Annotated in this window: 89 protein-coding genes and 1 tRNA gene (2 of these 90 cut by a window edge); 34 read left to right on the top strand and 56 right to left on the bottom strand. The window is 67.2% G+C overall.

The window, feature by feature from the left end; all coding sequences use genetic code 11:
- On the bottom strand, positions 1-402 hold the 5' end (the start) of the coding sequence (locus ACO073_RS28580; protein WP_422002590.1) for an AMP-binding protein. The gene continues 1242 nt to the left of window position 1, outside the view; only the first 402 of its 1644 coding nucleotides appear in the window; it begins with the start codon at positions 400-402; its stop codon lies off the left edge, out of view.
- A 64-nt stretch (positions 403-466) separates the two neighbouring features.
- Here ACO073_RS28580 and ACO073_RS28575 point away from each other — a divergent pair, with 64 nt between their 5' ends.
- Positions 467-1618, top strand: coding sequence for a cytochrome P450 (locus tag ACO073_RS28575; RefSeq protein ID WP_422002589.1), 1152 nt, complete (start codon positions 467-469; stop codon positions 1616-1618).
- 90 nt (positions 1619-1708) lie between these two features.
- Positions 1709-3064 (top strand): methyltransferase domain-containing protein, encoded by a 1356-nt coding sequence (locus ACO073_RS28570; protein ID WP_422002588.1) that lies wholly within the window; start codon positions 1709-1711, stop codon positions 3062-3064.
- 98 nt (positions 3065-3162) lie between these two features.
- Here ACO073_RS28570 and ACO073_RS28565 read toward each other — a convergent pair whose 3' ends face one another.
- Together ACO073_RS28565 and ACO073_RS28560 are read right to left on the bottom strand one after the other, a co-directional pair.
- Positions 3163-3315: a hypothetical protein gene (locus ACO073_RS28565; RefSeq protein ID WP_422002587.1), complete on the bottom strand. Its 153-nt coding sequence runs from the start codon at positions 3313-3315 to the stop codon at positions 3163-3165.
- 258 nt (positions 3316-3573) lie between these two features.
- The gene (locus ACO073_RS28560) at positions 3574-5358 is read right to left on the bottom strand and encodes an autotransporter outer membrane beta-barrel domain-containing protein (protein ID WP_422002585.1); all 1785 of its coding nucleotides are present in this window, start codon (positions 5356-5358) and stop codon (positions 3574-3576) included.
- A 230-nt stretch (positions 5359-5588) separates the two neighbouring features.
- Between ACO073_RS28560 and cysD the strand changes: the two genes are divergently transcribed.
- The 3 genes from cysD (at position 5589) to ACO073_RS28545 (ending at position 9782) form a co-directional block, all read left to right on the top strand.
- Positions 5589-6500 carry a sulfate adenylyltransferase subunit CysD gene (gene cysD / locus ACO073_RS28555; RefSeq protein WP_422002584.1) on the top strand — a complete coding sequence of 304 codons (912 nt, stop codon included), beginning with the start codon at positions 5589-5591 and terminating at the stop codon, positions 6498-6500.
- Positions 6500-8395 carry a sulfate adenylyltransferase subunit CysN gene (gene cysN, locus ACO073_RS28550; protein WP_422002582.1) on the top strand — a complete coding sequence of 632 codons (1896 nt, stop codon included), beginning with the start codon at positions 6500-6502 and terminating at the stop codon, positions 8393-8395. Before cysD ends, cysN begins: the two co-directional genes overlap by 1 nt.
- A 325-nt stretch (positions 8396-8720) precedes the next feature.
- Positions 8721-9782, top strand: a complete 1062-nt coding sequence (locus tag ACO073_RS28545; protein WP_422002580.1) for a hypothetical protein — start codon at positions 8721-8723, stop codon at positions 9780-9782.
- Between the two features lie 12 nt (positions 9783-9794).
- On the opposite strand, the gene ACO073_RS28540 is transcribed toward ACO073_RS28545, so the two are convergent.
- The 5 genes from ACO073_RS28540 to ACO073_RS28520 all read right to left on the bottom strand — a co-directional run bounded on the left by ACO073_RS28540 (position 9795) and on the right by ACO073_RS28520 (position 16656).
- A complete protein-coding gene (locus ACO073_RS28540) occupies positions 9795-11882 on the bottom strand; it encodes a DUF4407 domain-containing protein (RefSeq protein WP_422002578.1) in 2088 nt (695 codons plus the stop codon).
- Between the two features lie 226 nt (positions 11883-12108).
- Positions 12109-13980, bottom strand: a complete 1872-nt coding sequence (locus ACO073_RS28535) for an SGNH/GDSL hydrolase family protein (protein WP_422002577.1) — start codon at positions 13978-13980, stop codon at positions 12109-12111.
- A gap of 12 nt (positions 13981-13992) precedes the next feature.
- Positions 13993-14184: a hypothetical protein gene (locus ACO073_RS28530; RefSeq protein ID WP_422002575.1), complete on the bottom strand. Its 192-nt coding sequence runs from the start codon at positions 14182-14184 to the stop codon at positions 13993-13995.
- 37 nt (positions 14185-14221) lie between these two features.
- Entirely contained in the window at positions 14222-15913 is a 1692-nt protein-coding gene (locus tag ACO073_RS28525) for a carbamoyltransferase (protein ID WP_422002573.1), read from the bottom strand.
- Positions 15910-16656, bottom strand: a complete 747-nt coding sequence (locus tag ACO073_RS28520; RefSeq protein WP_422002571.1) for a hypothetical protein — start codon at positions 16654-16656, stop codon at positions 15910-15912. Before ACO073_RS28520 ends, ACO073_RS28525 begins: the two co-directional genes overlap by 4 nt.
- 233 nt (positions 16657-16889) lie before the next feature.
- Between ACO073_RS28520 and ACO073_RS28515 the strand changes: the two genes are divergently transcribed.
- Positions 16890-17570, top strand: coding sequence for a hypothetical protein (locus ACO073_RS28515; protein ID WP_422002569.1), 681 nt, complete (start codon positions 16890-16892; stop codon positions 17568-17570).
- Between the two features lie 48 nt (positions 17571-17618).
- Here the strand turns inward: ACO073_RS28515 and ACO073_RS28510 are convergent, their stop codons facing one another.
- The 7 genes from ACO073_RS28510 to gmd all read right to left on the bottom strand — a co-directional run bounded on the left by ACO073_RS28510 (position 17619) and on the right by gmd (position 26171).
- Positions 17619-17870, bottom strand: coding sequence for an acyl carrier protein (locus ACO073_RS28510; protein WP_422002568.1), 252 nt, complete (start codon positions 17868-17870; stop codon positions 17619-17621).
- Positions 17848-19491: an AMP-binding protein gene (locus ACO073_RS28505; protein WP_422002566.1), complete on the bottom strand. Its 1644-nt coding sequence runs from the start codon at positions 19489-19491 to the stop codon at positions 17848-17850. Before ACO073_RS28505 ends, ACO073_RS28510 begins: the two co-directional genes overlap by 23 nt.
- Positions 19488-20399 carry an SGNH/GDSL hydrolase family protein gene (locus ACO073_RS28500; protein WP_422002564.1) on the bottom strand — a complete coding sequence of 304 codons (912 nt, stop codon included), beginning with the start codon at positions 20397-20399 and terminating at the stop codon, positions 19488-19490. Before ACO073_RS28500 ends, ACO073_RS28505 begins: the two co-directional genes overlap by 4 nt.
- Positions 20400-20590: 191 nt before the next feature.
- Complete coding sequence (locus tag ACO073_RS28495; protein ID WP_422002562.1) at positions 20591-23089, bottom strand: phage head spike fiber domain-containing protein; 2499 nt, start codon at positions 23087-23089, stop codon at positions 20591-20593.
- A 146-nt stretch (positions 23090-23235) separates the two neighbouring features.
- On the bottom strand, positions 23236-23985 hold the full coding sequence (locus tag ACO073_RS28490; RefSeq protein ID WP_422002560.1) for an FkbM family methyltransferase: 750 nt from the start codon (positions 23983-23985) through the stop codon (positions 23236-23238).
- A gap of 162 nt (positions 23986-24147) precedes the next feature.
- Positions 24148-25083, bottom strand: a complete 936-nt coding sequence (fcl, locus tag ACO073_RS28485) for a GDP-L-fucose synthase (RefSeq protein WP_422003179.1) — start codon at positions 25081-25083, stop codon at positions 24148-24150.
- A gap of 17 nt (positions 25084-25100) precedes the next feature.
- Positions 25101-26171 (bottom strand): GDP-mannose 4,6-dehydratase, encoded by a 1071-nt coding sequence (gmd, locus tag ACO073_RS28480; protein WP_422002558.1) that lies wholly within the window; start codon positions 26169-26171, stop codon positions 25101-25103.
- Positions 26172-26500: 329 nt separating this feature from the next.
- On the opposite strand from gmd, the gene ACO073_RS28475 reads away from it, so the two are divergent.
- Positions 26501-27151 carry a hypothetical protein gene (locus tag ACO073_RS28475; RefSeq protein WP_422002556.1) on the top strand — a complete coding sequence of 217 codons (651 nt, stop codon included), beginning with the start codon at positions 26501-26503 and terminating at the stop codon, positions 27149-27151.
- A 65-nt stretch (positions 27152-27216) separates the two neighbouring features.
- On the opposite strand, the gene ACO073_RS28470 is transcribed toward ACO073_RS28475, so the two are convergent.
- Entirely contained in the window at positions 27217-27735 is a 519-nt protein-coding gene (locus ACO073_RS28470; protein WP_422002555.1) for a hypothetical protein, read from the bottom strand.
- A gap of 507 nt (positions 27736-28242) precedes the next feature.
- Between ACO073_RS28470 and ACO073_RS28465 the strand changes: the two genes are divergently transcribed.
- The gene (locus tag ACO073_RS28465; RefSeq protein ID WP_422002553.1) at positions 28243-29520 is read left to right on the top strand and encodes a hypothetical protein; all 1278 of its coding nucleotides are present in this window, start codon (positions 28243-28245) and stop codon (positions 29518-29520) included.
- Between the two features lie 48 nt (positions 29521-29568).
- Here the strand turns inward: ACO073_RS28465 and ACO073_RS28460 are convergent, their stop codons facing one another.
- The 4 genes from ACO073_RS28460 to ACO073_RS28445 form a co-directional block, all read right to left on the bottom strand.
- The gene (locus ACO073_RS28460; protein WP_422002551.1) at positions 29569-33345 is read right to left on the bottom strand and encodes a class I SAM-dependent methyltransferase; all 3777 of its coding nucleotides are present in this window, start codon (positions 33343-33345) and stop codon (positions 29569-29571) included.
- 184 nt (positions 33346-33529) lie between these two features.
- Positions 33530-35500 carry an asparagine synthase (glutamine-hydrolyzing) gene (asnB, locus tag ACO073_RS28455; protein WP_422002549.1) on the bottom strand — a complete coding sequence of 657 codons (1971 nt, stop codon included), beginning with the start codon at positions 35498-35500 and terminating at the stop codon, positions 33530-33532.
- A gap of 8 nt (positions 35501-35508) precedes the next feature.
- Positions 35509-39147, bottom strand: a complete 3639-nt coding sequence (locus ACO073_RS28450; RefSeq protein WP_422002547.1) for a methyltransferase domain-containing protein — start codon at positions 39145-39147, stop codon at positions 35509-35511.
- A gap of 28 nt (positions 39148-39175) precedes the next feature.
- Positions 39176-43438 (bottom strand): tetratricopeptide repeat protein, encoded by a 4263-nt coding sequence (locus ACO073_RS28445; RefSeq protein ID WP_422002546.1) that lies wholly within the window; start codon positions 43436-43438, stop codon positions 39176-39178.
- Between the two features lie 174 nt (positions 43439-43612).
- Here ACO073_RS28445 and ACO073_RS28440 point away from each other — a divergent pair, with 174 nt between their 5' ends.
- Entirely contained in the window at positions 43613-45343 is a 1731-nt protein-coding gene (locus ACO073_RS28440) for a hypothetical protein (protein ID WP_422002544.1), read from the top strand.
- 9 nt (positions 45344-45352) lie between these two features.
- On the opposite strand, the gene ACO073_RS28435 is transcribed toward ACO073_RS28440, so the two are convergent.
- Positions 45353-46936: a Gfo/Idh/MocA family protein gene (locus tag ACO073_RS28435; RefSeq protein ID WP_422003177.1), complete on the bottom strand. Its 1584-nt coding sequence runs from the start codon at positions 46934-46936 to the stop codon at positions 45353-45355.
- A gap of 137 nt (positions 46937-47073) precedes the next feature.
- Here ACO073_RS28435 and ACO073_RS28430 point away from each other — a divergent pair, with 137 nt between their 5' ends.
- From ACO073_RS28430 to asnB (ACO073_RS28420), 3 genes are read left to right on the top strand one after another with little or no spacing between them, the layout of a single operon-like run.
- Positions 47074-49788, top strand: a complete 2715-nt coding sequence (locus tag ACO073_RS28430; RefSeq protein ID WP_422002543.1) for a tetratricopeptide repeat protein — start codon at positions 47074-47076, stop codon at positions 49786-49788.
- Entirely contained in the window at positions 49785-52541 is a 2757-nt protein-coding gene (locus ACO073_RS28425; protein ID WP_422002541.1) for a methyltransferase domain-containing protein, read from the top strand. Before ACO073_RS28430 ends, ACO073_RS28425 begins: the two co-directional genes overlap by 4 nt.
- Before the next feature lie 5 nt (positions 52542-52546).
- The gene (gene asnB / locus ACO073_RS28420) at positions 52547-54493 is read left to right on the top strand and encodes an asparagine synthase (glutamine-hydrolyzing) (RefSeq protein WP_422002540.1); all 1947 of its coding nucleotides are present in this window, start codon (positions 52547-52549) and stop codon (positions 54491-54493) included.
- A gap of 23 nt (positions 54494-54516) precedes the next feature.
- Here asnB (ACO073_RS28420) and ACO073_RS28415 read toward each other — a convergent pair whose 3' ends face one another.
- The 11 genes from ACO073_RS28415 to ACO073_RS28365 form a co-directional block, all read right to left on the bottom strand.
- Entirely contained in the window at positions 54517-56532 is a 2016-nt protein-coding gene (locus ACO073_RS28415; protein ID WP_422002538.1) for a hypothetical protein, read from the bottom strand.
- 1 nt (position 56533) lies between these two features.
- Complete coding sequence (locus ACO073_RS28410) at positions 56534-57220, bottom strand: ABC transporter ATP-binding protein (protein WP_422002536.1); 687 nt, start codon at positions 57218-57220, stop codon at positions 56534-56536.
- On the bottom strand, positions 57217-58161 hold the full coding sequence (locus ACO073_RS28405; RefSeq protein ID WP_422002535.1) for an ABC transporter permease: 945 nt from the start codon (positions 58159-58161) through the stop codon (positions 57217-57219). The genes ACO073_RS28410 and ACO073_RS28405 overlap by 4 nt, the downstream gene beginning before the upstream one ends.
- 9 nt (positions 58162-58170) lie before the next feature.
- Entirely contained in the window at positions 58171-60351 is a 2181-nt protein-coding gene (locus tag ACO073_RS28400) for a glycosyltransferase (protein WP_422002533.1), read from the bottom strand.
- A 13-nt stretch (positions 60352-60364) separates the two neighbouring features.
- Positions 60365-61372: an NAD-dependent epimerase/dehydratase family protein gene (locus ACO073_RS28395; protein WP_422002532.1), complete on the bottom strand. Its 1008-nt coding sequence runs from the start codon at positions 61370-61372 to the stop codon at positions 60365-60367.
- A 591-nt stretch (positions 61373-61963) separates the two neighbouring features.
- Entirely contained in the window at positions 61964-63115 is a 1152-nt protein-coding gene (locus ACO073_RS28390; protein ID WP_422002530.1) for a polysaccharide biosynthesis/export family protein, read from the bottom strand.
- A gap of 250 nt (positions 63116-63365) precedes the next feature.
- Positions 63366-63452: transfer RNA gene (locus ACO073_RS28385), tRNA-Leu, on the bottom strand.
- 65 nt (positions 63453-63517) lie between these two features.
- Positions 63518-64858 (bottom strand): HlyD family type I secretion periplasmic adaptor subunit, encoded by a 1341-nt coding sequence (locus tag ACO073_RS28380; RefSeq protein ID WP_422002528.1) that lies wholly within the window; start codon positions 64856-64858, stop codon positions 63518-63520.
- Positions 64859-64905: 47 nt separating this feature from the next.
- Positions 64906-66732 carry a type I secretion system permease/ATPase gene (locus tag ACO073_RS28375; protein WP_422002526.1) on the bottom strand — a complete coding sequence of 609 codons (1827 nt, stop codon included), beginning with the start codon at positions 66730-66732 and terminating at the stop codon, positions 64906-64908.
- Between the two features lie 25 nt (positions 66733-66757).
- Positions 66758-68653 (bottom strand): hypothetical protein, encoded by a 1896-nt coding sequence (locus tag ACO073_RS28370; protein ID WP_422002524.1) that lies wholly within the window; start codon positions 68651-68653, stop codon positions 66758-66760.
- A 102-nt stretch (positions 68654-68755) separates the two neighbouring features.
- Complete coding sequence (locus tag ACO073_RS28365; RefSeq protein ID WP_422002522.1) at positions 68756-69682, bottom strand: hypothetical protein; 927 nt, start codon at positions 69680-69682, stop codon at positions 68756-68758.
- A 690-nt stretch (positions 69683-70372) separates the two neighbouring features.
- On the opposite strand from ACO073_RS28365, the gene ACO073_RS28360 reads away from it, so the two are divergent.
- Positions 70373-70840 (top strand): transposase, encoded by a 468-nt coding sequence (locus ACO073_RS28360; protein ID WP_422002520.1) that lies wholly within the window; start codon positions 70373-70375, stop codon positions 70838-70840.
- 151 nt (positions 70841-70991) lie between these two features.
- Here the strand turns inward: ACO073_RS28360 and ACO073_RS28355 are convergent, their stop codons facing one another.
- Positions 70992-71771 carry a hypothetical protein gene (locus tag ACO073_RS28355; protein WP_422002518.1) on the bottom strand — a complete coding sequence of 260 codons (780 nt, stop codon included), beginning with the start codon at positions 71769-71771 and terminating at the stop codon, positions 70992-70994.
- A gap of 467 nt (positions 71772-72238) precedes the next feature.
- Here ACO073_RS28355 and ACO073_RS28350 point away from each other — a divergent pair, with 467 nt between their 5' ends.
- Together ACO073_RS28350 and ACO073_RS28345 are read left to right on the top strand one after the other, a co-directional pair.
- Complete coding sequence (locus ACO073_RS28350; RefSeq protein WP_422002517.1) at positions 72239-73780, top strand: AMP-binding protein; 1542 nt, start codon at positions 72239-72241, stop codon at positions 73778-73780.
- A gap of 11 nt (positions 73781-73791) precedes the next feature.
- Entirely contained in the window at positions 73792-74766 is a 975-nt protein-coding gene (locus ACO073_RS28345; RefSeq protein ID WP_422002516.1) for a zinc-binding dehydrogenase, read from the top strand.
- Here the strand turns inward: ACO073_RS28345 and ACO073_RS28340 are convergent.
- The gene (locus tag ACO073_RS28340) at positions 74756-74914 is read right to left on the bottom strand and encodes a hypothetical protein (protein ID WP_422002515.1); all 159 of its coding nucleotides are present in this window, start codon (positions 74912-74914) and stop codon (positions 74756-74758) included. The genes ACO073_RS28345 and ACO073_RS28340 overlap by 11 nt on opposite strands.
- Positions 74915-75093: 179 nt before the next feature.
- On the opposite strand from ACO073_RS28340, the gene tldD reads away from it, so the two are divergent.
- Positions 75094-76455: a metalloprotease TldD gene (tldD, locus tag ACO073_RS28335; RefSeq protein ID WP_422003176.1), complete on the top strand. Its 1362-nt coding sequence runs from the start codon at positions 75094-75096 to the stop codon at positions 76453-76455.
- 67 nt (positions 76456-76522) lie between these two features.
- On the opposite strand, the gene ACO073_RS28330 is transcribed toward tldD, so the two are convergent.
- A complete protein-coding gene (locus tag ACO073_RS28330; protein WP_422002514.1) occupies positions 76523-76942 on the bottom strand; it encodes a (R)-mandelonitrile lyase in 420 nt (139 codons plus the stop codon).
- Between the two features lie 46 nt (positions 76943-76988).
- The gene (locus ACO073_RS28325; RefSeq protein WP_422002512.1) at positions 76989-77975 is read right to left on the bottom strand and encodes a ketopantoate reductase family protein; all 987 of its coding nucleotides are present in this window, start codon (positions 77973-77975) and stop codon (positions 76989-76991) included.
- Between the two features lie 53 nt (positions 77976-78028).
- Here ACO073_RS28325 and ACO073_RS28320 point away from each other — a divergent pair, with 53 nt between their 5' ends.
- Both ACO073_RS28320 and trhA read left to right on the top strand, forming a co-directional pair.
- Positions 78029-79090: an amidohydrolase family protein gene (locus ACO073_RS28320; RefSeq protein ID WP_422002510.1), complete on the top strand. Its 1062-nt coding sequence runs from the start codon at positions 78029-78031 to the stop codon at positions 79088-79090.
- A gap of 108 nt (positions 79091-79198) precedes the next feature.
- Positions 79199-79825, top strand: coding sequence for a PAQR family membrane homeostasis protein TrhA (gene trhA, locus ACO073_RS28315; protein ID WP_422002508.1), 627 nt, complete (start codon positions 79199-79201; stop codon positions 79823-79825).
- Between the two features lie 26 nt (positions 79826-79851).
- Here trhA and ACO073_RS28310 read toward each other — a convergent pair whose 3' ends face one another.
- Positions 79852-81498 (bottom strand): GMC family oxidoreductase, encoded by a 1647-nt coding sequence (locus ACO073_RS28310; RefSeq protein ID WP_422002507.1) that lies wholly within the window; start codon positions 81496-81498, stop codon positions 79852-79854.
- Between the two features lie 144 nt (positions 81499-81642).
- On the opposite strand from ACO073_RS28310, the gene ACO073_RS28305 reads away from it, so the two are divergent.
- A complete protein-coding gene (locus tag ACO073_RS28305; protein WP_422002505.1) occupies positions 81643-82551 on the top strand; it encodes a LysR substrate-binding domain-containing protein in 909 nt (302 codons plus the stop codon).
- Between the two features lie 13 nt (positions 82552-82564).
- Here the strand turns inward: ACO073_RS28305 and ACO073_RS28300 are convergent, their stop codons facing one another.
- Positions 82565-83191 carry an FMN-dependent NADH-azoreductase gene (locus ACO073_RS28300; protein ID WP_422002503.1) on the bottom strand — a complete coding sequence of 209 codons (627 nt, stop codon included), beginning with the start codon at positions 83189-83191 and terminating at the stop codon, positions 82565-82567.
- Between the two features lie 162 nt (positions 83192-83353).
- Here ACO073_RS28300 and ACO073_RS28295 point away from each other — a divergent pair, with 162 nt between their 5' ends.
- Positions 83354-84388, top strand: a complete 1035-nt coding sequence (locus tag ACO073_RS28295; RefSeq protein ID WP_422002501.1) for a TIGR03617 family F420-dependent LLM class oxidoreductase — start codon at positions 83354-83356, stop codon at positions 84386-84388.
- 31 nt (positions 84389-84419) lie between these two features.
- Positions 84420-84782, top strand: a complete 363-nt coding sequence (locus ACO073_RS28290; protein WP_422002499.1) for a hypothetical protein — start codon at positions 84420-84422, stop codon at positions 84780-84782.
- 24 nt (positions 84783-84806) lie between these two features.
- Here ACO073_RS28290 and ACO073_RS28285 read toward each other — a convergent pair whose 3' ends face one another.
- The 3 genes from ACO073_RS28285 to ACO073_RS28275 all read right to left on the bottom strand — a co-directional run bounded on the left by ACO073_RS28285 (position 84807) and on the right by ACO073_RS28275 (position 87805).
- A complete protein-coding gene (locus ACO073_RS28285; protein WP_422002497.1) occupies positions 84807-86486 on the bottom strand; it encodes a flavin-containing monooxygenase in 1680 nt (559 codons plus the stop codon).
- Between the two features lie 16 nt (positions 86487-86502).
- Complete coding sequence (locus tag ACO073_RS28280) at positions 86503-86778, bottom strand: hypothetical protein (RefSeq protein WP_422002495.1); 276 nt, start codon at positions 86776-86778, stop codon at positions 86503-86505.
- A gap of 100 nt (positions 86779-86878) precedes the next feature.
- A complete protein-coding gene (locus ACO073_RS28275; RefSeq protein WP_422002493.1) occupies positions 86879-87805 on the bottom strand; it encodes a hydrogen peroxide-inducible genes activator in 927 nt (308 codons plus the stop codon).
- Positions 87806-87916: 111 nt separating this feature from the next.
- On the opposite strand from ACO073_RS28275, the gene ahpC reads away from it, so the two are divergent.
- Complete coding sequence (gene ahpC, locus ACO073_RS28270; RefSeq protein ID WP_422002491.1) at positions 87917-88480, top strand: alkyl hydroperoxide reductase subunit C; 564 nt, start codon at positions 87917-87919, stop codon at positions 88478-88480.
- 68 nt (positions 88481-88548) lie between these two features.
- The gene (gene ahpF, locus ACO073_RS28265) at positions 88549-90129 is read left to right on the top strand and encodes an alkyl hydroperoxide reductase subunit F (protein ID WP_422002489.1); all 1581 of its coding nucleotides are present in this window, start codon (positions 88549-88551) and stop codon (positions 90127-90129) included.
- A gap of 55 nt (positions 90130-90184) precedes the next feature.
- Here the strand turns inward: ahpF and ACO073_RS28260 are convergent, their stop codons facing one another.
- From ACO073_RS28260 to ACO073_RS28245, 4 genes are all read right to left on the bottom strand, one after another.
- Entirely contained in the window at positions 90185-90991 is an 807-nt protein-coding gene (locus ACO073_RS28260) for a helix-turn-helix transcriptional regulator (RefSeq protein ID WP_422002488.1), read from the bottom strand.
- 110 nt (positions 90992-91101) lie between these two features.
- Complete coding sequence (locus ACO073_RS28255; protein WP_422002486.1) at positions 91102-91482, bottom strand: response regulator transcription factor; 381 nt, start codon at positions 91480-91482, stop codon at positions 91102-91104.
- Between the two features lie 68 nt (positions 91483-91550).
- Entirely contained in the window at positions 91551-92207 is a 657-nt protein-coding gene (locus tag ACO073_RS28250; RefSeq protein WP_422002484.1) for a response regulator transcription factor, read from the bottom strand.
- Positions 92194-93630 carry a sensor histidine kinase gene (locus ACO073_RS28245; RefSeq protein ID WP_422002482.1) on the bottom strand — a complete coding sequence of 479 codons (1437 nt, stop codon included), beginning with the start codon at positions 93628-93630 and terminating at the stop codon, positions 92194-92196. The genes ACO073_RS28250 and ACO073_RS28245 overlap by 14 nt, the downstream gene beginning before the upstream one ends.
- A gap of 186 nt (positions 93631-93816) precedes the next feature.
- Here ACO073_RS28245 and ACO073_RS28240 point away from each other — a divergent pair, with 186 nt between their 5' ends.
- From ACO073_RS28240 to ACO073_RS28215, 6 genes are all read left to right on the top strand, one after another.
- Positions 93817-94467 carry a TetR/AcrR family transcriptional regulator gene (locus ACO073_RS28240; RefSeq protein ID WP_422002480.1) on the top strand — a complete coding sequence of 217 codons (651 nt, stop codon included), beginning with the start codon at positions 93817-93819 and terminating at the stop codon, positions 94465-94467.
- A complete protein-coding gene (locus tag ACO073_RS28235) occupies positions 94464-96185 on the top strand; it encodes an acyl-CoA dehydrogenase family protein (RefSeq protein WP_422002478.1) in 1722 nt (573 codons plus the stop codon). The genes ACO073_RS28240 and ACO073_RS28235 overlap by 4 nt, the downstream gene beginning before the upstream one ends.
- Complete coding sequence (locus tag ACO073_RS28230) at positions 96186-96938, top strand: SDR family NAD(P)-dependent oxidoreductase (RefSeq protein WP_422002476.1); 753 nt, start codon at positions 96186-96188, stop codon at positions 96936-96938.
- Positions 96939-96948: 10 nt separating this feature from the next.
- On the top strand, positions 96949-97851 hold the full coding sequence (locus ACO073_RS28225; protein WP_422002474.1) for a hypothetical protein: 903 nt from the start codon (positions 96949-96951) through the stop codon (positions 97849-97851).
- 189 nt (positions 97852-98040) lie between these two features.
- A complete protein-coding gene (locus ACO073_RS28220) occupies positions 98041-99357 on the top strand; it encodes a tetratricopeptide repeat protein (protein WP_422002473.1) in 1317 nt (438 codons plus the stop codon).
- A complete protein-coding gene (locus ACO073_RS28215; RefSeq protein WP_422002471.1) occupies positions 99354-99791 on the top strand; it encodes a response regulator in 438 nt (145 codons plus the stop codon). The genes ACO073_RS28220 and ACO073_RS28215 overlap by 4 nt, the downstream gene beginning before the upstream one ends.
- Positions 99792-99812: 21 nt before the next feature.
- Here ACO073_RS28215 and ACO073_RS28210 read toward each other — a convergent pair whose 3' ends face one another.
- The 4 genes from ACO073_RS28210 to ACO073_RS28195 are packed head-to-tail and all read right to left on the bottom strand — an operon-like array spanning position 99813 to position 103815.
- Positions 99813-100658 (bottom strand): polysaccharide deacetylase family protein, encoded by an 846-nt coding sequence (locus ACO073_RS28210; RefSeq protein ID WP_422002470.1) that lies wholly within the window; start codon positions 100656-100658, stop codon positions 99813-99815.
- A gap of 1 nt (position 100659) precedes the next feature.
- Positions 100660-100995, bottom strand: coding sequence for a hypothetical protein (locus tag ACO073_RS28205; protein ID WP_422002469.1), 336 nt, complete (start codon positions 100993-100995; stop codon positions 100660-100662).
- On the bottom strand, positions 100982-102823 hold the full coding sequence (locus ACO073_RS28200; protein ID WP_422002467.1) for a carbamoyltransferase: 1842 nt from the start codon (positions 102821-102823) through the stop codon (positions 100982-100984). Before ACO073_RS28200 ends, ACO073_RS28205 begins: the two co-directional genes overlap by 14 nt.
- Positions 102820-103815: an SGNH/GDSL hydrolase family protein gene (locus ACO073_RS28195; RefSeq protein ID WP_422002466.1), complete on the bottom strand. Its 996-nt coding sequence runs from the start codon at positions 103813-103815 to the stop codon at positions 102820-102822. The genes ACO073_RS28200 and ACO073_RS28195 overlap by 4 nt, the downstream gene beginning before the upstream one ends.
- A 218-nt stretch (positions 103816-104033) precedes the next feature.
- On the opposite strand from ACO073_RS28195, the gene ACO073_RS28190 reads away from it, so the two are divergent.
- Genes ACO073_RS28190 through ACO073_RS28170 form a run of 5 tightly spaced genes read left to right on the top strand, consistent with a single transcriptional unit; the run spans position 104034 to position 108603 of the window.
- Positions 104034-104276: a phosphopantetheine-binding protein gene (locus ACO073_RS28190; RefSeq protein WP_422002464.1), complete on the top strand. Its 243-nt coding sequence runs from the start codon at positions 104034-104036 to the stop codon at positions 104274-104276.
- Positions 104277-104292: 16 nt separating this feature from the next.
- A complete protein-coding gene (locus tag ACO073_RS28185; RefSeq protein ID WP_422002463.1) occupies positions 104293-105969 on the top strand; it encodes an AMP-binding protein in 1677 nt (558 codons plus the stop codon).
- Positions 105970-107148, top strand: a complete 1179-nt coding sequence (locus ACO073_RS28180) for an MBOAT family O-acyltransferase (RefSeq protein ID WP_422002461.1) — start codon at positions 105970-105972, stop codon at positions 107146-107148. It abuts the gene before it with no gap.
- Positions 107145-107378, top strand: coding sequence for a hypothetical protein (locus tag ACO073_RS28175; RefSeq protein ID WP_422002459.1), 234 nt, complete (start codon positions 107145-107147; stop codon positions 107376-107378). Before ACO073_RS28180 ends, ACO073_RS28175 begins: the two co-directional genes overlap by 4 nt.
- Positions 107365-108603 carry a hypothetical protein gene (locus tag ACO073_RS28170; RefSeq protein WP_422002457.1) on the top strand — a complete coding sequence of 413 codons (1239 nt, stop codon included), beginning with the start codon at positions 107365-107367 and terminating at the stop codon, positions 108601-108603. The genes ACO073_RS28175 and ACO073_RS28170 overlap by 14 nt, the downstream gene beginning before the upstream one ends.
- An 8-nt stretch (positions 108604-108611) precedes the next feature.
- Here the strand turns inward: ACO073_RS28170 and ACO073_RS28165 are convergent, their stop codons facing one another.
- The 7 genes from ACO073_RS28165 to ACO073_RS28135 all read right to left on the bottom strand — a co-directional run.
- Entirely contained in the window at positions 108612-110057 is a 1446-nt protein-coding gene (locus ACO073_RS28165; RefSeq protein ID WP_422002455.1) for a mechanosensitive ion channel domain-containing protein, read from the bottom strand.
- Positions 110058-110620: 563 nt separating this feature from the next.
- Complete coding sequence (locus tag ACO073_RS28160; RefSeq protein WP_422002453.1) at positions 110621-110899, bottom strand: hypothetical protein; 279 nt, start codon at positions 110897-110899, stop codon at positions 110621-110623.
- Between the two features lie 159 nt (positions 110900-111058).
- Complete coding sequence (locus ACO073_RS28155; protein ID WP_422002452.1) at positions 111059-111763, bottom strand: hypothetical protein; 705 nt, start codon at positions 111761-111763, stop codon at positions 111059-111061.
- A gap of 630 nt (positions 111764-112393) precedes the next feature.
- Entirely contained in the window at positions 112394-112771 is a 378-nt protein-coding gene (locus tag ACO073_RS28150; protein ID WP_422002450.1) for an allophanate hydrolase-related protein, read from the bottom strand.
- Positions 112772-112869: 98 nt separating this feature from the next.
- Positions 112870-113544: a cysteine hydrolase family protein gene (locus ACO073_RS28145; protein WP_422002448.1), complete on the bottom strand. Its 675-nt coding sequence runs from the start codon at positions 113542-113544 to the stop codon at positions 112870-112872.
- Positions 113545-113672: 128 nt separating this feature from the next.
- Entirely contained in the window at positions 113673-114647 is a 975-nt protein-coding gene (locus tag ACO073_RS28140; RefSeq protein ID WP_422002447.1) for an urea transporter, read from the bottom strand.
- 81 nt (positions 114648-114728) lie between these two features.
- A protein-coding gene (locus ACO073_RS28135; RefSeq protein WP_422002445.1) for a cysteine hydrolase family protein crosses the window boundary here: on the bottom strand, positions 114729-115343 show its 3' portion. It continues 69 nt past the right edge of the window; only the last 615 of its 684 coding nucleotides appear in the window; the start codon falls outside the window, past its right edge; the stop codon is at positions 114729-114731.

The raw sequence follows: 115343 nt of genomic DNA, 5'->3' as shown, positions 1-115343 counted from the left end.
CTCCTTCATCGTCATGCCGGGAAGGCCGATCGCGCATCTCGCCAGCCCCGCCTCGTCGCTGACGATGGCGGCCGGCCGCGCATCGGCGGCGATCGCCCGGATCCTGTCGACGTGGCGGAACGTGTCGGGATAGGGCGCCGGGATGGCGACCGTCCCGGCCCTCAGGCAGGCCAGGAACAGCACGGCGAAATCCGCGCCCGGCGGCAGGGCGACGAGCACCGACCGGCCGCTCAGCGCCGCGCCGCAAAGCCCGGCCGCAACGGCCTCGACCCGCGAGTCGAGCTCGGCATGGCTCAACCGGTCGGTCTCATCGACGCCGGTCGCCAGGAAAACCAGCGCCGGATGGGAGCCGCGGGTCCGGGCGTGATCGGCCAGGATCTGGCTGAGGAAACAGGAATGCATCAGACGAGGAATGGCCCGGAGTGTCGCCTCGCATAGTAGCGTCGCGGGCGCGAAGCAGGCTAGCTTGGAAGGGCAAGCCCCGGAAACAGAGTTCGCCTCCGTGCCGCCCCACCCATCCGACTCGGCCTGCCGCGGCGACGAGGTCGTGCAGTGGTCTGCCACCGACCAGGCCTTCGTCGTGGCCGGCCATGCCGTTGCGCGCGAGCTGCTGAAGGATCGCCGACTGATTCTGGGCGAGGTGGCGGCAACCGTCGCGCGCCTGTCGAGCCGGATGGTCGACGGCCCACTCTCCAACCTCAGCCTGCTCGTGGGCACCAGCCATCCCTTCCAGAACGACCCGGCCCACGCGCCGTCGCGGGCGTGGTTCAGGGAGATGCTCTCGAGCCTCTCCAGCCAATGGACGGAGGAGCGCGTCGCGCAGTGGATAGACGATCGCCTGGCCGCCCTCGGAGAGGACGCGAGAGCCGACGCGGTCCAGCTCGTGGCGGAGGCCCTGCCTGAGAGCGTCGTCGCAGATGCGATGGGTCTTGCGCCGGCCGAGGTCCACCGGATCGGCATTCTTTCACGACGCATGTCGGAACTCTGGGCGGCCCGCGTCCATGCGGTGCGCGAACTGAGACTCATGGAGGCCGCAGCTGCGGAACTCGTCGAGATGATGGGCGAGAAGGCCGGGCCGGCGGTGCGCCGCGAGGATTATGCACGGCTCGTGTTCCTCGTATCCGCGGGCGTGGAGACGACCGCGGGTGCGTTGGCCAGCGGCCTCGACACGCTCGCCCGCAACCCGTCGCTGCAGGCGGACCTGCGGCGGCAGCCTGATCTCGTGACCGGCTTCGCGGAAGAGATCCTGCGCCTGCATCCGCCCCTGCGCCGCAACGTCGCCCGGGTGGCGACCGAGGACATCGTCGTCGGCGGGACGACGATTCCCGCTGGCGCGCGCATCATCATCGACATCGAGAAGGCCAATCGCGATGCGACGGCCTTTGCACAGCCGGACGCTCTCGATCCCGCGCGCGCCGGTCCTCCCCATCTCGCATTCGGCGGCGGCGTGCATGCCTGCGTCGGCGCGGCGCTTGCGAGGGTCGAGCTGCGCGCCGCGTTCGCCCGCATCGTCGCCACCTTCGAGATCAATCCGGCCGGAGGACCGCGTCTGCGCGAAAGCAGGACCTTCCGACAGTACGACACCTTGCCCTTGCGCTTCATGCGCGTGTCGCGCTAGCGCGACGCGCGGCGAAAGGATTCGCCATGCCGGACTCACCCTGTAGATTGGCCGGACGACCCTGAAGCGGCTTCCGCAGGTAACGACGGCATGAAACTTCCGATCAGGTCCAGCCAGGCTCAGCAGCCCCCCGCCGAACGGTGGGCCGACGCCAAGAAGACGTTCGGCCACGCCAATCCCAACCGGGCGCGCGATGTCGCCGACAAGATCATCGGCTTCGGCATTGCGAGCGTCCTCGACCTCGGTTGCGGCAACATGAAGCTGGGCGAGTTCATCCGGCCGGCCGGCGTCGGCTACGTGCCCGCCGACGTCGTCGCCCGCAGTCCCGATTGCCTGGTCGTGGACCTGAACGCGCAGGAAGTGCCGCGGGTCGAGGCCGAGTGCGCCGTCATGATCGGCATCCTGGAGTTCCTCGACGATCCGATGAAGGTCCTGCGGGACATCTCGACCAAGTACCGCAGGGTGATGCTGACCCTGTCCCCGCTGCAGACGGTCTATGACCAGGTCTGGCCGGGCAAGCCGCACTCGATCCTGTGCACGCACATCACCGCCTTCGGGCTGAACGAGTTCAAGAAACTCTTCCTCGAGCACTTCGTCCTCGAGGACATCGACGTCATCTCCACCGGTCAGTACCTGCTCCTCGGGCAATCACGGCGGCTGTCACAGCCGACGGCCAATGGCGCACAGCGGGAACAGGACCGGCTGGAGCACCAGCAGATCGGCATCGGCGACAACAACATCGACTTCGATTTCCTCGCCGGGACCTTCGAGAGCCACATCTTCAAGTCGGTGCCGTTCCACAGCATGTTCCTGCGGACCACGGCGCTGCTGGCCGCGGCCGTGGCGCGGCCCGGGACCACCTGCGTCGACATCGGCTGCTCGACGGGCCGGTTGGCCCGTCTCATCCGGCGGCGCCTCAAGGAGACCGTCCCGGTCGAGATCGTGGCGGTCGACAATGCGCGCGAGATGATCGCCGCCGCCCGGCGCAAGGATTCCCATCCGCTGACGAAATACGTCCTCGACGACATCGAGTCCTTCGAGCTGCCGTCGTCCGTCGTGTTCGTGTCCTGCCTGTTCACGCTCCAGTTCCTGGAGTTCGACGTCCGCAAGCGCGTGCTGGAGAAGATCCAGCGATCGCTGGACTGGCGCGGCTGTGCCGTGGTCGCGGAAAAGGTCGTCGACCAGGACGGCAAGCAGCAGATGACCCACCACTACCTGCTGAACGCCTACAAGCACGCCATGGGCTTCTCCGACGAGGAGGTCCTGTCGAAGGAACGGGCCGTCCGCTCGGCGCTGCGGCCGCTGTCGCGCGAGCAGAACCTCGAGATGTTCCGCGAGGCCGGCTTCGAGCATGCCCAGGTCGTGGCCTCGATCTTCGGCTGGGAGCTCTATCTGCTCGAGCGCGGCCCCGCCCGCTCGGCCGCCTCCCGCTCGCTCCCGGCCTGAGGGCAAGCGGGCCGCCGGAAGCGGCGGCATGGGGCGCATGATGGCGAAGCGGGCGTCGGGAAAACGTTAGATACCGGCAAGGCGGCCCCTAACGTTTCTCAAGGCCGCTCGCCAAGCGCCTGAAATGACGAGAGAAAAACAGTAGCGTCGGGCACCCAGCGTTTTGTCCCGCCGCACGGCGTCCGGCCGGCGGCGACGGCGTCGATGGTCACTGCCGGATGCGTCCGTCGTTGGCATTCGTTCGTCGTCATGAGCTCTCTCCCGGATGGAAGATGGGTGACATGTACAGGGCGAACCGGTGGCCAACGGTCGACTTGCGGGACGGCTTGTCGATCCCCCATGCGGCTCCGGTTGTCGACCCGCGCCGGAGAAGACGCTGGCAGGTCCGGACGCGATGAGGGTTCGGTGTCGTCTCGCAGGCACTCCCGTCGGAACACCGGTCACGACCGGGATGGGCCACAATCTCCGGTGGGGAAGTCAAGCGGCAGCGAGGCTTTCCCGCCTCCGGACTAGAAGCGGGCCGTCAGTCCCACGGTCGCGCCGTGGCCGCTTTGCGCCTGGCTGAACTCGCCCGAGTATCTCAGGAATAGCCGGGCGGCGCCTTCGGTCGACAGTTCGAAGCCGACGAGAGCGGCGTTCCATGACGGTTCGGCGCCCGTCACCTGGAAGCTCGCGCCGGGGAGCTGCTGGAACGATGCCATGATCGACCGGTCGACGCCGGCGAGCTCGTGCGCCCAGCCCAGCCTGAGGCGGGCCTGCAGGCCGAGCGAGTCCCCGAGAGCGAAGTTCCGCGCGACCTCCGCGCCCAGCACGCTGCGCAGCGACGTCATGCTCCGGGCCGCGACATCGAGGTTCAGCGCGCCGGCTCCGTACTCCGAGAAGGCGTTCTGCCACAGGCTCACCGACTGGAGCCCGGCGAAGGGCGTGACGGTGGTCGCGTCGAACGGACGGGTCCGGTAGCCGACCTCGACCGCGGACAGGAAGGCGTTGCTGTTCGTCTGCGCCGTCGTGATGCCGAACTGTCCCGGGAAGGCGATCTGCCGCGAGACCGAGAAGCTGGTCGTTCCGAAGCTCGCGACGGCATCGACGTACAGCGGCCCCGCGCCGTAGCTGCCGTAAAGGCCGGCATAGTAGCCATAGGCGCTGCCGCTGCCGGCGAGGCCGCTGGTCGAGAAGGCGGAGGGCGTGAAACCCAAGACGATGCCCAGCGTCGACCGGGGCGCGATCCGGTAGTCGAAGCCCGCCGCGATCACGGCCGAGTTGAAGTTGAAGGCGTGGCTGTTGCCGTCGCCGTCGATCGAGCCGGCGCCGGCCGCGGCATTGAACCAGACCTGCCCGCGCCCGTCCGGGGTGACCGATGCAGACGTGGTCAACGGTGAGGTGGCCGACGAAACGCTCTGCAGCCTCTGCCCGACCACGTCGAGGAAGTTCCGGCCGGCCTCGACGCTCACCGACGCGAGGTCGGCGTTGATCTCGCCGCCGAGCTGGCTCAGCGCCCAGCGAAGCTGCGCCGGATTCGTGAAGTTGAGCAGGTCGAGGCTGTTGTAGACGCTGTCCATGGCCGTGAAGGGCGCCGGGAACACGGCATGATCGAGCGCGTTCGCCACCGAGCCGGTGTTGCCCCCGCCGGCGTTGGGCGCATAGGCCAGCGCGTAGGTGCCCATGTTCAGCATCACCGTCGCCGTCAGGACCACCGTGCTCTGGGGCGCGGCGCATCCCGACCCGCTGTCCTGGCCGACGATGTAGTATTGCGGCGCACCGGCCGCCCCCCACGGACCGGGAGTCGGGACGGCCGGCGGGTTGGCGGGGAAATTGCCCAGCGCCGGATTGCCCTGGCCACCCAGGATGCAGGTGCCAGCGGGCAGATTGATGATCGCCACGGAGGTGGGAAGGTCGGGAAGCGCCAGGATGTTCTTGACCTGCGCTGCCGTCAGGCCCCGGACGCTGTTCGACGTCGCGATCCACGGTCCGACCGCCGGTCCCAGCGTATTCGGATCGTTGTTGTTGAAGAAGCGCACGAACTGGGTGGGCACCGAGGTCTTGACGACCGCCGCGGGCGCGCCAGGAATAAAGCCGCCCTCCACCGACCCGGTATAGAAGTTGGCGGCCGCGCCGGTCGTGAGCGAGGGCACGCTCGGCCCGTCGAGATTGCCGATCGGGCCGGTGACCACCTGCCCGGGCGGGAGCGGCACCAGCTGGGCAAGGGCGGAATGACTGACGCCTGCCATCACGACGCCGAGGGCCGGCGCAAGGACGCGTCGCAGGCGGCATACGCGGGCAAAGATGGTCGGCATGCCTGTCTCTCTTCGGCCGGGACGCTATCATCGCGCCGGAGACCGGCGATAGCCGCAGAGCGCAGACTTTCAGGGGCCGGGCGTCGGAAGTCGCGATATCCGGGTCTTGACCTTCTCCTCCGACAAATTGTAAGGCCTCGAAAGCCCAGCATGCGAAATATCCAGCGCGCACCAACCGTTCCCTGGCGCCCCACGGCCAGAACGGCCGATTCCCGCTAGAATCCGCAGCAATGAGCGGTCGCCGGCTCCCCTACCATCTCCGCCAACTTCAGGATGAATCGATCTTCATCCTTCGTGAAGTGGTGTCGGAGTTCGCCAACCCGGTCATGCTCTATTCGATCGGCAAGGATTCCAGCGTGATGCTGCACCTCGCGCTGAAGGCGTTCTTCCCGGCCAAGCCGCCCTTTCCGCTCCTCCACGTCGACACGACCTGGAAGTTCCGCGACATGATCGCCTTTCGGGACGACACGGTCCGGCGGCTCGGCCTCGACTTGCGCGTCTACATCAACCAGGAAGGCGTCGCGCAGGGCGTCTCCCCTGTCGCCTCGGGCGCATCGGTCCACACGCGCGTGATGAAGACCGAGGCGCTTCGCCATGCGCTCGACGAGGGAAGGTTCGACGCCGCGTTCGGCGGCGCCCGCCGCGACGAGGAAAAGAGCCGGGCCAAGGAGCGCATCTTCTCGCATCGCACCAGCGCCCATGCCTGGGATCCGCGCAACCAGCGTCCGGAGCTTTGGCGCATCTTCAACACGCGCGTCGCCCCCGGTGAATCGGTGCGCGTCTTTCCCCTGTCCAACTGGACCGAGCTCGACGTGTGGGAGTACATCGCCGCGGAGAGCATCCCCGTCGTGCCGCTCTATTTCGCCGGGGAGCGCTCCGTCGTGCGCCGCGACGGGACGTTCATCATGGTCGACGACGACCGGCTCCCGTTGGCCGCCGACGAACGGATCGAGCGGCGGCGCGTGCGGTTCCGGACCCTGGGCTGCTACCCGCTGACCGGCGCCATCGAATCCGACGCCGACACGCTCGACAAGATCATCCGCGAGATGCGCGCGTCCACCCAGTCGGAGCGTCAGGGCCGGCTCATCGATTTCGACGAATCCGGCTCGATGGAGAGGAAGAAGCGCGAGGGGTACTTCTGATGGACGATCCCCTCGCCGCCGCGATGCCGGGAATCGCCGATACGATCGGCGCCGTCGCTCGCCCGGCCTTGCGCTTCCTGACCTGCGGTTCGGTCGACGACGGCAAGTCGACCCTGATCGGCCGGCTGCTCTACGAGCGCGACCTCATCCACGAGGATCTTCTCGCCGCTCTCGAGCGGGATTCGCGCAAGCATGGGACGACGGACGGCGGCATCGACTTCGCGCTGCTCGTCGACGGGCTCGAAGCGGAGCGCGAGCAGGGCATCACGATCGACGTCGCCTACCGCTACTTCGCGACGGCCAGACGCTCGTTCATCGTCGCCGACTGTCCCGGGCACGAGCAGTACACACGCAACATGGCGACCGGTGCCTCCAACGCCGATCTCGCCATCCTGCTGGTCGACGCCCGCAAGGGCCTGCTCACGCAGACGTGCCGGCATGCCACGATCGTGTCGCTGCTCGGTGTCCGCCACGTCGTGCTGGCCGTCAACAAGATGGATCTCGTCGGATACGACAGGGCCGTCTTCGAGCGCATCGTCGGCGAATTCGACACGGTCGCAGCCTCGCTCGGCTTCCACACCATCGAGGCGATACCGATCTCCGCCCGCTTCGGCGACAATGTCTGCGACCCCTCCCCGAACATGGCATGGCGGCAAGGTCCGAGCCTGCTCGCCTACCTCGAGACGATCGATGTCCCGACCGGACTCGACGACCGTCCCCTGCGTTTTCCGGTGCAGTGGGTCAATCGTCCGCACCAGGACTTTCGCGGCCTGGCCGGAACGGTCGCCTCCGGTCGGATCGCCGTCGGCGACGAGGTCGTCGTCGCGGGCTCCGGTCGCGCCACGCGCGTCTCGCGGATCGTGACCATGGATGGCGACCTGCCAAGCGCGAAGGCCTCGGAGTCGGTCACGCTCGTCCTGGCGGACGACGTCGACGCCTCGCGGGGCGACGTCCTCTGCCCGCCGCAGGAACGACCCGACCTCGTCGATCAGTTCGCGGCGCACATCATCTGGATGGCCGAGGAGAATCTGCTGGCCGGCCGTGCCTACCTGCTGAAGATCGGCGGCCGCACGATCCCGGCGTCCGTGACCGAGATCAAGCATCGGCTGGACGTGAACAGCCAGGCGAAGCTGGCCGCCAAGATGCTGGCGCTGAACGAGATCGGCTTCTGCAACATCGCGACCAGCTCGCCGATCGCGATCGACCCCTACGAGCAGAACCGTGTCACCGGCGCGTTCATCCTGATCGACCGATCGAGCAACGCGACGATCGCCGCCGGCATGATCGCCTTCCCGCTGCGGCGGGCCACCAACATCCACGTCCAGCGGCTTGCCGTCGGCAAGGCTCAACGGGCGCTCATCAAGCACCAGAAGCCGGTGATCCTGTGGTTCACCGGCCTGTCCGGGGCCGGAAAGTCGACAGTCGCCAATCTCGTCGAGGCCCGGCTGATCGCCCGCCAGGCCCACACGATCCTGCTCGACGGCGACAATGTCCGGCACGGCCTCAACCGCGATCTTGGGTTCACCGACGCCGACCGCGTCGAGAACATCCGCCGCATGGGCGAGGTCGCCAAGCTCATGGTCGAGGCCGGGCTGATCGTGATCTGCTCGTTCATCTCGCCCTTCGCGGCAGAACGGCGGCTCGTGCGCGAGCTCGTGGCCCCGGGCGAGTTCATCGAGATATTCCTCGATACGCCCCTCGACGTGTGCATCGCCCGGGACCCGAAGGGCCTCTACAAGCGCGCCCTCGCCGGAGAGATCAAGAACTTCACCGGCATCGACCAGGCCTACGAGCGTCCCGCCACGCCCGAACTGACGTTCCGCACGGCCGAACAGTCAGCCGAGGAGATCGCCGACCGGATCGTCGGCCATCTCGCGTCGGCGGGGATCTTCTAGTCCAGGACCTCGAGGTCCAAGCCCCGTCATCCCGACCGAAGCCGAGCGTAGCGCCTGCCCTGAGCGCAGCCGAAGGGAGGCGGAGCGGAGGGACCTGTTTTTGCGGAAGCAGCCCGAAAAAAGGTCCCTCGACATCGCCGCCCTTCAGGCGGCTCCGCTCGGGATGACGGAGATATTGATCAAATGCGATAGCCTCGCCCTGGCGGGGGAGAGGAACCCGATGGTCTGCGGGCCTGTCTCTCCTTCGCCGGGAGGCTATCATCGCGCCGACGACCGGCGACAGCCGCAGGGCGCAGACATCTCGAAGCCGCTACAGGAGACCGCCATGCGAATCCGATCGGGGACGGCCGCCAAGAGGCTCATCTGGGGCGCCCTCGCCGCGCTCGGCCTCGCGCTCCCGGTCGCCGCGCAGCCGGCGCCGCCGCCGTTCGGCATGAGCTATTCCTACCTCAACGTCGATCCGAAGAAGGTCGCGGAGTGCAGGACGCGCTCGCGGGGCGCGACGATGAAGGCCGGCGCCTTCCTGCCGCGCTACGACCAGCCCGGCGTGCGGGAGCGCGTCCGGAAAGACCTCGCGGACATGAGGCGCTCGGGCTTCCAGGAGATCCGGACCCTCGTCTGGTTCGGCCGCATCCGGGAAGGCGACGGCGACTGGTTCGACGTCGCCGATCCGGGGCGCGCCGCGCGCCTGATCCGCCAATATCAGAACGACGTCGCGGCGGCCGGCTTCACCGGCTCTCTCCTCGGCTTCTCGCCGCAGGGCACCTCGAGCCCGATCTGCCGGCGCGGCGAATGGGGCGAATGCTTCGACCCTCTCTCGATCACGGCGTCGGGCGACTTCGTCCTCGCGGTGCGCGATGCGCTGGGCGCGACGCCGCCGGTACCGCTCCGCCTCGATCTCGGGCCGGAATACTGCCCGCCCGACAAGCCGCTGCTCGTGCACAAGACCCTGCAGACCTACGTCGCGGCGATCGTCGGACGCTACACCAGGGCCTACCCGAACGACCGGACCTCGATCTCCTGCAGCATTCGCCGCTTCGTCGTCACCGGCGCGCAGGCGGAGACCGACCGGCTCTATGCCGGCAAGGGGCCGTCCTTCTACCTGATCCACGCCTATGCGCGGACCGACTTCGACACGCCGAAGGAAATCCGCCGCGTGCTCGCCGAGCGGCCGAACAAGGACATCCCGTTCGTCATCGGCGAGAACAGCTACGACAATCGTGAGCACCTGCAGCAGCTGCTGCAGGCCTTCAGCGACGCGCAGGTGCCGCTGCAGGCCGTGTTCTTCTGGCCGCTGCACGACGCGATGACGACCTGCCACATGGATACCGCGCCGCCCTATACCCTGCGCGACGCGAGCGGCGGGCTGTTCGGGGCGGCCCCCTGAGAGTGCGTGCTCTCAGTGATCGTGCGCGCGGACCCTCCGGGCGAAGTGCCGAACGTCGGTATCACCCGCTTCGTAGACCCGCGCCGTCTCGCTGAAGCCGATCTCCTGGAGCCTGTCGACCAAGGCGCGCTGCGATGAGGCGTCCCGGACCTCGCCGAAACGCGCCAGATCGATGATCAGGTGGTCGAAGAGACGCAGCGACCAGATGACCTTGTCGATCGCCGCCATCATCAGGCTGCTGGTGACGTTGGTGGACACGAGGACCGATTCTCCCGCCAGCCCGCCGCCGTCGAGCCGCAGGACATCCGGAAACAGGCCATACACCAGGGACAGTTCCCCCGTGTCGTACCCTTCCCCGGCCACCGCGGCGGCCAGGGCGCAGGCCGCCTCGTGGCGGCCGGCATCGGATTCGAACCCGACCGTGCGAAAGCCGCTCAAGGCGAGGCACAGGCTGAGCTCGCCGAAGCCGAAGCCGAGCTCGAAGAAGCGCGTGTCCCGGGGAAAGTGCTCGCGACTGTAGTCGACGACGGCCATGTCGGAGTCGATGAACAAGCGGCCCTCGGCCAGCCTGGCGGCGTAGTATTCCCCGGCCGCGCGCCGGTGGTCCGGCTCCGCGCCGATCCACTCGGCCAGTCGCGACACGGCCAGCTGCTCGACGGCGCCGAACCCGGACCGCGGCAGCGGCTCCGCCGCGGCCCCGCCGCGGGGTATCGCGATCATCGACGGTTGCGCGTCGGCGAGCGCCGGGGCGCGCCGGCCGTGGTCATTGGCGAGCAGGGCCACGTTGGCCGGCTCGTTGACGCCGTAGACGTCGATGACCCCGAACGGCAGGGCCCCAACCGGGTCCCTGGCCTCCCGCAGGGCGCGGCTCTGGCCCTGGACGATCGCCGCCCTGATCCGGGCGGAGTACACGGTCGGCGGGGCGAAGAAGATCTTGGCAAGCACCGGCGCCAGCTCGAGGAAGGCGATGAATGCCCGGATCAGGTAGGACATCTCCGTGAAGGCCTGGCCCCTCACGGGATCGCGCCGGAGCTCATTCAGGATGCCGAGGCGAATGATCGGATCGTCCCGCAAGGGCCGGTACGTCCCGTCCTGCCGAAGCTGAGCCTGGTACCCTGCGACGAGGTCGGGCCGCCGCGCTTCGGCGGCGCTCGCCTCCTCCCGGAGCGTCTCGAGGTCCCGGCGCATGGACGCGACGAGCTCGCTGTCGGCGGCACTGCGCCGCCGCGCGAGGTCGCTGGCCCTGGCGTCGAATTCCGCGGCCTCGGCGCGCAGGGAGTCGATCTCCTTCAGCAGCTTCTCGTTGGTCTCGCGCATCTCCTTCACGGTGAGCACGAGGCTGTAGCAGACGCTGTTGGGCTCGCAGCCCGGCCTGCCGGTGCGATGCGGCTTGTCCTTGAGGCCGTAGCGCTCGGCATAGATGTCCTGGTTCAGCTCGCCGATCCGCTTCTCGTTGTCGGCCACGGTCCTTTCGGTCGCGGCGACGCGGGTGCGCGCGTCGACCGCGCTGCGGCGGAGCGCGTCGTACTCGTCCTGCGCGGTGTGCGACACGAAGCCCCGCTGCAACGACACGATCTCGCCCTCGACCCGGCCGATCGCCGCCCGCCGCTGGGCCGCCTGCTCGTCCAGCCCCTTCTCGAACGCTGCCACCTTCTGTCGATAGGGTTCGTTGTCGGCATAGTTCGCGATGGCCATCCTCTCGCGGATGGCTTCGTCGAACGCGGCGAGCTCGACGAAGACCGACAGCGTGTAGGCGATGGCCAGGGAAATCGCGAGCCGCAGCGAGAGCCGCAGCATGGGGCGCCCGAACGCGGCGACGCGCTGCAGGAACGTCCCGGAACGGCTCTCCCCCTCCCGCGCTTCCTGGAGCAGGGCGACGGTGAACCAGTCGAACTGGAACAGGGCGCGATCGAAGCTCGTCAGCACGGCCGCGACCAGCAGGGCCACGAAGATGCGAACGTAGAGCTCGCCCAAGAAGTAGCCGACCGCATAGTAGGTCAGGCCGAACACCACGACGAAGTTCAGGACCAGGGAGAACCCGACCTGGGCCGCCCAAATGCGGTCGGTGCCCGGGCAATCCTCCAGCGCCACCGGATCCACACCCGCGATTCTGCTGAAGAATCTCCGCAAATTCCCGCTCCTACGCGTCCCAGTGGCGCCGTGACCGCTCTCCGTATCCTGTCGGAGCCGATCAAGACGCCATCACGCAGAGACCGATCCCAAGCCGACCCGATTCCCCGTCGCGCAGCTTACCGTCGGCCGACGACGAATTGAAGATAAAGCCCTTTGCATCGAGGCTGCCGGATGCGCAGGGCCGCCCTCGGGATCATGGCGACCACAAGGTGCGGATCTTCCCGAAGAGGCCGCCCTGGGCCTCGATGGGCGACGAAGTCCCCTGCCGCTCCGCCCGCGGTATCTCGGCGAAGAGCGCCAGCCGGTCGAGCTTCAGCCAGTGCAGTGGCGGCGCCGCCTCCGGCGGCTGCCAGAGGAAGGACCGTCGGGTCCACGTCGCATCAGCCCGAAAATTGCCGATCTCCACGCGGGCGAGCCGCAGGTCCCCTTCGAGAAAGGCCTTGTGCCGGTCGTCCCAGGCGGGGACGCCGATGCCGACGTCCCCGAGCAGGAGGAGCGGCACCTCGAAGCGGTAGGCATAGGTGTCCTCGTCCATGCTCGCCCAGAGCTTGTCGCTCCGGCGCGCGCGCAGCGGTTCGATGTAGTCGATCTCGACCGTGAGGTTGCAGAGGCCGCCGCGCCGGGGACGCGCCGTGTTGCGCTCGACGCGCACGTCCACCGTCGTGAAGAGCACCGGCTTCGGCGGCAGCGCCGCCGCCGTGCCACTCGTCGCCCGGGCGAACTCCTCGAGGGACGTCCAGGTCGAGGTGACGAGGTTGTGCGCCACCTGCCAGAGTCGCAGGGCGTTGGCGTCGAAGGCGGCGATCCGCCGCTCCCGCGACAGCAGTGCCGCCAGTGCGCGCAGGTTGCGCTCGAAGTCGCGCCGGACCGCGTGAAACGCCCGTCCGAACGAGGCCTGCTCGCTCGCCGCGAGCGTGGCCGAGGCGTCGGCGACGGCGAGCAGATGCGCCGCCAGGTCGGCCGGCAACGGCGACAGTCGCCCCGGCGCAGTGTAGTAGCCCGCCCGCGCGAGCAGGTCCCAGAGCTCCGCGACGACCGGCCCCTCGTGGAAGCGCTCCAGCACGAACGCGATCTCGCCGAGATTGCGGACCGACGTGTAGGCCCTGTCGAGGGTCGTCCACAGCTCGTCCCGCCGGCCGCGATCGAGAGCCGCCTGCGCCGCCGCGGCGTGCCGCGCGTACCAGCCGCGATACCTGTCTTCGATGGCGGCGCGGGCGCCGGCGAGATCCCCCAGCACAAGGTCGGGATGCCTGCCGCGGTTTCGCCGCGACACGATCTCCTTGGCATCGAGCACCAGCAAGGCCCAGTGGAGGATGTCGTCGGCCGCCCAGCCGGCGCGCATCGCTTCATCGCAGGCCGCCAGCAGTCGTTCGGCGACGGGGGTCGGATCGGCGGGCGGCTGCCAGTGCCGGCGCAGTTCCTCGACGAGCCGGCGCGCCGCCGCGTGGTGCCCGCTGTCGGACGGATGCCCGTCGAAGGGGGATGCCACGAACTCCGCGGCCGACAGGCCGCTCTCCTCCCTGAGGAACTGCAGGAGGTCGACGAAGGGCAGGCCGACCGCGTCGCATTCGCGGGAAACGGCTTCGATCAGCGGGGCATCGCTGTCCCATAGCGTGTAGAAATCGAGCAGGAGACACAATCCGTGCCGGGCCGCCGTCTGCGCGAGGTCGGCAACGGTTCGCTGCAGCAGCGGCGCCAGGGCCCCGTCCTCGACCCACTTCCGGCCATCGGCCTCGCCATACCGGACGGAATTGGATTCGAAGATCTGCGCGTCGTTCTGGCAGATGCTGAGGATCGCCGCATCGTAGCGTACGTCGTCGAGAAGACGCGCGAACGGCGCCCAAGCATGCCAGATGTTGCCGGAACTCTCCCCACGATTGTCCACCCACACGATCTGATCGGGATAGGCGATGTTCGCGAACCGGGCCACATGCATCGCGAGCGTCTGCCGGGGGGCCACGCCCTGGCCGTAGGTGATCGAATCGCCGAGGCAGCAGATCCGCCGCACGGAAGCCGGAAGTGCCAGCGTCGAGCCGACGTCGCGCGTTTCAGCCAGGGCAGCCATCGGCCGGCGACATCAATGCGGGTAGATGTAGGTCGGAATCGTCTCGGACCGTTCGGCCGGAGCGGGCACCGCGGCCGCCTCCTGCGCCAGCAGCGCGATCGCCTCGATCGTCCAGGGCGCCGCCCCCGCGGCCCGGGCATCCTCCAGGTGTCGCTGGAGCTCGCGCCGAATGACAGTGACCGGGTAGTCGCGTTCCTCGCTCATGGATCGCTCGCTCTTCTCGTTGCCGAATATCCCCGCATCAGAATGGCTTCTCAACCAGGAAGTTGCCGATGGCGAGATAGTCGATATCGGTCCGCAGGAAGCAGTTCACGGCATCCTCGGGCGTGCAGACGATGGGCTCGCCCCGGATGTTGAAGGATGTGTTGATCATGACCGGCACGCCGCTCAGCGCCTCGAACTCGGTCAGCAGCCGATGGAACAGCGGCTCCCGATCGCGCGATACGCTCTGGACGCGCGCCGTGCCGTCGACATGCGTGCCGGCCGGCACGAGCTTCTCCATCCCCTGCTTCACGCGGGGGGCATAGAGCATGTAGGGGCTCGGCGTCGGCTGGTCGAAGTAGCGCTGCAGCGACTCCTCGGTGACGATCGGCGCGAAGGGCCGGAACTCCTCGCGCAGCTTCACCCGCAGATTGAGCGTATCCTTGGTTTCGGGGTTGCAGGCATTGCCGAGGATGCTGCGATGGCCGAGCGCGCGCGGCCCGAACTCCATGCGCCCCTGGAACCAGCCGACGACCAAGTCGTCGTGGACCAGCTTCGCGACCTCGCGGCAAAGCTCTGCCGGCTCCAGTCGCTGGAAGACGAGGCGCCTCGCCTGCAGCACCTTGGCGATCCCGTCATCCTCGAAGGACGGGCCGAGGCACGTGTCGTAGTGGGGCTGCGGGACGCGAGGCGCCTCGACGGCCCGCCAATAGCCTTCCAGCGCCGCGCCGGCCGCCGCGCCGTTGTCGCCCGAGGCCGGCTGGATGAAGATCCCGTCGAACAGGCCGCTGCGCTGGATCGCGGAATTGGCGACGACGTTGTGGGCGACGCCGCCGGCCATGCAGAGATTTCGCGATCCGCCGACGTCGTGCGCCGACCGGACGAGGCCGATCAGCGCCTCCTCGATGCGCTGCTGCACCGAGGCGGCGATGTCCATGTGCCTCTGCTCCACCGGCTCGGTGGGCAGCCGCGGCGGCCCCAGCAGATCGACAAGCTTCGGCGAGAACATCCGCTCGAGCGAATGGACGAAGTCGAAGTAGCTCAGGTCGATGGCGAAGCTGCCATCGGCGTTCAGCGCGACCAGCTCCTCGATCTGCGCGGCGCAGGTCGGCCGCCCGTACGACGCCAGGCCCATGACCTTGTACTCGCCCTCGTTGACCTCGAAGCCGAGATAGGCCGTCATCGCGGCATAGAACATGCCGAGCGATTGCGGGTAGCGGATCTCCCGCACCGCTTCGATGCGGTTGCCGCTGCCGACGAACTGGCCGGTCGTCGCCCATTCCCCGACGCCATCGACCGTCAGGATGGCCGCCTCCTCGAAGGGCGATGCGTAGAAGCAGGACGCGGCATGGGAAAGATGATGCTCGCAATACTGCAGTTCGCCGCGATAGCCGATCGTGTCCGCCAGGAGCTGCGGCAGGATCGCGGTTCGATGCACGTAGTGCTGGACGAGGCGCCTCGCCGTCTCGGCGGCCCGGCCGTCCCCTGCGGCGGCGACCTGCAGTCCGCGCTGCAGCTTGCGCAAGGGCTTCTCGTAGAAGACGACGAGATCGAGGTCGCTCCCCGCCAGGCCCGCGAAGTCGAGGCAGAAGCGGGCCGACCGCGCCGGGAACGAGCGGTCGTGCTTGCGTCGGGTGAACCGTTCCTCCTCGGCAGCGGCGACGACGACCCCGTCGCGAACGAGGGCGGCCGCCGCATCGTGGTAGTAGCAGGAGATTCCCAGGACGTTCATTCGTCGTCGCCGAGGGCGGAGCGAAGATCGAACTTGCTGACGCGTCGCTCGATCCAGGTCGTGCCGGGGGTCGGGGCCGGCACGGGAGGAGCGAGCGCCACGAGGCGCGCCGCCAGCCTGTCGAAGTCCGAGGCACCGCCGGCGCCTCCAGGCGACGCCTGGCCTTCAGGCGCCGGGCCTTCGGGCGCCGGATGCCCGGCGCCGGAGGACCGCGCGAAGTAGATCATCTGCTCCCTTGGAAATCTCGCGACCTCGGAGAAGCCGAGCGACCGGAGATAGGTGGCAACTTCGTCCTGTTCCTGCGGCGTCTCCCGAAGGCGAACGAACAGGCGGGGATTGATCAGGAGGCCGTCGAACAGCTGCAGCTTTCGGCAGAACGCCTGGTCCTGTTCAAGCGGCAGCTCGAAAACGAAGTCAGTGGCCACCCCCAGGAACGGGCGCGCATTGACTCGGTCGGGGACAAAATCCGGCACGATCGCGAAGCGGTCGTTAGTCACCAGGTTGCCGGCAAGAAGATGGGCCAGCCCCGCCCCGAGGGCATTCAGGCGTCCGGCGTTCGGCTCGCAAGCCGCAACATCCAGGCCCGCGCCATTGAGCAGAAAGGCCAGCTCGCCCAACCCGGCCCGAAGCACGGCGTAGGCGCCATAGGCGGGCAATGCCTCGCAGACCAACCGGAATGCCTGATCTTCGTCCCAGCGAACTATGGAGCCCTGGTGCACGAGGCCCGCATAGTGGTTGAACAAGCCGCTCCCGTCGACGCCGAGCTCCGAAAGGCGCCTGGAGTGAAGCTCAACCAATGCAGAGTCGATCTTGCGAACGAGCTGGGCTGCGTGTAATGGCCCTAGCCTCGGAGGTGCCGTCGCGCTCTTCTCACCCACTTGGGATGGTTCCCCTTCGATCCGCCCGACCCTGCTGGAGCTACTCACAGCCCTGGGCCTTGGTATCAAACGACCTGGTCGAGCCCTGCGTTACCACAATGAAGGCCAATCTAGCACCATCCGTCAGCCTTGATTTCCTGGACGGTTACCTGTTCCGGCTTTTGCAGGAGATCCTCGCAGACCGTGGCGCCGAAGAGTCCGGGTTCTTCGACTACTACTCGTCCCGCATAAAGGAGAGAATCGGCGGGCTGATGGAGTACGAGGAACGCTTGGCCCGATATCTCCTCGCCCACTTCCGCGACCGCCATGTCGTTCATGCCGGAACAGGCATCGGAACGTTGCCCTGCGCGCTGGCGTGCAGTGGAATGACGGTCACAGCCATCGAGAACTATCGACTCCGCGTCGCCTCGGCGCGTCGCATCCGCGCAGCCGTCGTCGACACTTGGCCCGACGTTGGCCCCCGGTACGATATCATAGAAGGGCTCTATCCCGGGGCCTGGAGACGCGAAGGGCACGAGCCGAATTCGATTCTCGTGTTCACCAATGTCGCGTCAAACTGGAACCCTGCGCAGCAAGCGGCCATACTTCAGTCGATGCCGGCATTTGGCGTGGTCATCCTCGACCTTCGACTGTTCGGTCGGGTCCGGGACGACGATACCGAGCGGACAGGTCTGTTCGACAGCATTGCCGCGACCGCCCAATCGGCCGAACGCCTGCCGGACATCGCCGGCCATCTGGATGCCCATTTCGCTCGTTTCGTGTTTTCAGACAAGGTTTAGTCGCCCCGGCCGAATGGTCATCCCACAATTTCTCGTACGCCAGGATCGTCACTTTCCCCGGGCGGCTCGATCAGCGACATAGTCAAAGAGGGCGCCAAAGTTCGCGAACTCGTAGGTTGTGCTTATGTCCATCGATATCCCGAAGGCCTCTTCGATGCCCAGCATGATTCGGACGTGTGCCATCGAATCCCACCGGCCAATGTCGGCAGCCGTTCCGCCGTCGTCCATACGGACTTCTGCCGCGCCGATCTCGCTGGCTACAACGTCCTCGATTCTCTTAACCAATTCCTGACGAGTCATGGCCTACCTCGCTCAGATAGCGCAACCTGTTCTCCTTGCGGCTTGTCTTCCCACTGGTGGTCTTAACTAGCCAGCCGGACGGCACGATCCGGATATCCCATGGCGTGACCCCAATTTGGGAAAACACAGCCTCCGAGATCTTCGCCCGATTGGCGTCCGCACCATCCTCCAACTGTTCAGCAATGACGACAAGTACATCGCTGCCCGCAGTGGCGTTGAAGATGGAAATTGCCGCGACACGGCCGGGCTTCACTCCGCAGACTGTTGCATTGACGATGGCCTCGACTTCATGGGCGTAGATGTTCTTTCCGTTGATGATCAAGAGATCGTCGATCCGTGCAACTATGAAAAGCTCACCGCCACGGCGGAAGCCGAGATCGCCGGTACGATAGACACCGCCCGCGCTTCTGGAGGCCGAGAGAGCCGGGTCCTTGTAGTATCCGGAGAACAGAAACTTTCCCCTCAGCCCAATCTCACCAACCCTTCCTTCCGGAAGAACACCGCCGTCTCGATCAAGCACCAAGGCTTCGATGCCATCGATTTCCCGCCCGGCCGAGACTAGCTCCGTGCCGCCGTCCGTCGTCGCTGTGACCCAGCCTGCCTGCAAGGCCTCGGTATCGGCCATAAAGCGCTTAGCCGGATGCGTAAGCTCGGTCTGCGTAACGGCGAAGACGGCTTCTGCCATCGCATAGCACACTTGAAGCTTCGTTTCGTCGATTCCAAGCGGACGGAACTTCGCGAGAAATCGGTCGAATGTTGGCGCCCTGCAAGGCTCGGAGCAGTTGATGAGAGCGCGCACACTGCCAAGATCGATGCTTTTCCCTGGCCGGACAGTCCGCTCGATATGCTCAAAGGCAAAGTTCGGCAGCCAGCACAGCGTGCCCTTATGGGTCGTGATGTACTCCAGGAGGATCCCCGGCCGCGTCAGCCAGTGGAAGGTGTCGATGTGCACTAGAGGTATCCCGACGTACGTCGGCAACAATAGGCACGCGACGAGCCCCATGTCGTGATAGACTGGAAGCCAAGAGACAATGACGTCCGATCTATCAATTGCCAGGGCCGCAGAATAGCTGTCTAGCTGGCAAACAATCGCGGCGAAACTAAGAGCAACACCCTTCTTCAGTCCGGTCGTACCAGAACTGTGCTGCAAGAGGGCGATGGTGGTGGCGTCGCCAATCTCCGACAGATCGCCCGATCCCGGCCCGACCGTGGCGACATCGACACAGCAGTACGGCGCGAGATCAAGGCCATTGGCCTGCATTTCACTGAATGTCTCTGCATCGGAAACGATCGCTACGGGCTTTATGTGCCGAAGCAACGTGACGTGCGAGCCCCAGTAGATTGCCGGGTCCTGCTTTAGGGACAGGCACGGCATGAAGGACGGTACGAGTCCGGCAAACATCGCACCAAAGAAGGCCCAGTATAGATGCGGGGTATGCTTCAGAAAGATAAGCACGACTCCCGGTTCGACCGAGCCGAATCGGCGAGTGTATCCTGATACGTTGATGCCGAAATCGCGCCACGTAAGAGAGATGGTGTCAGTTGATGTCACAAACTGGCAGAAGGTTCTCTCGGGCTCCCTATCCACATGGCGCCTAATCGCGGACAGGAAGGCGTTCATATCCAGTCTCTTAGCAGTGAGGCGAGATAGCGGGCCGGCACGGTTTGCATTCTGTCTTGGAGATGAACGTAGTCAGTGAAGCATTCCTCTGGCCGCTCCCTGAAGAGAGCGCTCGCGTTACCGAAGCGAACGCGATCACGGTCAGGAAACTGATCCTCCAGCCCTAGACGCCGGGTAGCGGCCGCGTCAAAGAGTTCTGCATACCTCGCTGCGACTGGCTTGAAGCCAACTTCGACGCCAACGAGGCGATCCTTGTGACCCAGCACAGCTTGAAAGACGTGGAGGAACCGGATTCCGAAACCTTGACAAACAAAACAGTAGCGTCGGATCGCCCCAATATAGGCGTCGATGATCGCTTCAGTCCAAGACGCACTGTCGTACTGAACCTCACGGCGCAAATCCGTACGTCGTGACAGCTCAGCGCGCATAAGATCGAACTCAGCAAGTTTCCCTGTCCCAACGGCCTCGTGAATGAGCTCCAGCATATAGTGATTGTAGGTATAGCCAGGTCGTGGGTCGTAACTGAGAGGGACAATGAGATCTGTCACACCGTCATAGACAACAACGATATCGGGCTCCAGATCAGCGAGCGTCTTCACCAGAAGCATGAGGCCTTGCCACGTGTTGGCGCTCTCGATGCCAAAATTGTAGACCCTCGCCGGTGATCCAAGGAAGCCTTCGAGCTGGGTCGCGATCGAAAACTCACTTGCCGGCCCCCGAACGGCTGAGTTGCCGATAACAAAGATGCGGACCTCCCCTTCGGGCTTCGGGTCACCTACTCTGAGTTGGTTGGGAAATCCCAGCGGACCAATAAGGGACCCCGGCATTCTCGACGGCTTGTCGTGGAACATGCTGTAGGGCGCAGGGTAGCGCCAATCGGCAAACAATTTGCTGAACGGATCAGACATCGGATCACCTTCCGAGAGTCCTGCGACACGCCATACCTTCAACCTGGGTGGGAAGCGCGCGACGCCTGTCCAATCGCGCTAGCATCCGCTCTTCAGATGAAGCGACCGGGGTAGCGGCGACTAACTTAAAAATCAGAGCCCGCGACTATGCATTCGTCGCTTCTGACGCTCAAAGTATTCGCCGCTTTGGATCACGCTGATAGCATCTCTGGAGGCGATTCATAATCGAACACATCGTAGAGATCCTTTAGCCCGTCGGGCGCGAGCTTCCAGTCGCCTGCGACAACAACGATCCAACCGACACGCGGCGCGTGCAGTGACGTATGGGTCTCGTACTTCGGGTACACGATCTTGTACTTGCGCCCCGCCTTCAGGTAAGGCTGGATCAAATCCCAGTTGAGTTGAAGCGGTGGATAGCTATCGAACTGGAAATAGGGGCGGCCCGGCACCTGGAAATCATCGATAGCCACGCAGAATTCCGTACCGGACGCCGTGATCTTCTCGACCTCCTGAGGAAGCGGGAGTGCGCCGCGAGCGTGCGCATCCAGCCAGAACACGACGCGCCGCGTCTTGAGTTCCGGCTGCCTGTCGTACAGGGAATACAGAAAATCCGGCGAGGGTTCATTGGACGCCGTCACATTGGCGTACTGCTCCGTGCGCCTTCGAGTGATCGAGAAATTGCGTTCATCGAGCTCGCAGGTATGGCAATCCACATCGGGAAAGTTTCGGGCGACCGTCCCGACCGTGTCGCCGGAGAGCGAACCCGTTTCCACGAACGTATCCGCCTGCTCCAGCAGATTGAACATATAGCGCATGAGAAAATAGTCGCCATGGAACCCAGCGATCTCCCGCGATCTCGTCGTGCTGAAATAGCGATCGTAGTATTCCCCCATCTCGACCGAAACCTTCACTGCATCCTTCGTCGCCCCCGTGTCCTTGCCCGAGACCGGAACAGGGTTGCTTGCAGTTGGCAGCACGAACGTCGGCACTCGTCCCTTTTCCAGCCGAAGATTCCCAAACCACATGCCGGAAGAACCGTCGCCACCGAAGCCTATGTTGCCATCGGGCGCTTCCAGCGCGACCAGAGTAGCGAGATGGCTGGTGTCATCCGTGCGGACCGCGGTCCAGCACCACCACCACCCGTCGTCCAGGCAAGACATGCCGGCGCCGAGGTTTGCCCAACCTTTCCCTTGAGTTCGCGCATTCAGGGTTCTCCCTCGCAATAGATCGAAGGAGATTTGCGCACGCTCGGCCTGCGTCGACGAGCCGAGCCAAACCTGAACCAGAGACCGTTCCTTCGGCTTCGCCATGAAGCTCAGGACATAGTCTTCCTGGACGCTTTCCTTCGGCAGGATTCGCCGGAAGTCATGCGTGCTGGCGGAGGTATCCTCAACCAGTCTCCGGCCTACGACTCCCCCCGGTCCACCGATCGGCGCAGGATCAAGTTGGCTCCTGACAATCGCCCAGGCTCCGCTTCCCAGGTCGGCCGTGGCGCCGAAGAGGTTCTCGCCGCGCAGTGGTGTTGCGCCGGCATCGTCGTTGGACATGGCGTTGTGCCCTGTGTTGGAGAAATACTCGCGTGCCACCGAAGGCTGCCCAGCCCCCTTCAAGTTGTCGGGAACGGCCTCCCGATAGGACGCCGGCTCGATAGGAGCGAAGCGGCGCACACTTGCAGATGGAGCTTCGTTCAGAACGTCACAGATCATGTGATAAAAATCGCTCGCCAGCCGATCGGCATTTGTCGATTCCATCAAAGCCGATCGAGCGATCTGGGCGCGCTCGAAGTACCGGGGGTAGTCCTCGAGCACCATGGCCATCTTCTGCTCCAGATCGGAGAAGTCCGGCGCACATGGCACATACCACTCGTTGTCCTTGAACACGTCGGGAAGGTAGTTCTGCTGCAAGCTTGCATCCGGCCTTATCAGGACACACCCCGCATAGAGCGCTTCCCAATCCTTGTAGCTGCTCATCGAGTGCCCGAACTGAGAGACCACTATCTTGGAGCGGAACAGTATGTCGTGGACCTCGGAATCTCCCAGTCCTCGGCCGACCCCGAGCAGGACATTATAGTGGGGATTGCTTGCAGCCACGTTCGCCAAGGCGCGGCAGCCTGAAGCGCGGTGTTCCTGGTAGAGTGGATGCGCCGACTTGACCGTCCCCCACATGAAGGCATCCACGTTACGCAGCCTTGCCTCGACGCTCGGGCGTGCGCGTAACCTCGCAAACCTCGAATATGAGGCGACCGAGAACGGCAGCCGGATTTTTGCAATATCGCTGGCATCCACTTTCACGTCCGGCACTTGTTCCGGATACTTCGACGGATCGTGAGCAATGACGTTGTAATGGTAGTAGCCGCCGACATGCGGTGCGTTATGAAGGCTGGGATCGCGGATCGTGCATTCCTTGAGCCAAGCCAGCGTGTTCGGCTCTTTGAGCAAGCCGCGATTCGGGAACGCAATGGTTTCCTGGTCGGCACGTTCGTTGACGATCATCGGCCGCAGGACCCGAGTATCCTTCTTGCCGCGCAGTTCTCCCACGAGATGGCTTTGAACGATGGCGACGTCAGAGGAAGCGCCGGGCGCGTTGTCCAGCAGCCTGACGGAGAGATCCGCCAATTGATCCTTGATGCGGAAGAATGGCTCGAAGCGATCCGCGTATCGGGGATCGTAGACGAAGTCTATCGTAATCACTGCACTCACCCTCAAGGGAATGTAACGGGGATCAACGCACGCCACTCGGACGTGTCAAGACCCTTCCATTTTCCGGTCGGTCTCTGCCTCCTCATCCCCGGCGTCACCCTCTCAACCGGTAGGCCGCCACGCCCCTGGCTCGTCGCTCATCCCCAACGGCGCATCGCCCGCGGCAAGACCTGCAACTCGTCGCACTGAAACGGGATCTGCTTCCATTGAACTGTCAGATTACCAGCCGTGTAGAATGTTCCATCGTAGCCCTGGAACAAGCGCGTTTCCCTGTGGTGCGCCGTGAACATCGCGTCGATGCTGTTGTCCGCAATTCCAAACTTCGGAAACAGTTCCTTGGGGACGAAGATTCCATCCCAAGAGGGGGTCGCGACCAGCTCATACCCCTTGGCCTTGCCCAGCTCGATCAATGCCAGCAGGGAACACCCTTGGTTGACCTTCGGATCGGCATCTTGAACGAAGAAGACATCGTTGGAGATGGTCGGGTTGAATTCAATGCAAACGATTCGCGGGCGATAGTCCTTGAGGGATTCCCACACGTGCCAATCGTTGCCATCGATGTCGATCGACAACAGGTCGAAGTCAGCGGGCGCTTTGGTACGCTTCAGGATCTCGTCGAGCCGACTCTCGCCCGAATAGCCCACGAACTCGTTGAAGGCATCGACGTTGTGGGCCGCATGATTCGCCTGAAGCTCCCGAAACTTCGCTTCGTTGCCTTCCATCAAGACGCCCGACCACTTGTGGTTGGCGATGAGATTCCAGGTATTGCTGAGATACTTCCCGTCCCAAGCACCGAACTCGACACACCACTTGTTCTCGGCACCAATGATCTCGAGCATCTTCTCGAAGATGCCGTCCTGGCCGATCTGTGACGTGACGTTGCGCACATGCTGATGGAGATAGACGCTTTCAGGGCGCACGCGCGACTTGGGTCGAAACTCAATTCTTGGCAAAGGATCCCCCTATCACGTTAGTCACACCCATTGGCCCAACCCACAGCTCAACGTGATCCAGAGCCAGACAACTCAGACCGGCTGATCCGGCCGCCGTTAGCCCTTGCCATGCTCCGCGTACCAGCGGTAGGCGCTTTCGAGACCATCTCGCAGTGAAATCGATGAACGCCAGCCAAGGTGGTTGAGACGCGAGACGTCCAACAGCTTGCGAGGCATGCCGTCGGGCTTGTCGGTCACATGGTGGAAGTGACCCCGGAAGCCGACAACGTCCCGCACGAGGTTCGCAAGCTCGCCGATCGACACTTCTTCGCCCGTGCCGACGTTGACATGCCCTTCGGCGGAATAGCGCTGCAGCAGGAAGATTAGGGCATCAGCCAGGTCGTCCACGTGCATGAATTCACGTTTCGGCTTCCCGGTTCCCCACAACTCGACGCTGGGCGCGCCGGTCGACTTGGCGTGATGAACCTTGGCGATGAGCGCCGGGATCACATGGCTGCTCAGGAGATCGAAGTTGTCGCCCGGCCCATAAAGATTGGTAGGCTGGGCCGATATGAAGTCGCAGCCGTATTGTCGGCGGTAAGCGGCGCAGAGCTTGATGCCCGCGATCTTGGCGACTGCATACCACTCGTTGGTTGGTTCGAGCGGGCCAGTCAGCAACGCCTCTTCCGGCATCGGCTGGCTTGCCAGACGGGGGTAGATGCAGGAAGACCCAAGGAACAGCAGCTTCTCTACGCCCACGTCGCGCGACGCCTCGATGATGTTCGCCTCGATCATCAGATTGTCATACAGAAACTCGGCGGGCCGGGTGTCGTTCGCAAAGATTCCGCCGACCCTTGCGGCTGCAACGACCACGGCATCGGGTCGTGACATGCGCATCCAACGCTGCACCTGCTCCTGGTTGCGCAGGTCGACCTCTCGCCGGTCCGCCGTGAGGACTTCGCAGTCCTCACCCTGCAGCCGGCGCACCACGGCGCTGCCAACCATTCCGAGATGGCCCGCGACATAGATCCTCTTGCCCGCCAGGGGATAGATGATCGGCTCGGCCACGTCTAAACCTGCCTCACGGTCGCCCTGCCGCGCTCAGGCGCGTTGTGGCCGGCGTTGATGAGCGTTCTCTCCTGTCGAGCCAACTCGAGGTCGCTCTCCACCATCATTCGTACCAGTTCGTTGAAACCGACCGTTGGCTCCCACCGCAGGATCGAACGTGCCTTGCTCGCATCGCCCTCCAAGAAGTCCACTTCGGCTGGACGCAGGTACCTGGGATCGAACTCGACATACTTGGACCAATCGAGACCGACCTGGTCGAAGGTCAATTCGACGAACTCCCTAACAGTGTGGGAGGTGCCGGTGGCAATGACGAAGTCATCGGGAACTTCGTGCTGAAGCATCAGCCACATAGCGGCGACATAGTCGCCCGCGAAGCCCCAATCACGCCTGGCGTCCAGATTGCCGAGATAGAGCTTGTCCTGCAATCCGAGCTTGATGCGCGTGGCCGCGCGCGTCACCTTCCGGGTGACGAACGTCTCGCCCCTGCGCGGGCTTTCGTGATTGAACAGGATGCCGTTACAGATGAAGAGGCCGTAAGCTTCCCGGTAGTTGATCGAATACCAATGAGCGGCCGCCTTGCTCACCCCGTAGGGGCTGCGGGGATGAAAGGGAGTGTTCTCCGACTGTGGCGGCGCGGCCGCGCCGAACATCTCAGACGACCCCGCCTGATAGTATCGCACATGTCGTCCGCTTCGCTCGGCATGCTCGCGAAGCGCCTCAAGCATCCTGAGCGTGCCGAGGCCAGCTACATCAGCGGTGTACTCGGGAATCTGAAAAGAAACCCGGACATGGCTTTGTGCCCCCAGGTTGTAGATCTCGTCAGGTTGAACGGTCTCCAGCACATGGCGCAAGCTGGCACCGTCGGCCAAGTCTCCATAGTGGAGCAACACCGAAGGCCTCACCTGGTGCGGGTCGTGGTAGAGGTGGTCAATCCGATCCGTGTTGAAAAGACTGGCACGGCGCAACACACCGTGCACCTCGTACCCTTTGGAGACGAGGAGCTCGGTCAGATAGGACCCGTCTTGTCCCGTAATGCCGGTGATTAGCGCCCTTTTCCCCACCCGACCGCTCAACTTCCTGGACCTCTCGCCACGCTCTTCCGCGAGCGAATCAGTCTACCACCAATTTGACAGTAGTGGCTCGCTGCCTCGCCGGTCAAGGTGGCAACCGCTGTTCTGAGAGCCCGAAATACGTTGGCCTCGCAGCTGTTCGCACACTCCCTTGCGACGGTCGTTCAACGGCATCTCAAGGGCTTGTCCAGGCCGGCCGAAGACCGGCCTGCAGACACAACAGCGTGCCATGACTGAAGCAGGCAACCTTTTACGGGGCCTCCAACGATTGGTAGGCTTTGCCAATGGTGGCGCTGTCACCATTCCCAGGAGTCGGTACGCGAATGCTAACAATGAGTGAAGCCATCGAAAAGCTAACGGGTCCGGCGATGGCAGAAATCCGGCTCATTCATCAGACCTCCGTTTTCAATAACGGAACCGTAGCGGACACATTCTACACCGGCCGCATCGGACTGAACGACCCCCTGGCTTACTATGAGCGCCAGTTGCTGCATGAGATCGATGGTCTGGCACCGGCGCGCGCCTATCATGAGATTGGTGGAGGCATTGGCCTCATTCCGATAACGCTCGGCCTGACCGGGCGGAGGGCTGTGAACATCGACAACACGCGATCGCGGATCTCTCACGGGGCCCGGATTCTCGAATCTCTCTCCTTGGATGATGCAACTCTTCCAGACAGAGTTCAGATGGTGTGCGCATCGGCTCCCGACGTGTTCGATTCGCTCGACACGAGGGGAGCGTATGCCATCAGCACCAACATTGGCGCCGTCAGATCGCCTGAGTTCGTCGAGTCATTCCTCAAGGCCGTGCAAGCCAGGTACAGCGCGTTCATTTTTGATGTTTGCCTGCTCTTCGGAATCTTCAGGACGGCGGAGGAATGGGACGAGAGACTCGAGCTACTGGAATTCATCTGGAAGCAGCGTCCAAAGCTTCTCTTCGAGACCGGAGGGCCCGGTCGGTACTACGTTGTCAACTTCGAGTAATACCGAGTGAGGGATTGAAGCTCTATCCGTACAAGTCTCCTTGTGAAGAACAATGATGTTTCAGCTCAATGAACATTTCGAAAGAGATAGTACCGTCCGCTTGTGCCCAAATCCAAGAACAACTCCGGCTCCGACAATCCGGCCTGGGCGAATAGAGCGAGAATCTCTGGCTCATCCTCGACGTTTGGCTTGTGGTCGAAGAACCGCTGAACGTCCGACAGGACAAAGGGATACTTTCGCATCTCGGCAAGGATCTCGAGCTTTCGGGCAAGGTCGCATGTCGCAACCAGATTCGTCGTCAGCACAAGCGAGTGCGCGTCAGGGATGACCGCATCGCGCGCCGGAAAGCTCGTTTCCAGCAATTGGACGTTACCCGTGAGTTCGGGATCGACCAGATCCAGGATCTCTCGCAGAGTTCTCCCCGTCCGACCGCGCGCCCGGTCCGCTTCGAAACCCACCGTCTTGAAGCCATTCCAGCCGAGCAGGAACATCAACTGCCCGAAACCGCAGCCAATCTCATGGACCTGCCGTATAGCCGGCCGCTTCTCCAGCAGCTTTCGGGTCAGTTCGACTTCGTAGTCCATGAAGACTTGTCCGGTCTGCGTCCGGACATTGTAGAAATTGTACGCTCCCGTTGCTTGAGCACCCAATCGCTCGAGTTGATGCCGCAGCACTGGAAGGAGCAATTCACGCAGACGCGTCACCCACGGCGGAAGTGGCCGTTCATCCGTTCCAGTCACTGCTGCCTCACGTAGGCCCCGTCAGAGCCCGTACAGTACGTGATGTGCATCATCAGATCGACCGACATTGTCGCACCAGAATTCCCAGGGTCTGCCGCGGTTTGGTAAAGCTCAGACATCAGCCCTAGACTGGAGCTCATCTCCCAAATGACGAGGTCCTCCATGTCTCCGGACAGGTCAAGCGTCGATCCTCTGGGCGATGCCCCCTCTTCCGCGGCGCCGAAGCGCACGGGGCTGCGACTGGCCGAGCTCGCCTTGATGCTTGTGCTTTCTGGTGCCGCTGCGTCAGCCGGATTTCGACAACCAGCTCACGCGCAGCAACCGACCGCGGCAGCCACGGAACTGGCGAGAATGCAGGAGCTGTCGGGCGCATCACCCGGCTCCGCTCCTCGGCCGGCCTGCGGCACCGCGCAGCCCAGGCCGGGGCTCACGATCGAGGATGGAAGGGTCACCGGAGCCGACATTCTCGCAGAGATGACCGGGTTCGCCCGTGAAGCAGACACCACCGGGGGCTTGGGCGGGCAACTCTATGTGGTCACCGATGACCGAGACTATGACGTGCGCAAAGGCGACAAGCCGATTCCCGGCACCCTGAGATACGGCGTGGACCAGGCACGCGCTCGCAAGGTGCCGATGTGGGTCGTGTTCGGCGCTGGTCAATCCGGCCCGATGACTATCGACGTGAAGTGGCAGATGGACCTACCGGACAACCTGACGATCGACGCGAGCTGCAAGAACGTCGTCTTGCAGGCCACGCAGCATACGATGGTCCTCTACATTCGCGACAGCCGGAATGTCATCCTCTACGGGCTTACCTTGCGGAGGACGGACTTCGACCTGCACAATCCTCCGCGCCGGACCTTGACGGACATCCTGCGGAGCGACGGCGCGACGGATCGCATCTGGGTCGCCCACAACGACTTCTCGCTCTGTGGCCACGGCTGTTTCGACATCGTCGTGACACCGGGGGAGAAGCCGTGGCCGGCTGGGGCCCTTTCGCGGATCACGGTAGCCTTCAACCGATTCCGTGACTCCGACAGGGTGATGATCTACGGGTTCACCGACTGCGAGGTACAGCAAGTTCCCAACTGCACACGCGAGAAAGTGAAGGAATACCGTGAGGGGTCCACGCGCATGTTCCTGACCCTCCAAGGGAATGTCTTTCACGGCGCGGCTCAACGCATGCCTCGGGCGTCAGGACGTGCCTTTGCCGACGTCTTCAACAACGTATTCGCGTTCGAGCCCCTGCGCCACGTCGACGGACGTCCTTACACGGCGTCCTACGCAGCCGTGGCGCTGAGTGGCGCCACCCTCCTGGTGGAACAGAATTGGTTCGGCCAGCTCACAGAGACTTCCCGACCTCCGCTCGGAGCCTGGACGATCACGACACCTGCAGCGATGCGTATGCCTCACGAGAGCGACGGCCGCCTCCGGACAACAGGAAACCTGACCGCCGCAAATGAGGTCTTGGGTCAGACCCGGCCGGAAAGCGTTGCCGATCCGCTCTATCGCTCCCGCGAAACTGTCCTCGATTTCAGCAAGCTGGGCGCCGTGCGCGCCGGTGCGTGCGTCCTCCGCCGGGCCGGACCCGGCGGCACGATGGCCTGGGACTCCGAGCTCTGCCAGTAGTCAAAGGGTGAATACACCGAACGCAACGGTAGACTCGGCCCGGTTCGCTCAGGACTTCTTCTCGAGAGTCACCCTGAACTTGATGTCCGCCTTCAGGTCGATCAACTCGGCGTCGACCTGTGCGATGACCCAGTCCAGCCCGTACCGATCAATGTAGATCGGCTCCCCTACCCTGATCTGAAGGCCGTTCTCCGGACCGAAGTACTGAGCCGTGAAGTGAATGCGCCCGCCCGGCCTCAGCATTCGAAACATCTTCTTCAGCACATGGACCGGCGATCGTACGTGCTCGAAAGCCTCGTTGAAGACGATGAAGTCGACGGTGCCAGGCGCCACGTGGCGGTCGAGGTCGTCGAGGTCAAGGTCTGCAACCGCGGCTTCAATGCCCAGCTCCTTCATCCACTCGACGGATGGTGCCGAGAGTTCCAGGCCGAAAAGCTTCAGGTTCGGATACTTGTCCTTGTAGATCGCGAGTATCTGGCCCGAGCCGCATGCGGCATCGACCACAAAGCGGGTATTCTCGGGGAACCAGGCTGCGTACATCTCGGCGGACCCCCGGAACGGTTCGACACCGTGCTCCTTGAAGGACCGCACCTTCGACGTGTCACGCTTGTAGGTCTCCTGATCGTCATCCTTGGGATTGCGGAAGATCGAATGGCAATCCGCGCACATGTCGAAGCCATAAATCTCCTGCGGCACCTTGAGGAGCGGTAGATAGTCCAGGTACGTGTTGTGGTGCGCTGAACCCGGCGCACTCAGGTAGGTCTTGCCATCGAGGCGTGACTGGGGAAGGCGCCAGATCTGCGCGATCTTCCGGCCTTCGCAGACGGGACACGCGCTCAGCCTCACAGATCCCGCCAGCGAGAAGTACGACTTGAAGGTCTGAAAAGGATCGAAATCAGCCGAGCTGGCCATTGCTCCGTCCATCGTCTCGTCCTTTCCCACAGGCGCCAGATTCTCGCCAGCCTCGACGAGGCCCCCGCCACCTCCCATCGAGGCGCCGCGGGCCTGCATCGCGGAGGCCAGCTCGACCGGCGCGTCGAGCCGATTGTCGTCGAATCCGTCCGCGAAGCCTCGGTGGTCGAACACGATCCGAGCTCGGAACCAACGATCCATCACGTCATGGTAGCTATCGCCGTCGACCGTCGGCGGTCCCATGGTCGTGCCGGTCGGCAGCATGATCTGGCCGCTGAAGGCTTCGGCCACATTGTATGCGGCGGGCGCCCACTGCTTTTCGACGATCTGCCTGACCTCGAGGTCGCGTCTTCGATCGGCACAGGTCATGATCTCCGCCACGCCCATCAGCGTCCCTCCCCGATCGCTGACCACGACGCCATAGTCCACATCCAGCATCGCCCAACGACCCTGCTCGGGCAGGAATACCTCCATGACCACGTGTCCGGAGTTGATGGCCGGATCGATGACGGCAACCTCACGGACCTGATAGCCGCTCAAATGCAGCAGGTAGGCCGTGACCTCGGCGGCATGGTCACAGTGAACCCCGAGCGGCTGGTCGGACTGGAAGAGTTTGGCGAGAAGGAGATCGGGCCGAACGTATCTGGTCCTTTTCGCCCATGGCAGTGCCACGGGCTTGTCGACGCAGGAATGGACAATGTTCTCAGCGGCGAATCGAAAGATCTCCAAGGCATGCCGATCCCGGCCGCGACCCGGATCGAGGATCAGGCACTTGAAGACGCCGAAACTGCTTGTCACGCAGTGACCGCCGAAGCGGCTGAAGACAAAGCTTCCCGTTCCCGGTTCCGCACCTTCGCGAAACCCCACCTCGGCGGCGCCGGCCGACTGACCAAAAGACGGGCGAACGGCGGCAACCTGGATCGGGGTGGTCGGGAGCCAGGATCGCGGAACCAGCGGAATCCTCGGGAGGACCGCCTCTACCGGCACTTCCTTTCCCGTGAAGATGTAGAGGGGCGCTTTCTGGAATCGGCGTGGCACCGGACCGCCCAGATCGGCGTACCGCACCTCCTCGCTGAGGGAACTGTCCGTCGCCGCCCGGTCATCCACAGCTCTCGCTGGTCTCCGGGTGAAATGACGAATGTCGCTCTCGCCGACAGAATAGACCTTTGCAGCTTCGGCGAAGCCCGATTCAGCCAGAGTCTCGATCAAGTCCCGCTGCGACTGCTCGTCTCGCACTTCGCCGAATCGCGTAAGGTCGATTATGACATGATCGAAAAGTCTCAACGATCGATGGACATAGTCGATGGTCTGCATGACGTGACTGCTGGTCACGTTCGTCGCAACGAAGACCGTTTCGCCTTCCTCGTCGAAGGCGGAAAGTTGAAGCGCGTCGGGAAACGACCCATAGACCAGGGACAACCCGCTTACGTCGACACCGCGCTGTTCAAGGTTGGCGACAAGTGCCGTCGCACCGGCATGGCGACCACTGTCGGACTCGAACCCCGTGGCGCGGAAGCCGCTCAACGCCAGCAGCAGGCTGAGCTCGCCGAAGCCGAAGCCCAGCTCGAAAAAGCGGGCCATGCGCGGAAAGCGCTTTCTGCTGTAGTCGACGATGGACAATTCCGAATCGACGAACAGCCTCCCCTTCTCCAGCCGGGTCGTGTAGTAGCTTCCGGCCGACCGGATCCGATCGGGATTGGAGCCCAGCCAATCGACCAAGGTCGAAACCGCCGCAAGATTGACCATGCCGAAGGCGTCTGGACCGCTCTGGAGAGGCATTGCCTGCAGCTCCACGGATGGAATTGCGCTCGAGGCGGTGCTGCATGGCGGTGCGCCGGTCCGACGGTCAACTTCGCGAAGAGAGGCCAGGACCTCGCCGACCGTGGCGAGCCTCAGTTCGACATCGGCCTCCGCGCATCCCCGCTGCAGCCGCTCCCAGATGGGCTGGATGTTCGGTGAAGCGAGAGGCGTGCAGTTGCCATCCTCGTAGTAGCTCGCATGCATCGAGTGGGCATGGGTCTTGATGTACAGGACGCCGTCGACGACCGGGCAGTTCGCGAACCATGAGAACGCGATATGGTCGGCGTGCTTCACGCGACTGAGGTCGCTGGGATCGTAGAAGTCCAGCGAGCAGACACTGTGCTTGGCCTTCGAGTTCCAGACGAGGAACCTGCCATCGCGAATGGCGCCCGCACCGACATCGACCGCGACCAGCTCGCCACGGTGGTCATCATAGGCTTTCGGTGCCTTGAACGGCTTGCAGGTGTAAGGCTGCTCGAAGATCGTCGGATCGCAGTGATATCGGCCGGCCGGGAAGGTGAAGTCGCCCCAGCATCCATGCTCCATCAGGATCGAGATCTCATTGTCGATCTGGCAGACCGCCTTGTCCGATCCATTCAAGGCCCACATGCCGTGCACGAAAGCCCACTTGTCCAGCGGTGCACCGGTGTCGTGCCGTTGGATCGCCAACTCGACGCCCAACAGGTAGTGAAGCCGCCGTTCGTCCTGCTGCGGATCGGTGACTTCCTTCACTAGCCGATGGATCTCTCCCCAATTCCCCTCGTTTCCGACGAGATGCTCGTGATGCAGATGCACCTGGAACTCGACCTCGGTCGCGCCTCGGAGCGCACCGATACTGTCGCGTGCAAGCTCGCTTTCGCGCTCCGACCTCGGAGAGACACGAACGATCTCGTCTTCGGTGCTGCGGCGGTCCGGATTGAGGTGATAGACCGTCCCCGGCAGGTAGAAGAGGGTCATCTTGTTCGCGAAGGGTGACCGCTTCGCCTGCTTCAGGAAGCTCTCTACCCGGCGGACAGTCACGTCGCTGATGCCGCCCGCCCACGGCTCCCAGTGGTCGGAATGAAACCAGGTGACCGCGCGGACTCCGCGGCGCCGCAAAATTTCTCCCAGCATCACGCCACCCCAAGAAATTCCGTACCGTCCCCGACGTGGCGGCACCTCGTTCGCCCGAGGACATCAGGCTTCCTTCCGCCTTTGGCGTTCAGCTTCCCTTGCACGATCTTCCACGCGAGCCGCGGTCGATGCCGATGCCAGACCAGCGAACGGCACATGTTGATCGCCCCCGGCTCTTCAGACGTCAAGACAGCGCGGGGGGCGATGCAGGCGCCGAGGCCGTCGGGGCCCGATAGTCGACGGAGCGCTCTTCACCGCCTGCGAGATCGGCGAACGGATCGTCAGTACCGTCGAGACGCCCGTTGCTGTCCGTATCGATCCACGTCCGGAACCACATCTCCAGCGACAGCAGCGCCCACAGGCGCGTGCCATGGCCCTGCCGGCCGCTGCGGTGGGCATCGAGCATCTCGCGGACAAAATCCTCCCGGATGATGCCGCGATCGAGGAACCGGTCGCTGAGGAGAAGCCCGTCCGTCTGGTCCCGGATCTCCTCGTTCATGAACTTCGCGACCGGCACGCGGAAGCCGACCTTGGGACGATACATGCATTCGTGGGGCAGCAGCGGCTCCAGCGCCTTCTTGAGCAGCGCCTTGCCCTCGCGGTCCCAGATCTTCAGATGGGCCGGGATCCGCGCCGACCACTCGGCCAGCTCGTGATTGAGGAACGGCGCCCGGGTCTCGAGCCCCTGCGCCATGGCCGCGATGTCCACCTTCACCAGCAGGTCGTCCGGCAGGTAGGTCGCCTGGTCGAAGCGCGCCGCGGCCTCCTCCGGGGCGACGCCTTCGGTGAAGTAGGGCCGCAGCCGCTCGTAGGAGCAATGGCCGACATGGGGCAGCATCGCGATGCCGTAGCCCGCCAGCTTGTGGCCTTCGCGGAAGCGCTCCAGCATGAAGCCATAGGCGTCGGTCGCCGCCATGGCGTCGGCGTCCCCGCTCGGCGGCGCGACGTACAGTTTGCCCAGGCGGCGCGCGCCCTGGGGCGGATTGCTGCGCCGCATGTCGCCGTAGGCGAAGTAACGGGCATAGCCGAGCAGCGTCTCGTCCGCGCCGTCGCCGGTCAGCGCCACGGTCACCGACCGCCGGGTCTCGCGCGACAGCGCGTAGGTGACCAGGGCGGAGGAATCGGAGAACGGCTCGCCGTAGTACCAGGCCAGGTCGCCGACGCTTCGCAGGAGCTCGCTGCCGAAGGTGAAGACGCTGTGATCGGTCCTGTATCGCTCGGCCACCATCGTGGCGTAGCGGGTCTCGTCGTAGTCCTCGAGGCCGAAGCCCGAGGAGAAGGTCTTGATGCCGCCGCCGTGCAGCCCGGCCATGGTGGCGACGACGGCGCTCGAATCGACGCCGCCCGAGAGAAAGGCCCCCAGGGGCACGTCGGAGACGAGGCAGTACTTCACGGCCTGGCGCAGACGGTCGATCAGCTCGTGCCGCAGATCCTCGACCGTGCCCATCGTGGCGCCGGGTTCGGGCACCGGCATGTGCCAGTACCGCTGCACCGTCGGCGCGTTGCCGATGTCCCAGACCAGGAAGTGCGCCGGCTGGAGCCGGCCGATGCCCGCGAAGGCCGTGCCCGGCCCGAGGGTGAAGCCAAAGGACAGGTAGTCGTGCAGCGCCGCCATGTCCGGCTGGCGCGGCATGCCGGGCCAGGTCAGGAGCGCCTTGATCTCCGAGCCGAACACCAGGGCGTCGGGGCGATCGGCATAGTACAGCGGCTTCTCGCCGAAGCGGTCGCGCGCCAGGACCAGCCGCTTGCGCCGCGAGTCCCAGATGGCGATGGCGAACATGCCGACGAGCTTCGCGAACAGGCCCGTCCCCCATTTGCGGTACCCGTTGACGATCACTTCCGTGTCGCTGCGGTTGGCGAAGCGGTAGCCGTCCGCCACCAGCTCCGCCCGCAGCTCGAGGAAGTTGTAGATCTCCCCATTGAAGACGACATGGACCGTGCCGGTCTCGTCGTGCATGGGCTGGGCGGCGGCAGTCGTCGTGTCGATGATCGCCAGCCGCGTATGCGCCAGGGCGACCTGGGGATCGACCCATGTGCCGTGCCCGTCCGGCCCGCGGTGATGCAGGATCGCCGCCATGGACGCGGCGCGGCGGCGCAGCTCTGCGAGCGGGACGCTGTCCGCCTTCTTCAGCACGCCGCCGGCGAGCCCGCACATCGCCGGGCCTACTTTTCCAGGACGACGTAGTAGCGCATGCCGCTCGTTGTCACGTCCACGACCTTGCAGCCGAGCCGGGCGGGCAGCTCCTTCATGACCTTCTCGCCGATGTAGATCGGCTCGCCCGGGCGCACCGCCGCCTGCACGTCCGTCCCGTAGCGCTGGGCCGTGAAATAGAGGCGGCCGCCCGCGCGAAGGGTGACCAGGAGCTTCTCCAGCGCATCGAGCGGGCGCTCGACATGCTCGAACGCCTCGCAGAAGGTGATGAAATCGACGCTTTCGGCCGCGACGAACTGGTTCAGATCGTCGTTGTCGATGTCGAACGAATGGGCCTCGAGGCCCTGCGAGCGCATGTACTCGACGTACTTCTCCGAGAGCTCCAGGCCGATCAGGCGGCGCCAGCGGTCCGGTGCGCGCTTGCGCGCCACGTGGAGGTACGGCCCGATGCCGCACGCCGCGTCCATCAGCGTCGTCGCGTCCTCGGGAATCCACTTGGCGAACCGGTTGTAGGCGTTCTCATAGCCCTGCCACTGGGCCTCGTTGTCCTTCAGGGTCCGCAGATAGTGATCGCTCCGGCGATACTGGTCCTTCTGCATCCTGGGCGCCGGATTGAGGAAGATGCTTTCGCAGTCCCGGCAGAAGTCGAAGCAGTAGACGGTGGCGGGCACCTGAAGCGTCGGGATCTGGTTGAAGTATCCGCCGAAGACGCTGATGGCTTCCTTCAGGCTGGTCATCGGCATGCGCCACAGGCCTGCGACGTTGCTGCCATGGCACACCGGGCAGGCGTCGATATGCCGGTCGCCGTAGACCGAGTACAGGACGCCGGACTGGCCCGAGAACGGGAAGACCGCGTCCGCCCCGCGAGGCTGAACAGCCGGAGCGGCCCGATCCCGGGCCGCTGCGGCCGCCGGCGCAGCGGCATCCGCTTTCGGCGCGGGGACCGCGACGGGCCTGGCAGGGACGGCAACCGGCGCCGCCTGCGCCGCGTCCGCGGCCCGCTTCGCCGAGAACAGCCAGTATTCGTAGGGAGCGGCGAAGTACAGCCGCTCGACCGGCTCCAGCCCGACCCGGTCCAGCTCCGCGCGCAGCGCGTCCCGCTCCTCCTGCGCGTTGCGGCTGCGACCGAAGCGCGCGAGATCGATCACGGCCGCGTCGAAGCCGCTCATCGCCTGGATGATCGCGGCCTGATGATCCGCCGTGTAGCTGCAGGTGATGTTGGTCGCCACGCAGAGCCGCCTGCCGCGCCCCGTCGGCCGGTCGGATCCCGGCGCATCCGGGAAGAAGCCCGCCGTGAGCGCCACCCGGTCCGCGAGCCGGGGGTGCCGTGCGACGTACTCCTTGACGTGCCAGGCGCCCGCGGCGGAGCGACGACGATCCCCTTCGAAGCCGTGGACGACGAACCCGTTGCGCGCCAAAAACAGGGAGAGCGCCCCGTATCCGCAGCCGATCTCGACGATCTCCGTGTCGCGCCCGAAGCGGTTCGCGATGACGGCGGCGACGACCTTCTCGTAGGCCTCGAGCGTGCTGTTGCGTCCGAGCTTGGCGGCATAGAGCTCGTCGGTCTGCTGCGCTTCCGCCTGGCCCTTCATCCAGGTGCGGTGCAGCCCGAGCAGCTCCTCATTGAAGGTCCCGACGTCGACGGCGGGCCAGCTCTCCGAACTCGCGACGGTGTCCATGGATACCTCTGCAGCATGTTGGGACGCCGGAGCTTCCCCGTTCCTGAACGTCCGGAAGTGCCAGATCTCGTTGGGACCCTTGCGCCATACCGACCTCATCGGCCGCGACACGGCGGTGATCTTGGCCCGGAAGGATTCGGCGACATCGGGGTCATAGCGACGGATGCCGAAGCGCGTGGTGTCGATGAGCAGATCGTCGAACCTGCGCGCGGCCTCGAGAATCGCGTCCTGCCTCTTCGCGGAAGCAGAAGCCACGATGTTCGTGGTCACCAGGACATTGCGGCGGTTCGGCCGCAGCATCGAGGCATCCAGGGCGTCGGGGAACCAGCCGCGCACCGGCGTCACCTTTCCGCCGCCGCGGCCGACATGCCCCTCCATTGCCTTCACCAGGGCCTGAAGGCCGGCAAAGCGTGACGGATCGCCCTCGAAGGCGATCACCTCGTAGCCCGACGCCGCCAGCAGCAGGCTCAGGATGCCGTAGCCGACGCCGACCTCGACGATGGTCGAGCCCTCTGCCGGACATTCCGCCCTGACATAGTCGAGGACCGCGCGCTCGTAGTCCTGCAGGACGTGATCGCCCGCGAGCAGATCGCGGTAGAAGTCGCCGGCACCCTGCGCATGAACGACGTCATCGCGCAGCCAGGCGCGCAGGACGGATGCCATCTCGCGACCCAGCACCGCGAACGGATCGGCCGGCGGCGCCGCCTCGGCGCGGAGCTGTACCGTCGCGCCGCCGGCGACCGCGTGCGCCACCACCGGGGCCGCCGGCTTGGCGCGGCGTCGGCCGGGGACAGGGACGATCGATGCGTCTGCGGCCACCGGCGCCATCGGCTCGCGATACCAGGCCGCGCGCGCCGCCGACGGGTCGGCGCCCCTGTCGAACGCGCCGACAAGGTCCATGACCTGATTGACGGTCACCGGCTTGAACTCGACACCCGCCCGGTCGCACACCCTCATCAGCTCGTCGAAGATCCTCACGACATCCGGATGGCAATGGGGGATCGGCGAGCCGTCCTCGCTGATCCCGTACTCCCACTTCATGGAATGGGCGTGGGTCTTGATGAACAGGTCCGGTCCCAGGCTCACCGAGTTCCCGAGCCACTGTGCGAGGACTGCCGAGGGATCCTTGAAGAGCTCGCGATTGGCCTCCGAGTAATAGTCGATCGACGAGTACCTGGCCTTGATCGGCGAGTTCCAGATGAAGAAGCGATCGGCGCTCAACGCGTTGCTTCCCGCCTCGATCTGCCGCGGATCGGACGCGGGCTCGTCATATCCCCGCTTGCCGTCGATCGGCAGGCAGGTGAACGGCGCCTGCAGCTTCGGATCGCAGTATCCGCGGCCGGCGGGAAACGAGAAGTCGCCGAAGCCGCCGTGCCGCATGATCATCGCGAGCTCGGTCTCGATCGTGCAGATCAGCGGATCGGACGCCGCCAGCGCCCAGTTGCCGTGGACGAACGCCCACCGGTCGAACGGCCCGCCCAGCTCCCGGGCGATGACGTCCTTGCACAGCTGGAAAAAGAGATCGAGGCGCCGCTCGTCGAGGGCAGCCGTGCTGTTCGCGTTGACCCAGCGCGAGACGGGATTGTCGAAGTTGGATTCGTTCCGCGTCCAGAACTCGTGATGAACGTGAAGGTGAAACTCGTGGCCGCCGGCCGCCATGAGCGGCCGGATGACCCGTTCCGCCATCGCCTCCTGCTCGGAGGAACGACTTCCGAACGTCACCGAGTCCCCGTCGACGCGGCGTCCCGGGCTCTTTTCGCCCTCCGGCGTCAGGTAGTACGGCACGTAGGGACAGTAGAAGAGGCTGATCCTGCTGCCATAAGGCGACTTGCGCGACATCTCCCCGAAGCGCTCGACGCCACGGGCCGTCTTCTCGTTGAGTCCCAGGGACCAGGGCTCGAAATGATCCGCGTGGAAGTAGTAGACGCACCGGATCGCCCGGCTCCTGAGGATGTCGGCAAGATCGGTCATCGACAGTCCGCTTCCCGGGATTCCACCGTCAGGCATGCGTCGCCGCCTGCGGCGGGATGCCGTAGACTTCGAGGTTGCGGCGAAGCATCGCCTCCACGCTGAACAGCTCGCGCACGAAGCGCGGCGCACGCTCGGTCGCGGCCGCCCGCCAGGCCTCATCGGAAAGACAGAACAGGACCCGCTCCGCCAGGCTTTCGGCATCGGCGTCGCGGACGGTCCATCCCGTCACCCCCTGCTCCACCACCTCGCTCATGCCGCCGACATCGGGCGCCACGACGGGAATGCCCAGCGACTGGGCCTCCAGGAGGACGTTGGGAAGACCCTCGTGCCGCGACGTCAGCATCACCACGTCCATCGTTCCATACCAGGAACCGATGTTGGCCTGGGCTCCCGGCATATGCAGGCGGTCGGCGATCCCCAGGGCGGACGCGTGATCGCGCATCTCGTCGCGCATCGGCCCATCCCCACAGACCACGAATTGCACATCCCTGTTGCTGCGGGCCACCGCCGCAGCGACGTCCAGCCACAGGAGGGGCCGCTTCTCTTCGCTCATCCGGAAGACACTCCCGAGGACCGGCGCCGTGGGCGGAATCCCCAATTGCTCCCGTATGTTGGCAGTTTCGCGTGAATCGGCGCTTCTGTCGAGCCGATCGAAGTCGATGCCGTTATGAACAACCTCGGCGCGCGCGGGGTCAATGCCGAGCCACGCGGCATAGTCATCGGCGCCGGCTCGCGAATTGTTGCTCAGGACGACCGCCGGATGCGCCAGCACGGCCTGATAGGCGGCCTGCATGTACCGCCGCAGGCGACGACGCGGATTGTCGGGCCGGACGCTGCGACAGCAGAGGACGATGCGGGGCACGCCGGCGAGAAGGCCGGCAACCACGGCGGTGAGATTGGTGGAGTCCTGCCAGGCGTGAACCACCTGGGGCCGCCGCCGGCGGAACTCCCTCAGCCAGAACGCGATGGGGCCGACCATGTCGCTCGGGAAAAGGCGGATCACGGCGGCGAACGGCTTCACATCGGGGTCGTGGAGATAGTCGCCGGCCGCGGCTGCGTCCGGCACCACCACCTCGACGCCCGTGTCCTCCAGCACGGGGAGGAAGAAGTCGCGGCGCAGTCTCGGCGCCAGCGAGATGCAGAACAGCGCCAGGTCGAGATCGAACCGGGGATCGCTCAGGCCGCGCAGCATGTTCGCGAGCTGCCGCTCGGCGCCGCCCGGCGCCAGGGTGGCGCTGATCGCCACGATCTTGCGGGGAACCGGGTCGTACGGTCGGACGACGGTCTCAGAGAGCCGCTTCACATGCGCGAAGAGGCGCTCGGGAACGAGAATGTCTCCAACCGTACGGGGCTGCCGGCGCAACGCGACATGGTCGAAGCCGAGTTCCTGCAGCGCGCTCGTCGTATCGAACAGTGACCGTGCCACCTCGACGTCGCGGGGATCGAGGTCGCGGCTGTCCAGGAGATGGTGGAGCGCGCCGTCGAGGATGCCCTGGCGGAAGTAGTGGAGGCCGAGCTGCGCGTGGTGAGCTGCGTTCTGCGGCTCCGCCTCGATCGCCCGGCGGAAATAGGCAAAGGCCTGGTCGTCGAACAGCGACGCCGCCGCCGCTCGCCCCAGGATCGCCCACGCCTGTGGCGTCTCGCCCAGGGCCGTTTCGGCCCGGGCCAGCGCGTCCAGCGCCTCCGGCTCGCGCTCGGCTCCCGCGAGCTGGAAGATCAGCTCATGCCAGGCCTCGGCGTTCCGGGGCTCCAGGTCGCAGATCCGGCGAAAGTCGGCGATCGCGTCGTTGACCTGGCCCCGCGCCCGCAGCAGCCGCCCGCGATAGCCGAGGGCTGTGATGTTCGCAGGATCGAGCGCGAGCGCACGGTCGTAGAGATCCCTGGCTTCCGGGAGACGATTGGTCCGATCGAGGCACTGGCCCAGGCCGAGGACCGCGTCGAGACGATCCGGATCGAGATCAAGGAGAGTCCGGTAGACGGAGGCAGCCTCCTCCCAGCGTCGCTGGACGCGGTAGAAGCGCGCCAGGTCACCGAGAGCCATCGAATGGCGAGGGTCGCGCGCAATGGCGCGGCGATACTCGGCCTCGGCATCGGCCGTCCGTCCGATCCGCTCCAGCAATCGGCCGCGCTGCGCTATCGGCACGACAGACTCGGGGTCAAGATCGGCGAGAGTCTGCCAGACCTCGAGGGCGGCATCGACGGTCGCGCGCGTCCGGCCGAGCAGCTGCGCGAGCTGCCGCAAGGCCTGCCTGTTCGCGGGCTCGATCGCCAGCACGCCGCGCAGAGCGGCCTCCGCCCGGGGATCGTGGCGCGTGTACAGGATCCGCGCGGCCTGCAGCTTCGGCTCCACCCTGTCCGGCGCGAGGTCGCCGAGGCGCAACCACACGTCCAGGGCTTCGTCCTGCCGGTCGCTGCCGCCCAGAAGGCGCGCCAGGCGCGTCAGCGCTTCGAGATTCGCCGGGTCGACATCGAGGGCCTTGCGGTACGCAGCCTCGGCCAGGTCGGCTTGCCTCGCGTCGGCATGCAGCCGGCCCAGGACGAGCCAGGGCGCGGCCGACAGCGGATCGTGTCGAGCCCAGCGCTGCAGCACCTCGATTGCTTCCCCCGGAGCGCGCTCGAAGAGAATCCTGGCCAGCGATGCCGAGGCTTCCGCATGACCGGCCTGCGCTTCGAGAACGGTCCTGAAGGCCGCTTCCGCCTCGGGCAGGCGTTCCTGGCGCAGGTGGATGCGGGCGATCTGCAACGGTGGTTCGATCGCTTCCGCGTCGAGTGCCGCCAGCCGCGACCACCAGGCCAACGATGCTTCAGGATCGTTCCCCGACGAGATGCGGCCCAGCAGGGCCAGCGCTGGCCGGTGGTCCGGATCGACGCCGAGAACGTCGAGCAGCCGCGCCTGCGCGGCCGCGACATCCCCTTCCTGATGGCATGCCCAGGCCAGTTCGAAGCGAGGCCCGGTGCGATCGGGAGAAAGTTCGATCAGGCGAGCCCAGGCCTCGCGGGCGGCGGACCATCGGCCCAGTCGCTTCTGCAGCTGGGCCAGCGACTGCCACACGTCGGCGGACGTCGGCTCGCGGACGCTCAGATCGGTGTAGGCGCCGGCGGCCGCCTCGAGCTGGCCATCCTGCAGAAGGGCGTGGGCCAGCCAGTGCCTGGGCTGAACCGACTGCGGTCGCAAGACGATGACGCGTGCCAGCAGCTCGGCGGCGTCCGACCAACGCCCCTGCGACCGGCAGAGCTGCGCCAGTCCTGCAAGCGCATCCACCTCCGTGCCGTCGCGGTCGAGAACCTCTCGGAAGATCTGTTCGGCCTCGGCGACGCGGCCCTCGCGCGCGGCGTCGCGGGCCGCGTGGAGCCGTTGCTGGAGCGAAGCGGGTTCGGGCTTCGCCGCGACCGTTCCGCCACGTTCATCGGCGATCAGGCGGCGGGCGTGGGCCAGCATCGCTTCGCGTTCCTGCGCGGCCCGCAGCCCATCCTCGCGCCCGGCACGGCCGTCATCGGGGACCGGGCGCTCCACCGCCTCGATCATCGAGGTCAGAATACGATCTCTCTGCAGCCGAGGCTCCACCGCTTCGGGGTTGGCTTCGATCTGCCGATCCAGCAGGGCGACGGCCTCTGCGAACTGGCCGGTCCGCTCGAAGCACAACGCCGCGCCGCGTTGCGCTTCGCTCTGTTCGGGAACAAGGACGAGAGCCGCCGTGTAGTGCGCCAGGGCAATGTGGGGTGCCTGCTCGAGGTGCGGCATCGCAGCGGCGCTCAGCGCACGCGCGATCGCCTCCACGACGACGAGCCCCTCCGGCGACGCGGAGGTGAGGTCCAGGATCCGGCGGCCGATCTCGGTTGTCCTCTCGATGCGGGACGGGGCCGTCGCTCTACTCCCGGTTACATAGGCTGCCGCGAGCTGCTTCAGCGCGCCGAGGGCTTTCTCGTGCAGCGGGTCGAGGGCGAGGACGTGAAGGTATTGCGCGGTGGCCTCCTCGACGCGTCCGCTGCGATGGAGGGCTCGCGCGAACTGGAAGGCGAAGGCCGGTGACGCGGGACTCTGCTCGACGACGCCGTGCCAGATATCGGCAGCTTCCTCGAAGCGTCGCGACCGCAGGAGCAGTCGGCCAAGACCGCTCGAGGCAGCCAGGTGACTCGGGCAGAATGCCAGAGCCCGACGATAGTTCGCCTCGGCATGTGCCGGCTGTCCGATCCAATCGAGGAGCTGGCCGAGCCGCGCGTAGCACATCGATACGACAAGCCGACGAGAGCCGCCCGATCGTCGTGGATCGTGGTCTGCGAGCTCGCTCATCGTTCAGTCATTGCCCAAGCGCGCTCCCTTGCGCTGCGAAAGCGAGCCACCGTCAGCGGCATGAAATGCCCGCGTGTTATCTATCATCTTGACGCTAGCAACAGTGTCTGGCTTTTTGCAGTCGGTGGCATTGGAGGCGCTCCGGGTGGGAAACGCCTCTTGCGGGGAAACAGCATGACTATCGCGCGCACGCTGCAAACACTGCAGCAGATGCTCGATGCGGGGCGAGCCGACGAAGCTGCAGCGACGATTGGGGCCGCGCACGCCGAGTTGGCCAAAGATCCGCGGGCACTCTTGCCGTTGCTCGACGGTCTCGATCGTCAACGCAACGCGGTGGCGCTTCAGTCGCTGGTCGCCAAGATTCAAGAGCTCAACCTCTTGCCACTGGAATCGTCGATATTTGAGTTGAGACTGAAATTTCGTGCCGGAGATTATGCCGCGGCACTGCAAGTGGTCGAGAGGGTTTTGTCGTACGGCAACGACCACATCGAAGCGCTGCGCACCGGAGCCCGGATCGGCAACCTGAGGCGCGACCAGAATCTCGCCTTGAGCTACTGGGAACGGCTGGCACGTGTCGCGCCCGGCGACACAGAAGCTCCACTCCAGGTTGCGCGCATCCACCTGCATCGCAAGGCATACGCGGAAGCATTGAGATGGGCGGCGAAGGCAGCCGAGCAACGGCCCAATATTGCTGAACCGCTGCAGATTGCCGTCAGCGCCGGATTGGCATCGGGTTGGCCCGAGACATGCGACGAGTTCGTTGTCCGGCTGTTCGCGGCCGACCAGCCTCGTGCCCTCAAGGTGCTGGCACGGTTGATGCAGAATCTGGACTGCGAACGGGTGGCCAGGATCATCCCGCTGTTGCAAGCGAGGTTCCCAGGCAGCCCCCCGCTGACCGAGTTCGTGAACAAGGCCGCCTCGGGGTGGCTAGTCGCTGCGCTGGAAAAGGAACTCGCTTCGCGGGATCTCGAGGCCGCTTCGTTCTACAGGGCGGCACGAATCATCCAGCCCGGCGATGCCACACTCGCTCGTGCTCTGGATCGTCTCAGCCTTCCCAGCCTGACCGCCATGCATGAGGCCTTCAGGAGCCGCGACTTCGCGAACGCGATCGAACATGGCCGGATGGCTGCGCGCATCAATCCCGGGTGCGCCGAGGCCTGGCAGACCGTCGGTCGGTCCGAATTCGCGCGGGGTGCCATCGCCGAGGCGGTGGACGCCTTCCGGCGATACACCGAGCTCAATGAACAGGATGCCGGCGGCTGGCTGGCGTATGGCCTTGCCCTGAATCAGGGCGGCGACCGGTGCGCGGCCCTGGCCGTGTTCCGGAAGGCCCAGGAGTTGGGCGACGCTGCGACCAGGAGGGAAGTGGACGCGTCTATTTCCGCCCTCCATTCGCCCCTGGTGCAGGATGCGAGGAGCGCCGCCGCTGCCGGCGACATCGACGAAGCCTGGCGATTCTCCCAGGCAGCCCTGTCAATTCGGCCGAGCGATGCGACCGTCCAGCAGCTCCAGCGCGACCTCCTGCATCAACAACGAGAGCAGATCCGAAGGGCCTGGAACGCCGCTTCCGATGCAGCCAAGGACCTGAGCCGCCGCTACCTCGAGAAGGTGCCCGGCGACACTTATGCGGCGACCGTGCTGGGGCGCACGCTGATGCGGATGCGGGCCTATCCCGAGGCCCTTCCGGTGTGGGAAGGCCTCAGCGGCCGCAATCCCGAAGACAGTCACAGTCATCTGCAGGTCGCGCGCTGCTGCCGCTCGCTGAGGATCAGGGACCGCGGCCTCGCTGCCGCCGAGGCCGCGTTGCGCCTCGATCCGAAGCTTCAGGAAGCCGCCGCCCTCGCCGACTTCTTCAGGGGCCTGCCCGACCCTGCCGCCCGCGGCATGGCTGCGGCCGCAGACTGATCGCGCCGGTCAGGAGACGAGAGCGAAATCGCTGGCTTCAAGGCGGACGACCTTCTCTCCCGTCCGGGCGCGCTCGGCTGCCAGCGCGAAGACCAGACCGCGCAACGCTTCCTCGACGGAGACGATCGGCGCCGGTGACCGGCCGACGCAGGCGTTCAGGAATTCGAGCATGGTCACGCGGTCTCCACCGCCATGCGAACCGTGGCTGCGGCCATCCGCGGTCCAGACGAAACCCGGCTGCGCACGATCGGTGTAGGTGACCGTGAACGTCCCATCCTCGAAAACGCCGTCGAGGCGCGCTCTGTCGCCGATCAGCGTGATCCGGCGCTCGGTGCGAACCGGTCCCTGCACGCAGAGGTGAAAGGTCCCGCGCACGCCGGTATCGAGGACGAACGAAACCACCTGGTTGTCGACAATGTCCTTATCGGTATGGAAGACGCACCGATCCAGCCCGTAGGCCGACGGGTCCGCCACTTCCTCCGGGGTTCGCCGCTCATGCAGCCCGGTATCGACATACGGACAAGCGGTCCGCCGGTCGCATTGCGAGCAGAACGGGGCCGGCGGAGGCTCGGCAAACGTGTCGGTGCCGCCGAAGCTGCTCACGGCCTCGGGCCGTCCGTCGAGCAGCCAGCAGACGATATCGAGATCGTGGCAGCCCTTGTGCACCATCAGGCCACCCGACTGCGCACTCGATGCATGCCATCGTCGCATGAAGCTGGCCCCGTGGCGGACGTCGAGCTGCTCGAACAGGGTGGCGAGGCGGACGGGTCCGAGCAGGCCCTTGCGGACGGTCTCGCGGATCGCGGCATAGAACGGTGCCTGACGCAGCACATAGCCCAGTTGCAGCACGCGGCCGCTCCGCCCCCAGGCCGCGAGGATGGCCGCGGCATCCGCCGCCGTCGTCGCCAGCGGCTTCTCGAGAAAGACGTGCTTGCCTGCCGCGAACGCGGGTTCCGCGATGGCGCGATGGAGATGATCGGGAACGGTGACGAAGACGATGTCGACCGTCTCGTCGGCAAGAGGCACCGCCATGTCCGTCGTGCCGCGGGCACCGTGACCACAGAGCGTCAGCGCTTCCCTCACGCGCTGGGCCGACCGGTCCATGACCCAGGCGATCTCGACACCGGGATAGCTCCTCGCGAGCTGCATCAGGCCGAGGCCGCGGTTGCCGAGGCCAAAGAAGGCGCAGCGCAGCGGGCGTTGGGGTCGCGTCCATTCGGGCTGGACATGGTCGGGGGCGGCCCCGACCGGTCCCGGAGCCGCTGCTGGGGGGGCCAGCACGGCCGTGTAGGATCGACCGTTGGTGTTCGGATCGCTGCCATCGCTCGTCGAGAAGTAGAGGACCTCCGTCCAGAAGGAGTGAGCGCCCCTGCCGGTGCGACGGATCGATTCGTGGCCGGCATGCGAGGGGCCCAGTGCCTGGCCGTCCTCGAAGAGGCGCAACCGGGACCGGTGCGGCTCGGCATTCGTGTCCGTCAGCGGATGCAGTGCCGCGGGCAGATCGGCGATCCAGCCGCTCGTCCCCTCCGGACGAAAAGGCGGGGCCAGGGGAAAAACACCATCCGTCCCTGTGTCGTCTTTGTCTGCCAGCATCGGCGGCACTGTGCGGGGTCGCGTCGCGGCCAGCAATCCCCCTCGGACCTGGAACCGGATCGTCCGATCCGCCGGCAATTGACGGCGAGGATGGGGGTGCCTACTCACCCCGGAACGTGCCACCATTTGCGTGCTGAATGGGCCTTCGCGTCGTCCTAGATCCGCGGGAATGGCCGGTCCTCCTGGCCGAGCGCCATGAGCGGGCCGGGCGTCCCGGCGCTGCCGAGCGGATTTATCGCCGGCTGCTGTCGCGGCAGCCGCGGCGTCCGTCAGCCCTGATCGGCCTCGGTCGGCTGCTGCTGCGCGAGCGGCGGTTCGAGGAAGCGGTCGTCGTCTGGCGGCGCATGGTCGACCTGTCGCCCCAACGCGTCGGCCCGGTCTTTCAGCTCGCCCGCGCGCTCCATCGCAGCGGCAAGATCGAGGCAGCCGTCGACCAGTATGTCGAGGTCCTGCGGATCGACCCCGGGCACGAGAAGGCGGCGGAGGCCATCGCCGAGCTCGGTCGCCAGGACGCGGCCGATCTCGTGGCCATCCCCCGCACGGCCCTCGCACTGGCCCGGGAACACGAGAAAGCCAGCGACTGGGAGCGGGCGGAACGGGCCTATCGGACCATCCTCCAGGAGAACCCGCAGGATCGCGACGCTCTGCTTCGTTTGGCCCGGCTGCTGTCGCTCGACGCAAGCCGGCTCGAGCAGGCGCTCGACCTCTGGCGCGTCGTCGCCGAAGGCGACGAGCGCGCTCCTCATGCATTGGTCCAACGGGCGACGTTGCTGGAACGGGCTCGCCGTTTCGCCGAAGCGGAGGCCGAGTACCGCGCGGCGCTCGCCCGCGCGCCGCTGGATACGGCCGCCCTCATGGGCCTCGCCCGGCTGACGTTTGCCCAGGCCCGATGGAGCGTCGCCGCGGCGACGTTCGAGACCCTGCACAGGCTCAATCCCGGACGCCCCGATGTCCTTGTCGGCCTCGGCCGCAGCCAGCAGGCGCTCGATCGCATCGATGAGGCGCTCGCCTCCTATGGCAAGGTCCTGGCCCTCGAGCCGACCAATGCCAATGCGCTGCTCTACAGCGGCCGCCTGCTGCGGCAACTGGGCCGCACCCAGGAAGCCGTCCGCGCGTGGAGCATGGTCTGCAGCCTCACGCCGGGCAACGCCGACGCGTGGTACGAGCTGGTCTTCATGCTGGCGAGTGCCGAGCGTGATGCGGAGGCGCTGGCCGCCCTGGACGCCGCCGAGGCCGCCTTGCCGCCGGTCGCCGCGACCTGGGTGAAGCTCGGCCTCGCTGCGCAGGCGGCACAGTTCCACGATCGCGCCGTCGACTACTTCGAGCGGGCGATCGCCGCCGAACCCGAAGTGGCCGCGCATCATGCCCGGCTCGGCCAGCACTACTTCCGCCAGGGCATCATCGACGGCGCGTTCCACCACCTTCTGGCCGCCCGGGAGCTGAAGCCGTCCGACGTGGCGGTGGCCAAGCAGCTGGTCGATACGGTGCATGCCCTCAACCTGGTGGGCGTCGACCATGTCGACCTGGCCGCAGCCCCCCCGCGGGCCGGCGGCATCCTCGTCCCCGAGCGCCTGTTCGACCTGGTGCGCACGCTCGCCGACACGGCCATTGCGCCCTACGAACCGCTGCCGCGCCGCATCATCTCGGTCACATCGTCCCTGGCGCCCGGCGGCGCCGAGCGCCAGGTCGTGAACCTGTTGCGCGGCCTCAGCGACTCGACGCCACCGCTCGACCTCGGCCTGTTCTGCATCTCGCTGTCCCGGCGGACGCAGCGCGACTTCTTCCTGCCGCTGCTGACCGAGAAGTCGGTGGCGGTGGTGACGCCGCCGGACAACGCGCTCGAATCGTGCCTGGTTCTGCCGGAGTTCGCGCCCCATGCGCACCTGATCCGGTCGTTTCCGCCGGACATGGCCGGCTTGATCGCCTTCTGGATGAGGGAGTTTCGCCGGCGCCGGCCCCAGGTGGTCCATGCCTGGCAGGACGCCACGAACCTGACGGTTGTGGTCGCCGCGCTGCTGGCCGGCGTCCCGCGAATCGTCCTCGGCACCCGCAGCGTCCGTCCGGACAACCCGCGCCGCCGCCTCAAGCGCTTCATGCAGGAAGGCTACAGGGCCGTGCTCGGCCATCCCGCCGTGGTCCTGTGCAACAACAGCCGGGCCGGCGCGGCCGACTATGCCGACTGGCTGGGCATCGACCCTGCCGCGATCGAGGTCGTCTACAACGGCATCGACTTCGACCAGCTCGCCCGCAGCGTCGATCCGCAGCGCCAGCGCACCGTGCGCGCAAGCCTGGGCATCGCCGGCGACGCGCCGGTCATCGGCAGCGCCTTTCGCATGAGCGAGGAGAAAAGGCCGCTCCTGTGGGTCGAGACCGCAGCCTCCATTCAACGGCTGCAGCCAAGGGCGCATTTCATCGTCTATGGCGATGGGCCGATGCGGGCGGACATGCAGGACCATGCGGCTCGTCTCGGCATCGCCGACCGCCTGCATCTGCCGGGGCGGCGGGACGAGATCGGCTCCTGCTACAAGGCCATGGATGTGGTCCTGCTGACGTCGCGGCATGAAGGTCTTCCGAACGTCCTGCTGGAGGCGCAGTCGCTAGGCGTGCCGGTGGTCGCGCCCGACGTCGGCGGCGTTGCCGAGACCATCGCGGACGGCGTCACGGGCTGGGCTGTGCGCAGCGCCGAGCCCCAAAGGCTCGCCGAGGCCCTGGCCGGGCACGTCGATCGCTGCCTGACCGAGCCCGGCTGGATGAGCCGGGCCCGCGAGCAGGCGCCGTCCTTCGTGCGCGGGCGCTTCGGCATGGAGGCCATGGTGCGGCGGACCCTCGAAGTCTACGGAATCGCCCCATGACGATCGATGCCCTGGCTGACATCCTGAAGAAGCGAGGCTGCACGTCGGTGTGCTATTTCCACGCCGATCATTTCGAGCCGTGGTCGAGCAGCATCGACGAGCAAAGCGCTCGGGCGGTCGATCGCATGGCCGCAGCGGCGCGGTCGTCGCGGTATACGCGGCGGCTCAGTCTCTTCTACAACGTCTTCGTCCCCTATCGGCTCAAGGGCGAGGGCCCCCTACCGCGCGGCGACCACTGTGTGGAAAACGACCAGGTGGTCTTCTTCGCACGGTCGTCGGAGCAAGAGAGACTGGCCGCACGGGCGATCCGCCCGTTGCTGGCGGACGGCCACGAAATCCACCTGCATGTCCATCACGAGTTCTGGACGCGAAACGATTCCCGCTTCGACCACCCGGTCTCGCGCTGGGTGAACGCTTCGAGCACGGACGACATGGATGCCCGTCGCCTGGACCTGCACATCCGGCTGTGCAAGGAGGCCATCGCGCGCGAGACCGGCCAACCCTTCGAGCGGTGGGCATTCATTCACGGCAACTGGGCGCTGAACGCATCCGATCCGCTCATCTGCCACGTGACCGGCGAGATGGCCTTGCTCGCGCGCCACGGAGGGTACGGCGATTTCTCCTTCCCGGCGGGACGCGGCTATTGCGATCCGAAGCTGGAAGCGCCTTTCACCTGCCGGCCGATCGACCTTGCCCGCGCCTACGACGACGATCGGTCGGATCCTCGACCGGTCGCGCCCGGCAGCGGGGTCATGCGGCCCGATCGATTCTTCATCTGGAACTCCCCGATCAAGGCCGTTCATTCCTCGCTGGACTACCATTCGGGCGCGAACCGGGACTTCCTGAACGATGCGGAACGGGTCGTGGCGACGTGGCTCGCAAAGTCCGTTGTCCTGGGAGAGACGCTCTTCATCAAGACGCACGCCCACTCGATGAGGGCGGACTACCACTTCCCGGAACCAGGCCCGGGAATTCCGCACGGCCGTCCCGAGATCGCCGCCATATTCGACGCCCTGGCGCGAGTCTGCGACCGCGCCGGGATCGACCTGCGCTTCCAGACCGTCAACGAGGTGGTCAGCAGCCTCGCTCAACTGGACGGTGGATCGGGCATGCGTACCGTTGCGACGGCGGCAACGCCTTCCGCCAAGACAGTCGCCGCGGTCGCGGAGCCGATGGTGCCGGAACTGCCCCCGACCACGTCCTACGAGATGGCGGCCGAACTCACGGCGCTCCACCGATCCTGGATCGACGGTGACGGCGCCCGCTTCCCGCCGGACGAGCTCTATCTCGCCAAGCTTGCGGGCGGGCGGGCGCTCGAAGCCTACGAGATCGCGCTGGCCGCAGCGATCGTCGAGCGCTATCCCGCGACGGCCACCCGGATCGTGGAGATCGGCACGGGATGGGGCGGATTTGCCATCCTGATGGCGCGCCTCGGCTTCGACGTGCTGGGTTTCGAGGGCAATGCCCGGCGCCATGCCGCCTGCCAGTGGCATTTCGACGACCAGGTCGGGCGCTTCCCTGTCCTGCAGGATCGCTTGCTGCTCGCGCCCGAGGGGCTTTTTCCGCTCGCCTTCCTCGACGACATGCTCGCCGCGGACAAGATCAACCTCTGCATCGCGACCAACATCACGAGCTCCTACAGCGCCGAGAACGAGTCGGCGATCACCGACGCCGCGGCCGCCTGTGACGAGCTCATCCTCGATCTGGCCCGCTTCGGCAAAAGCCGCGACAGCCAGCCTGAACGCGACGAGCTCTTCGAGACCCTGCGAACGACCAGCTTCAGACCGGTCGAACGGCTCTACGCCGACGATCCCTACGACTATTGGCGCTTTCGAAGCCGGCGTATCGGACGCCACAATGTCGTCACGGCGCCGGCCGAGTCGCGCACCGCGAGCCAGCCGCAGGCTCCCGGCCGTCGCCTCGGCTCGCCCAGCCGTCGAGACCGGCTCTTCCGGATGGCGGGGGATCAACAGCTCACGCAATGCCCCGTCTGCCACTCGGCGCATGTCGAGCCCCTGTGGCGCATGCCGGCCACCACCCTGCCGGAACCCATCCAGGTGTTCGGCGGCTATTTCGACCAGATTCCCACTCTGCAGGTGCCCGGCATCCTGTACGGTTTCGATATCTGCAACGACTGCGAGACCATCTTCCTCAATCCGGTGCCCAGTCAGCAGAAGAGCGGCTATCGAGCGACCGACCACTACATCCGCAAGATGCGGACAGCCTCCGAGTGGAAGGGCTACGAGGACGCGTACGAGCGCTTCGCCCGCTGGATCCCGGCCGACGCGACCGTGATGGTCGATGCCGCATGCGGTGTCGGGCAGTATCTCGAGGTGGCGCGGCGACGCAAGACGCACCGGTGGCAGCGCCTGGTCGGTCTCGAGCTGGCCGAGAAGTATGTCGCCCACATGCGCGAGCAGGGCTTCGAGGCGCATGTCTTCGACATCGACAATGACGACCTGCTTTCCGTCGTCGACGCCGACAGCGTCGACTTCATCGCCTTCTGCGAGGCCTTCGAGCATGTCGAGCGGCCGCTGGACGCCCTGCGCAAGCTGCTGACCGCGCTCCGTCCCGGCGGGCGCCTCTTCTTCACGGCTCAACGCTATGGCACGGATGTCCAGGCGGCGGTGCGTCCCGGCGAACCGATCTACATCGGACCGCGGGTCGTCCAGGATCTTCCCCGTCAGCTGAAGTGCCGGATCGTCGAAACGACGACCAGCCGCATGCGCTACTATATCGTGCTGGAGAAATAGATCGGATGTGCGGACTGGCTGCGGCCCTGCTGACACACGCCGGCGCGGTGCCGGAGCGCGAGCTGCGCCGTCGCGGCCTCGCCATGGCAACCTCCCTGCGACATCGCGGTCCCGACGGCGAAGGCGTCTGGATCGACCAGGACGTGATGCTGGCGCACAGGCGTCTCGCCATCATCGACACCTCGGCGGCGGCCGACCAGCCGATGCACGACGATGGCGGCACGGTTCATGTCGTCTTCAACGGCGCCATCTACAATTTCAGGGAACTGCGCGACGAGCTGATCGCCGCCGGCCATCGCTTCCGCAGCACCGGCGACACCGAGGTCATCGTCAACGGCTTCCGCCAATGGGACACCGGCCTCTTCTCCCGGCTGGTCGGCATGTTCGCCATCGTCATTTGGGATTCCCGCACCCGGCGCCTGGTCGCTGCCCGCGACCGCTTCGGCGAGAAGCCGCTGCACTACATGGAACGGCCGGACGCCATCCTCTTCGGATCGGAGATAAAGGCGCTCCTGACCTGGCCCGGCGTGCCGCGCCGGCCCAATCCGCAGGCCCTGCACGAGTTCCTCACCTTCAGCTACGTCATCGGCTCGGAAACGGCCTTCGCCGGGATCCGGCGGCTGCCACCGGCCCATCTGATGATCTGCGAGCGCGGCAAGCCGCCCGTGCTGGAGCGATACTGGCAGCTCCCGCCTGCCGGCGAGAAACCGGTGCAGGGCAGCGTCGCCGATCTGAAACGCGAGTTGATCGACCGCATCCGGGCAGCCGTGACCCTGTGCCGGGTGGCGGACGTGCCCCTGGGCGCCTTCCTGTCCGGCGGCGTCGATTCGAGCGCCGTGGTGGCGATGATGGCACCGACCCACCAGGGTCCCATCGAGACCTTCTCGTCCGGATTCGGTTTCGGCGACTACGATGAGACCCGCTACGCCACGATGGTCGCGGAGCGCTACGGCACCAACCATCACGTCTTCACCTACGGCAAGGAGATCGTGGGCAGCGTGCGCGATCTCGCCTGGCACTACGACGAACCGTTCGCAGACTCTTCCGCGCTGGTGACCTACGCCTTGTCGCGCGAAACCCGGCAGGCGGTGACCGTAGCGCTGACCGGCGACGGCGCCGACGAGACCCTGCTCGGCTACCAGCGCTATTTCCGCTTCGGCGCGACCATGTCCCGGAACGCCGGAGGCCGGCAGTTGCCGGACCTCTATGCGCCGAGCGGCCTGGATGCCCATCGGCGTGCCGCCGGCGACGCCTACGGCTACCTGATGGAGACGTTCCGCGAGCGGCAGAAACTCGCCGGCTACGATCTCGCGCTCCTGCCCTGCCTCGATCGCTGCGCCTATGACAGCCTGGCCGAGTGCGTCGTCGACGGGCTGACACCGGAGGAGCAGGCCGGGCGAATCGACCTTGCAACCTATCTGCCGTGCGATCTCCTCACCAAGGTCGACGTGGCGGCCATGGCGCATGGCCTGGAAACCCGCGCCCCGTTCCTCAACCACACCCTCGTCGAATGGGTCTCGCGCATTCCCGGCGACCGCAAGGTCTGGGACAACGAAGGAAAGGCCCTGCTGAAGTCGGCGCTCGAGCCCTTCGTGCCGCGTGAATGCATGTACCGCCCCAAGGTCGGCTTCCGCGTGCCCGTCGCCAAGATGATGCGCGAGGAGCTGCGCGAGGCGACCGAGGCGGTCCTGCAGAGTCCGCGCTTCGCCGACCGCCGCCTCGTGCGCCGGGAGTTCGTGCAGCAGATGCTGGCCGAGCACCGGACGCAGCGCCAGGAGCACGGCACGCGGCTATGGGCGCTGCTGATGCTCGAAACGTGGTTCAGGACCTGGATCGACTCGGACGGCAGCCGGCCGGTGAGCGGCGACGACGATCCGTTCGCCGAGTTCGCCGCGGGAGGCTTTCCCTCTCGCTCCGGCGCCGCCGACATGCGCGTCGCCGATGGGACCTGAATGCCCGCTGAGCGCCGCCCTGCCTACATCAGATGGTCGCGGAGGGCATAGGTGATCATGACGCCGACGAACCACGCCAAGGCGGCGGCAAGGACCACCGCGGCGATGGCCCGCGTCCGGTCGGGATAGACCGACTTCTGGGGCAGGGTCGGCGCCACGAACAGCGCGAGGTACGACTGCTGGTTCTGGGCCGTCAGGTAGGCCTGGGTGCGAAGCGCCAGCGCTTCCGTGTACTGCTTCTCGGCCGACAGGCGATCGAGCTCGAGCGACTGATGCCGAGCCAGGGCTTCTGCGCTCACGGCCTTCACGGTCGACGACCCGAGAGGATCGTCCTTCTTGATCTGCGCCTCGAGCGCGACCATTTTCGATTGCAGGCCCTTCAGCAGCGGCGAGTTCGGCGTCGCCGACTTGATGGCGGCATATTGGGTCTGCAGGCCGGCGAGTTCCTTGCGCTGGTCGTCGATGATGGCAGCGCCTGCCTGCGCCGTCTGGTCGGGATTGACCAGTCCGCTCTGTTGCCGGAATTCGCGCAAGGCTTCCCGCGCCGTCGCGAGTTGTTCCTGGGCCCGGGCAACGCTTTCATCGGCGATCCGAACGAAGTCCTGCTGGGCCTTGGCGTTCAGCCGGCGGAACATCTCGTCCGACGTCGTGACCAGGGTCTTTGCCAGATTCAGAGAATCCTGCGGCGTGAACGCCCGCACCGATACGGTGATGTTCCCCGAGATCAGGTCGAACTGGGCCGACACCATCTTCGCCCAGTAGGCCTTCAGTTCTTCCGCGCTAGGATCGGCCGGCAGTCGCGACCCGAAGTCGATCCACGGCCGTGAAAACATCGCCTGAAGATTGACGTCCCGCTCGACGTCGGTGATCGCCTGGGCGCTGTTCAGGTAGTCGGTGACGACGAAGGAATCGGGCGACATGGCGGTCGCCCCCATCATCGCTGCCCCCGACCGTCCGGTCATGGCCTGGGAAGGTCCCCGGACCGCGAACTGAAACGACGTGACATACTGGTTGGACGCGACATAACCATAGTAGATGACCGCCAGCAGGGCCGGTATCCCGATCACGATGAGAGCCGAGAGCCCGAGCAACCCGCCAAAGCGCCGGCGCTTCGCCTGACGCGGCATCCGCGGAAGGAACATGGTGGAGACGCGCGGCGGGTCGAGCTCGCCGTCATGGACGGTCAACTCGCCCGTCGGCCGCGTCTGAAGGGCGGTGCGGGCCGGGGTCGAGGGCAGCTCGGGAGCGCGTTGCTCCACCAAAGCCCTCTCCGCCGCGACCGGCTTCTCCATGCTGCCTTCGCTTGTCGGGGCTTCGGCGATTTCCGTCGGCACATAATGCCGATCGGCAGGGGGACTGCATTCGAAGAGCTGGTAAAATCCCTGCGCCTCGAGATCGATGATCTCCGAAGTTGGCAAGAGGCCGTACGAACGGAACTCCTCGACCAGCTTCTCGCGTTCGAGGGGAGTGTTGCGCTTGGTGCAGAATCGCTGAAGATCCAGCAGGACATACCGGTACTGCGCCAGGCCCCGGCACAGGCGGACATACTCCACGCTTGTCTGCGATGCAACGAAGTCCGTCAGGATCGCCATCGAGTGCGAAACATCGAGGTCGTTCACCGCGTCCGGGAAAGGAGCGCCGAGCAGCCGGCAATTGCTCTCGATATGGGGCAGGTCGGCGCTGAGTTCGCGCAGGATGGCCGTGGCCGTCAGGTGCCTGCGCTCATCGCGTTCGATGCCGACCGAGGCGAAACCATCGTGCGCGAGCATCAGGGGCAGCGTACCCAGGCCCGACCCGATCTCGTGATAAGACCTCAGGAACGAATAGCGAGTCCTCACCAGGTCCAAGATCGCGCGCTCACCCACCGGAATGGGAAACCCGCTCGCGAGCTGCAGATTGTAGTGCTCGTATGCGCCGGACCGATCGACGCCCAGCAACTTGATGCGCTCGCCCAGCACCTGAATCGTCTTCTGCCGGATGACCTCCGGGGCGGCGGAAACTTCATCCCCGGTCTCGTCGCGCGCGGGTTCGATCGGCATCTTAGGCAACACCCTTCAGGCTGTTGGCCGGGTCTTTCACGATCTCATTGTAGCATGCCACCGCTTCCTTGATGCTGTCGTAGCATGTCAATTTCCCGTCGTGCAGCGTCGCGCCGACGTCGCAGTAGGTGAGCAAGGTCTCGGGAGAATGAGACACGACGATCATGCGGCTGTGCTTGAGGCGGCTGTTGAACGTCTCCTGGCAGCGAGCCTGAAAGCGCGCATCGCCGGCGCTGAACCCTTCGTCGATGAGGTACACATCGAACTTCAACGCCATGCTCGCGCCGAAGCCCAGCCGCGAATTCATGCCGCTGGAGTAGGTCCTGACCGGCTCGTCGAAGTATTCGCCCAGCTCCGCGAACGCTTCCACGAAATCGACGACTTCGGCGACGTCGTACCCGTACACCCTCGCCAGGAACGCCGCATTTTCCCGCCCGCTCATGTTTCCAGCGAAGCATCCGGTGTAGCCGAGCGGAAACGACACGCTCACGTCGTGACGGCTGATCCTTCCGCGGTCCGGCAATTCACTTCCGCCGATCAGGCGCATCAGTGTCGACTTGCCCGCGCCGTTGAGACCCAGGACGCCGATGTTGCGGCGCGTATCGAACGTCACATTGAGATTGTCGAGCACCACCTTCCGGCCGAACTTGGTCGGATAGCTCAGGGAAACGTCCTCGAAAACGATCACACAGGCTCCAGCACTTTGCGACGGGCGACTTGCATGAAGGCCAGGCCCGTGGCGATCAGGAGAAGGCTTACCGTGACAACGTATGAAGTATCCAGAAACGCAGCGTTGTAGTTCCAGTAGAATCCCGTCCTGAACATCAGGACGACATGCAGAATGGGATTGTACAGCATGTAGTCGCGATACGGCTCGGGGATCTGCTCCGGCAGGTACCAGATCCCGGAAAAAACCCACAAGGGAAAGGACGCCATTCCAAAGATGGTCATCCAGTTGTGGAAGTAGCTCACGATGACGATGTTTATCATGCCGATTCCAAGTCCCAAGGCGATCGCCAGGGCGCACGCTTCCATGACTCGCAAAAGATCATGCGGTATCGCCTCGGGGACGCCCGACAGATAGAGGCCGAAGAACATCAGGCCGCCCACGAACATGTAGGTCGCCGCCTCGAGCACCACTCGAGCAACCACGACATCCAGCGGCTTCACGGGCGGCAACGTCAGCAGATTTCTGTTGGAGCCGATGGAGGCGCTCACATACGTCGCGAGCTTGCTGTAGAGAAAATAGGGCACGATGCCACTCAGCATGAACAAGGCGATGCTGGTGCCGATAGGCGTATGCCGCTTGAAGATGAGGGTGAAGAACACGAGGTACAGGGCAAGATGGAGGGCGGGTTCGATCAGGGCCCACAGATAGCCAATTCGCGATGCGCCGAAGTGCGCCTTCATCTCTCGCCGAATGAGCGCCGCAACGATGCGAACGTGCGCCCTGATTGCGGCGCTACCCTTGTGCCATGCAACCGTCACTTCTTCACGAAGCAGCAATGTTCCGCGCCCTTCGGTTCCGCCACCGGCAAACGTTCGCGGCAGCATCGCGCCTTCGCTCGACATGATAGTCGAATGCATGTGGGCCGCAATGCGACAGCGCCGCCCGACGGTGCTTCCCATGGCAGTTTGTCATGGCCTCCCCCGTGTGGCGTCTTCGGGCCGGCCTTCGTCGAACGTCGGGCGCACGCCGCGCGCGAGCCCCGCAGCCTTGTACGCCTCGAGGGTCTTCGACAGCATGTGCGACAGGGCAAACGCGCCCATCGTCCAGCGCCTTGCCTCCAGCGCCATTTCCCGGAGACGATCCGGCTGGGCCACGAGGTCCGCGATCAGACCTGCCACGTCTGCAGGAGACGGATGCAGGGGGGCAACGATGCCTGTTCTGCCGTGCACCAGCGCTTCCGGAGCGCCACCCGCAGCGGTCGTCACGACAGGCACGCCCATGAGCTGGGCCTCGATCAGCACGTTCGGAAGACCTTCATGCTCCGAAAGGAGCATCAGAATGTCCATCTTCGGCAGCCAGTATCCGACGAAGGCGGACCGACCCACGAAAAGGCATCGGCTGGCGATGCCAAGAGCCTCTGCCCGCTTCTCCACCCGCTTCCGGAACGGTCCGCCGCCGACCAGGATGAAGCGCGCGTCGGGAATCCGGGCCGCCACGGCAGCGGCTGCCTCGATCCACAGCAGGGGTCGCTTGACCTCGTCCAGACGCATCACCCCGCCGAGTGTCAGCGAGCTGGGTGATGTCCTGTCCGTGAACGTGCGGAAGGCGTCTTCGGACGCGGCATCGCCTTCGGTGGCCAGGGGCGCCACACCGTTCGGAACCACGAGGATCTCCCGGGGGTCGATGCCGAGCCACCGACTGTAGCGCGAGGCGGCATAGGTCGAATTGACCGACAGCTTCACCCCGGGGGCGCGCAGCAACGACTTGTAGATGATGTCGTATTCCACGAGATACCGCTCGCGCCGGTCAGGAGGTGGCGTCGACCGGCCGCTCAGCACGATTCTCGGCACGCCGGCGAGCAGGGCGGCGAGGCCGGTCGCATAGACCAGCCCATCCTGCCAGATGTGGACCATCTGCGGTTTCATGGCCCGTAGCCGGTCGGTCAGCTTGATGACCGCCTCGGCGGTGGACCACGGAAGGAACCCGAGGGCCCGAAGGGCGGGGCGTACGGCGGAAGTCGCGAGATCGCCGGCGAAATCCGGCCATTCGCGATAGGACTCCACGGGAATGCCGGCTTGCTCGAGCTCGGCGAGATAGAACGCGCCGTCTTCCCGATCGTCCAGCGCCCTCGCTACCACCTGGACCCGATCCAGGGTCACACCGTCGGCGAGCGTTCTCTGCTCCCTGCCGATGCCGTTCAACCCGATCGCGGTCGCCACCAGCTGGCGTTCGGCACCGCCTGCCCCGAGCGATCCGGTCAGCAACACGACCGGACCAGCCCGGCCCGTCGGGGCAAGCGCCGTTTCCGTGCGCTCCGCCAGGATCCGCTCGAACAGCGCCGCCAGCACCTTGACCGAGGCAGTCGATCGATCTCCGCCGGGTAGCGGCTCGTCGCGACTGATCGCACTGGTGACGGAATGGACGTGCTTGTCCTCACCGATCAACGGCGGTCCAAGCCCTGCCCCGGCCGCCAGACGGCGAAGCAGGATGACGGCGGCACGGTGAGCGCCGAACTCCTCTTCCAGCCACGCCGACGCCAGAAGCCAGGAGTCCCGGCGCTTCGCGAAGATCCCCGACAGGCGGGCGAAGGCCTCCATGGCCTGGTCGACATCGCCGACCGCCTCGCAGGCTTCGGCATAGGCGAGCAGGTGGTCGAACTGCGCCGGCAGCCGCGGAAAGCGAGCGCGCAGGATCTCACGGGCCGCACCGGCCCCCCTGTCCTGCCGCATCCGCTTGATGAGCCTGTCGAAGGCCGCCGTCGATGCCGGGAATCGGGTGCTCACACCAAGACAGGCACCCAGCGCGTGCTCGTCGCCCTCTTCCGTCAGCAGCTGCGCGACAATGCCCTGAAACTCCTCGATGCCCGGATAGTCGCGGATCAGGTCGAGCAGCTCACGGATCGTCGCCGTTCGGTCGCTCGATGCGAGCGCACGGCGCCGGATGGAACGTGCATGCTCTCGAACGGCAGGAGGAGGCCGAGCATCGCCCCTTCCCGCTGCCATCCCGCGCTCCACCGAAGCGCGGATCGGATCGTCAGCGACATCGGCGCGGAACACCTCGCGCATCCCGGCGCGACGCCATCGCTGCGATGCCAGCAGATTGGACAGTGGGAGAGCGAACATCGACGGCCTGCCGCGTTCGGGTGCCATGCTGCGGGCTCTCCTACGCCCGGTAGTACTCGCGGTACCAGCGCACGAATTCCCCCACGCCGACGGAAACCGGCGTGGCCGGCCGAAAGCCGATCAAGGCTTCCAGGAATTCCGTCGACGCCTCCGTGCGAACGACGTCGCCCGTCTGCATGCCCATGTAGTTCCGCTCGGCCTTGCGTCCGAGCGCCTTCTCGATCTCCTCGATGAATGCCAGCAGGCTCACCGGCTTGCCGCCGCCGATGTTGACGATGCGGTAGGGACCGACGGGGCTAGTCGAGTCCGTGGCCACCCGGCGTGCTTCGCCGCGCACGGGGGGCTTGTCGCAGAGCCGGACGATCGATTCCACGAGATCGTCGATGTACGTGAAGTCACGTTCCATCTCGCCGCGGTTGTAGACGTCGATGGGACGCCCAGCGAGCATGTTCTCCACGAACTTGAACAACGCCATGTCCGGACGTCCCCAGGGACCGTAAGCGCTGAAGAAGCGGAACACCGTCGTGGGGATGTCCCACAGATGAGCGTAGCAATGGGCGATGGCTTCCGCGGCCTTCTTCGATGCCGAGTAGATCGTCAGCGGGTGGTCGGCACGCGCCGTCTCGGCGAGCGGGAAGTCTGTGCTGGCCCCGTACACCGAGCTCGTCGAGGCGATGACGAGGTGGCGCGGTCGAAGCTCGCGACAGATCTCGATCACGTTGAACGTGCCGACGACATTCGAATCGATATAGGCGCGCGGATGCTCGAGGCTGTAGCGCACGCCCGCCTGGGCCGCCAGATGGACCACGACCTCGGGCTTGAACTCCCGCGCGGCGGATGACAGTCCGCCGGCATCCTCCAGCAGGCAGACGTGCGGACGAAAGGCCGACCCGAACTTTCCCAGCTCCGCGTGACGGTTTTCCTTCAGCTTGACGTCGTAGTAGGGGGTCATGCCGTCGACGCCGAGCACGCTGTGGCCGTCTCGAAGAAGCCGTCTGGCAAGATGAAACCCGACGAATCCGGCAGTTCCCGTAATCAGATAGCGCATCGCCAACCCACTTCGTTCGATCGCTACTCAAGCATCCTGCAGGGCTCCGTTGCTCACGGCTTGACGATGGGCCGGGAAGCCACGCCGATCCGGGCGCTTCGCACGCCAACGACCGGCCTCAGCCGATCGACCAGCCGATGGCACTCCATGGATTCGTGATCGGTGCATGATGATGGCGGAACCGAGGCCGGAGGTCACCGCCTCGGCCCGGGACGGCAGGACAGCGGTTCCACCAACGTGGAGACCCGTCTCGGCAGTCGTCCACTGCTTTGGCAACGCGCGAGTGCCCCAACCCTCGTGCATTCCCACCCCTCTCTGACCAGACGCATCCGGAAAAGCCAGGCCCTTCCGGCGGGTTCGCTTTGTAAGGGACTGCCAATCGGGAGTCAAAGATCGAGGCCATGGGCCGTCGACTGAGGGCGCCCCGACCGATCGCGTCACAGGAACGCTATGGAACGGTCACGAAAGTCGAGATCCGCCCCGCCCGCTCAAGAGAGCGTGGTGCACAGGTCGCTGGAAATAATGGTGATCCGCGATGGCCCTTCGCAGCTTCGGATCGATGCTACCGGCAGAGCCCGACGGTTCCGCCGCTCAACCGCCGCTGGGGAAATTGCCGCCGAGCGTGCGCGGGATGGCCACCGTGCCCGCGGCGCCGGACAGGATCTGGAAGAACTTCGCGGCGTCCGACAGCGGCGCCTGCGAGACGAACAGGATGTCGCCCGGCCTGACGGGGAACGTGTTCATCGCAAAGTAGGTTTGCGGGAGCTTGAGGTCTACCTGGTAGACGATCGGCACCGTCTCCCGATCCTCGGCGAGAAGCTGAACGCCATAGCGGCGCGCCAGGTCGACCGGCTCGCGGCGGAAGAGATAGACGCCCTTGGCATCGGAGCGCTGCGCATCGAGGCCGAGACTCTGGGCCAGCGCCTCGGTCATGTTGAGCCTCGACTTGCGGAAGACCTGCTCGCCGGGCTGCAGGACGGCGCCGAGGGCGATGAAGGTCTGCGGCCTGCGGGAGACAAGCAGCGTATCGCCCGCCGCGACCGACACGTTGAACATGTCGGGCTGATCGATCACGTCCTGCACGGGCACCGACAGGGTCGACCGCCCGCGCGTCAGGCGCACGGACGTCTCGTACGCCGGGAATTTCGTGCCCCCGGCAAGGGCGATCATGTCGAGCACCCGCTGATCGGGCCGCTCCACGGGCTGGGGCCCAGGCTTGTTGACCTCGCCCTGGACCGAGACCGCACTGCTGACGTTGTCGGCGACCATCACGGTTGCCTGGGGATCGACGGCCTTGCTGGAAAGGCGCGCGACGATGTCGTTCTCGATCTCGGACAGTCGCCTGCCGCGGGCCGGGAAGCGACCCGCGTACGGCAATGCGATCGTGCCATCCACATCGACCCGGACGGTGACGTCCGCTCCCTTGCGCTCGCGTCCCGCGAAAAGCCCGGTTTCCGCGGCTTCCCAGATGGTGACCCGCAGGACGTCGCCGACGCCGGCGCGACCGAACGTCCCCGGTTGCTGGAAGACCGCCGGAACCGTCGGGAAGGTCGGCTGATAGTACTGCTTCGCGTCCTGGGCGACTCTCGCGTCCAGGGTCACCATGGCGACGCGCATCACGGAGGCGGGATCGCCCTTCCGGTTCTCGGAGACGTGCGCCAGCATCTGGTTGGCGCTGGGCCCGTCGCTGGGCAGGAGATCGCAACCGGCGAGGCTGACGCAAAGGGCCGCAGCGACCGCCATCCAGCGACCTTTGGCGTCACCACGGTCGTCTGTTGCGCTCACGACCGCTCGATACGTCCTGGAGACCACCAGCCAACTTGCCCTGATATTGTGCAGATATCGCGTAAGCGTGTCCTTTACGCGATATCTGGCCGATTATCTAGCGACTCGTGCCGGCCGGGGAGGGCAGGCCCATGGCAGCGTGACGCCGCCTGCCGCGGACTCGGACATGGGGAAGAATGAATTTTCCGGATGGGCGGACCGGGCGCCCTGGTGCCCCCGGTCGGACTCGAACCAACACTTCCGTGAGGAAACCTGATTTTGAGTCAGGCGCGTCTACCAATTCCGCCACGGGGGCACGCTCGGTGCCGCAGGAATAAACCCGAAGGCCCCCACCGGGTCAACGCCCCAGCCCTGCGCCGGTCAGAACTCGCGGAAGGCCCGGGCGAAGCTGTCCTTGATCGGCTTGGTTAGGTACTCGAAGAAGGTGCGGTCGCCGGTTGTGATGAACACCTCGGCCGGCATGCCAGCCATCGGCCGCAGTCCGGGCACGCGATCGAGCTCGCCGGGCCCGACCTGGACGCGGGCCATGTAGACGTCGCGACTGGCGCCGTCGAGGCTGGCGTTGACGCCGCCGCGCTCGGGAACGGCGTCGGCCGAAAGGTAGACGACGCGCCCGTTGAGCATCGGCGTCGATCGCGCGTTCATGAAGTTCATCCGGATCGTGGCTTCCTGTCCGACCCTGACATGGTCGATGTCCTGCGGCCGCACGCGGACCTCGATCAGCAGATCGGCCTCCGTCGGCAGGATGTCCATGATGCTGCGCCCGGGCTCCACGACGCCGCCGGCCGTGTGGTAGCGCATCTTGATCACGGTGCCGCGCTCCGGCGCCACGATCTGGATGCGGTCCAGCACGGACCGCGCCGAGCGGATGCGCTCGCGCACGTCCTGCAGCTCGCCCAGCGTCTGGTGCAATTCCTCGACCGCGGTCTTGGCCGCCGCGATGTAGACGCCGTTGATCTGCTCCCTGGCGCGCGCGATGCGGTCCCTCGCGTCGCCCACTTCTCCCAGCAGGCGGCCGATCTCGCCGGTCGATGCCGCATGGCCGCGCTGCAGCGTCAGGAGTTCGGAGCGGCGGATCAGGCCGCTGCTCACGAGCTGGGTCTTGGTCGCGATCTCCTCGTCGAAGAGCGATGCCTGACGCTCGACGTTCAGGATCTGGATCTTGCCGGCCCGGATGCGCTCGTTGAGCGCGTTGACGCTCTCCTCGATCGACGCGACCTCGCTGTCGATGTTCCGGCGGCGCGCGATGAATGTGCTCATCTGCGCCTCGAGCAGGGCGGCGATCTGCGGGTCGCCGGCCTGGCTTGCGAGGCTCTCCGGCCAGTCGAAGGACGACTTGCGCTCCGCCTCGGCCTGGAGCCGCACGCGCATCGCCTCGAACCGCGCCTCGCGCAGGATGAGGCGGCGCAATTCGGCCTTGGGAACCGTGTCGTCGAGCAGGACGAGGACCTGGCCGCGGTCCACCACGTCACCTTCCTTGACCAGGATCTCCTTGATGACGCCGCCGTCCGGATGCTGCACGACCTTGTTCTCGCCGCTGGCCGTGAACGAACCCGCGGTCACCACCGCACCGGCGATCAGGGCGACGCCGGCCCAGGTGCCGAACCCGGCGAGAAACGTGACCAGCAGCAAGGCGCCGATCCAGGAGGCCCGCCGGCTCGACCGCGAAATGTGCTCGTACCAATCCTGCTCTCTTTTCATCGCCCCGCTCCACACACCTGAATTCCCCGACCCCACGCACTTTCACGTCAGCCCTGAAGAGCATCGACGATGCTGGCGCCGTCCCCCCGGTTGGCGCCCTTGGGCGAGATCATCGGCAGGATCTCGTCGCGCGGCCCCAGCGCCTGGACGGTCCCGTTGTTCAGCACCATGATCTTGTCGACGCTGCGCAGCAGGGCCGGCCGCTGGGTGATCGCCACCACGGTGATGCCGCGCTTCTTGGCCTTGATCAGCGCCCGGCCGAGCGCCATCTCGCCGCTGACGTCGAGATTGGAGTTGGGTTCGTCGAGGACCACCAGACGCGGTTCGCCGAAGAAGGCGCGCGCCAGGCCGACCCGCTGCTTCTGCCCCCCCGACAGCGGGCTGCCGTCGACGGCGATCGGCGTCTCGTAGCCATGCGCGAAGTTCGACACCATCTCGTGGATGTCGGCCAGCTCGGCGGCCGCGAACACCGCCTCGTCCGTCGCGTCCTCGCGCATGCGGCCGATGTTGGCCTTGATGGTCGCGGGGAAGAGCTGCACGTCCTGCGGCAGGTAGCCGACATTCTCGCCGAACTGCCGCGGGTCCCAGTTGCGCAGGTCCATCATGTCGAGGCGGATGGAGCCCGCCGTCGGAAGGATGGATCCGACCAGCATCCGGCCCAGCGTCGACTTGCCGGTTCCCGATGCGCCCACGATCGCCATCGACTCGCCGGGCTTCAGGGTGAACGACACGCCGTTCAGGATCACCTGCTTGTTCGGCGGCGGCACGTAGAGGACGCGCTCGACCGTCACCAGCCCGTGCGGCTTGGGCAGCCGCAGGCGCTCGAAGTTGAGCGGCGAGGATTGCAGCAGGCTGCGGATGCGGCTGTACGCCATGCGCGCGTTCACGAAGCTGCGCCAGCCCTCGATCGTGCCCTCGATCGGCGCCAGGGCGCGGCTCGCCACGATCGAGGACGCGATCATCATCCCGCCCGTGAGGTCGCCCTGCAGCGCCAGCCAGGCGCCCGTGCCCAGCAGGCCGATCTGCGTGGTCAGGCGGATCAGCTTCGACAGGCCAGCCAGGAGGATGTTGCGGTCCTGGGCGACCACCTGCGAGCGCAGGGATTCGCGCGTCTCGCGCCCCCAGATGCTCACGGCTTCCGGCACCATGCCCATGGCGTTCAGGACGCCCGCGTTGCGGGCCATCGCGTCGGCCTGGAGCGTCGCGCGCATGCCGTAGATGGTGGACTGGGAGAACGGCTGGGCGGTGAAGCGCTGGTTCAGGTAGGCGATCACCAGCAGCGCAAGTCCCGCCCCGCTGACGATGAAGCCCAGGTAGGGATGCACCAGGAACACGGCCGCCAGGTAGAGCGGCGCCACCGGCGCGTCGAGCATGGTGAGCAGGACCGATCCGGTGATGAAGTTGCGCAGCTGCTGGAGGTCGCCCAGGGCCTGGAACTCTCGGCTCGAGCCGTTCTGGGAGGCCTTGGCGGCGGCGCTGAGCACCGCCGGACCGAGCTTGCTCTCGACCTCGACGGCGGTGCGCATCAGGATGAAGCGGCGCACCATGTCGATCAGCACATGCATGATGAGCGCCCCGATCACGACGATCGTCAGCATCACCAGCGTGTCCATGCTGCGGCTGGTCAGGACGCGATCCGAGATCTGGAAGAGATAGATCGGCACCGCCAGGATGAGCGTGTTCACCGCGAAGGAGAACAGCGCGACATGGATCAGGCTCCGGCGCACCAGCGCCAGGCCGCGGCCCAGCACCTCGCGGAAGTCGCGGTCCGAGGAACGCTTCCCGAGCATGGGTGTCCGGGGCGTCGACGGAGACCGTGGCGCCGCGACCGACAGGTCTGGCACGGGGCCGGCGGCGGGCGATGCGATGCTCATGACACGATCCTTTCCTGGGTCCCGGTCAGCTGAGAACGCTGGCCAGGGGATCCGACGAGACAGACCCGCCCGCGTCGTTCGGGGCGGCGGCAATGTGCTGGTCCTGCGCCTCCGGCTCCGGCGCGTGCTGGACGAAGACGGCCGCCTCGGGTGCGAGCGCCGATGGATCGTTGGTCACCACGGTCTTCGGCTGCTCGCCTTCCGGGGTGACGATGTTGGTCTGGACCAGGACGGCTTCGTTGTAGGTCTGGCCGGCGACATACTGGCCGCCCAGCGGCCCCAGCGTGGCGATCACCGCGTCGTTGCTCACGTGGTTTCCGCCCGTCGCGACATAGCCCGCTTCGCTGTCCTTCAGCGTCTGCAGCACCACGTCGGAGTCGCCGACGATGTTGGTCTGCTCGATCACGTTCATGTTGTAGTAGTCGCCCGTGATGAAAAGGACGTTGAGCAGCCCGCTCCCGTCCCCCGGCACGGCATGGGCGAGGCTGCCGCTCGCCGTGTCGCCGCCCCCTTGCAGGGCCCCGACCATGTTCGCCTGGTCGCCGGTCAGGGCGTGGATGCCGCCGCCGGTATAGTCGGCGATCGTCGCGGTGTTGCTGGCCCAGTTGGCGCCGGTGGAGATCGTGACCGCTCCTTGCGAATCGCCGTCCACCAGGACGTAGTCGCTGTTGAGCAGCACGTTGGTCTGCAGGATCCAGTTCACGCCGTAGTAGTTGCCCAGCACGACGACGAGGTCGTATTGCGTGCCCGACGACAGGATCGATGTGAGGTTGCCCAGCTCGTTCGACCCGGTGTCGATGAACTTGTAGTGATCGGCGGCCGTCTGCTGCACGAGATCGCCGTCCCGCAGGTCGTTGTACTGCCTGACGAAGCGCACGTCGTAGAAATCGCCGTCGATCCAGTCGACGTGCCAGTTCGAGCCGGCGCGGAAGCCCATCACGTAGGGATTGCTGTCGAGGGCGTCGACGAACTGCGCGACGTTGTGCGCCTCGTTGCCGCCGGACTGGAGCGACGCCTGGGCCGGCGCGCCGGCGATCTGCGATTCGTCGGCCAGGACATTGGTCTGGACGATCACGTTGCTGGTGTGGCTGTCGCCCATCACCACCAGAGACCCGATGAGACCCTGCGTGTCGTAGATGAGGGCCTCGTTCGTCAGGATATTGTTGCCGGTGCGGATGGCGGCGATATCGGCGCCGTGGTCGGTCGGCAGCGGCGCCACGAGCCCAGTCGGCGGCTGCGGCAGCGGCGCTTCGGCCGGCACCAGGTTCCCGTCGACCGTGACTCCCGGCTGCAGCGTCTGCGGACCGGTGCCGCTGGACGCGGCCTCGCGGAGGTTGGCGGCAACCGATTCGGGGTCGCCCTCGAGGTCGACGAAGCGCGCCGGGACATGAGTCGACGCCTGATGCACCAGATCGGCCAGGGTGGGGCCGGGAAGATGGGGCCAGGCCACGGGCTGGCCGTCGGTCGTGACGACATCGCCCTCGTGCAGGACGTTCACCTGGTCGATGCGCGCGTCGATCTGGTCGCTGTTGTTCCCGTACTGGATATGGATCTGGCGTTGCTGGAGCAGTCCGCCCCCGCCTCCGGCGCCGTGACTCGAATAGTGGTCGAACAGGCCCGGCTTGGAATACAGCGTCGGTAAGTGATGCGTATCCGGCGGCCCGCCCGGCGCGACCCGGTGCAGACCGGCGAGTTGCCACGGATCGGGCGGTGCTTCGGGGAAGTGAGGACCACGTCCCGTCACGAGCTCGTCGGGTTGGGCAGGCGGCGCCGGATGACGGTCGGGCGGATTGTCGTCGGGCTGCTTGCGCGGCGGCCCCAGCCCGTCTTCGTAGTCGACCCACAGGCGGGCCTGTGCCTCCGGGATGAACGGGTAACCGCTGAACAGCGAGAGAAACCGGTTCTTGACCGCGAGCAACATGGCAATTCCCTACCGATGGGGGAGCGGGGGCTGTCCACGAGCGTGACGCAGGGAAGAGAAGGCTCGCCCGGCGGATGCCGGGCGAGCTCCCCTTTGACAGTCTTAGCCGTGGCCGTGGTGGCCGCCGCCGCCGGACATGCCGCCGCCGTCGGTCCCGTCGGTGGTCGTGACGTCGCCGCCGACCACGTCCAGGCTCGCCTGGTTGAACTGGATGTTCGCACCCATCACGATGCTCTGGGTGAAGGCATCCTGCGAGATCGAAGCCGCCGCGTCGGCCGCCAGGCTGGCGGGCGAGCCGTCGTGCGTCGAGGCCACCGCGTCGTCGATCTTCGCGTAGCCGCCGTCAGCCGTCGCGGTCTGCGAGAACAGGCTGCCGTAGGACCCCGAGTCCCAGCCACCCGCGTCCAGCTTGACGGACGGGTTGGTCAGGTAGTCGTTGTCCACCAGGTTGTTCACCTGATCCAGGTTGAACATCGTGGCGGTGCCGGCGTCGTTGATCGACTGGTTCACCGTGTCGGTCATCTGGAAGAAGATGCCGTCCAGGTGATCGGCGCTGATCGCCGGCTGGTTCAGGTCCTTGAGCGCGTCGAGATCGAGATCGACGTCGACCTTGACGTCCACCTCGTTCTCGACCTTGGTCTCGACCTCGGTATCGACGTCGGTCTCGACCTTGTTCTCGACCTCGTTGTCGACCTCGCCCTCGATCTTGCCCTCGACCTTGCTCTCGGTCTCGCTGTAGTTGGCATTGCCGTTCACGTTGCCGTTGGCGTTGCCATTCAGGTTGCCGTTACCGTTCAGGTTGCCGTTGTGGTTCTCGGACTCGACCGACTGGGCAACGGCCTGGACCGCGGCCTGGGACTCGTACTGGCTCTGACCCTGGCTCTGGCCCTGGCCTTGACCCTGACCCTGACCCTGGCCCTGACCCTGGAGCTGGCCCTGACCCTGGAGCTGGGCCTCGAGCTGGGCCTGCGCCTGAGCCTGCAGGTCGTCCGGATCGTTGTGGTTGTTGTGATGGTTGTGCTGAGACATGACTTCTTCTCCTTGAGAAAACGGAAGCACCTGCTTCGGCCATGTCCGCTATTCATCTGTGCGCGGAGCATCGCCATCGAGGCGCAATTGACAATGAATTGACGGGAACGTGTCAGGCCTGCTTCGCCGGCGAGACACGGTAGCAGGGCACCTAGCAGCGCATTGTCGCCTCCCTGGCTTTTCGGCCGGATCGCGCGCGGTACGCGAGCCTGCCCCCTCCAAGGCGACCGCCGGAATTAACCTGCACTCGCCCCGGTTGTATGCGGGCCATCAACGTGACCGCGATGCGACCGCGGGGAGGATGATCTTCGTCTGTTCCCTTCGTCTCAACCGACCAACGACGACCCATGCGCCGTCTCGTCGAGGGGTCGGCAATGTCACAGCAAGGACGCGGCCCGGATTGGTTAGAGTTTGCTATCGATTGATGGCCGCAGAGGGGCTCGGCGCATTCGACATCACTGCAGGACTCGCCCGCATTCTTGGCCAGGTGCCGGCAGGTCGCATTCGTCAGGGCCCATCCTGCGGCAGCAGAAGATACTATCGATAGGCGTTGACGGACCCACTAGTGCAATAACCCTTAATAGTTTGCTAATGCTTATTCCCCTGAACGACGAGGCCGTCCAAATAACAAGAATCTGCTTTCAAGGCGCGTGTTGTTGAACGCGAAACCATTCGGACAGGTGACTTGAGATGAAATGGTCGGAGAAGGCAGAAAGGCCGGTTTCACTGGCTCGTTTCGAGGACGAGCTCAGTGCCCACAGTTACCTGGAGAAGATTCTCTGGCCGGAGGGTCCGGTTTGCCCGCGCTGTGGAAGCCACGGACGGATCGGGAAACTGGACGGCGCCTCGACGCGGATCGGCGCGCACAAATGTTATGTTTGCCGCCGAATCTTCTCCGTCACGCACGGAACCATATTTTCGTCGAGCCACGTCCCGCTGCACAAGTGGCTGCAGGCGATCTACCTGACCGACGGCGGCACCAAGCCCATGCGGCCGCACCACCTGCAACGTGTCATCAACGTGTCATTCAAGACGGCTTCGGGAATGCTCCGCCGCCTGGCCGAGGCCGCGAGCGCCGCCGACGAAGATGCGCCGTCGCACGGTCCCATGGCCAACCCGTCCAACCGGCGGGAACACCCCAACCGGGACTGCCCGTAGATCGGCGCCGCCGACGGCGCCGTTGACCGCCGGAAGCCTGACGAGACTGGAGAACAGCCAATCTCGTCTCGCCTCTACAACCTACGACACTTCGTGCGCGCGGATGAGATGAGCTGGGATCGCACGCGATTCCAGCTCATCTCATCCCGCTCTAGTTCGGCGGGGCCGCCGGAGGCACCTGGCAGGACGGACCTTCGCGGCCCACCGCCTCGCGCAGGCGAGGCAGCACGGCCCACAAGTCACGGTTCAGCGCGCGCAGCTCGTCGAGCGTCCGCCTGAGGCCCGACAGCCGATTGGCGTCGAGAGGCTCGCGATCGCCGAAGGAGAAGCGCCCCTTCGTCTCCGACAGGCGCATCGCCTGCGTGTGCGTGATCTGCCCGGACTCGTCGACCGAGAACATGGCGTGCAGGAATTCGTTGCGCGCCCGTCCCGCGTCGGCCAAGCGACGGACGATCGAGTCCATCGCGTTGCGAACCCCCGGATCCCTCACCTTCAGCAGCATCAGGCGGCGTACCAGGTCCAGGCGCGCGCGCGTCGTGTTGAGGGTCGAGAACACGACGGCGGCCGAGCGCTCCTCGGTCTCGAGCAGAAGCATGAGCACGTAGATCAGCAGTGATTCGTTGTTCGACCAGCCGACCACGAGCTGGCCGATCAGCGCGAACAGGTTGGCCTGCCCGTCCCGTGAATCGCGCGCGGCCCGCTCGATCGCGTCGAAATCGGGAGTCTCGGGAAGGCTTCGCGCCTTCGTCCGGGGCCCCTCTCCCTCGGTCGATGTCGCGGCCGGATGGCCGTTACCGTTTCGGCCGCGCCGCAACAATTTGTCGACGGCACTGTCGAATGTTTCGTCACTGTCGGCAAACGAATCACCGACACGGGCAAGAAACAGCGCAAACTGCTCCTTGCTGTGACTTGACGGGCGCTTCCTCGCCATGTCGCCTCCCACACACCCACACCCAAGTTTTTTCGGCCCCCACAGCCGACTCTCGCGTTACCCCGATCCGGCGGTATTGATCTGGGTCAACCTTCCTCGAGAGAATATCCCAATCCTGTTACGCGTAAAAGTTGTCAAGCGTACGGCAATGCGCGTCGGCAACGCCGCGCGATCTTGGATAGAGACTCTGACGACCTGTCCACACTTCCCCTCAGGTCGCAAAACTACACACCAAAATTGCGCTCCCACGTCAAGTATCTGGGTAACAGTTTGTGTGAGGCTGAACGCAAAGTTGATGTCCGTCTGTGGCAAGTGCCACATTCAGGTCCGCAAGCGTGCCTAATCGGAGACTGCGTGTCGGTCTGCGGTTCGGCGGCGCCCGCCCGGCGCCGGATACCTTGCTCTCGCCCTCGGCCTTGGGTTCTATGACGCCCTGAAAAGACGGCTTTTGCGGAGGAAAATCGCGCGTGCATCCGTACATCCATGCCCGGAAAACCCCGGACAAGCCGGCCTACATCATGGCCGGCAGCGGGGAGACGGTGACGTACCGGCAGCTCGACGAGCAATCCAATCGCATCGCCCAGCTTTTCCGTTCGCTCGGCCTGCGCGCGGGCGACCACATCGCCCTGTTCGTCGAGAATAGTGCCCGATTCTTCGAGATTTGCTGGGGAGCGCAGCGCTCGGGCCTGATCTACACCGCCATCAGCTCCCGACTGACCGCCGCCGAGGTCGACTACATCGTCGGCGATTGCGGGGCGCGCCTGTTCATCACCTCCCGGCATCTCGCCGCAACGGCGGCCGAGCTGGTGCCTCTGATGGCGAAGGTGCCGCACCGCTACATGATCGACGGCACGATCGCCGGCTACGCATCCTGGGAAGAGGCGGTGGCGACTTTTCAGGCGACGCCGATCGCCGACGAGACGGCGGGCAACGACATGCTCTACTCGTCGGGGACGACCGGCCGCCCCAAGGGCGTCCTGCCGGTCGTCGAACCGCAGCCGATCGACTTCGACAATCCGCTGCTCGCCATCACCCGCAAGCTCTACGGAATGGACGAGAACACCGTCTACCTGTCGCCGGCGCCGCTCTATCATGCGGCTCCGCTGCGCTTCAACATGAGCGTCATGCGGCTGGGCGGCACCTCGGTCATCATGGAGCATTTCGATGCCGAGGAGTTCCTGAAGCTGGTCGAGCACCATCGCATCACGCACACGCAGGTCGTGCCGACCATGTTCGTGCGCTTCCTCAAGCTGCCGGACGACGTGCGCCGCAAGTACGACGTCTCGTCGCTCAAATGCGCGATCCACGCCGCCGCCCCCTGCCCGATCCCGACCAAGGAGAAGATGATCGAGTGGTGGGGCCCGGTGATCTGGGAATACTACGCCGGCACCGAAGGCAACGGGCTCACCCTCTGCAACTCCGCCGAATGGCTGGACCACAAGGGCACGGTCGGCCGAGCCGTCATCGGCACCCTGCGGATCTGCGACGAGGACGGCAACGAGCTGCCGCCCGGCCAGCCGGGCACGATCTACTTCGCCGACGGGCGGCCCTTCCAGTACCATAACGATCCCGGCAAGACCGCCGAGTCGCGCCATCCCAAGGGTTGGACGACGCTGGGCGACGTGGGCTACGTCGACCCGGACGGCTACCTGCACCTCACCGACCGCAAGGCCTTCATGATCATCTCCGGCGGGGTGAACATCTACCCGCAGGAGGCCGAGAACCTGCTGATCAACCATCCCAGGGTCATGGATTGCGCCGTGTTCGGCGTGCCCAATCCCGACTTCGGCGAGGAGGTGAAGGCGGTGGTGCAGCCGCGCGACATGGCCGAGGCGGGCCCTGCGCTCGCCGAGGAGCTGATGGCCTACTGCCGCGAGCATCTGTCCCCGATCAAGTGTCCCCGCAGCGTCGATTTCGAGGCCGAGCTGCCGCGTCATCCGACCGGCAAGCTCTACAAGCGCCTGTTGCGCGATCGCTACTGGCAGGGCCGCGACAGCAGGATCGTGTGAGGGAGAGAACGATGAAAGCAGCCGTGGTCACAGAGACCGGCGTCGAGATCCGTGACGTCGCCAAGCCCCAGCCCAAGCCGCACGAGATCCTGATCAGAATCCGCGCCGCCTCGCTCAACCGCGCCGACCTCGCGGTGGCGGCGGGCAACCGCCATGGCACGGTCGGCGGTCAGGGGGCGATCGTCGGCCTGGAATGCGCCGGCGAGGTCGAAGCCGTCGGCGCCGACGTCAAGGACTTCAAGCCGGGCGACCGCGTCATGAGCTCGGCCGCCGGCACCTACGCCGAGTACACCGTCACTGATGCCGGCCGCGCCCACAAGATCCCGGCCAACAACATGACCTGGGAACAGGCCGCCTGCATGCCGGTGGCGGTGCAGACGATGCACAACGCCCTGGTCGGCGCGGGCCGGCTGAAGAAGGGTGAATCGGTGCTGATCCAGGGCGCTAGCTCCGGCGTCGGCCTGCTCGGCATGCAGATCGCCAGGCACATGGGCGCCTCGATCGTCATGGGCACCTCGACCAACGACGGCCGCCGCGCGCGGCTGAAGGAATTCGGCTGCGACCTCGCTCTCGACAGCCGCGACCCCAAGTGGCCCGACAAGGTCAAGGAGGCGACCGGCGGCAAGGGTGTCGACCTGATCGTCGACCAGGTGTCGGGCGGGGTCATGAACCAGAACATGGAGGCCGCCGCCATCCTCGGCCGCATCGTCAATGTCGGCCGGCTGGGCGGCATGAAGGGCGAGTTCAACTTCGATCTGCATGCGCTGAAGCGCATCGACTATATCGGCGTCACCTTCCGCACCCGCGGCCCCGAGGAGGTGCGCGCCATCGTCAAGGCGGCCCGCGCCGACCTCTGGCCCGCGATCGAGGCCGGCACCCTGGCACTGCCCATCGACCGGACGTTTCCGCTGGCCCAGGCCGCCGAGGCGCTGGCCCACATGAAGGCCAACGCCCATTTCGGCAAGATCGTGCTGGTTACAGCGTAGGCGCGGCGTCGGTCGCGGGCAGCTCGGCGCGGTTGTTGCTGCGACCCCGGTCGAAATCGGCATAGCGGCCGTCGGCACCGGGCAGCGACTTGCACGCCGCCGGCAGGAACGCGCCCAGGACGACGAGCAAGAGCAGGATCTGTTTCATCGCGCGACCTCAACACGGCCCGCCGGGCGACTTGCGCCCGTGCCGGCTCGTGCCCAATTTACCAGCAACACCCCTTGCGCCGAAGGACTATTGCCATGAGCAAGTCGATCAACCACCTCGCCACCGCGGACGGCCTGTTCTTCGGCAAGGGCGGGCTCGACCCGCGCCAGACCACCCGGATGGTCGACGAGGCGCTGGCCGGATGCGACGACGGCGAGCTGTTCCTCGAATACGTCCAGGGCGAGGGCCTTTCGTTCGACGACGGCAAGCTGAAGAGCGCCTCGTTCGACACGACGCAGGGGTTCGGCCTGCGCACCGTGGCGGGTGAGGCGACCGGCTTCGCCCATGCCTCCGCGCTCGACGAGGCCGCCCTGAAGCGGGCGGTGGGCACCGTGAAGGCGGTGCGCTCGGGACGCGGCGGCACGGCCGATGAATCGCCGCGCGGCACCAACCGTCTCCTCTACGCCGACGACAACCCGATCGACGGCGAGGCCTTCGCCCGCAAGGTGGCGCTCCTGCAGGAGATCGACGCCTACGTTCGCGGCAAGGAACCCAAGGCGCGCCAGGTCTCGATCTCGCTGTCGGGCTCCTGGCAGGTCGTCGAGATCATCAAGGCCGGCGGCTGGCGGGCCGCCGACGTGCGGCCGCTGGTGCGGCTGAACGTCAGCGTCGTCTGCGCCAACGGCGACCGCATGGAGGCCGGAAGCACCGGCTCGGGCCGCCGGGCCGCCTACGGTGACATCTTCAAGCCGGAATACTGGAAGCGCGAGGCCGACGAGGCCATCCGCCAGGCGCTGGTCAACCTCGAATCCGTGCCGGCGCCGGCCGGCGAGATGCCGGTGGTGCTGGGCGCCGGCTGGTCCGGCGTGCTGTGGCACGAGGCGGTTGGCCACGGGCTGGAAGGCGACTTCCATCGCAAGAAGACGTCGATGTTCTCCAGCATGATGGGCGACATGATCGCCTCGCCCGGCGTCACCGTGGTCGACGACGGCACGCTCGCCGACCGCCGCGGCTCGCTCACGATCGACGACGAAGGCACGCCCACGCAGCGCAACGTGCTGATCGAGGACGGCCGTCTGGTCGGGCTGATGCAGGACCGCCAGAACGCCCGCCTGATGGGTGTGCGGCCGACCGGCAATGGGCGGCGTCAGAGCCACGCCCATGCGCCGATGCCGCGCATGACCAACACGTTCATGCTCGGCGGCTCGGCGGCCCCGCAGGAGATCATCGGCTCGGTGAAGAAGGGCCTCTACTGCGCCAATTTCGGTGGCGGCCAGGTCGACATCGTGTCGGGCAAGTTCGTCTTCACCGTGACCGAGGGCTACCTGATCGAGAACGGCAAGCTCGGCGCCCCGGTCAAGGGCGCGACCCTGATCGGCGCCGGCTCGGAGGCGCTGACCAAGGTCGGCATGGTCGGCAACGACATGTCGCTCGATCCCGGGATCGGCACCTGCGGCAAGGACGGCCAGGGCGTGCCGGTCGGAGTCGGCCAGCCGACCCTGCGCATCGACGCGCTGACCGTCGGCGGCACCGCGACCTGACCGTCGAGCAAGCGCCTTTTCCCCTCGAAGGAGGACAGGAGTTCGAATCGTCGCGAGGCGAGCGACTCTAGGCCTTGGACGGCGCCTTCGTGTAGTCGGCGTCGCTGACGGGCTCGAACCAGCTCGTCGCCTCGCCCTTCTCGTTGGTTTCCGACATGGCGAGATGGACCATCATCGTGTCGGGTCCGGAGCCATGCCAGTGACGCGCCAGCGGCGGGATCACCACCGTGTCTCCGGCACGGATCTCCTGCACCGGCTCGCCCTCAAGCTGGTAGCGGCCGACGCCGGACAGCACGTAGAGGATCTGGCCGACCGCATGCTGGTGCCAGTTGGTGCGTCCGCCCGGCATGAACGACACGCGCGAGGCCCGCAGCCGCGAGGGGCCCTCCGGCGCGAAGACGGGATCGGACATCACGGTGCCGACGAAGTTGGCCGCTTCCGCCCGGCTCGTCGGGCGGGTGGCGGCGCGCATGATCCTGCCTTTCATGGCATTTCCTCGCATCTTGTCCTTGTCGGACAATCCTACCGCCGGCTCAGGACGCGTAAAGCCCCTTCGCTTCGGCCAGGCTGACGCAGATCGATTCGATGGCGTCCAGCGTCGGGGTCTCGATGCCGGCGCTGCGCGCGAAGGCGAGCGGCGCGCGCACGATGGATTCGACCTCCATCGGCCGGCCGAGATCGTAGTCCTGCAGGATCGAAGGCCGATGGCTGGTGTAGACCCGCTTGGGGCCGTAGCGCTCGTCGGGACTGTCGTCGAGCACCACGCCGTGCGCCGCGGCGACGGCCAGGGCCTCGGCATGGGCGCGGCGGGCCAGGCGATTGGTGAGCGGCTTCGCCTGCACGTGCACGGGCTGTCCCGTGACGAGGCAGACCGTCGAGCCGGTGAGGTTCGCCATCAGCTTGTGCCAGATCTCGTAGCGGATGTCGGTCGTCGCCGGTGAGGCGATGCCGGCCGCCCGGAGCGCCGTGCGCAGCGCCTCGATGCGCGGCGTCGCCCGGTCGTCGGGCTCGCCGACCCAGAGGATGTTGCGGTCCGGCACCTCGTTGTGCACCACCCCCGGCTCGACCACGTGGTTGGGCGAGCTTACGACCGCACCCACGACACGATGCATGCCGATGGACCGGCCGAGTGCCCCGCCCGGGTCGAGGCGGGACAGATCCGGCGCCGCCGGACGCTCACGGGAAAGTCCATGGCCGTACCACCAGGGAATGCCGTTCTGCACGAAAGCGACCGGCGTGTCGGGCCCCAGCAGCGGCTCGATGGCGCCCGGCAGCACCGCATGGCCCGACGATTTCAGCGTCACCAGCACGGCGTCCTGGGGTCCGAGATCGGCCGGCCGGTCGGATGCCTTCACCGGCGCCACGATCCTGCGATCGCCCGCCAGCAAGGTGAGCCCGCGCGCACGGATCGCCTCGAGATGGGCGCCGCGGGCCACGATCGACACGTCGTTGCCGGCCTCGGCGAGGCGCGCGGCGAAATTGCCGCCGATGGCCCCGGCCCCGTACACGCAAATCCGCATGCCCTGCACTCCGCTCCTGCCGTAGGCTCGTCTCCGGACGGGAGGGAGCGACCATGGCCGACGGTGAATATCGCGGACTGATCCATCGGAACAATGCCGATCTCGCGGCCTGGCTGGCCCGGCGGCCGCCCGAGGCGGCCCTCGAGCCGGACCTGCCGATCGTCGATCCGCACCACCATCTGTGGGATGCGCCGCATCGCGGCCGCGGCACCTACCTGCTGCCCGAGCTGCTCGTCGATACCGGCGGCGGCCACAACATCGTGTCGACCGTGTTCCTCGAATGCCAGTCGATGTTCCGCGCCACCGGCCCCGAGCCGATGAAGCCGCTGGGCGAGGTCGAGTTCGTGAACGGCATCGCCGCCATGAGCGCCTCGGGCCAGTACGGACCGACACGGGTCTGCGAGGCGATCGTCGGCTGGGCCGACCTGATGCTGGGCGCGGCGGTTCGCGAGGTGCTCGAGGCCGGGATCGCCGTCGGCGGCGGCCGCTTCCGCGGCATCCGCTACGGCACATCGTGGGACGAGGGCGTCGCCGGCCGGCATGTCTCGCGGCCGATCCCGCGCCATCGCCTGCTCGATCCGACGTTCCGCGAAGGCTTCGCCGAACTCGGCAAGCTCGGCCTCACCTTCGATTCGTGGCACTTCTTCCCGCAGCTACCCGACCTCCTCGACCTCGCCCGCGCGTTTCCCGGCCAGACGATCATCGTCGACCATGTCGGCGGTCATCTCGGGGTCGGCCAGTATGCCGGCCGCCAGGCCGAGACGCTGCCCGCCTGGAAGGCCAGCATGCAGGCGCTGGCGCAATGCCCCAACGTCAACGTGAAGCTGGGCGGCCTCGGCATGACCTCGTTCGGCTTCGGCTTCCACTTCCGCGACGTCCCGCCGACCTCGAGCGAGCTGGCCGAGGCCTGGAGACCCTACATCGAGACCTGCATCGAGCTGTTCGGGCCCGAACGCTGCATGTTCGAGAGCAACTTTCCGCCCGACAAGCAGTCCTGCGGCTATACCGAGTTGTGGAACGCCTTCAAGATCGTCACCCGGGGCGCTTCTGCCGCCGAGAAGAAGGCGCTCTACAGCGGCACGGCCGCACGAGTCTACAGCCTGACCACGCCCTAGCGGCCGGCGACGACATCTCCGAAGCTTCGCAGCCGCCCGGTCGGCGCGCCTCTTGCACCGCCGGAGTCGTCCTCGCATCATCCTCCGCCGGACAGGAGCCAGGCACCGATGCCCGCAACAGCACGCGCCTACCGCGCCGATGTCGCCGTCCACGTGATCGGCCTCGGCCTCGCCGCCGCCGCCGCCCCGCTCATGCTGATGCGGGCCATCGACTCCTCCCGGGCCGGCGAGGTCGTGCCGGCCGCCCTCTACGTCGCGGGACTGCTCGCCATGCTGGGCTGCTCGGCCGTGTACAGCATCTGGCTGTCATGCCCCTGGCGCGACTGGCTGCGCCGGCTCGACCATGCGGCGATCTTCGTCATGATCGCCGGCACTTACACGCCCATTGCCGTGCGCCTGCCGGGGAGCTGGGCCCTGATCCTGACGGGCGGCGTCTGGACCGCGGCCATCGCGGGAGTCGTCGCCAAGCTCTGCCAGCCGCGTCGCATCGAGACGATATCGGTCGTGCTCTACCTGGCGCTGGGCTGGGTCGGCGTGGTCGCGCTGGGGCCGCTCATCGCCTCGTTCGATGGCACGACGCTGTGGCTGCTGCTGGCCGGCGGCATCGTCTACTCGATCGGTGTCGCCTTTCACCTCGCCCACGCGCTGCGCTACGGCCGGGCGCTGTGGCACGGCTGCGTGCTGGCCGCCGCAGCCATCCACTACGCCGCGCTGCTGCCGCTGGTCGAAGGCTGAGCCTCCAGGCTCCGCCAGCGTACGCCCTACGCCGCGGCCCGGTGACCCGGCGCGGCGGCAGCGGCCAGCACCATCTCCGCACACTTCTCGCCGATCATGATGCAGGGCGCGTTGGTGTTGCCGCTGGTGAGCGTCGGCATGATCGAGGCGTCGGCGACCCGCAGGCCCGAGAGCCCATGCACCCGGAGCTCGTTGTCGACCACGGCCATGGGATCGCCGCCCATCTTGCAGGTCCCGACCGGATGGTAGGTCGTCTCGGCATTATGGCGTACCCAGTCGAGGATCTCCTCGTCGGTCTTGAGATGGGCGCCGGGGGCGATCTCCTCGCCCGTCATCTCGCGCAGCGGCGACGTCGCCATCAGCTCGCGGCCCTTGCGGATGGCGGCCAGCAGCCCCTCGCGGTCGGCGCGGGCCGACAGGAAGTTGAAGCGGATGGCCGGCGGCGCGGCCGGATCGGCCGACGCCACGTGCACCGAGCCGGTGCTTTCCGAGCGCAGCACGTTCACGTTCATGGTGATGCCGCGGCGCCGGGCGACACGCCGCTCGCCGTTGACCATCTCGTAGAGGAACGGCAGCACCGAGATGGTGGCGTCGGGCGTCTCGAGGCCGGGGCGCGTGCGGAAATACATGCGGATCGGCACGGCCGTCGTCGCCAGGAAGCCCTCGCCCCACAGCGCATACTTCAGCGCCTCGCGCGCCAGCCGCCAGCCCCGCGCATTGTCGTTGAAGGTGGCGTTGCGCGCCGTGATCGCGAACTTCACGCGAGGCGAATAGTGGTCGCGAAGGTTCTCGCCGACGCCCTTGAGCTCGTGCAGCGGCACGATGCCCAGCCCGCGCAGCCGCTCGCCCTGGCCGATGCCCGACAGTTCGAGCAGCTTGGGCGAGTTGATCGAGCCGCTGCAGACGATGACCTCGCGAGACGCCCGCGCCTCGCGCTTCGCGCCGGCCGCCGAATAGCGAACGCCCACGCATCGCTTGCCCTCGAAGACCAATGTCTCCGCGAGGGCACCCTGCTCCACCGTCAGGTTGGCGCGGCCGCGCGCCGGATCTAGGTAGCAGAAGGCCGTGCTCTGGCGGCGGCCGCGGGCGATCGTCACCTGCGACATGCCGATGCCCTCCTGGCTTTCGCCGTTCAGGTCCGGATTGAAGGGCAGGCCGATCGTCCCGGCGGCCTCGATCATCTTCTCGAGCAGCGGCACCCGGTGACGCGGCGTGTCGGTGATGCGCAGCGGGCCAGTGCGGCCGCGCAGTTCGTCGGCGCCGCCGTCATAGTTCTCCAGGCGCCGGTAGACCGGCAGCACGTCCTGCCAGCTCCAGCCGCGGTTGCCGAGCTGCGCCCAGTGGTCGTAGTCCTGCGCCTGGCCGCGGATATAGACCATGCCGTTGATCGAGCTCGACCCGCCCAGCATCTTGCCGCGCGGCACGTCGATGCGGCGCCCGCCGGAGCCCTCGTCGGGTTCGGACGAGAAGCACCAGTTGACGGCCGGCAGGTCGATCATCTTGGAGACGCCGACCGGAACGCGCGACCAGAAGTAGCCCGAACCCTCGGTGCCGGCCTCGAGCAGCAGCACCCGGTGCCGGCCGCTCTCGCTCAGCCGCGCCGCGACGACGGCGCCGGACGAGCCCGCACCGACGACGATGAAGTCGTAGAGATCGTTGTTGCCTGTCGCCATGGTGAGCGCGCCTCCCACGGCGAGCTTGGAGCCGACCCCGCCGCCGTGGCAAGGCCGCCGTCTCGCGTCGCGGCCTCGACGGAGCGGCGACCGTGGCGGATAATCCCGATCGGCTGTTCGGAAATCGCGAAGAGTGAGCGCCCTATGACGTTGCCCGGCCTTGCAGAGACCAGTGCCTTCGTCGCCGTGCTCGAAGAGAAGAGCTTCAGCCGGGCCGCCCGGCAGCTCGACCTGTCGCCGCCGCGGGTCAGCGAGCTGGTGCGCCAGCTCGAGATGCGGCTGGGCGTGCGCCTGGTCGAGCGGACGACGCGCTCGGTCGCGCCGACGGCGGCGGGCGAGCGGCTGCTGGCCCAGCTGAAGCCCGCTCTCGACGATTATCGCACCGCCCTCGAAGCAGTCGACGACTTCCGCGACAAGCCGGCGGGACAGCTCAGGCTCACCGTGGCGCCGCCGGCGATCGATTCCGACATGGTGGCGGTGCTGGCGCGCTTCCTCGCCGCCTACCCCCAGATCAGCCTCGAAGTCTCGGCCGAAAGCGGCCTGGTCGACATCGTCGCCGGCCGCTTCGACGCCGGCATCCGCGCCGCCGAGCGGCTGGAGCGCGACATGATCGCGGTGCGGGTGAGCGAATCTGTCCCGATGGTCGCGGTGGCAGCGCCGGGCTACATCGCGCAACGCGGCCGGCCGCGCACGCCGCGCGACCTCGCGGCGCACGACGGCATCCGCATCCGATTCGGCAGCGGCGCCACCGCGAGCTGGCGGTTCCGGCTGGGGCGCCGGACCGTGGAGGTGCCGGTGAGCGGCCGGCTGGTCGTGAACGACGCGCCGATGGCGATCGACGCCGCCATCGCCGGCGCCGGCCTGCTGCAGATGCCGCGCACCATGGTGGCGCGCGGCCTCGCCGACGGCGGGCTGCTGACCGTGCTCGACGAGTTCCAGCCGCCCGCCCTCGACGGGTTCTTCCTCTACTATCCGAGCCGCCGCCAGCTGCGACCGCCGCTCAAGGCGCTGGTGGAGTTCCTGCGCCAGGCCCGGCGGGAGCGGCGGCGCTGAGCCGCGCCGCTACTCAGGCCACCTTGCGCTCCGCCGCCGCCGCCGCGAGGCGGCCGGCCTCGGCCATCGCCTTGGCGCGCGCCGAGGCGGCGGCGTCCGGGCCCATGGCCAGGCCTTCGACCGGCACGACGGTGACGTCGCCGAGGCCGAGGAAGCCCAGGACGGCGCGCAGGTACGGCTCCTGGAAGTCGAACGCCGCCGCCGGGCTCTCGCTACTGTAGACGCCGCCGCGTGAGGCGAAGATCACGACCTTGCGGCCCGTCAGCAGCCCCTCCGGCCCCTTCTCCGTGTAACGGAAGGTGCGGCCGGCCCGGGCGACGTGATCGATCCAGGCCTTCAGGGTCGAGGGGATCGAGAAATTGTACATCGGCACGGCTAGCACGATCGTGTCGGCCGCCTCGACCTCGGCGACCAGCGTGTCGGAGAGGGCGAGCTGGCTCTTCTGGGCGGCGTCGAGCTCGGCCGCCGGCGTGCGCATGGCGGCGAAGGTCGAGGCCTCGAGATGCGGCACGGTCGACGGCGACAGCGCCCGCTCCGTCACCCGCGCGTCCGGCAGGCCGGAGACGTAGGCGCGGGCGACCGCGAGCGATTCGGACTTGTCGCCGAACAGGCTCGAATGGACGAGAAGGACATTGGTCATGGCGGGATTCCTCGTTGGGATGGCCCGAAGATGGCGCGCCGGCGGTCCCGCGATAATGTCGAATGATCGGAATGGGCCTTGCGGAAATCCCGAAGAATGCACCGGTCCGTTGGCCGGCCGGCGCCGCCGGGCTACTGTCCGAGCAAACCTGGGGACGGAAACATGGAATTCGATGTCATGACGCGCGCCACCACGTGGGACAACGTGGCGGCCCTGGCGAAGCGCACCGAGGCGGCCGGCTTCTCCGGCATGCTGTTCACCGAAGGCCATCAGGTCCCGTGGATGAACATCGCCGCCGCCGCCCTCGCCGCCCCGTCGCTGCATTTCTCGACCGGAATCGCCATCGCCTTCGCGCGCAGCCCGATGGTGTCGGCCGAGATCGCCTGGGAGCTGGCGCAGAACACCGGGGGCCGCTTCCGGCTCGGCCTGGGCAGCCAGGTGAAGGCGCACGTCACCCGCCGCTACGCCAGCCCGTTCGACAAGCCGGCGCCGCAGATGAAGGACTATGTCCAGGCGGTGAAGGCCTGCCTGCGGGCCTTTCGCCGCGAGGAGCCGCTGCGGCACGACGGCCCCTACTACAAGCTCAGCCTCCTGCCCGAGCAGTGGACGCCGCCGCGGCACGGCTTCGAGGACGTCAAGGTCGACATCTCCGCGGTCGGGCCGATCATGGTGCGGGTGGCGGGCGAGGTCGCCGACGGCGTGCACGTCCATCCCATGCATTCCATGCACTACATCCGGAACCGCCTGCTGCCCGGCCTGGCCGAGGGCGCGGCGCGGGCTGGCCGCGATCCGGCCGCGATCGACAAGATCATCCCGGTGATCGTCGCGGCCGGCGATACGCCGGAGGAGCGCGCGCTGCCCATCAAGGAGGCCAGGACGACCCTCGCCTTCTACGGCGCCACGCCAAACTACGCCTTCCAGTTCGACGACCTCGGCCATGTCGGCCTGCGCGACAAGCTCGCGGCCTGCCTGAAGGCGGGCGACAGCGCGGCCAGCGAAGCGCTGATCGGCGAGGAGATCCTCGACCAGTTCGCGATCGTCGCGCGCTGGGACGACGTCGCCGACCGCATGATCGAGCGTTACCGTGGCATCGCCCAGCGGCTGGTGATCTATCTCGCCTCGCACTGGCGCGAGGTCGATCCCAGGATTCTCGAACGCTGGGGCGAGGTCGCGCGCGCAGTGCGCAAGGCCAGTTGAGCAGCGCCGGCGTTCGAGGCATCCTGCACGCATGAACACACGTCTCGTCCTCGGACTCTTCGCCCTTGCAGCGCTGACGGCCTGCGAATCCGCCAGCCAGATGGAGCAGAGGCCAGCGACCTGGACCGCCGTCTACCAGGCGAATTGGCAGACGATGGCCAACTGCATCATCGCGGGCTCGCAGGGGCCCCTGACCAAGGTGACGCCGACCTTCTCGGCCGGCCGCGCCGAGGTCGTGACGACGGCGCCGACGGGGACGGTGACGGGCACCTTCACCATCCGGGCGATCGGCGGCGGCGGCACGGAGGTCGCGTACCGCAGCATCTACGGCGGCCCGACCACCGATGCCGGCAGCGGTGCGAAGAACATCGCCGATCGCTGTGCCCGTGCCTGAGCGCACGCCGGACGCGCGGCTGCTTCAGCCAGACATCGTTCCGCGCGCGCCGCCCGCATCGAACAGCAGCGCGCGATAGCCTGATGCGGCGACGTCGCCGATGCGGCGGCGATACGCCACGGCGCCGCCATAGTAGCCCAGCACCCGCCGGACCTGTCGCCCCTCGACGTTGCGGTTGACGCCCGTCTGCCAGGAGTTGACCTCGCTGAACAGCTGGCCTTCGACGGCCTTCTCGACCTCGCTCACCCAGCGGTCGACCTCGGCGGGCCGCGTCTCGACGCGACGTTGGCCGTGCGCCTGCATGAAGGCGACGAGGTCGGTCACCCAGTCGACGATCTCCTCGATGTTGCGCGGGATGTTGCCGCGCGCGGTGTGCGGCCCCAGCACCATCAGGAGGTTGGGAAAGCCGTCGACCAGCATGCCCAGGAAGGTTCGCGGCATGCCCTTCCAGTCGTCCCTGAGGCGGCGGCCGCCGGGGCCCCTGATGTCGATGCGGTCGTAGGGACCGGTCACGCCGTCGAAGCCGGTGGCGTAGATCAGCACGTCGAAGGCGAACGCCTCGGCGCTGGTCCGCAGCCCTTCCGGCGTGATGCGCTCGATCGGCGTCTCGTTGATGTCGACCAGCCGCACGTTTGGCTGGTTGTAGACCTCGAAGTAGCCCGATTCGAGCGGGAGCCGGCGTGTCCCGAAGCCGTGAGTCTTCGGGATCAGCCTGTCGGCCACCGCGGGGTCCTTGACGCGCTCGCGGATCTTGCGCGCCATGAACTCGCTCGCGAGCGCATTGGCCGTCCTGTCGGTCAGCACGTCGGCGAAGTTGCCGACCCAGATCCCGAAGCCCGGCTCGGCATAGAGCTTCTCCCAGAACGCCTCGCGTTCCTGCGGCGACAGGTCGAGCGCCCGCCGCGGGTCGGTCTGGTGGATGAAGCAGGTGCTGGTCTGCCGGCAGCGCTCGAAAATCTCGGGATAGGACGCCTTGATGCGCGCCTGCTCCTCCGCCGTGATGCGCCGGTTGTGCAGCGGCGCCGCCCAGTTGGGCGTGCGCTGGAACACGGTCAGCGATCCGACCTCCCGGGCGATCGTTTGGATGCACTGGATGGCGGTGGCGCCCGTGCCGATGATGCCGACACGCAGCCCCGCCAGCGCCACGCCCTCGCGCGGCCAGCGCGCGGTGTGGAACGCCTGGCCACGGAAAGTGTCGCGGCCCGGTATCTCGGGCAGCGTGTGGGCCGACAGGGGACCGAGCGCGGTGATCAGCAGGCGCGCACGGTCCTGACGTCCGTCCTCGAGCGTGATCGTCCAGCGATCGGCCGCGTCGTCGAAATGCGCCGCGACGACCCGGCTGCGGAAACGGATGTCGCGCCGCAGGTCGAACTTGTCGGCGACGAAGTTCAGGTAGCGCAGCGTGTCGGGCTGGGCGGCGAAGTGCTCGGGCCACTCCCATTCCCGCAGCAGTTCCTCGGAGAAGGAGTAGCCGTACGACCAGCTTTCCGAATCGAAGCGGGCGCCGGGATAGCGGTTCCAGTACCAGGTCCCGCCGACGTCCGAACCGGCCTCGTAGACCCTGGCCTGGAGACCGAGCCCGCGCAGGCGATGGAGCTGGTAGAGTCCGGCGACGCCGGCGCCGATGACGATGACGTCGGGATCGCGGTCCGTCCCCGGCTGATCGCCGGGGACCGTCGGCCGCACCTCCGGCGTCGCGCCCATCGTCGTGCCGCAGGCGCTAGAGCAAGCCGCCCGCGACCATGTCGAAGCGCGAGCGGATCTCCTCGACGGTCGGGACGTGGTCGGCCTCGAGCTCGGGATACTCCTTGGCGAGGTCGTGGCGGTCGAACTCGTCGAGATGGAGGTCGGCGGCGCCATGGTCGTCCGGCAGGACGTTCAATGCATTGTGGAGATGGAAGATCTGCCAGCGCGCCGGCTTCTCGTGACGCAGGGCCTCGAGCCGGGCAAGGCGCTCCTCGAAGCGCTGCAGGACCTTCTTCTTCTGCTCGGACATCGCCGGCCTCCTTTGCCTGTTTGGACGCCCGACCAACCGATCGGCCGTTCGCCGGACAGGCTAGAGCGGATCGCAGTCGGAGGGAACCGTGCAGGTCCCGTCAGGCGGCGCGGCGCTGGGCCATCGCGTCGAGCTCGGCCTTGAGCGCCTGGCCGAGCGTGCGGAACGTTTCCTTGCGGGCCGAGCTGCGTCGCCAGACGAGCCCGATGCGCCGCGCCGACGACTTTCCCGCCAGCGGCCGCAGCGGGAGGTTGAGCCCGCGCAGGATGCCGGCGTCGATCGCCATCTGCGGCAGCAGCGTGACGCCGAGCCCGTTCGCCACCATCTGCACCAGCGTGTGGAGGCTGGTGCCCTGGAACGCCTCGTTGCGCCGCGCCCCCTCGAGATGACAGGCCGCCAGGGCCTGGTCGCGCAGGCAGTGCCCGTCCTCCAGCAGCAGCAGGTTCTCGAGCGCCATGTCGCCGGGCTGCACCGGCTTGCCCGCCGGCACCACATGGCCGGGCGGATAGGCGGCCCAGAAGGGATCCTCCGCGATCTCCATGACCTCGAGGTCGCGCAGCGGATACGGCAGCGCCAGCAGGACGGCATCGAGCTCGCCCGCCTGCAGCTTGGCCACCAGCGGCTCGGTCTGCTCCTCGCGCAGGTAGAGCTTGAGCTGCGGGAAGGCGCGCCGCAGGCGCGGCATCGTCCGCGGCAATACGAAGGGGCCGATGGTGGGAATGACGCCGAGGCGCAGCGGTCCGGCCATCACGGCACGGCCGGCCTGGGCGGCGTCGACCAGGTCCTCGGCCCCCTGCAGAAGCGCGCGCGCCCGCTCGGCGATGTCGCGCCCGAGCGGCGTCGGCACCACCGACCGCTTGCTGCGCTCGAGCAGCGGTGCGCCGAGCAGCTCCTCCAGTTCCTGGATGGCGGCGCTCAAGGTCGACTGGGTGACGGCGCAGGCCTGCGCCGCCGCGCCGAAATGGCAGCGGTCGACAACGGCCACGAGATACTGGAGCTGGCGCAGGGTCGGCAGCGGCTTGGCCATTAATCGTCTCTATCGATCATGACGATTGATATTATTCGTTTTTCTCTGAAGTCAAGAGACCCTATCTCCGTTGGCGAGGCCGCAGCGGCCGCCACCAAAACGGAGCAGGACATGTCCATCATCAACAGCGAGATCAAACCCTTCAAGGCGACCGCCTACCAGCAGGGCGAGTTCATCGAGGTCACCGAGGCCAGCCTCAAGGGCAAGTGGTCGGTGCTCTTCTTCTATCCGGCGGACTTCACCTTCGTCTGCCCGACCGAGCTCGAGGACCTGGCCGATCACTATGCCGAGTTTCGCAAGCTCGGCGTCGAGGTCTACAGCGTCTCGACCGACACGCATTTCAGCCACAAGGCATGGCACGACACGTCGCCGGCGATCGGCAAGATCGCCTACCCGATGCTGGCCGATCCGACCCACGTCCTGGCCCGCAATTTCGGCGTGCTGATCGAGGATGCCGGAATCGCCGACCGCGGCACCTTCGTGGTCGACCCCGAGGGCCGCATCCAGATCGTCGAGATCACCGCCGGCGGCGTCGGCCGGGACGCCAAGGAGCTGCTGCGCAAGATCAAGGCGGCCCAGTACGTCGCCGCCCACCCCGGCGAGGTCTGCCCGGCGAAGTGGCAGGAAGGCGAGAAGACCCTCGCCCCGTCGCTCGACCTGGTCGGCAAGATCTGACCGCGCTTTCCCCGGCCCTTCGGGGCCGGGGACCTTCCCTTCCGCACAGAGTTTCCCGAGGCATCGTCATGTTGGACACCGCTCTCAAGACCCAGCTCCAGGGCTACCTTGCCCGCGTCACGCAGCCCATCGAGCTCGCGGCGTCGCTCGACGACAGCGACAAGTCGCGCGAGCTGGCAACGCTGCTCGACGAGATCGCGGCACTCTCCGACCACATCACCGTCGTGCGCCGCGACGACGACGAGCGTCGCCCCTCCTTCGCCATCGTCCGGCCCGGCACCGACGTCGGCGTGCGCTTCGCCGGCATTCCGCTCGGCCACGAGTTCACCTCGCTCGTCCTCGCGCTGCTGCAGGTCGGCGGCCATCCGCCGAAGCAGTCGGCCGAGACGCTGGAGCGCATCCGCGCGCTCGACGGCGACTGGCGGTTCGAGACCTACTTCTCCCTGTCCTGCCAGAACTGCCCCGACGTTGTGCAGGCGCTCAACCTGATGAGCGTGGTCAACCCGCGTATTCGCCATGTCGCGATCGACGGTGCGCTGTTCCAGAAGGAGGTCGAGGCTCGCGGCATCATGGCGGTGCCAGCCGTGTTCGTGAACGGCGAGCCGTTCGGCCAGGGCCGCATGGGCGTCGAAGAGATCCTCGCCAGGCTCGACACCGGCGCGACGGCACGCCAGGCCGAGGCCCTCTCGGCCAAGGCCGCCTTCGACGTGCTGGTCGTCGGCGGTGGGCCGGCCGGCGCCGCGGCGGCGATCTACGCCGCGCGCAAGGGCATCCGTACCGGCGTCGTCGCCGAGCGCTTCGGCGGCCAGGTGCTGGACACGCTGGCGATCGAGAACTTCGTCTCGGTGCGCCACACCGAGGGGCCGAAGCTGGGCGCGGCGCTGGAGGAGCATGTGCGCGAGTACGGCGTCGACATCATGAACCTGCAGACGGCCACCGGGCTGGCCCCGTCCGGCGCCGCCGGCGCCCCGCTGACGGTGACGCTGGCCAGCGGCGCCACGCTGCAGGCCCGCACCGTGGTGCTGGCGCCCGGCGCGCGGTGGCGGCAGATGAACGTCCCGGGCGAAGACCAGTACCGCAACAAGGGCGTCGCCTTCTGCCCGCACTGCGACGGGCCGCTGTTCAAGGGCAAGCGCGTGGCGGTGATCGGCGGTGGAAACTCCGGCGTCGAGGCGGCGATCGACCTGGCCGGCCTGACCGCGCACGTGACCCTGATCGAGTTCGACGCGAAGCTGCGCGCCGACGCGGTGCTGCAGCAGAAGCTGCGATCGCTGGCCAATGTCACGGTGATCACCTCGGCCCAGACGACCGAGGTCCATGGCGACGGCAGCCGCGTCACCGGCCTGTCGTTCAAGGATCGCACGACCGGCACCGAGCGCCGGATCGAGCTCGAGGGCGTGTTCGTGCAGATCGGGCTGGTGCCCAACACCGAGTGGCTGAAGGGCACGCTGGCGCTCACCGCACGCGGCGAGATCGAGGTCGACGCCGCCGGCCGGACGTCCCTGCCCGGCGTCTTCGCCGCCGGCGACGCCACGACGGTGCCCTACAAGCAGATCGTCATCGCCCTGGGCGACGGCGCCAAGGCCTCGCTCAGCGCCTTCGACCACCTGATCCGCAACGTGCCGGCGGAACTGGCTGCGGCGGCCTAGGACGCCGCGGCAGGCACCCGTCCGCCGGTCGCCCACAACGGGCGGCCGGCCTCGATCAGCGCACAAGGGCCCGCGGGTGGCCGCGGTCCCGACCGGCCGGCGCCGAATCCCGGAGCAGGGCGAGCTGCCGCCAGCGGCGCGGCGTCTCGCCGCTGAACCGCTTGAACACGGTCGTGAAATGGGCCTGCGTCTGGAAGCCGACGCCGAGGGCGATCTCGACCAGGGTCCGTCGGGGATCGCGCAGCAACTGCTGCGCCCGCTCGACGCGGCGGCGCAGCAGGTATTCGTGCGGCCGCAGCCCGGTCGTCCGGCGGAACCGGGCGGCGAAGTACATGCGCGACAGGCCGGCCGCATCCGCCATGTCGGCGAGGCGGACGCGCCTCGAGAGGTTCGCGTCGACATGATCGACGACACGCTTCAGCCGCCATTTCGGCAGGACACAGTCGGCGCCGCCGGTCGCAACCGTCACGCCGCCGGCACCGTGCAAGGCCACGAGGCGGGCGACCAGCGCGGCCCCGACGGCATTGCCGAACACGATCCCGATCTCGCCGGAAACGTCTCTCCTCGACGCCAGCACTCCGGTCAGCGCCTGGACGATCGGATCGCGGACGAGAGCCGGCTCGGCGCCGATCAGAGTGCCGCCGCCCAGCCGCTCGGACACCGCGGCGAGCGCGGCATGGAGAGGCTGCGACCGCACGTGCAGGGCGGATCCAGCGGAGCCGACCGGTAGCGGCGGCCGCGCCTCGCCGGTCACCAGCACCGAGACCGGCTCTTCCCCGGTCGCCAGCCGCAACAGGTACGATCTGTCGGCCGCCGGCGGCGGTGCGCTTTCCGGATGACGTGACATCTGCGGGTTCGACATGGGCCCCTCGCTGGCTCGGAAGATGGCCAACAGTGACGGACAGCGCGACGGGCGGCCATCCGTGCCTTGGGACGGTCGGCCCATACCTTCGTATGACATGCCGGTCTGTTTCAGGCGCCCGTATGGCCCTCATCCAGGGCGCGGTCGATGCAGGCGAGCAACGAGGCGCTCTCGAACGGCTTCGCGAGATAGCCGAATGCGCCGTCGGCCTCGACCTCGCGCCGGACATGGTCCTTGGGGAAGGCCGTGATCAGGATGATCGGGACGCGCCTGGATTCCGCAGCCAGTTGGCGATGCAGCGCCAGGCCGCCCATGCCCGGCATCTGGACGTCGGCGACGAGGCAGCTCACCTCGTCGCGGCGCGGCGAGTCGAGGAACTCCTCCGCCGAGCCGAAGGTGACGACGGTCATGCCCATGGATCGCAGCAGATTGTCCAGGGCGGCGCGGACGGAGTCGTCGTCGTCGACGACGGCGATGGTCGGGGCGTTCATCGCCCGAACTTGGTCCTGCCGCTCGCCGGGCGAAACCTATACATTCGTTTGGGCCGCCGTCCGGCCGCCTAGGCCCGCCTGCCGTGCAGTTCCAGCGCTTCGGCCATGCGGACCAGGTCGGCCAGCGAGCCGGCGCCCATCTTGCGCATCGCCTGGCCGCGATAGAGCTTGACGGTGATCTCGCTCAGCCCGAGTTCCCCGGCGACCTGCTTGTTCATCAGGCCGCGCGTGACCAGTGTCATGACCTCGCGCTCGCGCGCCGACAGCCGCTCGAAGCGCTCCCGCACGCCGGCCGACTGATCGTGCTGCTGGCGCTGCATGCGATCGGCCTCCAGGGCGACGGCAACCGCATCCAGCATGTCCTGGTCGCGGAAAGGCTTGACGAGGAAGTCGATGGCGCCGGCCTTCATGGCGCGCACCGACATCGGGATGTCGCCGTGGCCGGTCATGAAGATGATCGGGATCTCGGCGTGGGCGCGCGCGAGCTGGCTCTGGAACTCGAGCCCGCTGACCCCGGGCAGCCTGATGTCGAGGACCAGGCAGCCCGGCGAGCGCGCCGGCACGGCCTCGAGGAACTCGGCCGTCGAACCGAAGACCCGGGCCGGCAGGCTGACCGAGCGAAACAGATTGGCGAGCGCCAGGCGCAGTTCCTCGTCGTCGTCGACCACGTACACGGTCGGCGCCGATGGCGGTTCAGGCGCGGGGCGGGTCTCAGGGCGCCGCATGGCTGGCCTCGTTCACGGCGGGCAAAGTCACCCGGAAGCAGGCGCCGCCCTCGACATTCTCCGCCCGGATGCTACCGCCGTGGGCCTCGATGATCGAGCGGCAGATCGACAGGCCCATGCCCATGCCATCCTGCTTGGTGGTGAAGAAAGCCTCGAACAGCCGCTCCTGCTGCGCCGGATCGAGGCCCGGCCCCGAATCGGTGACGGCGATGACCACGTCGCCGCCCGACCGGCCGAGCTCGATGGTCAGCTTGCGCGGCCGGTCCTCGACCTCGGCCATCGCCTGGATGCCGTTCATCAGCAGATTCATGATGACCTGCTGCAGTTGAACGCGGTCGCCGCGGACTCGCGGCAGGTCGTCCGGCGCCGCCACCGACAGCGCGACGCGCCGCACCGTCAGCTCGCGCGCGATCAGCAGGCCGACCTCGTGGGCGACCTCGGCCGGCGCCAGGACGTCGTGGGCCGGCCCGTCGCGACGCGACAGGCCCCGCAGGCGACGCACCACCTCGCTGGCACGCTGGGCATTGCGGATCATGTGCTCGACCGACTGGCGCGCCTCGGCGATGTCGGGCACGGGACGGCCGAGCCAGCGCAGCCCGGCCTCGCCGTTGGTGACGATGGCCGCCAGCGGCTGGTTGACCTCGTGCGCGATCGATGCGGTCAGCTCGCCCAGCGTCGCCACGCGCGAGACGTGGGCAAGCTCGCTCTGCGCCCGGTGCAGCCCGTCCTCGATGCCGCGGCGCTCGGTGACGTCGTTGTTGGTCTCCAGGACCGCGGCCAGGCGCCCCCGGGGATCGCGCTGCACCGCCCAGCGGCTCGCCACCACCAGGCGACGGCCGTCGCGCGCCCGATGCACCAGCTCGCCCTCCCAGCGCCCGTCGCGCAGGAGCCCGGCGGTGATGTCGGCCGGAGGCGCGGGGAATTCCGTATGGAGCAGCTCTGCCGCCTTGCGTCCCCGCGCCTCGCCGGCCGTCCAGCCGTAGAGGTCGGTCGCGGCGCGGTTCCAGTAGGTGACGACGTCGTCCTGGTTGCGCACGAAGATGGCGTCGTGGGTCAGGTCGAGCAGGCTTGCATGCTCGCGCACCGTCGCCTGCGATCGCTGGTTGCGCGCGGCCAGCAGCGCAGTGATTCCGATCGCCGCCAGGCTGACCAGCCCGCGCATGATCGGACCGGTGTCCGCACTCTCGCCGTGCGAGATCGCGAAGCTCAGAAGGGTGAGGGCCCCACAACCCGCGGCGACGAACAGGATGCCCCGCTCGCTCGCGAAGTCCATCGCGAGCAGGACGACGGCGACGTAGAGCACGGCGATGGCGCCATCGAGCGGCGTCGCGGTGTCGACGACGAAGATGACGGCCGCCAGCAACGCCGTCAGGAACGGCATCGCAAGCGAGGATCGGTCGGGAACCGGAAAGCGCGTCGTCATCTCATGGATCTCCGGGCGGCCGCCGTCCAACGTCGGCCGGGCCTCTCCGCTCTCGCACAAAGCGGGCCGGCGGTCTGTCATACGTTTGTATAGCCGCTGTATAGCCGCTCCGCGGACGAGGCGGCACTTGACGCAACATCTGAACTCGGGTTCATTCCTTCCCGAAAATGAACTTTGGTTCATTTCTTGAAGTCGAAGGGACGGGCAGCTGTGGTCTACCGCCACACCGAGAACGCCACCCGGCGTCAGGCCGACAAGCGGGCGCGGATCCTGCAGGCGGCGCGTGCGCTGGTCGCGGACGGCGGCTGGCCCGCCGCCCAGGTCGACCGCGTGGCGGCGCGCGCCGACGTCGCGACCGGCACGGTCTACCGGCACTGGGCGTCGAAGGCCGAGCTCTGCGCCGAGATCGTCGCCACCGTGTCGGCGCGCGAGGTCGGCATCGTGGCGGCCATCGCCGCCGAGGGCGGCGCCCCGGCCGAGACGCTGCAGTCGGCCGTGCGTGCCTTCGCCACCCGGGCGCTGCGCGGCCGGCGCCTCGCCTATGCGCTGATCGCCGAGCCGGTCGATCCCGAGGTCGAGACGGTGCGCCTCGACTATCGCGCCCAGCTCGCGCGCTGCTTCGAGCGCATCCTGCGCGAGGGCATCATGCGCGGTGTCTTCCCGCGGCTCGACCCCGCCGTTGCCGCGGCGTGCATCGTCGGTGCCTTCATGGAGGCGCTGGTGGGTCCGCTCGCGCCGTCCCGGGGCACCGGTCCGCGCGCCGACCGTCATCTCGTCGACCAGATCACCGCATTCTGCCTGCGCGCCAGCCTGGGCGCGACGGAGGCCAAGCCATGACCACGACGTCCTCGACCGCCGCGACGGAGCTCTTCTCGCGCCTGCCCGTCCTGCCGCCCGACGGCTACGCCACGCACGAGGTCATGAACCAGGCGACTCCCTTCACCGGCCACAATGCCTTCAAGGACGACCGCCTGCTGGGCGAGATCGCCGGCCGCGCCCCGATCGGCTGGGCCGAGCCGCTGCTGGCCGACGCCGGCGCGACAGTAGCGAGCGCCGAGGTCGCCGCGCTGGCGCGCGACGCCAACCGCCACACGCCCGAGCTGGTGAGCCACGACCGGTTCGGCCATCGCGTCGACGAAATCGCCTTCCATCCAGCCTGGCACGCGCTGATGGCGCTGGCGATCGGCCAGGGCACCCATTCGCTGGCCTGGACGGCCGGCAAGCCCGGCGCCCATGTCGCGCGCGGGCTGCTCTCCTATCTCTGGAACCAGGGCGAGAGCGGCATCTGCTGCCCGCTCGGCATGACCTACTCGGCGATCCCGGCGCTCCGCCTGCAGCCCGAGCTGGCCGCCGTGTGGGAGCCGTTCATCCTGTCGACCCGCTACGATCCGGCGGCGGCGCCGATGCAGCGAAAGACCGGCGGCACGGTCGGCATGACCCTGACGGAGAAGCAGGCCGGCTCCGACCTGCGCGCCACCCAGACGGTGGCACGGCCGGCGACGGCGCGGCGCGGCCCGGGCGAGGCGTATCGCATCGACGGCCACAAATGGTTCTTCTCGGTCCCGCACAGCGACGTTTTCGTCACCCTGGCGCAGACCGATCGCGGCCTGTCGTGCTTTCTCCTGCCGGGCTGGCTGCCCGACGGCACGCGCAACCGGCTGCTGATCCAGCGCCTCAAGGACAAGTGCGGCAACAAGTCGAACGCCTCGAGCGAGATCGAGTATCGTGGCGCACTGGGCTGGCTGGTCGGCGAGGAAGGCCAGGGCGTCAAGGCGGCGCTCGCCATGACCCACCTGACGCGCCTCGACTTCGCCATCGGCTCGGCCGGCCTGATGCGACGTGCGCTCTCCGAAGCGATCCATCACACGACCTCGCGGCTGGCTTTCCAGCGTCGCCTGGTCGACCAGCCGCTGATGCAGAACGTGATCGCCGACCTCGCGATCGAGGTCGAGGCCGCCACACTGCTCGCCTTCCGGCTGGCCCGCGCCGTCGACGACGAGCAGGCGGGCGACGCGGCCGCCGCGCTGCTGGTGCGCATCGGCACCCCCGTCGCCAAGTACTGGAACTGCAAGCGCGCCGTCGGCGTGGTCCACGAGGCGCTGGAGTGCCATGGCGGCAACGGGTTCATCGAGGAAGGGCCGATGGCGCGCCTCTACAGAGAGGCGCCGCTCAATGGCATCTGGGAGGGCAGCGGCAATGTCATCGCCCTCGACGTGCTGCGCGCCGCCGCCCGCACGCCGGCAACGGTGCCGGCCTTCCTCGACGAGGTGCGGCTGGCGAAGGGAGGCGACCGCCGGCTCGACCGCGCGGTCGACGCCCTCGAAGCGGAGCTCGGCCGGCCCGAGGAGCACGAGGCGCGCGCCCGCCGCATTGCCGGGCGCATGGCCGTGGCGCTGCAGGCCAGCCTGCTGGTCCGCCAGGCGCCGGCAGAGGTGGCCGACGCCTTCTGCGCCAGCCGCCTCGACGGCGACGGCGGTGCCGCCTACGGCAGCCTACCGGCCGGTCTCGACCAGCGCGCCATCGTCGAGCGGGCGCGCGTCGGAGGCGAGGCCTAGATGCGCGACTTCGAGGGCAAGGTCGTCCTGGTCACCGGCGGCGCGACGGGCATCGGCCGTGCGGCGGCGCTGGCCTTCGCGCGCCGCGGCGCCACGGTGGTGATCGCCGGGCGTCGCCGCGCCGAAGGCGAGGCGGCCGTGGCGGCCCTGGCCGAGACCGGCGCGGCGGCCCGCTTCGTCCCGACCGACGTCACCCGGCCGGACGAGATCGAGCGGCTGCATCGGACGATCCTGTCCGACCTCGGCCATCTCGACGTCGCCTTCAACAATGCCGGCTACCAGGAACCCCGCGCGCCCATCGCCGAGCAGGATGCCGGTCTCTACGAGCGGGTTTTCGATACCAACGTGCGGTCGGTCTATCTCTGCCTGCAGCACCAGATCAGGCACATGGCGGAACGCGGCTCCGGCGCCATCGTGGTGAATGCCTCGGTGAGCGGGCTGCGCAATCCCAACCCCGGCCTCGCCCTCTACTCCGCGTCGAAGGCGGCGGTGATCTCGTTGATGCGTTCGGCGGCGATGGAATATGCCGAGCGCGGCGTGCGCATCAACGCCGTGGCCCCGGGCCGGGTCGTCACCGACATGATGCTGGCCTCGAAGATCATGGACATGAGCGCCGTCGCCGCGGGATTGCCGCTGCGCCGCATGGGCCAGCCCGAGGAGGTGGCGGAGGCCGTCGCGTGGCTGGCCTCCGACGCCGCGTCCTTCGTCGTCGGCCACGTCCTGTGCACCGACGGCGGCTTCATGGCGCTGTGAGGAGACGACGATGACGATCGAGGCGGAACGGGCGCGCTATGTGCCGGTCGAGAAGGGCTTCAACATCATGCGCGCGCCGCTCGCTCCCCGCGCCTTCGTCGACGAGCAGCGCCGCGCCTTCGCCCGCGAGACGCCGACCGGCTTCGTCGCCCTCGACCTCTCGGCGACGCTCGGCACGGAGCACGCCGCGACGACGCCGTTCATGCTGGCCCGCTACGCGCGCATCCGTCGCGGCGAGATGCTGCGGGCCACGCTGCCCGCGAGCGGCGAGATCTGGGCCGTGCTGCAGGGGGCGGGAACGCTGGAGCGCGATGGCGAGCGCATGGCCTGGCAAGCCGACGACATGCTCGCCTTGCCCGGCGGCATCGCCTCGACCTGGCACGCCGACGAGGACTCGGTTCTGTGGCTGGCCACCGACGAGCCGGCGCTGGCGTTCCTCGGCGTCCGGCCCGAGACCGCCGGGCGCGGAGCGATCGACGCGACGCACTATCGCGCCGACGACATCGGGCGCGAGCTGCGGGCGCTCTACGAGCGGACGATGGGACCGGACACGCCGGGCCGGGCCCTGTTCATGGCCAGCGCCCGCACCGAGCGGCTCGGAACGTGCCTCCCCGCCCTCACGCTCACCCTGAACGCTGTCCGCCCGGGCGAATCGCAGCGGCCGCACCGTCACAACGCCGCGGCCCTGGTGCTCGCGCTGCGCGAGGCGCGCTGCGCCTCGACGATCGGCGGCCAGCGGCTGCCCTGGACGCAGCACGCGACCCTGCTGACGCCGGCCGGCGTCACCCATGACCATCGCAACGCGCCGGTGGCCGGCGACGCGGTGCGCGACGACGACATCGCACTCGCCCTCATCGTCCAGGATGGCGGGCTCCATTACTACGCCCGCACCATGGGATTCAGCTTCGCCTGAAGCGCGACTCCGCCGGCGCGATCTTCAGTCCGGCCCCCTCAACTGACGATTGGTGAAGCGAGAAAAGACCGCGGGAATCCGCAGCGTCACACCCGAAATCTCGCGACCAGAGACCTGCAACTTTGCATGTCTGGATGACGTTCGCGCACCAACACCGGCCCTCATCCCGGACACACGGAGCCAGTCGCCATGTCAGTACGCGCCGTCGCGCGACCTCGGATCACTTCACTCCTCGCAATCGTCACGGCGCTCGGCGTGCCCGTCGCCGCCCACGCCCAGAGGAGCGTCGACCTTGCCGCGCTGGCAGCGGATTCGCCAACCACGACCTGCATCGGCAGCACCACGACGCCGCCTTCCGTTCGAATCGTGGCCTGCTCGGCCGCTCTGGACTCGAAGACGATTGCAGGCGCCGATCGCGCCGCAGCCTTCGTCCAGAGAGGGCAGGCCTATCGCGCGGTGCGGGACGAAGAGCGGGCGCAGGCGGACTTCCGGGCCGCCGTCGCGCAGTTCGACTCGCTGACCGAGCCCAACCGGCTCAACTCGGCGCATTTCCTGCAGCGCGCCATCGCCCGGCACGCAATCGGCGATGCCGTCCGGGCGCTCGCCGATTACGACGCCGCCCTGGCCCAGGACCCCGGCAATGCGCGGGCCCATCTCGACCGGGGCATCCTGCTCGCCCGCGATCCGGCGCGCCTCCGCGAGGCCATTGCCGCCTTCGACCGCGCGCTGGCGATCGTGCCCGACAACGTCGACAGCCTGCTCTTCCGCGCCGACGCGCATCTCAGGCTGTCGGAGCTCGGCGCGGCCAAGGCCGACGCGCAGCGGGCGGCGATGCTCTCGCCGAACAATCCGCGGACGATCTTCTTGCGCGGCTATGTGGCCGCCCGCCTCGGCGACAACGACCAGGCGTTTGCCGACTACTCCGAGGCACTGAAGCTCGATCCGCGCTTCACGGCCGCGCTGGTCAATCGCGCCGCCATCCTGTCCACCCGTGGCGACCATGACGCCGCGCTCGAGGATGCCAATGCGGCTCTCGAGCTCGATCCGGACAACGTGCTCGCCCACTACAATCGAGGCTACGCCCACTTCGCCAAGCACCAGTACGACGATGCGATCGCCGACTATTCGGAGGCGGTGCGCCACGATCACACGCTGGTCTGGGCCTATGCCAACCGCTGCCTGACGCGAACCATCGTCGGCCGCGACCTGGCGGACGCGCTGGCCGACTGCGATCGCGCGCTGGCGCTGCAGCCGGGCAACCTCGAAACGCGCGAGACCCGCGGCTTCATCTTCCTGAAGCGCGGTCAGCCGGAGAAGGCCCTGGAGGAATACGATGCGGTGCTGCAGGCCGATCCCAACCGGCCGCTCGCCCTGTTCGGTCGCGGCATGGCGCGGCGGGCCACGGGACAGACCGCTCAGGGTCTGGCCGACGAGAGGGCCGCGCGCGCCCTTCTGCCGACGGTCGGCCAGGAATTCGCCCGCTACGGCCTGGAGGTCCCGACGTGAGCGCGCGTCAGTCCAGCCATCCGGTGTCGGCCCCTCACGGCACGCCCCGCATCCTGGTCGTGGGCGACGCTCGAGCCCCCCGCGAAGCTCTCGAATCCGTCCTCAGCCGCGAGGGCTTCGAGACCGCGAGCGCGGCTTCCGTGCCGGAGGCGATCCGGGCCCTGGAGCGTCAGCCGGTCGACGCCGTTGTCGCCGACCTGTCCCTGAACGGCGGTCGCGACGGGTTGGACGTCGCCCGCTGGACGCGCAGGCACTTCCCCGAGACCGGCCTGCTGCTGCTTGCGGACGCCATGGTCTGGATCCCGACCTCCTCGCCGCTGGCGGGTGTGCCGCTCCTGGTCCGGCCAGTGACCGAAAGCACGGTTCTCGGACACCTGCGGGACCTTACCGGCAGACCTGCAGAGGAAACGGAAGCGGCGGTCGTCCGCCACTGAGCGCGGTCGCCGCGATACCGCTCAGGCGCGCGACAGCAGCTTGCGTGCGAGGCGCCGCCGCTTGGGCGCGTAGGCGAGGTCCATCAGGCCGCTGAGATAGAACTCGACCTCGCGCAGCGGCCAGCCGGCCTCGACATTGGTGCGTTGGATCCAGATCGGCGAGGAGCCCGGCCGCACGGGCAGGAGATTGGTCATGAAGACGCGGCGATAGCCGGCGCGGCGGATCTCGTCGAAGGCGCCCGCGCCGTAGGACCATTCCTCGCCGCCGACCCAGCAGAAATCCTCGACCGGATGGCCGAGCGCGGCGGCCATGTCCTGCCCGGCCCGGGTGATCTCGTCATGGAGCCGCTCGCCGGACAGATCGTCGCCCAGCCGGACGTGGGTGCGCGAATGGCAGCCGATGCGATGGCCGCTTGCCTCGAGCGCCCGCGCCTCCGGCCAGCACAGGCGCGGCTCCGGCTCGTCGCTCGCGGCGGCGAAGGCCGCGTCGGCTGCCGCGCGGTCGGCCGCCACGTACGCCTCGGGCAGGAAGAAGAAGGCACGGAAGCCGTGCTTCTCCAGCAGCGGCGCGGCGACGTCGTGGTTGGAGCGATAGCCGTCGTCGAAGGTGATGAGCAGGCGCGGCCGGTTTCCCGCGAGGCGCCCGGCGAGGCAGGCATCGAGGTCGTCCGGTCCCGCCGGATCGTAATGGCGAAGGTAGAAGGCGAGCTGCCGCTCCAGCCCGTCGCGCGAATGGGCCGGAGTCTGGTGATAGTTCAGCACCCGCAGATGATGGCGACCGAACAGGGCGCGCTGGGCGGCGAGACCCGCGGGAAGGCAGCCGAGCCCGGTCGCCGTCGCGATGATCGCCCGCTTCAGCCCGGCCATCTCAGTGCAAGGCGTAGATCAGCGACGAGGGCTCGGCCTCGCCCTCGCCCTGGGCGGCCGTCGCCAGCGCGGCATGGAGCGCCGTCACCCGTTCGATCAGCGCCGCCCGCCGGTCGGCCGGCAGGTCGGCGAGCACGTGCTGCAGCTCCGCCAGCGGCCCCTCGCGGTCCGGCCGGCGCATCTCGTCGAGGCTGAGCGCTGGCCGCGGCGCCGGGATGAAGTAGCTGCCGGCCGCCGGGTCGGACCGCAGCGCCATGCGCGGGTCGAGCGCCGGCTTTCCGTCTTCGGCGGTCAGGGCGGCGAACAGCGCGTCCAGCAGCTCGTCAGTCGAGGACAAATTCCTTCCTCCAGTCGTCGCCTTCGGCGCTGGCCGGCTGCTCGGCCTTCTCGAGCAGGCAATCCTCCAGCACCAGCAGGTCGATGTCGGTGCGCATGAAGCAGCGATAGGCATCCTGCGGCGTGTTGACGATCGGCTCGCCGCGCACGTTGAACGAGGTGTTGACCAGCACCGGGCAGCCGGTCGCCGCCTCGAAGGCCTGCAGGATGGCGTGGAAGTCGGGCTGGTCGGCGGCGCTCACGGTCTGCACGCGCGCGCTGTAGTCGACATGGGTGATCGCCGGCAGGGTCGAGCGGACCTTGTTGACCTCCGGGATCATGTCGGCGACGCCCTGGCGGAAGGCGGCCAGGTCGAAGGGCTGGCGGATCGCCTCGCGCACCGGCGCGACCAGCAGCATGTACGGGCTTTCGCCCTCCAGCTCGAAGAAGTCGCCGGCCCGCGAATCGAGCACCGCCGGCGCGAACGGCCGGAAGGATTCGCGGTACTTCACCTTGAGATTGACCTTGGATTGCATCTCCGCGCCGCGCGGATCGGCCAGGATCGAGCGGGCGCCGAGCGACCGCGGGCCGAACTCCATGCGGCCCGACAGCAGTCCCACGACCTTGCCCGAGGCCAGTGCCTCGGCGACGCGGCGGGCGCGCTCGGCACGATCGGTCACGCGGGCATAGGGATAGGCCTCGCGATCGAGGAAGGCCCTGACCTGGGCGCTCGAATAGGCCGGACCGAGATAGCTGCCATGCTGGCTGTCGCGCCCGCCCGTCCGCGGCGGACGCGGCACGCCGAGCCCCATGTGGGCGGCGTAGAGCGCCGCGCCCAGCGCACCGCCGGCATCGCCGGCCGCCGGCTGGATCCACAGCCCGTCGACGATGCCCGAGCGCAGGATCTTGCCGTTGCCCACGCAGTTCAGCGCTACGCCGCCAGCCAGCGCGAGGTTCCGTTCGCCGGTCAGCCGCCGTGCCTCGCGGGCCAGCCGCAGCATGATCTCCTCGGTCACCGCCTGGATCGAGGCCGCCACGTCCATGTGGAAGAGCTCGATGCGGCTTTCCGGCTCGCGCGGCGGCGCGCCGAACAGGGCATGCATCTTCTCGCCGGACATCGCCGCGCCGTCCATGAAGGCGAAATAGTCGAGGTCGAGCGCGAACGAACCGTCGTCCTTCACGTCGATCAGGTGCTTCAGGATCAGGTCGGCGAAGCGCGGTTCGCCGTAGGGGGCGAGCCCCATCAGCTTGTACTCGCCGGAATTGACCTTGAAGCCGCAATACTGGGTGATGGCGCTGTACAGCAGGCCAAGCGAATGCGGGTAGCGGATCTCGCGCAGCAGCTCGAGCCGCTCGCCGCGCCCATGGCCCATGGTGAGCGTCGCGTGCTCGCCGACGCCGTCGATGGTGAGCACCGCGGCGCTCTCGAACGGCGAGGGATAGAAGGCCGAGGCGGCGTGCGACAGGTGGTGGTCGACATAGGCGACCGGCCGGCGCGTGCCCAGCGCCTGCTCGATCAGCGCGCCGACGTTGAATTTCTCGCCGACCACCGAGCGCATCGCCGCGCCGAAGGGCTCGCGGCCGCGCGGCGCCACGGCGGCGAAGTTGCGCAGGACGCGATCGAAGGTGAGCCAGGGATTGTCGTAGTAGGCGACCAGCTCGAGGTCGGACGGCTCGACGAAGGCCTCGCCCAGGCAGTAGTTCACCGCGTTCGCCGGGAAGCGGCGATCGTGCTTGCGGCGCGTGAATCGCTCCTCCTGCGCCGCGGCGACGATCTCGCCGCCGCGCACGATGGCAGCGGCCGAATCGTGATAGAGGCCCGAAATACCCAGGATGTACGGCGCAGTCACACGGCCCTTCCCGTCGCTGGCGCCGTTTCACCGACAAGCCGACGCAACGTCCCGGCCAGCGACTGCGCTATCGCGCGATGGCCCGCCGGGGTCAAGTGCACGTCCCGCTTGAAGCGGAAGGATCGGCGGGTCTGCGCATCGTATGCGAGGAGGTCGTCCAGCGGATCGTGCAGCACGAAGCCGCCCTCGCGGGCCAGCTCGGCGAAGCGCTGGCGATAGGCCGGCGGGTCGGCGGTGCCCTCGACATGCTGGTAGAGCGGCAGCGGCATGAGCACCACGGGCTGCGGCACCTCCGCCCGCCAGGCCAGCAGGATCGCGCGCATCAGGCGCCAGGCCGGGTTGTCGGGGCTGTCGTATTCCGGCGTCGGCTGGTAGCGGGTGAGCTGCTGCACCACCTCCTGCAGGCCCATCGAGCGCACCAGCTTGCGCAGCATCGGGAACCGGCCGCCGCGGTCGACGGCATCGTTGCCCTCCAGCTCACGCGCCGTGACGGGCTCGCGCGGCACCGGCACGTGACGCAGCTCGAGCCTGTCGCCGTCGAGCTCGAAATACGGCTTGGCCAGGAACTCGACCTTGCCGTCTTCCGTCTGGGACGGCCGGTAGGGGCTGACGATCCGCCGGATGTTCTCGACCAGCACGGCCATCACGATCGCGGTGGCCGGGGCGCCGGCGGCCACCTTGCGATAGCAGAGATACTGGACGTCGGTGCCGCTGCCCGGCAGGCCGAAATTGTGGACCTGGGCGGCGGAAAGCAGCCCTTCGAGGACGTCGGTGTAGCGGCTGCCGTTGGAGACCCCGTCGCCGGCCGTGAAGGAGTCGCCGAACACCAGGATGCGGCTCGCCGGATCGTCGCGCTCGAACTCGCGATCGTTGCGGAATCCCTGCCCGTTGGTGCGGACCAGGTAGCCGCCCTCGTCGTTCGCCACGCGGGTCTTGAGATGGGGCACGAAGCGATAGCCGAGATCGGGATCGTACTCGAAAAGTGTCGTCATCCCCTCGTATCCGTCGCCGACGCGCGCCCGCCGAGCCTACCCTGCCGGCCTCCGATACGCCAACGCAACGCCCCGGACGAAATTTGCAGTCCGTGTCGACCAGCCCCCCGCCGCGCGACGGTGTGGACTTGCCCGGACGGGGTGGGTAGCTAGAGCGCTTGGCGTGGGAGCCGCGCGATCCTTTCGGGGACAACGCCGCGGCGTCGGGCGAGGACGGCATGGAATACGCGAATCTGCGGGGCGTGGTCGGCGACGCGCTGAAGCAGGAGCTGAGCGGCATCGACCTGACCGACGATCTCGAGCTGGTCGAATCGGGCATCATCGATTCGCTGGCCCTCACCACGATCGTCGCCGCACTGGAAGCCGCCTACCCCGGCCTGCGCATCCCCGACAGCGACGCCACCGTCGACAATCTGGGATCGATCGACCGCATCCGGGCATACCTCGCGACGCGCGCCTGACGGAGCCCAGCCGCCGGTGCTGCCGCTCGGCCTCCATCTCCGCGACCGCCTCGCCGGCCAGCCTGACCGCACCGTGGCGACCTACGTCGCCCTGGACGGCCAGGCACGTCCCCTGTCCGCTCGGGAGCTGTCGGCAAGGGCCCAGGCGGTCAACGCGGCCCTGCGGCACCTCGGGCTAGGCGACCGCTCGCTGGTCGCGATCGTCCATCGCAGCGGGCCGTGGCTGCATGCCGCCTGGCTCGGCACCCTGTGGGCCGGTCACGTGCCCACGGTGATCGCCCCGCCCTCGCCGCGCATGGAGCCGCGCAAGTATGCCGAGGGGTTCGCCGGCATGGTCGGTCATCTCGGGCTCGACGCCGTGATCCTGGACGACGGGACGCAGGCGGCGCTCGGCGGCCTGATGCCGGCCGGCACGCCCTGGCTCGCGACCGATTCCCTGCAGCCGACCGACGAGGCGGTGCCGATCGACGAGCGCGCGGGGCTCGACGACGAGGTGGCCGTGCAGCACACGTCGGGCACGACCGGCCTGCAGAAGGCCGTCGGCTTCACCAGCCGGCAGCTCCATGTCCATGCCGGGGCCCTGCTGCAGCGCCTCGAGGCGACGCCGCAGGACGTCGTGGTGAGCTGGCTGCCGCTCTATCACGACATGGGCTTCATCGCCTGCTTCGTCACGCCGCTGATGAGCGGGCTGCGCATGGTCGAGATGTCGCCGTTCGACTGGGTGCAGCGCCCGGCCCTCCTGTTCGACGCCATCGAGGCGCACCACGGTACGCTGTGCTGGCTGCCCAACTTCGCCTTCCGGGTGCTGGTCGAGGACCGCGTGCTGAAGGCGGCCGCCGAGCGCGGCCGGCCGTGGCGGCTGGGCGGCCTGCGCGCCTTCATCAACTGCTCGGAGCCGGTGATGGAGGAAGCCGTCGCCGCCTTCGTCGATCGGTTGGCAACCCACGGCGTGCGGGCCGGCCAGGTGATCGCGAGCTACGCGATGGCCGAGGCAATTTTTTGCGTGACCCAGAACGAGATCGGCGCGCCCCGCCGCGCCGCCGTCTCGCGCGACGCGCTCGATCGCGACGGGCGGGCAACGCCCCGTTGCGCCGATGCGGCGGACGCCGTGACGCTGGTATCCTGCGGCCGCGCCCTGCCCACAGTCACGCTGGAGATCCGCGATGCCGCCGGCCAGATCCTGCCGGAGGGCCGGCTGGGACAGATCCACATCGCCGGGTCGCATGTTTTCAAGGGCTACCGCAGCGATGCCACGGCCGCTGCAATCGACGCGCGCGGCTTCTACGCCACCGGCGATCTCGGCTTCACGCTCGACGGCGAGCTCTACGTCACCGGCCGGCTCAAGGACCTGATCATCATCCGCGGCCGCAACTACTACCCGCAGGACGTCGAGGCGCTGGTCGGCACGGTCGACGGCGTGATTGCCGGCCGCGTCGTCGCCTTCGGCGTTCCCGACAGCGTCACCGGCACCGAGAAGCTCGTGATCCTGCTGGAGAGCCGGCCCGAGGAGCCGACGGGCAAGGTCGTGCTGGCGGTCCGCCGCCAGATCGCCCAGTCGCTCGACTGCACGGCGGGCGACGTGCGGATCGTGCCGCCGCGCAGCCTCGTGAAGTCGACCGCGGGCAAGATCTCGCGGGCCGAGAACCGGCGGCGCTACCTCGAGACCGCCGGGACCGGCCAACCCGGGCACTAGATGTATTTCCTCGCCACCTTCTACGCGCTGGTCGCCGCGGGCTTCGCCGCCACGCACCTCCTGCCGCCCGAAGCGATCCGCGGGCGCGCCGGCGCGCTGGCGCTGATCGGCATCGCGGGCATCGTGGGCCTGCTCGACCTGCCGGCCACCAGCCTCGCGGCGCTGGCGGTCTGCGTCGTGGCGGTGCCGATCGGATGCCGCATCGTGGCCGCGCGCGGCACCACGGCGACCATGGGGCTGCTGTTCCTCGCCGCCGGGCCGCTGCTGCTGAGCTGGTTCGTCGGCAAGCTCGCGACCGCCAACGGCTGGTCGCGCCTCACGCCGCTGCTGTTCGTCGGCGCCTCCTACATGCTGGTCAAGACCTGGTCGCTGCTGAAGGACATCCGCGACGGCAAGACCCGCTCGCCCGATCCCGTCGAGGTGCTGGCCTACCTGCTGCACCTGCCGACCTTTCTGGTCGGGCCGATGCACTATTTCAGCGAGTTCCAGGCCGAGTTGCGCAAGCCCTACCGGATCGACGGCGAGGCCGCCGTCGACATCGCCTTCCGCCTGACGCTGGGCATCGTGAAGATCTTCGGCATCTCCGGGCTGCTCGCGCCGGCGAGCCTGCTCGCCCTCGATCCGGCCGCTCCGGTCTCTCCCCTGGAGCTGCTGTGGGCGGCGATCGTCTACGGCGTCGTGCTCTACTGCGACTTCTCCGGCCACTGCGACCTGGCGATCGCCTGCTCGCGGCTGATGGGCGTCAACGTGCCGGAGAACTTCAACTGGCCCTACGCCGCCGCGTCGATCCGCGAGTTCTGGCGGCGCTGGCACATCACCTTCAGCCGGGCGCTGACCGCGCACGTCTTCGTGCCGGTGGTGCGCGTGCTGCAGAAGGCGTGGCCGCATTCGCCGGGGACCGTGTCGGTGGTCGGCTACGCCGCGACCTTCCTCCTGTGCGGCTTCTGGCACGGCGCCACGGCCAACTTCCTGCTGTGGGGCCTGTGGCACGCGATGGGCCTCGCGGCACAGGACGCCTGGATGCGGTTCCAGCGCGGCCGCGGCGTCCGCCCGACCGGCCGCAAGAGCCGGCCGCAGCAGGCGCTGGGGATCGCGGCGACCTTCCTGTTCGTGTCGGTCGGCTGGATCTTCTTCGTGTTGCCGATCGACCGCCTGGCGACGATCCTGCGGCTGCCATGAACATCGACCGCCTCCCCCTCTGGCTGCTGCCGCTGGTCGTGCTGGTCGTCCTCGCCCCGCCCGCCCTGCTGCTGGCCAAGCGGCGGGGCTGGATCCGCCTGCCCGTCACGCGCCGCGAGGGGATCGTGCTGGGCAAGATCCTGTTCGTCGTCGTCTCGATCATGGTGATGGTCATGCTGCGCAACGCCATCGTGCTGCCGGCCGGGCAGTTCATCTATGGCCGCTTCTGACCGGCCGGCCGCGACGGCGGCGCCCATCCGCTGGGGCCGGGTGTTCGCCCTGCTCGCCCTGCTGGCGCTGGTCGGCGAGGCGATCTCGCAGGGCATGATCTACGCCTATGCCGGCCGGCCCTTCCAGTCGCTGTCGGTCTACCGCTGGTCGCCCTACGGGCTGGTGCGCAACAATCCCGGCCTGACCTCGCCCGGCTACGAGATCGACCGCAGCGGCTTCCGCTCGCTCGGCGAGTACCAGAAGAAGAAGCCGCCGGGCACGCTGCGCGTGCTCCTGCTGGGCGGCTCGGTGCTCTATTCCGGCCTGGCCGGCGCCCGCCTCGAGCGCTACGGGCGGGTCGGCAGCAACGCAACCATCGCGCCCTTCCTGGAGGCGCTGTTCGCCAAGGACCCGACGCTGGCCGGACGAAAGGTCGAGGTCATCAACGCGGCGGTCAACTTCAACCGCATCGTCGAGATCGCGAGCGCCTATCTCGAGGAGTACATCGCCTGGGATGCCGACCTCGTGGTCGTGTTCGGCGGCATCAACAACTTCTTCTGGTTCCGCGAGGCCGGCGACTTCGCGGCCGGCCGCACGACCCTGCAGGCGCCGCATCCCTTCCGGCTGGAATTCGAGCGGCTGGTGAACGAGCAGAGCGCGGCGGCCTTCGTCGAGCGCGCCTGGCGCACTGGCGCCGAACATTCGGCGCTGCTGGCGCTGGCCTACAAGGGCAGCGGCGCGCTCGCCGACCGGCTGGTGGCGCTGGCGGCCCGCCTGGCGCCCGCCCGCCCGCCGCGGCCGGACCCGGCCCTGCGGCCGGAGACGCCGGCGGAGCAGGACGCCTACATGCGGCTCTATGCCAGCTACGCCGATGCCATGATCGCCGCCGCGCGGGCGGCCGGACAGGGCATCGTCTTCGTCTGGGAGCCGGCGCTGGCGCATCTCGTCGGCGTCAAGCCGCTCAGCGACGAGGAGCACTCGCTGGCCGATCCGATCCGGAATCATCCCAACCGCATCGCCCAGTTCGAGGCCTCGCGGCAGGCCTTCCACCGCATCCTCGACCGGCAGGGCGTGCCGGTGATCGACCCGACGGACGCGCTGCGCGCCCATCCCGGCACGGTGTTCATCGACTATGTCCACTACACGCCCGACGGCAACCGTTTCATGGCCGAGGTCGCCTATCCCACGCTGCGCGCGATGCTCGCCCGGCGGTTGAATGGACCGGCGCCGGCCCCGCCGAAGTAGGCAGCGCGTCAGCCGGGCGGCCCCTTGGCCTCGGCGAGGAGATTGTCGCCGGGAGCCACCGGCCGCACGCGGCTGGCCTGTTCCTTCAGCAGCCCGGCCTCGCTCCCGAGCCCGGCTTCGGCTTCGGTCGAAACGCTGTCCGCCGACTCGGTCGGTGGGCGCGGCTCCGGAGAAGGCCCGGTACGGGCGCCCTCCGACATGATGACCGGAACGCCCTGCGGAAAGACGACCTCGCGCGCCTCGTCCGGCATGCTGATGCCGCGCTGCTGATAGGCCCGCTTCACGAGGCGGATGATCGAGGAACGGACCTTGATGGGGCTGTGCTCGTTGCCGTCGAACCAGAAGTAGATCTTCAGGTCCACTGTCGCCTTGCCGAGATTGTCGACCAGCACCAGGGGCTCCGGCTCGCCGAGGACGGCCGGATGCGCCAGCAACACCCCGCGCGCGACCTCCTGGGCAAGATCGATGGAGTCGTCGTACCCGATGCCGACGACGAACGACTCGCGCCGCTGTGGATTGGTGGTGAAGTTGCGCAAGTTCTCCCGGTACATCGTCGCATTGGGCACCTCGACGATGTTGCCCTCCGGCGTCATCAGCACCGTGGAACGGATGTTGAGCTGCTGGACGTAGCCGGTCTCGTTCGCCACCTCGATGAGATCCCCGGTGTCAAAGGGCCTCTGCAAGCTGAGGAAGATGCTCGCCAGGAAGTTCTCCGTGATGCTGCGGAAGGCAATGCCGAGCACCAGTCCGACCAGCCCCGTACCGCCGACCACCGTCAACGCGAGCTGGGTGAGGCCCGAAACACGCAGCACGATGTACAGGCCGGCGAAGAAGACGAGCGCCGCGATCGCATAGGCGGCGACCCCGCGCATCAGACGGGAATGCAGCCGATCGCGAAGGAGGGCGCGGACAACTCTCAGCGTCACCCAACTGACGCCGAGCGACAGGCCGAGGATGAGGAAGGCCAGCACGACGAACGGCAGGGCGCGGGAAACGTCGCGGCGCAATTCGTCGAAGCCTTCACGGGTCGCCGCGAAGTTCCAGGCGACCGGCTGGACGACCCGCAGGCGGTTCGCGACGGCCACGACACCCTGCGTGTTGCGGGCAAGGTCGCCCGCCCACTTCTTGAACTCGTCCGTGGCCGCACGGCCCGTCAGGAAGACGACGCCGTCCTTGACCTCGACCGCGTACTCCGGGAACCAGCCGGTCGCCGCCATGATGTCCTTGAGGCGCCTGGCGATCTCCTCGTCGCCGACGACGGACTGGACATCGACCCTTGGCGGAGCGGGCGCCGGCACGTCGTTGCCCGACGCCTGCGCCAAAGCAACGCCTACAACTGCGACGAGCACCGCCACACCGGACAGGATCACAATGCCGAGGCGCCTCGCTCGACCGGCAAGGCGTTCGAGAGGCTCGCCTGCGGACCGCATCCCGGGGACGATGGTTCTGGGCATCAGGCACTCCTCTGGCAGCTGGCCAAGCCAGAGGCGGAGAACGAATGGCCGGCCCTCCTGGTTGCACATCGACTGATTCTGACGGGATCTTCGAGCGGCCTGATCTGTCACGGGTCTGCAAAGGGCCAAACGCGGGTCGCGAAACGGCACATGCAAATTCAACCCTGCCACAAATAGCATAGGCGCTGTGGCATTCTCGCCGAAGTTGAGATCTTCGCGTCGGCTTGCGTCTCGCCTCTAGCTGCCAGGGATCGCACATGGCCTCGCCTCTTCGCGGATCGGGTAAGCAAGCGTCCTCATCGGGTCGGGCGCGCTCGACGCCCGTCCCCGATTCGTTGCTGCCGATGGTGTCCCGTCAGAAATACGAGCGGCAACGGCATCCCGACCGCGGCGAGGTCAAGAAGTTGCGCGACCCCGAGGGCCCGAAGACGCCGAGCGTGCCGCCGGCCCGTCCGCAGCGACGGGCGACGTCCCATCGGTAGCCGCGTGGCTGACAGCCTGCCGGTCCACACGATTTCGTGAGCGAACCACCCGGCCCCTGAACGGAGGCTCAGGCAGGCTTCCTATGCGATTCCCGGAGTGGCGCGATCGGAGTCGGTGACATGCGCGAGCGCCGCCTGGGCGTGATCCTCGATCAGCCGTCCGATCTCGCGGACCTGGCCGAGCGAGACCTGTAGCGGCGCCGAACGCGGGATGCCGGCTTCGACCTGATCGACGGCGGCCTGCAGAAGCCTCACGGCGGCCTGGATCTTCTCGATCTCGGTCGCGACGAGACCGAGAGCGTCGTTCAAATGGATGGGGTCGGTTCCAACAGACATGAGCATGATCAGGTCGCGCGGCACCTTCCTTGGTGCCAGTGGACCGACCCGGGGGCAAGCGATGGGCCCCCGCACTTTCACCGCAGCTGCCCTGTGCCATCGCTGATGCCGCAGTAAGGTACACGTAAGCCGGAGGCGGACGCCCTCCGCCCTCGCGAGGTGCCGCGGACCCGACCGCGATCCCTATCGGGTCCGTTCGAGATTCGCCGCCAGCGTTGCCGTGGCCTCGTCGATGGCAGCCGCGAGGCTGGAGCGGACTGTCGCCGGTGTAACCGACGCCTTCGTGACGGTGACGACGTCCCGGTAGAGCGCATTCCCGATCTCGAGGAAGTTGGCGTCGTCCGGCCGCGGGCGCAACCGCTTCAACTGAGCCGATTTCGGGAAGAGCGTGGCTCCCGCCGTCAGCACGAGGTTGCCCGAGTTGAAACCCAGCCTCGCGAACACGAGCAGCACCGAAGCATCCTTCGATTCGTCGTACAGCCGTCGCACCGCAGCGGTATCCGTGGCCGTGTTCATGGTGGGACGCATGACGATCTTCATGTTCTGCACCGCACCGAGCCGGCGTGAGGCCGCTGCGAAAAACTCCTCCTTGAAATCGAATCCCTGCAGCGCATCCGTCAGCGTCCGCGCTTCCTTCTTGGCCTCCGCCTTCCGATAGCCATCCGCGATGCCGTACACGAGGGCGCCCAGCAGACCTCCGGCGCCCGCGGTGCCGGTCGGGGTGAACGCTACGTCCGGTTCGGTCTGCGGTATCGTCACGATCCCGTCGACGGGGCCAAGGGCAGCCTGTTCCGGCTTGGACAGCACTCTGGACGACTGAACCGGCGCCTGCTCGCAGGCACAGAGACCAAAGACAACGACCAGGACGATTCGAGACCAGACGCGCACCAGACACTCCCCTGGATTGTTCTTTCCTTCAGGTTAGCAGACCATGCGTGTGCCGGTCCCGGCAAAGGTCCTTATCGCCCTCGCTCGGGATACGGCCCATCCGGACCGAAGGGATCTACAGCGCGACGACTTGAGGTCCATCACCATTTCGCTGGGGGCGCGCCACTCCGAGGTTGTGAAGCTATCGGAGGGCGCTCGGGTAGAGACAATCGGGTTCCTCTCCCCCGCCAGGGGGAGAGGCTAGGAGAGGGGGATCGAAGGCTGCCTCCAGCCCCCTCACCCAACCTTTCCCCCTGGCGGGGGAGAGGAGCATGAGAAAGGGCGCGTTCTTTCGCTGCCAGGGGCGCGCCACGCCCGAGGCACGTCATGCTCTTCTGGACCGCGGGCCTCCAGGCCCGCTCATGAACCTGATGCGGACCTGGAGGTCCGCGCTCCGATAGCTTCACAACCTCGCCGTGGCGCGTCATTGGACCGGGGACCTCAGGTCCGCCTCACGATCCTGAGCGGACCCGGAGGTCCGCGCTCGGACAGCTTTGCAGCCACTCCGCGGCGCTCGCCGGCTGTCGTCGCCAGGATGCGTCACGGGAGTGGCGCGCCCCCAGCAATGAATCGCCCCAATGTCATCACGCTCTAGTCGCGCCGCAAGGTTGCGGCGTAGGCGCGCCAATCACCGAATTCGGAAATGTCCTTGTGGCGGCCTTCGGCGATGTCGCGCGGAAACAGGATGCCGTCGACGGTTCGGCCGTCCGCCAGTCTGACGGGACCGCGGTAGAGGTGGGGCGGTTCGCCGGCCTCGACACGTGCGAGCACCTGATCGCTCATGCGGTAGATCTCTCCGGCGACCGAGACGCCGCCGGTCTCGACCTCGAACATGCCGGGATGGACATCGTCGATGGAGTAGAGCCGATAGACCGGCGCGGTGCGGACAGCGCCGATGAATTCGGCGCCCTCCAGGTTGCGATGCAACGCAAGTCCACGCATCAGCGTGCCGTTCACGAACAGGTCCATGGCCTCGATCTCCACCCTGAATTGTTTCCGCTCACCGCCATGGAAACCTCGCACCGATTGGTGTTCGAGTCGCCGGCAGTGCAAGCGCGGCGTCGCTGCTAGAGTGCCTCGAGCAATGCCTTGGAAGTGGCGACGGCGCCGAAGACGCCGCCCTGCATCTTGACCATCTTGAGCGCCGCGAGATGGTTGCCGTGATCGGTGGCGGCGCAGCAGTCCTCGAGCAACAGGCACTCGAAGCCGCGGTCGTTGGCCTCGCGCATCGTCGTATGGACGCACACGTCGGTGGTGACACCGGAGAGGATGATGTTGGCGATGCCGCGCTGGCGCAGCATCAGCTCGAAGTCGGTGGCACAGAAGCTCCCCTTGCCGGGCTTGTCGACGATCGGCTCGCCATCCCTCGGCGCGAGCTCGGGGATGATGTTCCAGCCAGGCTCGCCGCGAACCAGGATACGACCCAAAGGCCCCTTGGTTCCGATGCCGCCGCCGATGCGGTCGGAGCGCCATTTCTTGTTGGCGGGAAGATCGTTGAGATCGGGCCTGTGCCCCTCTCGGGTGTGGAAGACGTGATAGCCCTTGTCGCGCATCGCGGCGAGGACGCGCCCGATGGGCTCGATCGGTGCGCGCGTGAGCGCCAGATCGTAGCCCATGCTGTCGACGTAGCCGCCCTTGGCGCAGAAATCCATCTGCATGTCGATGATGACGAACGCGGTATTCTGCGGCCGCAGGTCGCCGTCGTAGGGCCACGGATACGGCTCCGACACGATCGTCGTCATGGCAGCTGCCTCCCGCGCATATGTTCACCCCACCTTCGACAGGCGCCGTGTCCGGGCGTGCGCACGATGTCGGAAAGCACGAGCGGCATGGTCAGCTGCAACATGGGCTGTCTCCGTTGCGAGCCTCGTCAAGGCGTCGGTGTCTTCTGGGCTCCGGATGCGGGCGCAGCCGTGGTCCCGGCCCCGGCAGTGTCGAACCAGCGCTCATCGATCCAGCCGAGGAAGAGCAGGAACCACGTGGCCAGCACGTAGGGCGCCGACAGCGCCGCCTTGATGCCGAGGTCGGAAATCGCCGGTGTCACGATGGTCGCCAGCAGGGCGCCGAGCACGGCGAGCCGCAGCCGGCCGCCGCACACCACGTAGGCGGCGACCGCCGCCAGCACGCCGTTGAAGCCGAAGAGGCCGAGGTCGGCGCCGGCCGTCGCCTCGTGCCGGTAGTAGTAGGAGACCACCGTGCCTATGACCGCCCCCAGGAGCGCCACCACGGCCTGCCGCCAGTCGCTCGCGAGCATGCCGGCCAGGAACAGCAGGCCCGACAGGACGGTGGGCAGGAACATCGTCTGGCCGAGCCCGCGCAGCACCGCTTCGACCGGTTGAAAGGCAGCGGTCGCGACGGGAGCCACCGATACCGCCGGCTGGAGGAAGTCGACATGGGGTTCCAGCGCCCACAGCACCCAGAAGACGATCAGGAAGGGAAGGACCAGGATGGGGAACGGAAGGAGGGCGACCAACAGACGGACCAGGACGACGGTGACCGCGACCCCGACCACGAGCACCAGCCACATGCCGACATCGGTCCATCCCGTCTGGAAGAAGGCGGGCAGCGACAGCGCCAGCAGGCAGGGATTGAGGCCGGGCATCCCGGTCTCCAGGATCGGGCTGCGCTCGCCCAGCAGCATGCGCCCGCCGGGCGCCAGGACGGCCGCCACCGCCATGTACGCGGCCGCGATCGGCGAGGCGACGAGCACGGCGGCGAGAAAGAACAGTCCGGTGAGCTCGTTCGACTGGAAGCAAAGCTGCGAGCAGCCGCGAAGCGCGCGCCGCCAGTAGGGGACGTCGCCCGGCGCGACCGGGGGAAAGATGTAGTCGACCGGTGCCTTCATCCGAAGCTCGCCCCATCCCCCAACGGCGTCGGCCGGCGCCTGGTCATGCAAGCGGCGCGGCCCCGTGGCCGCCGTCGCGGGTCAGGCGCCGTACGACTTCTCGTCGGCCAGCATGTCGAGAAGGATGTCGGACTTGCAGGTCCAGCCGACGATCCCGCCCTGCGCGACCACGGCCTTCAGCGTCGATTCCTTGAACTCGGGGAAGAAGCTGTCGGTACCGTCCTCGACCAGGATGCAGTCGTAGCCGCGGTCGTTGGCGCAGCGCATCGTCGTCTGCACGCAGACTTCGGTGGTCACGCCGGTGATGACCAGGCTCGCGATCTTGCGGCGCATCAGATACTCGTCGAGATCGGTCCGGTAGAACGAATCCTTGCCCGGCTTGCTGATCACATGCTCCCACTCGCGCGGCGCGTTCTCGGCAATGAATTCCACTCCCGGCTCACCGTCGATCAGGATGCGGCCCATCGGCCCGAACTCACCGATCCTGATCTTCGGGTTGCCGCGGTGGAGCTTGGCGGCGGGCAGATCGGAGAGATCGGGCTTGTGACATTCCTTGGTATGGATGATCGGCAGCCGCCACTTGCGGAAAGCGGCCTGAAGCTTGGCGATCACTGGAATGCAGGGCTGCACGTTCGCGACGTTGTTGCCCAGCGCCTCGGCAAAGCCGCCCAGTTCGCAGAAGTCCCGCTGCATATC

It is taken from the genome of Reyranella sp. (assembly GCF_965229815.1).
Taxonomy (GTDB): Bacteria; Pseudomonadota; Alphaproteobacteria; order Reyranellales; family Reyranellaceae; genus Reyranella.
The sequence above is the reverse complement of the archived record's forward strand: the minus strand, read 5'-3'. Positions and strand labels throughout refer to the sequence as shown.

Coding starts and splice junctions, on each gene's coding strand:
- ACO073_RS28570 (WP_422002588.1), top strand. CDS start 1,709: ATGAAACTTCCGATCAGGTCCAGCCAGGCTCAGCAGCCCCCCGCCGAA.
- ACO073_RS28565 (WP_422002587.1), bottom strand. CDS start 3,315: ATGACGACGAACGAATGCCAACGACGGACGCATCCGGCAGTGACCATC.
- ACO073_RS28560 (WP_422002585.1), bottom strand. CDS start 5,358: ATGCCGACCATCTTTGCCCGCGTATGCCGCCTGCGACGCGTCCTTGCG.
- cysD (WP_422002584.1), top strand. CDS start 5,589: ATGAGCGGTCGCCGGCTCCCCTACCATCTCCGCCAACTTCAGGATGAA.
- cysN (WP_422002582.1), top strand. CDS start 6,500: ATGGACGATCCCCTCGCCGCCGCGATGCCGGGAATCGCCGATACGATC.
- ACO073_RS28545 (WP_422002580.1), top strand. CDS start 8,721: ATGCGAATCCGATCGGGGACGGCCGCCAAGAGGCTCATCTGGGGCGCC.
- ACO073_RS28535 (WP_422002577.1), bottom strand. CDS start 13,980: ATGGCTGCCCTGGCTGAAACGCGCGACGTCGGCTCGACGCTGGCACTT.
- ACO073_RS28530 (WP_422002575.1), bottom strand. CDS start 14,184: ATGAGCGAGGAACGCGACTACCCGGTCACTGTCATTCGGCGCGAGCTC.
- ACO073_RS28525 (WP_422002573.1), bottom strand. CDS start 15,913: ATGAACGTCCTGGGAATCTCCTGCTACTACCACGATGCGGCGGCCGCC.
- ACO073_RS28515 (WP_422002569.1), top strand. CDS start 16,890: ATGAAGGCCAATCTAGCACCATCCGTCAGCCTTGATTTCCTGGACGGT.
- ACO073_RS28510 (WP_422002568.1), bottom strand. CDS start 17,870: ATGACTCGTCAGGAATTGGTTAAGAGAATCGAGGACGTTGTAGCCAGC.
- ACO073_RS28505 (WP_422002566.1), bottom strand. CDS start 19,491: ATGAACGCCTTCCTGTCCGCGATTAGGCGCCATGTGGATAGGGAGCCC.
- ACO073_RS28500 (WP_422002564.1), bottom strand. CDS start 20,399: ATGTCTGATCCGTTCAGCAAATTGTTTGCCGATTGGCGCTACCCTGCG.
- ACO073_RS28475 (WP_422002556.1), top strand. CDS start 26,501: ATGAGTGAAGCCATCGAAAAGCTAACGGGTCCGGCGATGGCAGAAATC.
- ACO073_RS28470 (WP_422002555.1), bottom strand. CDS start 27,735: ATGGACTACGAAGTCGAACTGACCCGAAAGCTGCTGGAGAAGCGGCCG.
- ACO073_RS28465 (WP_422002553.1), top strand. CDS start 28,243: ATGCAGGAGCTGTCGGGCGCATCACCCGGCTCCGCTCCTCGGCCGGCC.
- ACO073_RS28460 (WP_422002551.1), bottom strand. CDS start 33,345: ATGCTGGGAGAAATTTTGCGGCGCCGCGGAGTCCGCGCGGTCACCTGG.
- asnB (WP_422002549.1), bottom strand. CDS start 35,500: ATGTGCGGGCTCGCCGGCGGCGTGCTGAAGAAGGCGGACAGCGTCCCG.
- ACO073_RS28450 (WP_422002547.1), bottom strand. CDS start 39,147: ATGACCGATCTTGCCGACATCCTCAGGAGCCGGGCGATCCGGTGCGTC.
- ACO073_RS28445 (WP_422002546.1), bottom strand. CDS start 43,438: ATGAGCGAGCTCGCAGACCACGATCCACGACGATCGGGCGGCTCTCGT.
- ACO073_RS28440 (WP_422002544.1), top strand. CDS start 43,613: ATGACTATCGCGCGCACGCTGCAAACACTGCAGCAGATGCTCGATGCG.
- ACO073_RS28435 (WP_422003177.1), bottom strand. CDS start 46,936: ATGCTGGCAGACAAAGACGACACAGGGACGGATGGTGTTTTTCCCCTG.
- ACO073_RS28430 (WP_422002543.1), top strand. CDS start 47,074: ATGGGCCTTCGCGTCGTCCTAGATCCGCGGGAATGGCCGGTCCTCCTG.
- ACO073_RS28425 (WP_422002541.1), top strand. CDS start 49,785: ATGACGATCGATGCCCTGGCTGACATCCTGAAGAAGCGAGGCTGCACG.
- asnB (WP_422002540.1), top strand. CDS start 52,547: ATGTGCGGACTGGCTGCGGCCCTGCTGACACACGCCGGCGCGGTGCCG.
- ACO073_RS28415 (WP_422002538.1), bottom strand. CDS start 56,532: ATGCCGATCGAACCCGCGCGCGACGAGACCGGGGATGAAGTTTCCGCC.
- ACO073_RS28405 (WP_422002535.1), bottom strand. CDS start 58,161: ATGGGAAGCACCGTCGGGCGGCGCTGTCGCATTGCGGCCCACATGCAT.
- ACO073_RS28400 (WP_422002533.1), bottom strand. CDS start 60,351: ATGGCACCCGAACGCGGCAGGCCGTCGATGTTCGCTCTCCCACTGTCC.
- ACO073_RS28395 (WP_422002532.1), bottom strand. CDS start 61,372: ATGCGCTATCTGATTACGGGAACTGCCGGATTCGTCGGGTTTCATCTT.
- ACO073_RS28390 (WP_422002530.1), bottom strand. CDS start 63,115: ATGGCGGTCGCTGCGGCCCTTTGCGTCAGCCTCGCCGGTTGCGATCTC.
- ACO073_RS28380 (WP_422002528.1), bottom strand. CDS start 64,858: ATGAAAAGAGAGCAGGATTGGTACGAGCACATTTCGCGGTCGAGCCGG.
- ACO073_RS28375 (WP_422002526.1), bottom strand. CDS start 66,732: ATGAGCATCGCATCGCCCGCCGCCGGCCCCGTGCCAGACCTGTCGGTC.
- ACO073_RS28370 (WP_422002524.1), bottom strand. CDS start 68,653: ATGTTGCTCGCGGTCAAGAACCGGTTTCTCTCGCTGTTCAGCGGTTAC.
- ACO073_RS28365 (WP_422002522.1), bottom strand. CDS start 69,682: ATGTCTCAGCACAACCATCACAACAACCACAACGATCCGGACGACCTG.
- ACO073_RS28360 (WP_422002520.1), top strand. CDS start 70,373: ATGAAATGGTCGGAGAAGGCAGAAAGGCCGGTTTCACTGGCTCGTTTC.
- ACO073_RS28355 (WP_422002518.1), bottom strand. CDS start 71,771: ATGGCGAGGAAGCGCCCGTCAAGTCACAGCAAGGAGCAGTTTGCGCTG.
- ACO073_RS28345 (WP_422002516.1), top strand. CDS start 73,792: ATGAAAGCAGCCGTGGTCACAGAGACCGGCGTCGAGATCCGTGACGTC.
- ACO073_RS28340 (WP_422002515.1), bottom strand. CDS start 74,914: ATGAAACAGATCCTGCTCTTGCTCGTCGTCCTGGGCGCGTTCCTGCCG.
- tldD (WP_422003176.1), top strand. CDS start 75,094: ATGGTCGACGAGGCGCTGGCCGGATGCGACGACGGCGAGCTGTTCCTC.
- ACO073_RS28330 (WP_422002514.1), bottom strand. CDS start 76,942: ATGAAAGGCAGGATCATGCGCGCCGCCACCCGCCCGACGAGCCGGGCG.
- ACO073_RS28325 (WP_422002512.1), bottom strand. CDS start 77,975: ATGCGGATTTGCGTGTACGGGGCCGGGGCCATCGGCGGCAATTTCGCC.
- ACO073_RS28320 (WP_422002510.1), top strand. CDS start 78,029: ATGGCCGACGGTGAATATCGCGGACTGATCCATCGGAACAATGCCGAT.
- trhA (WP_422002508.1), top strand. CDS start 79,199: ATGCCCGCAACAGCACGCGCCTACCGCGCCGATGTCGCCGTCCACGTG.
- ACO073_RS28310 (WP_422002507.1), bottom strand. CDS start 81,498: ATGGCGACAGGCAACAACGATCTCTACGACTTCATCGTCGTCGGTGCG.
- ACO073_RS28305 (WP_422002505.1), top strand. CDS start 81,643: ATGACGTTGCCCGGCCTTGCAGAGACCAGTGCCTTCGTCGCCGTGCTC.
- ACO073_RS28300 (WP_422002503.1), bottom strand. CDS start 83,191: ATGACCAATGTCCTTCTCGTCCATTCGAGCCTGTTCGGCGACAAGTCC.
- ACO073_RS28295 (WP_422002501.1), top strand. CDS start 83,354: ATGGAATTCGATGTCATGACGCGCGCCACCACGTGGGACAACGTGGCG.
- ACO073_RS28290 (WP_422002499.1), top strand. CDS start 84,420: ATGAACACACGTCTCGTCCTCGGACTCTTCGCCCTTGCAGCGCTGACG.
- ACO073_RS28285 (WP_422002497.1), bottom strand. CDS start 86,486: ATGGGCGCGACGCCGGAGGTGCGGCCGACGGTCCCCGGCGATCAGCCG.
- ACO073_RS28280 (WP_422002495.1), bottom strand. CDS start 86,778: ATGTCCGAGCAGAAGAAGAAGGTCCTGCAGCGCTTCGAGGAGCGCCTT.
- ACO073_RS28275 (WP_422002493.1), bottom strand. CDS start 87,805: ATGGCCAAGCCGCTGCCGACCCTGCGCCAGCTCCAGTATCTCGTGGCC.
- ahpC (WP_422002491.1), top strand. CDS start 87,917: ATGTCCATCATCAACAGCGAGATCAAACCCTTCAAGGCGACCGCCTAC.
- ahpF (WP_422002489.1), top strand. CDS start 88,549: ATGTTGGACACCGCTCTCAAGACCCAGCTCCAGGGCTACCTTGCCCGC.
- ACO073_RS28260 (WP_422002488.1), bottom strand. CDS start 90,991: ATGTCGAACCCGCAGATGTCACGTCATCCGGAAAGCGCACCGCCGCCG.
- ACO073_RS28255 (WP_422002486.1), bottom strand. CDS start 91,482: ATGAACGCCCCGACCATCGCCGTCGTCGACGACGACGACTCCGTCCGC.
- ACO073_RS28250 (WP_422002484.1), bottom strand. CDS start 92,207: ATGCGGCGCCCTGAGACCCGCCCCGCGCCTGAACCGCCATCGGCGCCG.
- ACO073_RS28245 (WP_422002482.1), bottom strand. CDS start 93,630: ATGACGACGCGCTTTCCGGTTCCCGACCGATCCTCGCTTGCGATGCCG.
- ACO073_RS28235 (WP_422002478.1), top strand. CDS start 94,464: ATGACCACGACGTCCTCGACCGCCGCGACGGAGCTCTTCTCGCGCCTG.
- ACO073_RS28230 (WP_422002476.1), top strand. CDS start 96,186: ATGCGCGACTTCGAGGGCAAGGTCGTCCTGGTCACCGGCGGCGCGACG.
- ACO073_RS28225 (WP_422002474.1), top strand. CDS start 96,949: ATGACGATCGAGGCGGAACGGGCGCGCTATGTGCCGGTCGAGAAGGGC.
- ACO073_RS28220 (WP_422002473.1), top strand. CDS start 98,041: ATGTCAGTACGCGCCGTCGCGCGACCTCGGATCACTTCACTCCTCGCA.
- ACO073_RS28210 (WP_422002470.1), bottom strand. CDS start 100,658: ATGGCCGGGCTGAAGCGGGCGATCATCGCGACGGCGACCGGGCTCGGC.
- ACO073_RS28195 (WP_422002466.1), bottom strand. CDS start 103,815: ATGACGACACTTTTCGAGTACGATCCCGATCTCGGCTATCGCTTCGTG.
- ACO073_RS28190 (WP_422002464.1), top strand. CDS start 104,034: ATGGAATACGCGAATCTGCGGGGCGTGGTCGGCGACGCGCTGAAGCAG.
- ACO073_RS28180 (WP_422002461.1), top strand. CDS start 105,970: ATGTATTTCCTCGCCACCTTCTACGCGCTGGTCGCCGCGGGCTTCGCC.
- ACO073_RS28175 (WP_422002459.1), top strand. CDS start 107,145: ATGAACATCGACCGCCTCCCCCTCTGGCTGCTGCCGCTGGTCGTGCTG.
- ACO073_RS28170 (WP_422002457.1), top strand. CDS start 107,365: ATGGCCGCTTCTGACCGGCCGGCCGCGACGGCGGCGCCCATCCGCTGG.
- ACO073_RS28165 (WP_422002455.1), bottom strand. CDS start 110,057: ATGCCCAGAACCATCGTCCCCGGGATGCGGTCCGCAGGCGAGCCTCTC.
- ACO073_RS28150 (WP_422002450.1), bottom strand. CDS start 112,771: ATGGACCTGTTCGTGAACGGCACGCTGATGCGTGGACTTGCGTTGCAT.
- ACO073_RS28145 (WP_422002448.1), bottom strand. CDS start 113,544: ATGACGACGATCGTGTCGGAGCCGTATCCGTGGCCCTACGACGGCGAC.
- ACO073_RS28140 (WP_422002447.1), bottom strand. CDS start 114,647: ATGAAGGCACCGGTCGACTACATCTTTCCCCCGGTCGCGCCGGGCGAC.